We start from the raw sequence: 115,343 nt of genomic DNA on the forward strand, positions 1-115,343 counted from the left end.
TCTGCAAATTTTCTGGCTGCTACAATATATTTTTTAAATTGAAGAAGTACCTTTTTGTATTTATCGTCAATTGAAAATTCGTATAATAATTCATCTATGGTAAAGTACTTTAATTTCAGAGCATCTTCAAGATCATGAATTGCATAAGCTATTTCGTCAGATAAATCCATAATTTCACAATCAATAGTCTTGTGGGTAATATTATGTTTCTCAATCCATTTAGTAACTAATTTATAGTCACTATTATATAAGAATTTTTTATTTGATTTTTTATAATCTCCGTCAGGTCCATTTATAACTTCAAATTCAGGCTTGAGATATTTAACAACTCCCAACATAGTTCTGATAGTTAAATTTAAACCATTAAAATCATGATGACGTTCTTCCAATTTATTTAATATTCTAAAAGTTTGAGCATTACCTTCATATGGATTTTCTGAACAAACTTTACTTAAAAATACCTCACCAGCATGCCCGAAAGGTGGATTACCGATATCATGTGCTAAGGCACAAGTTTGTACTGTTAAATTGTCTTCGAGCTTTAACCTCTTACTTATAGTTTTTGCAATCTGCGCAACCTCGAGACTATGTGTTAGTCTGTTTCTGTAGAAAACTTGGCTTTTGGGAATAAATAGTTGCATTTTTCCCTGTAATCTTCTACATGATGATGAATATAACACTCTAGAGTAGTCAATATCTGCATTATCTCGGTAATAAAATGTTGATGGAGTATGAGTGTCATCTACTCTCATATTAGAAATCTTTAAAAGCTCGTTTTCTTTTTCTAAACAGTAATTTTCTAAATCTGTTGATATCATGTTAAGTTATTAATATAGAGAGAAGCAATTATATTTTACTTCTATTTAAACAATTATAATTTTATATTTTTCTAAATACTGCGTTATTAAAAGTGTTATTTCTACATGTATTTACAATACCAATTAATATTTCGCAAACTTCGAAAGTATCACAACTTTGAAAGATATATTTACGGGAAACCGTATTTCCAGAACTTAGTATCATAAATATTAAGTTGAAAACTATTTAAGCTAAAATTTATAGCAAAAATAAACTAATGTATTTAGTTTTATTATTTATCTTTGGATATTGAATAAGGATGGACATGCTACAAGATAACCGGTTGCTCAACATTCTTGCGTGTTCATTCTGTTCAATATTGATTTAAAGCAGGAGAGGGTTTTGTAATTTCACTTTATAGTAAGGAATTAAGATCGAAATTTAAACCTGTTGGAATAAGGAGATAATAATAAATATTAATTGCGATGAATGTACCATTGACAATCGAGATCTTGAAGGGCTTAAAGCATAGGTGTCACCGCTTTATAAGTATTTGTTATTTAATAGTAAAATATAGCGCATAGGTTATCATGTACATCATGTCTTCATATCTTACCCATGCCATATTTCTTTCGTCACCCCAATATTTATAATTGTTTTTTATTAAAAATCTACCAAAAAACTTAGAACTGGGATCATCATCATATCCTATTATACAGATATCATGACTAGTGGAACTTTTCTTTCCATTCTTTAGTATTGGAGGTGAATTGAGACATTCTCTGCCTATATCTGCAAATGAATCTGTCGTATTTAAAACTATAAGTACTGGGATTTTTTGTGACAATACTGCTTTGATCTTTTTAACATTTTTTTCCAGAGCGTCATTTTCTAATATAAGGTATTCATATTGTTTAAGTTGAACTTCTTTAGCACTCAATAAAAATTCTTTAGGAATATTTGTTGTACAGTCAGAAGGAAATTGGTGAAGTTTAGGACATCCATCTTGAGCAAAAATTTTTAAATCTACATCATAGGTTCCATTTCGCCCACAAAATAAATTAAAATTTGCTTGCTGCCTATGTCTACTTGCTATAAAACCGGGTGAAAAAGCATTTGCTTCAACCATTGCCTTGTCAACAATATTATTTTTTACGCAATAATTGATAGTGAGTGCCGTATATGCAAAAGCATATGCATAGCATGTAGCTCTATATTGTACTTTTTCAGTTGGACAGTATTGTGACAAGTCGATCTTGGTCATTAATTTGTTGTGTTCCATAGTATTTAGGTTATGATAATATGTCATATTTACTTATCGTGTATAAAACAAATGATATATAAATATGTTTAGGAATTGAACATTGTTTATTAACCATAAATTACATTATTATGAATTTAGGAGAGCATTACTCAAAATCTATTATCAGGAAGTTTGATTTAATTCCTGTTTATTATCCAGGTACAGAAGTTGAACCAGGGGATATTATTTCATATGGAACCACAATATTTGATAAAGCTAAGAAACCTTTTGGATCGTTTAGTATCATTGGAAACATAACCAATACTACAGGAAATGGTATTTCTCTCGAAATAAAAGTAGATCAGAACAATAAGTCTTATAATTTCGTTTCCGAAAATGAAGTAACAGTTTCTGCAGCTTTAGAAGCAGAGGTTCCAAATGTTATTAAAGGAGATGTTAAATTTAGTTTCGGAAAAAAAGGTTCAATATTATTATTTGGAGTTAATGGAAAAGAACGACGTATAAAAGATCTGTTTGCCTTAGAAGATCATTTAAAAATTGTGCAAGGCGAACGAGATTGGAATGATTTTTATATTGTAACTTCTGTAATCACATGTGAAAAAGTTTTAGCGTATCAATCTAACGAAGATAACGGATCATTATATGTTTCTGCATTTGCTAAAAACATTTCTATTTCAGGATCGGATATAGGCAATGTTGGAGCCGCAGCTAATTTTTCAGTAAAGTGGAAAAGTAAACAATCCTTCAGTATTGATTGGACTGAAAATGTTACTTTATTTATGAAGCTAGCACATTTTAATGGTAATGATTTAATTAATCATAATAAAGCTAATATAAAAAATGAAGGTAAAGCTTCTGAAGGAGGTTTAGTAGAGTTGGTTCCTAAGGAACTATTAAATAATGAAAACTTATAAATTGATAGTTGTTAAATAAATAGTAGTAAGCCTTGGTCATTAAATTAGGTGCTATGGCATATTTTTATAATAGAACATAATAAGACTGGTACAGCACCCGAGTAATAGCACGTATTGTAGCAGAGGATAGATTTCTGCTAGACAGTTCGGGCACATATGGCTTTGTTAGATTGTTGATGATCGACTATGCCTGAAATCCATGTTACATATTTGTAATATTATTACTTTGATATGTACTGTATAGTCATAATTTGCTGATCCAAAGATAACATAACAAAGTTGCAAAAGGTACAGGCCTTACCATCGACGAGATCGAAAAGCTGAAATAAATAGATCATATAGATAAACAAATAAAGCCATTCTGTCAAGAATGGCTTTATTTGTTTAATACCATCCTTACGGCTTACCTTATTTTTTAATCAAACCGATGCTTTATTTCGGGCTTTTAAAACAGTATTCATCATACACCATGATCGTTACCAGTACCAATACCATCGAGGGGAGAGAAGTCCTGCGTTATTTTGATCCCATTTCAGCAACAGCTGTTATTGGAGCCAATGCTCTTAGTGAAATCGGAGCCAGCTTCGTGGACTTTTTCGGTGGGCGCTCCCGCAATTATGAAAACAAATTACAGGAGCTATATAAGAGCGTAGTGGAGTCTTTAAAGCAAAATGCACGTAGCTATCGGGCAGATGCTGTTATAGGCTTTAGCATCAATATTGATGAGCTGTCGGGCAAAGGAACGCCTATCGTTTATGATCACCGCTATCGGTACACCAGTATTGCTCAATGAAATTAAACATATACAAGCATAAGCGGTAGGTGTAAATATGCGTTGGCTTTAGTTTAGGAAAAGAATTTAAAACTACTGAGATCTCAATGACGTAGATTTACGATTTTAGCTTAAAGGTTGAATAGAAAGGAAAAATGATTGCTGTATAAAGAAAATATCTGTATTTTCGTCAATTAAACTAGTAGCCATTCATGACCAAACATGCAATATTAATCGGGGTAAATAAAGTTCCTGAAATGGATCTTTTATCAACTCCGTGTTCATACGCCATTCAGATGCAAGAATGGGCCGAATCCCAAGGATATATTACGCACCTCTTCATTGATAAACAAGTAGAAGGAATTCAAAGTAGAGAATGTAATCGCGAACTGATTTTAAATGCAATTTCTGACATTATCGAACAGGGAACCGACAAAATTCTCATTTATTTTGCGGGGCACGGATTTGAACAGACTGCGGGAAATGATATCTGGCTACTTCCGGGTTATCGTCGTAATTCTGCTGAGTCAATAAGCATTTTTCTCAACAAGGCGCTTGCGTATACATCCGGAGTACCTCACATCGTTTTTATATCAGACACATGTAGATCACGTTCTTCTACTAATTCTCTGCGGGCTGTTCAGGGAAATGAAATCATCCCATCCATGGATAGGATGAATCCTCAAACGGAAGTTGATGTCCTTTACTCTACATGGCCGGGGCAGATTTCTACAGATGTAAGGGTTGAAGGAGATGAGTACAGGAGTATTTACAGTGAATGTTTAATAGAATGTTTGCATGGTAGAGTTGATGAGGTTATCAGTAACATTACTCGCATAGTCCCAGGCTTCCCTGCTGTTTTATCTTACGAGCTAAATAGTTATTTAAAGGAAAATGTACCGAGATTAATGCGAGATGCTGGTTCAAGAGAACAGGTACCGATGGGTGAAATTAATTCCAGAGATCCTTATTTTTTATCAAGCTTTGGTGAACAAAACAGAACGCAACAAATTAACGAGACTGGACTCGAGTATTGGGCAGGTGATCCTAAACAATCTCGCGACACAAGAATGCTTGATGAAAAGCTCGATTCAATGATCAAATTAAAAGTTGGACCGACCAAAAGATCAATGAGGAATCTGGTAAATAACTTCAGAAAGGATTATCATTTTTTCACCATGGAGAAGCTTTTCAGAGAAGAAATGACAGGATTACACGTTACAGGAATAAACAAACCTTTAATTTTCAGCAGAAGAGAGTCTGATTGGAAAAACAGGGCGTACAATGCATCTACAAGGGTTTTCAATTTTAATGATATTGACCTTGGCGGTGGAGCAATATATTTAGTCGGAAATAAACGTAGTGACAGATATTATCCAGTTAATGTTATTCCGGGTTTCTTTACGCATGTCATATTTGAAAAAGGGGAAATTTTAACAGTTAACTACTATCCTACGAGCGGGAATGCTAAATACGAAGCGAGACGTTTTGCGGATGAAGTTGCGGAACGAAAGGCACATATTATTCTGGCCGCAAAAAACGGCATTTTTCAGGGAACTCAGGAACTTGCGGGATATTTACGTTCTTATAAACATCTTGATCCCACACTTGGACTTTTTGCCGCCTATGCTTATTTCCAACGTGGGGACTATGCTGGAGTAAGGTCAGTATTTGACTTTATGCTAAATGATCGCCAAACCATAGTCGAGGATATATGGCTTCTTAATTTTCTTTCTAGGGGAACGGTATGGGATCCGTATCCTTATGAAATTCCACTTCCATTATTAACAGAGGGCTGGTCATATTTAAAAATGCTGGATAATCCGTATGAAGAACTGTCTTCGCAGCTACAGCCCGGGTTATGGACGTCATTTACCCGAAAAGGTTTCGATTTTCTTTATCATAGATATAATTTTAGACAAATATAGATGCAGATCATATTTATACACGGAAGGGACCAACAAAGATTCAGTCAGGAGACATTGCTCGGCCTTTGGACTGAAAACCTGAAACAGTCTTTCGAACAAGCCCGTATTCCTTACACCGAGAGACTTGAGATAAAAATGCCGCATTATGGCAAGGAACTTATTGAACTACGTGATAAGTATAAAAAAGATATTAGAAGTGGTAAGTACCAAATGAAATCCGCCGGTGATGAAGAAAGCCTAGATGATATTGGTATTATCCAATTGGCACTTATTGATGATCTTCGCAAGCACGCAGGCATTAGCGACGAAGAATTTGCCTTGTTAATGCGAGGAAACGAACAGCAGCGTGGATGGAAGAATAAGGAAACAGTTCTTAAAATAGCTAGACGGTTAGATGAGAGACAAAGAAAGATTTCAAATATGATCGTACGGCTGGGGACATCTGATGTTGTCACGTACCTTGTTGTCCCAGAAGCAAAGAAAGTTATAAATAAGTACTTTACAGAAGTGCTCAGTAAAGAACCGACTATTGTAATAGCCCATTCATTGGGTACCATTATCGCATATGACATGTTGCACACATTAAAGAGAGAAAATTACGATATCCGTGGGGTAATTACATTAGGTAGCCCGTTGGGTGTAAATTCAGTTATCAGGCAGTTATATCCGCCGCCATCATTCCCTATGGTCATCAGAGGAAATTGGACCAATATTTACGATGAATCGGATTTTGTATCGCTAAGACCGCTCAATGGTGGTCATTTTAAAGTTGATCCCATGATTATCAACCATATCGTTGTAAATACAACTAAAAATAGGCATGGTATCGAAGGATATCTCAGTAATCCCATTGTAGCACAGGCTATTTCTGAGATTTTGAATTCTGATAAATTCAAAACACCTATAAATGATTAAAACAATAAGAACGCTTATAATTTTGCTTGTCTTCATCTGTTCAATCTACAGAGCGCAAGCTGTAATTGTTAGCAAAAAACTTAGGGACATTTATGAACTTGTAGAAAAAACAATAGCAGTATAGAAAACTAATTTATGCAGTATAACAGGCATGGTCATTGTATTGAGAAAATCTTATGTGGAAGCTCGAGGTTGGAGAACAGGTAAGTCTACCCTTACAGCAGGCAGCCTAGATTTTAAGGAAGACTTGCTGCCTACCATTTAAGGTCATAGCTTCATTGAAAATTAAGACAATTAACGGATTTTATCCCGTTTGGTTGTATTGACAATTTCACAGCTCTAGAAGCTGTAGATCGATTTTAAAAATATCCCTTCAATTTGCGTTCCCTTGAGTTCTTTTTTATTGAGCCAATTCTTGTTCTTTGGCGCTAAAATTTACTTTTCCGTTACTGGGTTAGCTAGATGTCTGCTTTTCAGAAAACTGTTTTCCCCAACGGTGTAATAATGAGAACTTAATGTCTAATTCATTGGTTTACTAAGCCACACCTGTATGTTTATTACTCATTTCAACAATCATAAGTTCGATCTTTTATAGATACTTTTTTATTTCTCGTGACATAATTTCTGTTAAGGTATAGAATTCACTTAATGTCTGCTCAAAATAGCACCTTTAAAAGGTTAATGACATATTTTGTTGTACATTCCCTTTTTAATAAAAATATACGGGTGTTTTTTACCAGTATATTTTTATTAAAATTTCAAATTTATTGACTTTGATCCATAGTTCCTCTTTCTTCGGATGAAAAATACCCATATTCAATATTTAAATCCCTAAACTTTAAAAATAGATCTAGTGTATTTCTATCGCTGTTCAGCCATTCGAAAAGAACATTAAGTGCTACCTCTAAATGAGTCGATATATATGCTTGTCTACTATCCGCACCTCTTATTCCTTGAGCATTTTTCTTTTTTCCCCCTGTTAGAAAAATTGATTTCTCTTCTCTAATAATATCTCTAATTTCTTTGTTACTGTCTCCTTCAGGAAGATGGGTTTTAAGTATCCCCTGTATCGCATAAAATATTTTGTAAGATTTATCTGGATTTTGAACATCATTACCGTAGTCAATCTCAATATTTTTAAATTCTTCCGGTTTTTCAAAGCCTAATTCAAATGCTTTGTTTTCATCTGCTTTTTTTGCTAATTCTCTGATTTTAAGTAGAGAAAGCTCATTGTATTTGTCTGTTTTATTATCCATAATTATGCGTTTATTTTATCAAGAATCTTTTCCAGTTCTAATTGAACATTTTTATCGTAGTCCCATATGTTAGATTTTAGTGGGGCAATTGCCTGTTCAGACGAAATTAAATATTTACTATATCTCTTATAATGTTCCTCTTTATTGGAATTCTTCTTTATATAGAAACCATAAATTATCGAAGGATGTACATAGTTTCGTTCTGCATATGCTTTCACTAAATTGTAGTTATTTATATTTGAAGAAATGTAATTTAATTTATCTTCATTGAACAGCATTTCTTCTGCAAACCTATTTGCTCTTTCCTCATTTAATAATAGTAAGTCTGCCATTCCACTTAGGTGAAATTTTTGAGATTTTAACTCTTCTAAATCAAAAATGATATGTGCAAGTTCATGAAATAGCGTAAACCATAATAAATCATATCTCTTGTAATGATTTGTCAAAACAATACAAGGTTTGTTGTTAATGAAAAAACTAGCACCAAAAACAGCAGTTTTAGATATATAATCTTGCACAATGACTGTTATTCCGATATTGAATAAAGCTCTTACAATTGTTAGGAGACCAGTATCTATATTGAGTGTATATGGACGAATTTTAGTCACCATATCTTCTAATCTTTCAACAGAAAAATCATTATTGTTTTGAATTCTGTTAAATTGATTATATGCACACTTAATCCAGAATTCATTCATGAAATCCTGTGATTTTAATTTAGATTTACTGAATAAAGAGTAAGCAAAATTTTCTTTATAATCATAAATCGATTTAAGACCGAAAAAATCTACAATTCTATGTTCAATATCGATTATGTTGCTTTTATCTTTTATAAAATTTATTTTTTCTAATCCATTAAGATCAAAGTTGTTTGCAATAAAAGAAGCTTTTTTACTATGTTCAATTTCTTCGATTATTTCTTTTGTTGTATTTGCTATATAAGCTGAAACAACTTTATCAACATCCAATTCTAAGAAATTAGCTAATTTGATCAGACTAACAATATCGATTTTATAGTCTTCATTTTTTATAATTCGAGATAGGGTATCTTTATTAATACTTAGTATTGCAGCAAGATGAATATTTGTTTTTATATTCAGAAGCGCTTTTTTTTCCTCAATCAAATCCACAAGATTTTTTTGATGTCGTATTCCTAAAATATCATATAGTTCGTTGATGTTGTTCATGATTTATCAAATTTGATAAACAAAAATACACCTTTATTATTTATAAAATGTATTTTTTTATTTTTTTATCAAAAATGATCAATATTACTATGTAAGGGTATTAATCTATCTCACCTGTCAATTTGAATTGGTTGAATTTGGTTATTTTTATTTTTTCTATTATATCAAAAATTACTTTATTGATTTTTTGTTGATTAAGAAACGATTTAGATTCTTTATCTAACTGGATATCTAAGGTAATTTGGAGCTCGGACGTTATATCTCTAGATTTACCGATGTAATCAGGAAAACTGAATACAACATCGCATTTACCAGTTAATCCTTGATAATTTAAGTTATATTTTAATTTAACCATGCTTAATATAAGCTTAGGGAAATACGCAGCATTATTTAGTAGGATGTGATTTTGAAGAGATTTTCCATTTAATTTTAAATTGTCTATATCATTCAAAAATCTTTGAATATCTTTATGACTTTCGACTTTTTCGTCCAAATATAAGTCAACATCCGAGGTGCTAGCAAAAGTTAAATAAGCGATTTTAGTTATGGCGAAAGAATTTAGGAATTGAACTCTTTTCTTATTGTCAAAATCACAAAATCTGATCCGCACAAAATCTGTCCCAGATTTAACTATTGACTTTTCCGTTAATCTTTGTTTTATGTTTTTGATGATTAGCTCATTAACATTGTGTGTTTCTTTCGCAGTAATATTTTGTTGTAAAGTAAGCTGAAGTTCACTATCCTTGTTTTTCTTAATGATAACTCTTCCTGAGTGTGTTGAAGTCTTATTTTGGAAATCAAACAGTAAATTTTCTCTTTCTAATTCGTAATCTAAAATAGCAGTATTATTGTCCTCCAAATAAAATGTTGGATTTCCTTTTACAGTGAAATATTGCTTATAAGGGCTACTGTCATCTATTAATTTATTGATATCAAATCCTTTTTCTATTATTTCGGTTAGAGAAAAAACGCTTTCGCATTGAATACTTGCTGTTCTATATTTTGTTTTGTCTTCTTTGTTTTTTTGCGTCTCTAAAAAGTAATGGAAATCATTAGGACTTATTATAGTTTTCATCAGTAGTGGTACCGATCCGTTTTTTTCCTGATTAGGTAGAAAAACACCTTTATCTCGTAGCAACGAATGTATTTTAAAATCAGAAATATTGGTTTTGACTAGTAATTGACGGATCAGGTCACCTTGTGGTAAATATGAAAAATCACTCATTTTTTAATTTTTAAAATCTTTTGGAAATTTTTGAACATAGAAATTTTTGTCAAATTGGAACTGTCTAAATTTTCGAAGTGCACCTTTAACCGTTGTTTCATGATCCAACGAACTATAGTTTTTAAAATTTAAAACTGTTTTATTTAAAGCTCCCAAAGTATTTATTGAGCTGGCTAAACCAATAATCTGTTCTGCAGTAAACTCATTAATCTCCATATTAATATAAATATGAAGTTCAATTTTACCTTCTTTCGCAATTCTCATAGGAATAATATCAGAATAGAGATAGTGAATTGGAAAAGTTTTGCCAAATGGTTCCTCTGCGTAAGAATTTGGATTTAAAGAATTATTAATGTAAACAAAATCCAAATTATCATTTCCTTCTAATCTCCGCATGCTTAAGATACTATTGTATAAGAAATTTATCCTAGCATTATCAACAATTATTACACTATCAAAAGCCATGTCAAATTCAATAATGGAATTACTTATTTCTCCAATTATTGAAGTCTCATTTGGAGAATCCTCTGACAACCATACTAAGACTCCTATTGTATCAGATCTTTTAATACCATTAAATTGTTTTAGAGCACCATTCCTAATCTGGGAATTTGAAAAACATTCATATGTTTGAGTTAAATCTTTAAGATGATTTTTAAAAGTGCTTTTTGTTTTAGTTATAGAGGGATAAGGGTTTTTAGTGTATTTGGAGGACATAATAACTAAGTCTAATACTTCGTCTTCCACAGGTGATGCATAAGATATAAAACCATCTATTCCGTGAGTTTGACGTTCACCTTTTGCGGAGCTTGACTTGTGTTTTAAATTATGAATGCAATTAAGTTTGATTCCTGTTTCGATATTTGGATATCCTAAAACCTCTTCAAATAAAAATTTGGCAATTTCTTCACCTTTTTCCCCGATTGATTTTGATAATTCTCCCATTAATGAATTTGTATATGTTTAATAATATGGTATTCCTGCGAGGAATTTTGCAATTAAGATACGATAAAATTAAATAAAAATAAAATGAGTTTAAATACTATTACTTTTAAGATTTATCACTTATACAATCGATAACTAAATTTTCAACAGATTTCGTGCTACTATAAGTCGTGCTGATTTCGCTTTATTCATTAATAAAGCGAAATAGTCTATTGGTAGATTTATCCGTTTTTACTCTAAAAATTGATAGGTTCAAAAACGCATTTCAATTTAATCGTAGAGACGGTAATTATTGGTGAGTCTGTGGTAGATTCCAAATTAATCCACTTTTTGACAAAGTTAGTTTCCTTTTATCAAATAGCTCTTCCATTATCATCCAAACCTGATCTTTCAACAGGAATGATCTCTTGGAACTTCTATCTGTCTTTGTAAAAAATCCTGTAATTGATATTTTTTCGACAGCGATTTCTTCATTCGGTAACTTCAATGACAGCTTTTTGCTTATTGAAAAATCTATAGTTGTAGTTTTTAAAAGACTTTTTCTCAATTCCAATTCATCAGAAAACATTCTCAGGTACTTACTAAAAGGAGTCACTATATTATATGAATCATTCAGATTCATATAATATAGTGACATTATTTTCTTTTCATCAGTAATAGTTATGCTACCAAAATCTATGCTTGTGACGTTAGCCCGAGAAACTATCATATTGATGTGAAGATTGAGTGTTCCAATTTCGAACGTCTTTTTGAAATCCTCATCATTTTCGTCGGCTTCCCTTAGTTCAACCAATTTTATTCCTTCATGTTCGGCAAAAATCAATGTGTCTCTAGTAAAACCCGCTTTACAAACAATGATGCCACTCGCTATATCCGAATCCTCCATAATCTTGGAAAGTTTCATAACGACGTCCTTGTTAACTTTTTTATTCACATACTTACATTCGATTGCTGTAAGTATTTGCTGTTCACCATTAAATTGTTCAGTTAGCACGTCAACCTGATGCTTCACACCTGATCTCCCTTTTACTTTTGATGTTCTTCCAAATCCTAGTACTTTAATTCCATACTCAACCCCCAGTGCCTCATAAATGTATTTAGTGATGGCTTCATATTCCTCCCAATTTAGATCGTATTTATCGGACATTGTTTTATAATAAATGTTTATGCACTATCGCGTTGTTACAAATATTTTTAGAAATTTAAACCTTTACCCACTAACATCCACCAACTTCATAATCTTTCCATCATCAGAAAACTCAAATATTGACTTGCCTTTTAGCTTTAGTTCTTGCCCTTTCTTTAGACCATTTGGAAGATCTTTGGCTAATTTAGCTTCGTAGTCGATTGTGATTTCAGAGATATTGTTGCGGTGTAGGATGGAGGTGATAATCTGCTTGCGAGTCGCAAATAAATCTAACACCGACACAGCCTGTTCTAGAAAGGCATCTTTGCCTTTTAACGACATCGTTGTATTACCATCATGGATATTCTCAAACACAACATCCTCAGCTATATTCTTGCACATATCTTTAGGTTTAAAAGCATTGTATGCATTGATGTAATGGACTATAATAGAAGTTTGAGGGTGAGACTTCCAATAATAGATTATACCATTAATAGTTTGCTTAGTTAAAATGCTTTTGGTAGATAGTATTTTGATGCATTTTTCTAGATCACTGATAAAAAATGTAAACTGTGCTTCTGATTTGAGCTTTTTCCAAATATCAATTGAGGACGTTGGTAAATCGAGGATACTTTCATCGATCCATTTTTTTAGAAGATCAAGTAAATTTTTATTGGTTTTTCTGAATGCTCCCTTTTCATTTTTCTTCTTTGTCCATATAATTCGTGTGCCTTTTCCGTTGCTGTCGTAGATAATATGGCTAAAACCTTTGTCTTCGTCGGTATTTATTTCCTGGCTGTGGAAGAGCTGGATATTGCCTTTCGGGCAATTATTCGAGAATAAATCAGAGAAATAACAATTTAGTAAATAGGGGAGCAGGTCAACCTGATCAGACTTGAACTTATTTTTATCGTTTGGATTAGCGATGTAGCTAAAGACGTAATTGTTGGCTTTTCCCAGTAGAAACGATAATTCCTCATCATCCATTCCTATTTGTCCTATTAGATCAATGACTTTGCATATAATATGATAATCCATATGAGACATAGTCACTACTGGACCGTCCTTCTTTCGTACCGATTCTCTTTTTACTATTTCAATCAATTTAGGCTACCTTTTAAATTATTAATAAATACAAATCATAACCTCAGTCTGAATGGTGAGCTTATAAATTATAATTCGAATTTACTAAAATAAATTGATAGCTAAATACGACCGTTACCGTTACTATTTATTGTTTACGACAAACTTTTTCCAAACATCTTTTACAACTTGTTTTTCTTTTTCTGTTTGAAGATTAAGATGTTTATATAAACATTCTATTGTAGCTAGTGATTCGGGCTGTCTATCTTGTATTGCAATTATTACTCGTTTTGCAAATTGTGGATCTTCTAAAGAGAATATAATCTTTTCAACTTTAAGATGTGAGTCACTAACCTCCCAATCATCTGGAGGTGTTAACTGATCAAGATTGACACAAAGTGCATCAGAAACAACAGGATAGTCAGCAATGTTATACTTATGGTCAGTCGCCGTACTTTCAGCCATCCCTGTGTAGCCCTCAGATTTATTAATTCTTTCCGCAAATTCGCGAAGAGAATAACCTTTAACTAATCTCCAGAATTTTGATTCATTTATAAAATACAGAGATTGTCTGTTAATTTTTGCCATTGGTAATTACTTTTATCCAAATAGCATAATTCAGAACTATAATAGTGTAAAAGAAAATTTGTAATAATCGAATATTGTTATTATGTTTGTTATGTAAATATATCTTAATGGTATCTTTATTAGTATTTTAAAGGCTATTGATGCTGGATCTTGTAATCGAAAACGTAGGAAATTTTCATTTGACACAAGTTCAGGAGATCAAAGCCCAATCTCTATCTTTGTATTTCCAAAGGAGAGATGGGCATTCTCTTGTTTTTGTTAAAAGGTTCTCCTACGACCCTCGATTGGAAATAAGGTTTGTCCCATCTCTTTTTTGATGAACTTTCCTTTTTATATACTAGATTCATTGCTCAAGTTTTTTTATAAACTTAAAAAAGAGAGTTATGAACAGAAAACAAACAATCAAAAACATTATCAAGCCGGCAGGTTGATCTGCTGCGCCAAGTCACTATGTGACTATCCATTCAAAATGCAATCATGTATAGCATATTATAACCATTGATGAAGACCTTTTAATTGCATTTTCCTTATTTATTTTTTTTACCTGGTGAGCTAAGATTGTCGGTATGACCGGTCTACTGATGATTTGCCGTTAACCTATTAAATCAATCCAAAAAATGTGAAGAACTTGCATACAAGGAGAACTATTCGCCATTTAGAAGGAGAAATATTTACTTTGTTATACCTTTTGAATTACTGTAATTATTCAAAAAACTATTATGAAAATGAACGCAGATTATTTTAAATTAATTCCATTTGATCAGGTCTTCAATGAAGTCCATGTACCAGGATATAATCCAATCGTAAATATTGAAAATTTTTGGAAGAAATATGATATCAACAGTAGTAGAGATCATATTGTGGCCATGTTTTTGGGACATGTAGATGATCCCGAAGGTATAATGGAGCAACCAGATAAGCTTCAATTACAAGCTTATTCGTTAGACTTGTTTAGAGCGTTGGTTGCTTATTACCTTGCCCACAAACATAATTTCAATATGGAAAATTTGGAAATACCTTTTTTACCTACCAAAAAGTTATCGGAAGAAGAACTGAAGTTCCGACAATTTGACTACGCACTTTTCGGTAAAAAGGATTGACCTTGATGACTATTCCATTATAAAAGCGAAAACTTAGTTTCTATGATGGGTGTCTATTTAGAAATGCAATCATGTACAGCATATTATAACCATTGATGAAGACCTTTTAATTGCATTTTTTCCAGTTTATTTTTTAACCATTTGACGGTTGAAGAGGATGCTTATTGCCTGAATTTTAGCTCCTGACTCACCTTCAATGTAAACCATTAAATAATGCAAAAAACTTGTGTTAGGGAGAGCTATGTGCTGTCCCCAGGGAGAGAACTGTCTTCGTTTTTGAGTGAAAAAAGTGTTCCAATAACCAAAGAACCCATTATGACAACACTAATACCAAAACAGAAATCTAAAAAGCCTACATCCGTCAGGTCCAGAGGTCGCGTACCTCATGTGCCTGTATCAGTTATAGCGCAAAGACCAGACGATCGATACTATTCGATACTGGTTCCCGCGGTGGAAAAGACCGATCCCTATATCACTATAGTGAGTGATGCGCGCAAAGATGTACTTCGGATCACGATGGTCTGCGTGTCGATCTATGAAGGCTACCTATTTGCCTTGGGGCTGCCATCCAACTTTCCAAAAGAACAGATTATCGTGTTTGGACAAGACCGAGCCAGGTATATCCCTTGCCGATCCTGTGACTATGGTGAAAAGCTGATCTACCATTATGAACTCACCGTACCTGCCGATACCGCCATTGAAGAGTATCAGCAACGGATCCGTAACGATCTGAATGATCATTTTCAATTGGATGTCAAAGTAGAGCAGCTGTCCATTGTCACAAATAGCAGACCGATCACTACTGAAAATGGCGAGTCGGTAGAACTGATCTGGGAGGATCAGAAAACGATGATTATGAGAACCAAAGGAAACCAAATAGGAAAGCTCGTCTATTAAAAGACCGTAGCTGAAGTATTAAAAATAAATTTTCTACCCGTGAATCTCAATTCTGCCGAGGGATACAACTGACATGATAAAAGTAAACCCTCGGCATGAAATGGGGATGGTGGAACTATACCCAAAAAATTAACAACAATGAATACAGATGACCTATATAGAATAAAGCTTTGGAGCGATCTCCAAAAGCTATTTAAATCCAAGGGGGATAGCATCTTGCTGATCAGTAAGATGTTATTGTTCACCTTGATGTCTAACGCTTTTATGCTGAGTGCTTACGCTCAGACACCCCGCAAGGACAGCGGGGTGAATGGGCAGGTAAAATATGAGCTAACTGGTGTAGTTGTATCTTCCACAGATGGTACACCACTGCAAGGAGTATCTGTTCGCATCGATGCCGACAACTTACAGATCAAAACTTCCCAAGATGGAAGGTTTCAATTGACGATCAGTAATAAAAATGGAAAGATCAGATTCTCTTCCATCGGTTTCAAAAGCCAAGAACTCAATTATACCGCAGGAGTATCAATGACTGTGAAATTGATACCTGAAGATAATAAACTCGAAGAAGTAAACGTAGTATCTACCGGATATCAGAAGATACCGAAAGAACGTGCAACAGGGAGTTTTGCTCAAGCAGATATGAATTATTACAATACGCGTCCCGCATCTACTGTTTTATCTAGATTGAAAGGACTTGTTAGTGGACTGCGCTTTAACAATGAAAAAGATATTTCTATAAGGGGGCAGAGCACAATATTTGCAAATGACCAACCTTTGATTGTTGTTGATGGATTTGCTTATAGTGGAGATATTAATATGCTCAATCCTGAAGATATCCTTTCTGTCGATGTACTCAAAGATGCGGCGGCTGCAAGTATATGGGGGGCTAGAGCAGGAAATGGTGTTATTGTAATATCAACTAAAAAGGGTGTTATTGGTCAACCTCCTGTAATTTCTTTTAATACTCGCATATCTATTTCATCAGTTCCTAATTTAAAATATGCTCCCAATTATATGGATGCAAAGACGTACTTATCCGCAGAAAAATTACTTTTTGATAGTGGACGGTATAATTCTGCTTTCGATGATACACAGAACTATCCGGTAATATCTCCCTATGTGCAACTACTTTATCAGGGACAAATGGCTGAAGCTGAACGTCTAAAAGAAACATTAACTGGTTACGATGTGAGAAAAGAAATATCATCTACCTTCTATAGAAACAAACTCCTCCAAAACTATGACCTTAATATCAGCGGAGGTTATGATAAAGGGCAATATTTCACGTCGATAGGTTATAACAAGGATTTACAAACTTTAAATCACAACCACGGAGATCGGTTGACAATCAATATGTCAAATACCTTTTCAATTTCCGATCGTATTAAATGGACGTTGGGATTGAATTATATCAAATCAAAAAATGAATTAGATAATACGGTTTCAGAAGTTTTAAGTGGCAGTAGCTTTTATCCATATTCCCGCTTTCGGGACACTGAAGGAAATGAAGTGCCTTACTATCCTTTGTTTAGTAGCACCTGGGTTGATGAGTTGGCTCCCCAAAAGAGTTTTTTGGACTGGAATTATTGGCCAATACAAGAATTGGGTCGTACAAAAAATGAGACTACAGCACATGATATTCGTGCTTATACATCGCTCAATCTGAAATTGCTGAAAGGACTTACTGCCGATATCAGCAGTCAGATGCAACAGAGCTTTTCTAATAATAATATTGTGGCTCCGCAAGAATCTTTCCTAGCCCGCAATATGACCAATCAGTATGCACAAATACTGGATGGAAAGGTGGTGGGTTTTAATATTCCGATTGGAGGTATTGCAAATTTTTCAAAAGCACAGGTACGCTCAGCTAATCTCAGAGGGCAGTTAAATTATAATTTAGTTGGTAATGAATGGCGTCTTGATGCGTTATTAGGAACAGAGATCTCACAGACAAACCGAGCTTCGGACTATTTTAGGCTGTATGGCTACGATGCCGAAATATTAACTGCTCAACCTGTAGATTACCGATCGTATTTTACTCTTAATCCTTATGGAACTACTGCAGCGATTCCAAATTATACTGGTCAGGGAAAGGGAATTTCTCGCTTTGTATCTTCCTTTTTTAATGGATCTTTTGCTTTTCGAGAACGCTATGTTTTTTCACTCAGTGGTCGGGTAGACGGTTCAAATTATTTTGGAGTCAATGCAAACCAAAAGATGGTTCCACTTTGGTCTGTAGGTTCAAAATGGCGAGTATCGAAAGAATCTTTTTTCCAAAATGGAATATTTGACCAGTTTGATTTGAGAGCAACTTATGGCTATAGCGGTAATCTTGCATCTAATTTAACTGGTGTTACCACTTTGCAATATCGAAGTAATGCGGGTTTTACAGGACTTCCTTATGCAACGATGGTCAATCTCGGAAATCCTGATCTCCGATGGGAGCGTATCGGTCAGGCTAATTTTGCTATAGATTTTCGTTTAGCAAACAAATGGCTGGAAGGAAGTCTGGAATATTATCTGAAAAATGGTAAAGATATGATTGGTGATAAACCATTTGCTCCCAGCAGTGGTGTATCCAATATGAGGGGTAACTATAGTACCATTTCTGGTGAGGGGTTGGATGTAAAATTAACCGCACATCTTGTTAATAGGAAGTCTTTGAGTGTGCGATCTGATTTTTACTTCAGCTACACTTATGATCAAGTAAAAGCATATGACATAGGTCGCACTTCTGTCATGTATTACACGGCGAATGACAACATCCCCCGTGTAGGATATCCTGTGCATAGTCTATACAGTTTCGAATGGGCGGGGCTTGACCCAGCTAATGGTGGCCCACTTATCAGGGATGTCGCAGGAAATATAAGTGGCGATTATAATGAGCTACTCAATAATCTACAGGCGGAGAACCTGATTTACGGAGGAATGACTCGCGCCAAGTATTTCGGTAGTTGGGTGAATCGTGTCCAGCTAAAAAATATTGAAGTAGGAGCGAGCATACTTTATAAATTGGGACATGTATTTCGTAAGCCGAGTTTATCTTATGCAGAGCTGACAAGTTCTAGTAAACTTACTGGACATGCTGAATTTGCAGATCGTTGGCAAGTGGTAGGTGACGACTTGAAAACAGATGTTCCCAGTTTTACTTATCCCGGAAACCAAAATCGAGATAATATCTATCAGTACAGCACGGTCAATGTGGGCAAAGCTGCTCATTTTCGCCTGCAAGATGTATATGTTTCATACAAGCTTCAGCCTGACATAGGGGGGAGAAAGACACTTCTTCGATTACTTTGTCAGGTTGAGAATTTAGGCTTACTGTGGAAAGCGAATAGATGGGGCTATGATCCGGATTACATCTCTGGAAATGCCAGTACTTTGAGTACTTACCCGGCGCCGATGCAAATGACAATTGGTGTCTCTTTAACCTATTAAATATAGATGATATGAAAATAATATATGCTATAACAGCAGTCCTTTTATGCACAACAATAAGTTGTTCGAGTTCATGGCTCGAGGTAAAACCAGATCAGTCATTGGTTGTGCCTACGAGTGTTAAAGACCTTCAGGCTTGGTTAGACAATGTTTCTGAATTCAATCGATCTAGTTCTTTTGGAAACATGGAAGTTACAGCAGACAACCTATATCTTACTGATGCTACATACAATGCACTGAGTACAGTTGCGGCACGCAACATCTATTCATGGGCAAAAGGTGGAAATGATTTTTATGAAGGACAAGGAAGTGCAGGCTGGCACGATGCTTACGAGAAATTACTGCAGATAAATATCATAAACGAGGGAGTTAACAAGGTCAATAGAATGACTGATCCCGAAGGTTGGGATAATGTAAAAGGTAGCGCGTTATTCTATCGTGCATTTTACCATTATGCGCTATTATCTGAATTCTGTCAAGCGTACAGTGAGAATGATCTTTTAGGTATTCCGATCAAAAGTTCTGGAAATGTCAATGATAAAATGGTCCGTAGCTCAGTGAAGGCTAGTTATGATCACGTCGTCAACGATTTAAAAGATGCGGAGTCATTGTTGCCGGTCACAGCAATTAATAAAATGAGACCATCAAGAATGGCGGTATGGGCTATGCTCTCGAGGGTCTATCTTGCTATGTCGGATTATAGTACCGCTCTACATTATGCGCGGCTTTGTTTATCCAATAATGATGTATTGCTAGATTATAATAAATTAAATACGGCGGCTTCATTTCCATTTGACCGTTTTAATGCTGAGGTGATATTTTCGGTGTATATCGCAAATCCAGCAGTGCTGTCTCAGACTAATCACGTGATCGATAGTACACTTTATCGTTCTTATGCCGAAAATGATCTTCGTAAGCAGTTATTCTTTCGTCTAAATGCTGGATTACCTCGTTTTAAAGGTGGATACTTTGGCGTCGCAAATTGTTTTGCAGGATTAGCTTTAGATGAGGTATATCTCAATGCAATTGAATGTTTGATACGGACCGAGCAATTGAATGATGCAATGATTTTGTTTAACAAATTCATGTCAACGCGTTGGAAGGTAGGTCAATATAGCGAGGTTGCTTTTAAAGATCTAAATAATGCATTATCACTTGTTCTGGAAGAAAGGCGTAAATCTCTATTGTTCCGATGTTTACGTCTGTCCGATATCAAGCGGCTTAATAAAACTTTGCAGCAGCAAGTTTTTATGAAAAGGAAAATCAACGGCGTGGAGATTACTTTAATGCCTAATGATCCTAAGTATGCTCTTCCAATTCCGCAAAAAGAGTTATTGATTAGTGAAATGCCCCAAAACCCAAGATAATATGCGAAAAAAGATAATAATTTTATTTATAATACTTTGTCGCACTTTATTACTTGAAGCACAGAACAAATCAAATTTTACGATTCAATTGAAAGGATTTGATTCATACGACAAGGCAGTGGTTACTGTGCAGCATCTGGATGAACATGCCGATGTATTAAAAAATGAAACAGAACTGATTAATGGAAATATTTTTCCACTTGAGGGCGGAGTGGGCACCATCAAACTGGACCAAGTACCTAATAATTTTATATTAACCGTTAATTTATATTCGAGAGGAACTAGATATGGTTTAATTGCAAATTGGTTTGTGAATAATACCGACAGTATTGTTATTGAGGATAATGATTCAAAGCGTAATTTTGATCGTATTTCCATTAACGGACGTGGGTCGGCCCTATATGAATTGCAATATAAACTAGATGGAATAGTTGGAAATAGAATTACTTATCCAAACTATCCAACAACACTTGATTATTTTACCAGTGATTTTGCTCGATCATTTGGTTATGATCGAGCTGTTGATATGAATATTGAAGTTGGAAGATTGATCAATGAAACTGGTTTCGATAGTAATTGTAAAAAATGGATGCTCACCAATATGTTTTATAAAATATATACTGCTTATTTTTTGAAGCCATTAATACTATCTTTTGTATCAAATGATCTAGAGCGAACAAGAGCGATTAAAGATGTTTTCAATCAATTTAAATCTAATTATGGGAATGGTGCAGTTCCGGGAAACATGAAGCTATCGACAGACTATATGCTTTTTTATTTACTTTATTCAAAATTAGAGGCAACATTTTCAGAGGAGAACAAAGTAGAATATCAGTTACATAAGTTGCAAACTGACTTTAAAGGCGAATCTTTAGAAAAAATGGCTTATGCTTATCTATCCAGGACATTTTATCAAGTAAAAGGAGCTGACAGATTGAATATTTTGAATTGGATGATTTCAATAACAAAGTCACCGATGAGATTGGTTAAGCTGGAAGAAATGAGGGCAATTGGGGCGGGAATGCCTTTTCCAGATTTTGAATTAACAGATTTGAAAGGTAAACGCTGGACAAAAAATGATCTATTGGGTAAAGTAGTTTTCTTTGATTTTTATTATACAGGTTGTGGAAATTGTGTTACTTATTTTAAAAACAAGGTTTCAAAAGCTGAAGAACATTTTAGGAAAAATGAAGATGTTGTTTTTGTGAGTGTAAGTATCGATAAAAATTTCGAAGTTTGGAGGAGGTCGGTCGAATCTGAAAAATATAATTCTGAACATAGTTTGAAACTATATACCAACGGAGAAGGTAATAATCATGTTCTTATAAAAAACCTTAGAATAAATGGGTATCCTTTTCCAATTTTGATGGGTAAGAATGGTCTAATTGAGACTTCGGATAATGTCAATTTAGGAATAGCTAGTTCCAGTGCCGAAACACTGATAAAAACCATAGAGAAAAGTTTGATTCATTAATACAAAAGCCGGAAGTATTATTTCCGGCTTTTGCAACCTAGTTCATAGGTTCTTGATATTCGCCTTTTTCTGCACTATTGGGGACTATAGTGGCTGTCGAAGGTGGCGCTTGACCGACTACAGGATTTGCAGTACCAAGATTCCATTCTGCAGAACAATCTTTTTCCTGATTTTCCTGACATAACAGGTTTTCCTCATCTTGATAAATGAAATCAGCAGGATTAGTTGAAGGAATTCCGGTTTTATTATAAAAACGATGAACCCCCGCTAACTTTTTATCAGCTTTTGGTTTTTGTGTAAATGATTGCGTCATTGCCGCACCGCCTAATACAGCTACTCCAAGTAGCACTTTTGTGAAATTTTTTAATGAGGTTTTCATACCTTTAGTTTTAATTGTTTATAATTTTTGTTTTTTTTAGGGCGTAGATTCCGGCGATAAACCAGACCACATTAAAGATAATGTGTGTTTTCCAGCCCATGGATTCGATCACACCTCCGCAATTACAGAGTTTTTTTTCAACAAAAGCGACCATTAAGGTCAGATAAAGTGCGAATATGCCCATCAAAAAAGTAGATGCATGTAGGGCAAAACGCTTTATCTTGTTTACCGGGACAATCAATAATACAGCCAGCAGGATTTCCAAGATGGGAATGCCCCAGCCGATCAGTTCAGCATATTTCCCTAAATAGGGGATCTTGCTGTTTCCCCGAATAAATTCAGCGATAATTTGCAGCTTCGCAATTCCTGTATAGAAATATAAAAAAGCATAGCCATAAATAATCAAAGTAGGTATGCGAGGCTTGATCCAACGTGCACTCCGACGGATTAAACTACCATTTTTTGTGGATGTTGCCGGGTGTACTTTGTTGCCCTTGTTGTTGATGATATGTTCCATGTTTTTGCGTTGTGATGTTTCTTCTATCCATGCGACGGAATAGTCAACTCCCGTTAACTGATTTCCTGTATGCGGGTCTTACCCGCCGATGGGGAAGGTTGCAAATTTTTTCTTGTACTGTTTCATAATGTGTTTTTTTAGTGAGCAGATCGGAAGAAAATGGTACTGATACGATTAAGTTTGACGGACATAAATGCTTTCATCCGATCTGCTATTACAAATATCAACAGCATTGTCTGTTATATTTTGGGAATTTGGACACTATGTTTTGGGTTTTTATGCCCAAATTATTGGGCATAAAAACCCAAATTATTGGGAAAATGCCTATTCTCTTTCGCGTATAAGTCGACGAAGCAACTCTTCACTGATCCCCATAAACTGGGCTAATTCTTTATGTTTGATATACTGGCGTATATCCGGATATTTGTCAAAGACAAAATCATATTTATCAGGATTGGGCAATGAGAGCAACTTTGCCCGATAATCCAGATACTGTTGCTGTTTGTCCATCAGGCTGGCGTAGATCGGGAAAAGCTTTGGGTTTTTCGCATTAATCGTATATAGCTGTTTCCGTGTGGTCATGAATGTCCTGCAGTCACTGAGTGCGATAAACTGATAGTCATGCCTGTGGTAGGGGATCATCAGCGATTCGCCATTAATGGCATACCTGACCGGACAGGTCTTTTCATACTTTCCAAATAAACCCTCGGCTATAAGATAGAGCTCTCCCCAGTTGTTGGTCAGGTACTCGCCCTTAACAAAGCGGATCTCCTCAAATGCATCCGTTAGTTCAGGTATGGCAGATACCCATTCTGCATGGATGTCTATTAAAAAACTGGCTAAAATCTCTACCTTACTTTTCTTCATAATTAAGTATTGGCTGGTATTGAGCATAAAATAGACCCACAATTTATTAAACGATGTTTGCAAAATCAATTCTTGGGAAATAAAGGCATATGTAGGGACGAATCACCTTGATAGAGGGATGAATCCAAACATTTAGCGAGGGTATTTGGATGAAATATCGTTTTATCCCTCGATAAAGCAATATTTCCCAATTATTTTTTATTTAGAAAGCAACTTTCATATTTGTTCTGCTGGCCAGCAAAAAGGAGAAATAACTGCCCATTATGGCAACGGGATTGACCTGACCCGGATGGTTATAGGTCGTAAACGAAATAGACGATTATGGAAATCGAAATTCAAAAAATCGAGCCGGTAGTCTTTGAAGGAAGTTCAATCTTTGAGCTTTTTACTGAAGATACTCCACTAATTGATTTAGGTAGCGGCAAGTGCTGGCCTTCTTCATTTTAGTTAGGAGAAATGCTTTTCCCGAACCAGAGAGAAGCTGTCTTCTCTCTGGTTCATTGAATGATGCTATCCATATGCTGTAAACGATATGAAAGTAAAAGAAAAACAAAATCTACACCGGTTGATGTGGCTGGCAAATGTCCAGCAGTTTTTTCAGGACAAACCGGTCTCCATCTTATGGGAGCATTATACCACTTGGATCAACAATCGGGATAATTTTGAAACATTATACCGCGAATTCCCTTTAAAAAGGTTGGGTCAATTGAATAAGGCCGGTGTTGAGCGGGCTGAAATCACTGGGATCTTGATCACCTTTCACTATGGTCCATACCGACTGTTGCCCAAATTGCTGGTGCAAATGGGTTATCAGGTCACCTTACTGGTATCTGGGGCTGTATTGGAACGAGAGCTCAACTATTACCGATCGGAACTCGAGGATGCCGGAATGTTACAAAATCAACTGGAATGTATTGATGCAAATGAGGCAAACTCACTCCGACATATCCTGCGGGCTATTCAACATAAACGCTTGGTGTTGATATTTATGGATGCCGACGAAGGGGTGGGAAAAGAGAAGGAGGGTATCGGTGGACAAAAGCTGGCTGTTCCTTTTGGAAGCCACTTCTTCTACTGGCGGACCAATATTTTTAAACTGGCGTGCCGCTTCCAGATCCCGGTGCTCTGCTCATTTATGAAGCGGGCAAATAACGCTGTCCAATGGCAAATATCGCCTTTTATAACTATTATGGATACGGCGAAAGGACAGGGAGAAGAACTCATGATGGGCGCATTTTCCGCGCTGCAGATGGCATTTCACCAGATGATGCAGCAGGGATGGATCTATTGGGAAAACTGGGCTTTTATACATCAGTATAATGGACAGGATGCACTAGGAAAGAAAGGTATTACAGCAAAGGGAAGCTGGCTAGCTCCGTTCGAATATAACCGTAAAAAATATTTATTTGACGTAAAGAACAGGCAATTTTTTGAAGTAGCTTTTTGTTTTACTGATAGTTAATTATTATGTTTGAGTTAACCTTTGTCAATATAAACCTGAGTATAATGAATATGCAATCAATCCTAACATCAATCCAGCATAGTCTTTTGAAGCGTATGGCTATCTGTCTGTTAATCTTATTACTGGGCCTGACGATTGTCAATTTCGGTAAGCTCCATCTTTTTACACCACTGACTTTTACCGTCTATGTACTGCCTTTTATGCTCTTCTTTTCAGCCATGTACATCTGTTATCGAATGGCACTAGCTAAGGGTAGGTTTTGGTTTGTATGGTGCTTGTTGCTTTTGCTGTGCGTGGGGATGACCTATAGGTGTGTCAAGTACTATTATTATGACCTGGTACCGCTGTTTTTCAACGGATTTACCACCGACTGGAAACCAGAACATCGAACCGAGCTGCTTTCCCGTATTAGTAGTGGTCTGCTTTTCTTTGTTGTGATCGCGGCGGCCGACTATTTTGCTTGGGCACATTTCTATACGTATTTGCTTTCCAAAAAAGTACGGGCACAGCTGCACAGCATGTCCGATGTGCAATTGCTGTCCGGTCATTTTATGAGGCGGCTGTACAATATTGTCCGTGTCCAGCCCAAATCTGTTCAGAGCGAAAGCCTGGATTTCTTTCAGTATGTGACCGATAAAATAGCTAAGCCTACCGTATTGGTTCCTTTAAAAGAGGAATGGCATTACTTAATGCTATTGGTTTCCTATAGCACGGACCGCAGTTTTATGGTCGAAGGGGATGAATTGCTGGATCGGGGAATGTGGAACAGATCTGTGCCCACGCTGTCTATGATGACCTGGATTGAAAATGCCATTGCTTATAGTCCCTGTGATCCGGTAGAACCGATTGTCATCCGTTGGATCAGAACACAGCACGGAATGCAGCTCCAGATTAAAAATTGTATATCCTCGGCAGATCTGCAGCATGGGACAGGTAAAGGATTACAACTTGTTAACAGGCTTTATGAGCAGATGAACAATCACTTTATTGAACTGGAGTATGCTCTTGATGATCAGAAATACTTTGTTATTAAATTAACCTTTAAATCTTAATCCAATGGCCAAATATGATGTCATGATTATCGATGATGATTTATTCGATATCCGAAAAGCTGAAAAAGCATTAAGAGGAATTCCGCAGATGGGAGAAGTGAAGAGCTATACGAAAGCCATTGATGGTTTTAATGCCATCATTGACTGTCCGCCTGATGTCTTATTGCTCGATGTTGAAATGCCCGACATGTCCGGACTGGACCTTTATCTTACTTTGCCCGTTGATAAAAGACCACCAGTTATTCTGTACACCAAAACAGAAAAATATAGCTACAAAGGCATTAAAATGGCTGTTGCAGATTATCTGATCAAACCGGTCAGTTTTCCCGATTTATACATTGCCTTTAAGCGCGCTCTGGAGCAGAAAAATATCACGGTTAAGATTGATTTGGAAATAGAACCGAGTGGGCAGTGGTTCAAATTTAAAAACACAGACCGTTTTATTAAATTCGGTGACGTGGTCGCGATTGCGTCTATCAAAAATTATGTCATTTTTCATTTACGTGAAGCAGAGGAGGACTTTGAGTACCGCCTTACGATGGAACAGGCCGAACAGCTTTTGCCAAAAAGAACCTTCGTAAGGGTACACCGCGGTTTTATTGTCAATACAGATTTTACAACAAAAATAGTTGATAAAACGTTTGTACTGCCGGACCGACCGGACCTGCAGCTTAAAGTAAGTGATGTAGGGTTAAAACGACTGTACAATATAAATTGATGGGCTTACTATTATAAATCTAAATATATAACTATGCGTAAAAATCGCCATTTAAGGGGCTTTCTCATAAGCCCAGGGTACTCCTATGCCCAAAAATTAATCTTGTTGGAGCTTATGGCTACCAAGCGAAAGTTGGCTAGCTATCTTATACTTCGTGAGCAGATGGAGGAGGACAACGTAAAGCTGCGGGATGCGGACTATGTCAAATCTTACGTGGGTATTTCAACCGAAACGCTCTACCGTCTACAACGGGACGGGTATATCTGCGTGGCCAAACGCACCCGAAACAAACGCTATTACCGCGATGTGGATGTGGAGCGTCTGCGAAATAGTTACCGTGGGTAGTGCTACATGATCGCTTGATCTTTTGCTATAACCACTACTTTCTGTCATTCGTCTCTCTTTTTTGGAGGGACGAATTATTTGAAATAGAACTTCATCAATCATGACCTGCGAATCGATGTAAAATTCTATAGGAAGCCGTAGTTTTTACCTGACATTTGAATTTTATACGCAATATCCATCTTGTTGTGAACTATTCATCGAGTTGATGAGTTCTAAACGCAGTTAGTTGGAAGAGTTCTGATCTAACGTTATTTGTTACATTAAAAGATATGATTATGGCTAGTAAAAACAAATCGGGCGAAATGCCAAATGCACATTTACATGAGTTGTTTGTAGATGAACTAAAAGACATCCTAGGTGCTGAAAGACAATTGCTCAAAGGACTAAAAAAGTTATCAGACGGAGCCCATAGTGATACGCTGAAGGAAGCTTTTAAAACGCACTATAAGCAGACAGAAGGCCAGATAGAACGGTTAAAATCCGTATTCTCCAGTTTAGATCTGACCGCAAGGGGCAAAAAGTGTAAAGCTATGGAAGGCCTTTTGAACGAGGCTGAAGAAATTATGGAAGAGTTCCAGGACAGTCCAGAGGTGTTAGATGCAGCGTTGATCTGTGCTGCTCAGAAAGTGGAACATTATGAAATTGCCAGTTACGGTTGTCTGGTCACTTATGCCAGGCTGATGGAACATACGGAAGCGGAAGAATTTTTGGCTGCTACACTTGCCGAAGAGAAAGAAACAGATGTTTTACTGACCGAAATTGCCATGGATGAAGCCAATGTGGGAGAGGCTCAATAAAAGGTACGGACTCAATAGTCAAAATATCAAAGCTGGTTTTTAGGAGCCAGCTTTTTTTGTTTTTGACCCTAACGGTTGATCACTTCGGTCATCTTTTCTTAATAAGCGTGGTGATGATCTATTGACCAGACAAAACACAAAAAATCTCCAAACGACGATGGTGAGACCATCGTCTTGGAGATTTAAATATAGAAGCTACGTATTATGCTGAGTTAAGTAGAATAAGAGACCCTGCTCGTCATAACAGCACTGAAGTTTCCTTATGAGGTAGGTGGGATGACACCATTTGATGATTCTGTCGAATTGGAATCGCGATACTGGATCATGCTTGTATCGGGCATCATGGTATCTCGCTGCATAGTGGTATCCGTAGACATACTGTCCATATTATTTTCATTATGATTTGTACTGTTTCCGCAGGCTGATGCTAAAATTATACTCATTATAGCACCAAATAAAAATTTCATTTTTTTCATGATTGTCTAGTTTAGTTTAACGTTGTCAAGTGTTTTTATTTAGTTTAAGGTCGATTGGACATTATTGTTATATCTCTGACTGCCTTCTTCCATGATATCGTATCAATTGATCTGATACATTTTTAATTTTTCCTTCAATGTTTTTCGGATCACATGGATCCGTGATTTAATGGTTCCTTCGGGAAGATCATAGACCTCAGCTATTTCCTGATATTTATAACCATCCAGGTACATACGAAATATTTCGGCATTATCCTCAGATAAGCTTTCAAATGCTTTGTTGATATCATCATGGATCATCTTGTTTTCTGTTTGATTGATCGATATACCATCGAAATAATCGGTATGAACATATTCATCGTAGATGGCGCTTTTTCGTTTTTCACGGCGGTATTGATTGATGTAGATATTTTTCATAATCACATATAGCCAGGTCATCAATTTTGGATCATGGATAAAATTATGAATGGATTTTAATGCTCGAATGAAGGTTTCCTGCACCAGATCCTCTTTTTCATCATAATCGGATGTAAATTGACTGGCGAACTGGTTGAGTTGTTGTCTTTTTTCCGTGAACAAGACATTTAGATCTGCATTTTCCATAAAATCTCCTAATTAACATATTAACTTAATCCATTTAACTTAATCGATACTAAAATAACGTATAATATGCGCTAATAGTTTAATCCAGATCTTGCTGTGCGAAAAAGAAGATAGCAATGGGTATAAAGTACTGTTATGTATTCTGCTTTAAAAAAGTGTATCATTTCCATTACAAAGGGGTTTTTGAGCAATATGATTTCTTTAAGAGTACTTAAAGTAGTAGACGCAAACAGGTGTTTATTTTTTTGAAATGGGCATTTACCACATACTTGGTATAACACATAAAATCAATATTTTATGTATGAAAACACCTATTGGCTATGTGTGAAGTACCCTAATCATATTTTTATTGAACGATTGTGGGTAGAGATTGATTCTTGAAGTATAACATATGAAATAATATCACTCACTTAAAAAAAAACCAAGATGGAAAATTTAGAAAACAAAAATCCTACAGAAGGGGAAACAACGAAAAAGATCGAAGATAAAACTGCTCAAATACCTTCTAAAGTGTATTTATGTGCGGCCATCACGGCTATGGTTGGTGCAGCAGCATTAAAATGTGTGGGTCATAAGCATACCGCACTATTTGTTGGACAGTGGGTCGCGCCATTTTTACTATTCGGTATTTATAATAAAATCGTAAAAACACAGGGCCACGATCAGCAAGACCATCAATCTTAAAAAAAAATTATTCTAAAGAAGAAAAAGAGCAAGACTACTTTTAAATTTTAACATTATGATCAGAAATTTGAAACTATGCGGCATATTTCTAGGAATTATTGCCCTTCTCGCTTTTAAACAGCAAAATGCAGAACAGGAATTTATCACTAAAGCGTATATGTCCAATCAGTATGAAATTGCTGTTGCCAAGCTCGCCAGTGAAAAATCAAAAAATGATGCGGTAAAGACCTATGCCAGTATGTTGATTGATGATCATCAAAAACAAATTGGTGACCTTCAAAAAATGGCTGCTACACAGGGCATAACCTTGGTGGACGGACTGGATGCCGACCATCAAAAGGAATGGGACAAGGTAAATGGTGCGGATAGTACCAGCTTTGATCGCACGTTTAAAGACGATGCTGTCGCTTCACATCAAAAAGCCATTGCGCTATTTGAAGATGCTGCTAAAAATGAAAACATCAAAAACGCCGAACTTAAAAATTGGATCATTGGTACTTTACCAGGACTTAAAGCACATCTGGACCAAGCTCGTGTACTTGTTGCAGATGACATGACCGAAACTGCCGTTAGTATCCCACCTCATACACTGGGCAGCGTAAACAAGTAAGAACATAATAAATATTTGAAGTCATGAACTTCATAATATGAGAGATCACGTTAAGTTAGATATCATAAATTGTATGCTAACTTAACGTGATTTTTTTACATATGACCTGATCGGTCAGATTGTTAACATCCGCGACATGATCCCTTTCATCTCATCATCAGGAGCTGCATCATGTTGATCGCTTCGGCTAATTCAATGGGTCGATCGGGTCTATTAAATCATCTCGATCCCGACCGTGAGTTTCATCACGTGAATATTCCTCCAGGTCGCTTTCTTGATGTTCCTGATGACGTTCTGGTTTAGCATTTGGATCTTCTAACTCAGGATCTGGATGGGTAAGAGTGCTATCATCATCTTCGTCCGTGTCATTGTGGGAGGATCGGTTTGGATCTTGGTTATCGGATTGATCTGGATTGACCATCATTGCTGCCACGATAAGACCTAGTCTTTTGTCGGCGGTTTCTGCATGTAAGTTCATCGTTTTTATTTTTAAGGGTCTAATTTATTTTATAAGAACAGCTCCGCACAACAAATAGTTGAGCCGTAAAATACCCGAAAAAAGGAACAAGTACGCAACGACTCCCTTCATTGGCTTATTTGAGAATAAAATATTGGTGCAACAAGATATCGGTCATAAAAGGGGAAAGGATCGTGTATAAAACGAACAATGATTCAATATGAGTATTTATTGTCCGTATAGGGAAACTAATCAATTCAGTGTAGATAAGATGTTTTATAGGCTAGTTGTGGGTATGCGATGGTGGCTTAGTATAATGTATGATGAGATCTTCAGCGTTGACTTTCAGGGGTCACATCCAAGAAAAAGTAAAAGGTTGTACCCACTCCTTTTTTACTTTCTAATTCAATGGTAGACTGATGGTAACGAAGTATCTCCGATACAATATACAGTCCGATACCGAATCCCGAAATATGATTAGTTTGCTCGCTATCTACTCGATAAAACCGGTTAAATAATTTTTTTTGATCTGCCAAATCGATCCCAATGCCTTCATCTTGAACATATAATTTAATTTTTTCACCAAACTTCTCACATCCTAATGTAATGGTTCCGCCATCAGGTGAATATTTGATGGCATTAGAAAGGAGATTCATCAATACTTGCCCCATCTTGTCCCGATCAGCCATAATGGTGATATTGCTGTCGCATGCAAATGTAATATGATGTTTGTTGATCAAGAGTTCTGCTTCGTTTTTAATTTCCTCAAATAAACTGAGGAGCGAGATAGGTTCTATATTTACCTGCAATTTTCCTTCTTCGATTCTGGCTAGACTCAGAAAATCCCGGATCAGAGAATTCATTTTCTTAGCTTGATTTTCAATTTTTGCAGTCATCTGCAAGCCAAGATCATCGTTGCTGTCATTAAATTTTTGCTTCAGTACTTGGGTAAATAATAGTACGGAGGTCAACGGTGTTTTTAGTTCATGACTGACCATGGAAATAAAATCATTTTTCCGTCTCTCCTCGAGCTTTTTATCCGTGATGTCGCGGGCAATTTTTGAGATACCAAAAATTTTTCCTTGATCATCACTTATGGGAGATATGGTCAAGGAAACATCCAGTAGTTTACCGGATTTAGTTCTGCGTTTAGTTTCAAAATGTTTCAGAGACTCACCAGTTCGCAACCGCTGTAAAAGATCATTTTCCTGATCTTTAAGGTTCTCTGGCACTAATTTTTCAGTCGAATGGCCGATCATTTCAGCAGCACTATAGCCAAATACCTCTTGGGCTGCATGGTTCCAACTCGTGATGGTCCCATCCAGTGATTTTCCAATAATAGCATCGTTAGAGCAGTTGACAATAGCAACCAATTCTGCATTCGTCGTTTCAGCGACTTTAAGATCGGTAATATCGAGGATGGATCCAATAATCCGGTGCAATCCTTGATCGGTATCAAAGTGTATTAAACCTTGCACCTTTATCCAGCAGGTATTGTTGACCGTTGATTTGTTGGTTTGGCAGATGAAGTCAAAAGACCTATCCGAAATATGATGTTGTAATCTTTCGATTTTAAGGCTCACTTCGCCCCGGTCATCGGGATGAACAAGCGCAAGAATATGATCGGGGTATAAAATATCATCCTCCAGCTCCAATATCTTTTTCGTTTCCGTAGATAAATATATTTTTCCTTCTTCCAGCACCCAGTCCCAAGTTCCTAATGCGGTTGCTTCGATGGCTAATCTCAGCCTTTCTTCGCTTTTCTTAAGCAAATGCATGAGATGATTTCGCCGTTCTTCCTCTCTCACTAATGCAGTAATATCTTTTGTAAAACATCGGGAATGTATAAATTCGCCATCTTTAAAAAGTCCATTTGAACTGATCACCACATACTTCAACGTTCCATCTTTGCATATTAATGTGGCGGGATAGTCTCTCAATGTTTCATGATCTAAAAGGCGCTTAAAGAGCTCATGAATAATCGTTGGATCTTGATGAAAATCGGTAATCGGCTTCCCCAAGTATTCATCTCTATCGTAACCTAACAAATCCAGTTCTGCTTGATTTGCCCATATGATAATACCATCCGCATTGACCCAGTGAAGGGGTACTGCTCCATGCTCTATAAAATCTGTGAGTTGTGCTACTCGATCTTTAAGCTCCTCATTTTCCTTTTCTAGAGTTGCTATACTTCCAGGTGTTTGATTAGGTTCCATGCTGATAAATACTATTTTATTAAAATGAATAGGATAATCACTAATAGTAAAAATACTATAAATATTATATTTAACGAATAATTTTTTATTAAATTATTCAATCAGAATGCAATCTGTGGATCAATTACAATCGTTACTCATTATCTCTGTAGATCGTCGTATCGTTTTTTTAAGGTATTTCGAATTTGCTGGATAGGCACATTAATACGCAAAAAATACTTATTTGAAGGTAGTTACTAGCAAGTATTTAGGTCACTATGTCGGGTATTTACAACTCCTATTAACTATTAATACTGGAATAGTATGCTGCTGCAGAAAAAATTAAACGATTCTACCTCGGAATTGTTCACCTTAACAAATACTTAACTGTCTATTTATTAAATTAGAAAGGAGATTTTTTTATGCAAGCAATGAATTACAGAGGGCCTAAGCGGGTTCGGATAGCCGAAAAACCGATGCCAGAAATACTTCATCCCGACGATGCCATTATACGGGTCACCAGAGCCTGTATTTGCGGTTCAGATCTCCATCTGTATCACGGCATGGTTCCAGATACTCGCGTGGGAAGCACTTTTGGACATGAGTTTATCGGTGTGGTGGAAGAAGTTGGTCCGACGGTACAAAAACTTAAAGTTGGGGATCAGGTGCTAGTACCCTTTAATATAGCCTGTGGACAATGCGCATTTTGTAAACAAGGGCTATATGGCAATTGTCACGAATCAAATTCTATGGCAACGGCTGTTGGTGGAATATTTGGCTATTCGCATACTGCAGGTGGCTTCGATGGTGGACAGGCGGAATATGTGCGCGTTCCTTATGCCGATGTTGGTCCAACCGTCATTCCCGAAGGTATGGATTTAGATGATGCCTTGCTATTAACGGATGTAGTCCCGACAGGTTATCAAGCTGCTGAGATGGGTGGTATTAAAAAAGGAGATACTGTCGTGGTGTTTGGTGCAGGACCGATCGGTATCATGGCGGCTAAATGTGCATGGCTCTTTGGAGCAGGACGTGTCATTGTGATTGATCATCTCGAGTATAGATTGGATTTTGTTCGTCAGTATGCTCAATGTGAAGCCTATAATTTCAAATCTCTGGTAGATCCAGTGCTTTTTATTAAAAAGACAACGGATTGGTTCGGTGCTGATGTATGTATCGATGCCGTTGGGTCAGATGCTTGTGGAAGCATGCTCCATACCATTACTGGTAAAAAGCTCATGTTGCAAGCAGGTGCAGCAACGGCACTACATTGGGCAGTCAATGCTGTTAAAAAAGGAGGCATTGTCTCCGTAGTAGGTGTATACGGCCCGACAGATAATCTGGTTCCCATAGGAAATGTGGTCAATAAAGGATTGACCATTCGTGCTAATCAGGCGTCAGTCAAACGGTTGTTGCCGCGATTGATTGAACATATTAAGTCGGGGGTTTTAGATCCAAAAGGCATCATTACCCACCGCATTCCTTTATCGGAGGTCGCGGATGCGTATCATATTTTTTCTTCAAAACTTGACGGTTGCATCAAACCCGTAATTATTCCAGGAAAAGGATAACATAAATTGAATTATTATGAAACAAGAGCAAGAACATTTTAAAAACATACCGGGCTGGGGCATTGATGCAGATGCGGACAATGAACCCACATATCCGATGAAAAATTATACGGGAGACGATCATCAGCGAAGCAATTGGGATCGTCCAGCCCTACAGAAGCCAAGTGTGGAAGTATTACATTCCAATGAAAGGCCAACTTACTCTGCCGTAATAGGGGAGACAGTACCGCCAACTAGACTCAGTGGGATGGTCAGAAGATATGCTTTTCAATTTAGTGAATCTAGTTATGGTCATTGGTTACCTTTACTATTGGCCGATAGGATAAACGTAGTGGAGGGTATAGCGGATGATCTAGCAAAAGGAAAGATTCCCAATATATTCGTGGAGAGAGGCTGGAATGCAGAGTGGAAATACAATCGACCGGTGCTCATACAGAAAATGGTTATGGCCGCAGCTACCCTTGGAGCTGTAGTGGCTCTTTATCAACTGAAAAAGCGGATCAAAACAAAATAATGTAATAAGGCTGAGCCATCATATAATTGATGGCTTTGCCATTTTCCAATTCATTAGAATATGGAATAATATTGCTTGATATCCTCCGTTAGCCTGTTAATAAATATCACTCTATCTACAGTCAATGCCTTAAACGTATTGACATACAATCATTTAATTCTTATCTGTTGCACGATTACTTGTTTTAAAACAAGACTATATCGGACTCTCTTTGGAAGATATTAATGAAAATTTTAGATATCCCAATATTATCAGTATAGTGATTTCTACAGGTAAAATGCTGGAAAAAGAAGGTCAGACTACGGACATGCGCTGGTATCTGATGAATATTCTGCCCTATATCACGCGAAAGGATAGTAAAACAAATGGTGTCATTATTACATTTGTTGATATAACGGCTCGGATCAAAGATTTGAAAGAGCAGGAAAAACTGATTATGGAACATGAATTACTGTTGGATCAGATCGCTCATGATATTAAAAGTCCATTAGCAGGTCTTTATCTAACCTGTGATCTGCTCAAAATATTGCCAGAAAATAAATCATCAAAGTTTAAGCTGATGATCGAAAATCTGGAGAGGGGACTGGTCAATATCAAAAAGGTCATTTACGATTTAACAGAAAGTCGCTGGGGAAAACAAAAATATCAGGCGGCTGAAGAACTATTGGATCTACCCCATATCTTGGAAGACGTCAGACTGGCACTAGCTCCGCAGATCATCGCTTAAAATGCCAACATTTCTCAAAATATTGAAGTATCCGAGATCAAATTTGTGCGACGGAAGCTTCGTAGTGTGTTGTACAATATTCTCAGCAACGCGATCAAATATACACCGGCAGACCGCGAACCTGACATAAAAATTCACGCTTACCAAGAAGATGCCTTCATGGTTATCCGTATTAAGGACAATGGTATCGGTATGGCTGAAAAAGATATAGCCACTATTTTTGACAAATTCAAAAGAGCGACCTCATTGGCAGATGGCTCCGGAGTGGGATTATATTTAGTTAACAGTATTGTGAAAAATGCGAAAGGTAAAATTCTGGTAAAAAGTAAGCTTGGTCACGGATCCGAATTTATAGTATATTTAGTCTCCAATTAAGATGCATCAAGCTATTTTATAGGAGGTCTTTATTTTGATAATTGCATTTATTCTGTCATCCTATTTTGTGACGTATTACCTTAGATGATTTGTATAAAAATTGAGTAATAATTTTTTTATCAAAGTCCTAAGAGGGGATCTTAGGACTTGATCGTTAATCTGTAGTAATCTTTATGATAAGACTCCGTGAGAGAGCAGTATAAAAATAATAATTGTCTTTAAATTCTCAAAATAAAAATAAATTTTTTCCGGACTCCGCTTATGGGCTTCGTCTTAATATGTAATAGTATCAATTAATGATGAATATGTATGCTTTCCACATAGAAGTAAACACATTCCAGTCACTAAACTTTGCGAAGTTAACAGTGCTGTCGACCTATCATAACGCCGGATCTTTTGGGATTTCAATATTAAGGTAGAAAATCTCCCTTTTATTCTCCATGAGCAGGATAAAGTATACAACTTAACATACGATATCAGCATAACCTTGCTCACTCTATTCCTTTTACCGCCATTTTCGCCGTGCTTGTCAGATGCGGCATATCATGCTTACATCTAAGAGTAGCATTTCCTAATACAAATTTCACACTGTAAAGTCGCGTGCAACGTATAAATATGTTTTGATAGGTATTTATGCCCCTTATCGACAATTTATGAACGATTAGGATGAAGGGGTTGTTATCCTAGCGTAAATGTATCAGGTTAATAGCCCATGCGGCAGTAATCAACTCGATTGATTTAACAAGATCAGTTTAATAAACGTTTAAGTACTGTTAAAGTATTAAAAACAGCAAATTCAACGGTTCAGCTATGATTAAAAGAGACGGTAAAAATATAAGCTTATGGCAAGATCTGGAAGATTTGGAGGGTTACCAGCAGGTGCCACCCTCTGATCAGTTTGATGTCATTATTGTTGGCGCTGGTATAACAGGTATCACGACCGCATTGAAGTTGCAAGCGCAAGGTAAGAAATGCTTAATTCTTGAAGCACATACCGTCGGATTTGGGACGACCGCCGGAACATCGGCTCATCTGAATACGGTATTGGATACACCCTATCAAACACTCATTTCCAATTTTGGAAAACAACAAGCCATACTGGCTGCTGAGGCTGTTCAACAGGCACTAGAACAAATAGCCGGTTTTATTGAAAAATTTCAGATTTCCTGCGACTTTAGCCGTTGCGATGGCTACATGTATGCGACACAGCAGGACGAAGAAAAAGAGCTGGTCGAAACCTTAGAAGCCATCAACGAAGTGGGTATTCATGCCGAGTTTGTCGACAATATCCCTGGTCCGATGGATTTTACTCGGGCGATAAAGTTTGGAGGGCAAGGACGCTTTCATCCCCTTAAGTATTTAAAAGCGCTGTATGCTGAATTTTTGAAATTAGGCGGTCATATTCTGGAAAATACAAAAGTGGTCAAAATCATTGATCAGGAAGGTTTTCAACGTGTAGAGACAGCAGGTGATAAAAGCTATTATGCTGATCATGTGGTCTATGCTACCCATACGCCACCGGGAGTTCATCTGTTGACGTTCAAACTAGCTCCTTACCGTAGTTATGTGATGGGGATCGAATTAGCAGATAACGAATCTTATCCTGAAGACCTTATTTATGATATGCAAGATCCGTTTCACTATTTTAGAAAAGCCGACTATCAAGATCGACAACTGTTACTAGTAGGGGGGCAGGATCATAAAACCGGTCAGCACAACAATACAGATTTTAATTTTACAGAACTGGAATCATTTGTCAGAAATACATATAAGGTGAAAGAAGTCGTATATAAGTGGTCATCGCAATATTACGAAAGTACCGACGGCTTACCCTATATTGGATATTTTCCAGGTAAAAAGAACAAGCGGATATTTGTGGCAACTGGTTATAGCGGTAACGGTATGATCTTCGGAACCTTATCTGCTCAAATCATTTCGGACCTGATTGTGCATGGCAAAAGTACGTATGAAGCGCTATTTTCGCCTTCACGATGTAAGCCAATTGCCGGTTTTTCTAATTTTATGACTGAAAATATAGATGTCGCCAAACATCTGATTACCGATAAGCTCTCGGTATCCAAGATCCACAGCTATGCCGAAATTGCCAAAGGAGAGGGGCGCATTATCAATTTTGAAAACCGAGATATTGGCCTTTTTAAAGATGACACAGGTCAGTTATTTGCGGTAGATCCAGTGTGCAAACATGCCGGCTGCGTCGTGCAGTGGAATAGCACGGAGCGAAGCTGGGACTGTCCTTGTCATGGCGCTCGATATGATCCGACTGGCCTTTTGCTTACTGGTCCAGCCACAACAGGCTTACCTGCTTATGAAATAAATGGAGATGATTAAACAAGAAAGAAAAAGCAACCAAGAAGCAGGATATTAATGAAGCGATATGCTCACTTTCTTGTAAGTTTTTCAGTTTGCTTCCGAAGTAAACTATCAAATTTTAATTTTTCACCTTTAATGAATACATTATGAAAAACGAAACGGGCACAACGCCAAAATTTAAAATGAAAACGTCGGTTCATTCTGAGCCTGCTTTAAATGAACTTTTTTTTGATGGCATCCGGGATCTGTATTGGGCCGAAAACCATCTCCTTAAAACCTTGCCGAAAATGATTAAAGCTGCTACCTCAGCAGCACTCAGCAAGGCCATCGAAAATCATCTGAAAGAGACAGAAGGACATGTTGCTAGGCTCGAAACGATATTTGATATCATGGGAAAAGAGCCAATTGCTAAAAAATGCAATGCCATGGAGGGCTTGGCCAAAGAAGGCGAAGAGATCATTGAAAGTACAGAAGCAGGGACGGCAACCCGTGATGTGGGTATTATACTAGCCTCCCAAAAAGTAGAACACTATGAAATTGCGAGTTATGGTGGTCTGCTGCAGCTTGCTGCCACACTGGGATTGACCGAGGTAGCGACACTCCTAGAGCAAACTTTGGAAGAAGAAAAAGCAGCTGATCTCATATTGACAGAAGTGGCCGAAGAAGGAGTTAATTATCAGGCATCAGAAGAATCGTAAAACCTATTAAAATCAACCCCATGAAAAAAAATAAAACCGAAGATTATACCACCAAGCCGGTGGACAATAAAAAAGTCCAGTCGCTGCAGCCACATATAGCTGATGCCTCCGGACAACAGATGACGACCGATCATGGCTTGTTGATCAATGACGATCAAAATTCGTTAAAAGCCGGAGAACGGGGAGCTACTTTACTGGAAGATTTTATTCTTCGAGAAAAGTTGACACATTTTGATCATGAGCGCATTCCCGAACGCATTGTCCATGCAAGAGGTTCAGGCGCACATGGCGTATTTAAATTGTATAAGCCTTTGAACAAGGTTACTAAAGCTGTCTTCTTAAATGATACAGAAGTGGAAACTCCAGTATTTGTGCGTTTCTCCACCGTTGCAGGTTCCAAAGGGTCGACCGATCTCGCGCGAGATGTCAGGGGATTTGCCGTAAAATTTTATACTGAGCAAGGAAATTTTGATTTAGTGGGCAATAATATGCCCGTATTTTTTATTCAAGATGCCATGAAGTTTCCGGATTTGGTACATGCGGTCAAACCAGAACCGGACAATGAAATTCCACAAGCAGCCTCGGCACATGATACGTTTTGGGACTTCATTTCGTTAATGCCCGAGTCCACGCATATGATCATGTGGCTGATGAGTGATCGTGCCATACCGCGCAGTTACCGCATGATGGAGGGATTTGGGGTACATACCTTCCGCTTGATCAATGAAAAGGGTGTGGCCAGTTTTGTAAAATTTCATTGGAAACCGCTATTGGGGGTACATTCCGTGGCTTGGGACGAAGCCCAGAATATTTCTGGCAAGGATCCAGATTTCCATAGAAGAGATTTATGGGAAGCGATCGAAAGTGGTGCCTTTCCGGAATGGGAGCTTGGAGTCCAGATTGTACCAGAAGAAGATGAGTTTAAATTTGGAATCGATTTGTTAGATCCTACTAAAATTATTCCAGAAGAACTTGTTCCAGTTGAACGAATTGGTAAGATGACCTTGAACCGTAATCCTGACAATTTTTTCGCAGAAACGGAACAAGTTGCGTTTCATGTTGGTAATATTGTACCTGGTATTGATTTTACGAATGACCCCTTGTTGCAAGGCAGGTTATTTTCCTATACCGATACCCAGCTGATTCGACTCGGAGGACCTAATTTTCATGAAATACCGATCAATCGTCCGATCGTACCTATTTATAATAACCAGCGGGACGGCTTTATGCGCCAACAAATTAACAAAGGGAAGACGAGCTACGGACCCAATGCTTTGGGAAATAACGACCCACAGCAAGTCCGCGAGGCAGATGGTGGTTTCACCTCTTATCAGGAACGGGTTGATGCCAAGAAGATACGGAATAGAAGTAAGAGTTTTTTTGATCATTTTAGTCAAGCCCGATTATTTTTCAACAGTCAGTCCGAACCTGAAAAAAATCATATGATTGATGCTTTTAGCTTTGAGCTAGGAAAAGTAAAGACCATTGCTATCCGGGAGCGTATGCTTGGTATCTTATCCTTGGTCGATCCGGCTATTGCAGCGGAAGTGGCTTTTCAATTGGGATTAAAAGTGCCTAAAAAAATAGAGCAACCGATTAATCGAAGCATACCAGCAGATGGTGTTGTCACCGATTATCAGCCGATAGAAGTCGAATCACCAATCGCTAGATCCGCAGCATTGAGTATGGAAAATACGGTAAAAGATGGAATTGTCAGCCGTAAAATTGCGATACTTGCTGCCGATGGAGTAGATGCCAAGTCGCTCAATTCCATGAAAGAAGCCCTTGAAGATGCGGGCGGTTTCGTCCATATTATTGCACCAAAACTAGGAGTCTTACTTGCTGCAGATAACAGCCAGATTCCCGTTGACGAGAGCTTTCTTACTGCAGCCTCAGTTTTATATGATGCCGTTTATGTCCCAGGGGGCACGAATAGCGTGGCGACGTTAGAAGCTGAGGCCAATGCGGTGCATTTTCTCAATGAGGCTTTCAAGCATTGCAAGGCTATTGCTGCAGATGAACAGGCATTACAAATATTAGAAGCGACGTACTTTAGCCAAAAAATCCCCGATGAATTTTCAGAGGAAACGGTACTTTCTGAAGGAATTGTTTACGGTAATAAGGGATTTAGACTTGCGGCGCTCTTTATCAAAGCAATCGCACAACACCGTTTCTGGAATCGTGAAAAGCCACGTTTAGTTCCAGCGTAGAACATTTAAATACAAAAAATACACCCAGCTTAAGCTGGATGTATTTTTTGTATTTTGATTCTTTAAGCTTCTAAAATTGCGATGGCGCGCTCATTACCCTGTTGGGCAGCAAGCTCCAGTACCGAAAGACCGCGGACATCTACGATATCCTTTTGAGCTCCACTTTCCAGTAAGAGCTGTAACACATCATTTCTGCCGAACATCGCAGCGAACATCAGTGCCGTACCACCATTGCCATGCTGTAGGTCGAGATCGGCACCATAACCGATCAATAGAGTGGCTATTTCTACATAACCTTTAAAGGCGACGCCCATCAGTGCGGTATTACCGCCATTGTCCTGTGCATTGACATCAGCTCCAGCATCCAGCAATAATTTGGCGGCATCTTTTCGATTATTGTAACAGGCGATGATGAGCGGGGTGAAGCCCTTTTCATCCCTGCAGTTGACATCTATGTTTTGGCGGATTAATTCTTGGAGTACCTCCAAATTGCCTATCCGCGCAGCATGAAGGGTGATTTCAGTCATTTGAGTCATAAAATGTAGATATGTAGTGTCTATAAAAAATGCAGGTTACTAGGCGTTTACGCTTCTTTTACCTGATTGGCAAATCCCTTGATCAGAGCTTTCCATTGTGGATAGGAGGCACCTATTATAGCTCCAAGTCCCACCATAAAATTTCGCACATTATCCACCAGATGCGAATTCTCCGTATTCAACACTTCATTACGACCTGCATATTGAAACAGCAGGCTGTTATTCCGTTGCTCAACAATTAGGGTTGACGTAGCGATGCCTTCGAAAAAATGTGCCGTATCGTTGTTTTCTGGATCGGTAGGGTCAGGACAAGGCTTCAAACTGATCGATAAGATTTTAAATTCGGACAGATCTTTGGACTCCATATGGACGACATTGACCCAGTCGAACCCTTTGGTTCTGGGTAATCCTGGACCAGGGATATCAATTTTAATATAATCATGTAACTGCAGCGGGCGGTGCAGCTCCATGCCCCGGCGATCCACCAGGTTAAAAACTGCCGCTGGAATTTCGGCAATACGGTGCCAGTCGTTGATGGCAAGTAGGTTGATACATGCGACCATGAAAGCCTTGCTTGCTATTTCCGTCGTCGAAAATTCAACCGATTCAAAACAGTCTAATTTATTGCCTTCTTTTTGAGTTGGGATTATGTTTTTCATCTTTATTTAATTTATAACAACCTTAGGTTGACTTTTATTTTAACCATTGTATTTTTTGTTTTTCTACGTAGAAACACGATACTTACTTGGCCGGATAATAGACCCAGCCTGCTAGATTTTCAAATGCATCAGCTTGTTGCAGATCAACTAAAATCGTGCTATCCATAAATAATAGCCGTTTCGTATCGCGATTTAGGTCTTCAATAGGGCAGAATAGGGCATTTTCATTGGGCAGTTCAACATTGCTCTGTAGCGCACGATAGCCATCTGCCAAGAGATTCTCAATGAGAGTCGGCGTGATGGCTTCGAGTTCATGCATCATCTTACCGATCCAATTCTTTTCACGCTCTTCATTTCCAGGATAATGTTCCGTAACAAAATCCAAGATCAGTTTTTCACCTTCCTTTTCTAATCCATCTCGGATCATGCGCAGTCCCATCGATCGGGTTTCTTCCTGATAGTAATCTTTACCGTATTCAAACTGGATATCTCCTGCAAGTGGACTTGCTTCAATTTTGGCCCGTAGCGCCATCTGACGGTTTAACAGTTCGTGTACATAGGCGTAAGTCTGATCCATACTCATTTGATTTATAATTTAAATGACTCTATTGATGATCTTGTCATGCAAAGAACACATCTGGGACAAGAAAAGTTTATGTACTAGTGCTTTGATCGATGGAGACCTCCATCAAGTACGTTTAAATAGATATTATAGGGACAGAACAAGTATTCTGTTTTTATTTTAGGTATTTTATACGGTTTAGAAAATACAAACTTTTGACCTGCCGACACGTTATATGTTAAGTTAAACTTAATCAATACGATCATGGCAACAAAAAATGAAAATGCAAAAGTCGGTCTAATCGATGAAGATAAACAGCCGAAGAAAAAGAAAACCATTACTTCAGTTGTGGATAAGAGACATAAGAAACAAGAAGGTGATGGCGAGGCTGGTGTTGATCCGCAAAACGAACAATTGAACGATATGCCTGAGCCGGATACCTTTCCAAGAGAACAGGTCAAAAAATAGGCTCTCCCATACGTAAATTACAAATACGGGAAATCGGTCCGAGTCTGAACGATTTATTTAGGTGAGTTGTATGACCTATAAACAGGTAATCATATTTTTAATTTAATAATATTTTAAAAGAGCAGTTATGGACAGTAAAGTAAATGATCCGGAAATGATCAACGATTTGATAAAAATTAATAATGATCGAATAGCTGGATATAGAACAGCTTTAGATCTCGCGCATAGTATGCATATAGACGATCTAGGTGGAATATTTGCAAAATATATCCTCCAATCGGAGCGATTTATCACTGAACTCACACCTCATGTGATACGAGAGGGAGAGGAGCCTACAGACAGCACCATGCTGAGCGGTAAGCTGTTTAGATTGTGGATGAATATAAAAGTAAGCGTCGCTGGAAACGATCGAAAAAGTTTACTAGAAAGTTGTGAAAAAGGGGAAGATGCCTTTAGAGATATGTACAAGAAAATATTAGCGGAGGATCGAGAATCATTGTCTGTCCCTGTTCAACATTTAATAGGAGATCAGTTGAGCCGTCAACTGGTTGCGCATGATGAGGTTAAAGCACTGCGAGATCAGGTGTTAGCAGCCGATTGATGCCGGTTTGTACATATTGAACAGTGAGAAAGTATGATTTGCAAGAGCTAAAGCGCTTACGCATAAGAAAGGGGAGAATTCCCCTTTTTTTATGGTATGCCAGAGGGGTTACTGCATCTAAAAAAATGTAATCATTCGTCTCTAACCATCTCTGTAGCTTTAGTGCGGATAGGGATGGGCGTGCTACCTGGACCAGCCCGACTTCAAGCAAAGACATCCCCCGAGGACCTCCGAATACAAAGCTTACTGATCCTAAAATCAGCTCCTAACTCTTTCATCCGATTTTCTGCAAAACTCTTCCCTCCAGATCTGCTCCATTCTTAGGGCTCAACCCATATTTTCATCAAGCGGTTCCGATAAAATTAAACATCATGACACCGTGCAGACCATCAAGATGACTACATTGATCCTTGTTTTAAGCCTCAACAGGAGAAAAAAAAGACGCATAATATATACAATACTTTTTTAGATCCATGTATTCAGGGAAAACTAACCTATATCAGGTGTGAATGACCAATATGAGGGATGAATGGTAATTTCAGATGGAACTCATGCTGCTTTTAACCATTCACACTGCCTTTTTGATCATATTTCCCCCAAATCGCTATTGATCAAAATCTTCTGCATTTTTGGGTATCAGCTGATAAATGAATATATGGTTTCACTTAAAATTGAAAATGATGGAAAACGACATGCAAACGCTGGATGACATCTGGATCGCGGGCTACACCGTCTTCGACCTCATGGAAGATGAACCCATGTTTGTGTAGCTAAACGCAGCCGCAACAAACGCTGCTACCGCGATGCGGATGTCGAGCGGCTGCGTCAGCATGATCGCGGATAAGGCTCCAACTCTTTGTATACTGAGCTGCATGCAGCGTCTGTGATCCATCGTCTCTCGCACCTAGAGAGACGATTTTTTGTGGAACTGGAAATGGGGGGTGTTCTCCTGTTTTTATAGTTTTCTTCTGACTTTCTTCTAACCAACTTCTACCTTTTCTTCAGTGCGCTTCGACCGGGCTTCGAGGCTCCTTCGATACAACAGCATGAAAAGTCGAAGCCAGCTCGAAGCGGACTCGAAGCAGACTCAAAGCGAGCTGGGCAATGGGCAGGAATTGGTCTGCTATTGATGGGCTGTTGATGGATCTCTTGACGCAAAAATCTCCTGTTTTCAATTTATTTTCTGTCGCATACAGTCGGACATCGGTCAAAAACACGATGCCGGTCGGTCAAGGATCGGTCTTTCAACTTATTGATATTGATTGCTGATTTAATGCGTCTTATGTTTGTTATGTCAATGGATGATACCGGTATAAAACAACCTTGACTTGAATAAAAAAAATATGGGAACAATTGTACATGGAGCAAATGGTGGCTTTAAGGGTAAAGCCGGCTCCGTAATAGGAAGTAGCTGGAAAAGTATCAACTACATCAAGGGTCTTTATAAAAAAAGATCCAAGCCCTCGTCTGAACAGCAGATGGTGCAGCAGGAAAAATTCAAAACATTGATGCGTTTTCTACTGCCGATCAATGTCTTTTTGCAGATCGGGTTCGGTCGTAAAAATATGGAAAAAGTAACGCCAATCAATGCGGCTTTTCAGTTTAATCTCAAAAAAGCGATCAGGGGGACTTACCCCAACTTTGAACTTGACTATGCCAAGGTCAGCATCTCGGACGGTACGCTGTATGGTGCAGGGACGCTAGGTGTCCTGTACACCGCAGGTGAACTCAGCTTCACCTGGGATACGGGTGTCAGCGAGAACTTCAAGACCTATGGCGACGACCTGGTGTACGTATTGGCTTACCATCCGGAAAAAGATGAATTTATGTCGACTCCGAATCCGGGGACGCGAGCCAATGGGGAAATCAACTTTATCGTTTCGGATCATCTGCAGACAGGTTCGGTCCACACCTGGATTTTCTTGTCCAACCGGTCGAAAACCAGAGTATCCAAAAGTGTGTATCTGGGAGAGGTACAGCTCGACTAATGCACCTATGGGGTCAGGCCGATCTGGCTTGGCCCCTGATTTAAAAAGATCAATTGATATGGCTAAAAAAAAGGGCAGTCCTGCACAGGAGCGTGTACGGGCTGCATTTAAAGCGGCGATTGCCTACCTGGTTCCGCTGAAAGACTTGGTCGAGAAAGGCTATGCTGAAAAGGCTAAACGAAAAAAATCATTTGCATCAGCGCTCGCGCTGGGCCATCTGCTCCGTACGGCTATCCACATCGTGGATGGTGAGCCGCAGGTGGATCCATCTAAAGTGCTGCTGAGCATCGGTACAGTGGCTGATGTGCAGGTTGACCAGATACACCGTTACCCCGATCGGATTGAGGTGACACATCACTGGTTTCCTGCCGCATATAGTGCCGCCGATGATTACCTGACGCTCTGTGCCTATCAGGTAGAAAAAGGGTATGCTTTTGTCAATGAGCTGACCTGGAAGAGGCGGGAGGGCAAAGTCATCTTACCCTTGCTGAGCGAATTTCAGGATGATGGCCTGCACCTCTATCTGATGGTGGCAGAACGGACAGGACAAAAATATGCACGTTCGCAATATTTAGGTTATTCAACATGATGAAAATGAAACATATCCTGCTGCTCCAACGGATGTATGGAGAAAATGGAACTAATGGAACTTTGACCTATCGCGGTGAGCTGATCTGCCATACGATCGAACTGCCAGATCGCAATAATATTCCTCGGATCAGCTGCATCCCAACGGGTCAATATCGATTGCAAAAACGGCGCTACCCCAGACATGGGGAGCAGATCGGTATTCCGAATGTGCTGGGGCGGGAGGCGATCTTGATCCATGCTGCAAATGACGCGCAAAAAGAACTGTTGGGCTGTATCGCTCCGGTCACCACTCTCACAGGTGAAGGAAAAGGACATGCAAGCGGTCAAGCGCTGGCCAAACTCAAGGCGCTGGTCTATGCTTTTTTGGAAAAAGGTGAGGAGGTGTATTTGGTGATTAAGTGACAGAGTAACGAAGTGATCAAGTGACCAGGTAACGAGTGATCAAGTGACGGAGTAATAAGTGATCAAGTAACGAGTGATCAAGTAACGGAGTAATAAGTGATCAAGTAACGAGTGATCAAGTAACGGAGTAATAAGTGATCAAGTGACGGAGTGATCAAGTGACCAAGTAACGGAGTAATAAGTGATCAAGTAACGAGTGATCAAGTGACGGAGTGACTTTCTAGCTTCTGACTAACATTCAAAACATGAAAAAAATAATAACAAAAATAAACCGTGCGCTGCAGGTGGTCCTGCTTGCGCCGATTAAATGGCCTGGTAAGGCCTTACAGATGTTCAAATATATCGCACTGGGGCTTGGTGTGGTGGAAACGGTATTGGATGATCCACACAAAAAGGAAACGGAGGAGTCTCCGCCAACGGAGAAGGGAACCGCGCAAAAAGAAAAGGAGGTGCCCGATGAAAGGGCATGATATCCGGATCGGGACGCTCGGTGGCACGCTGTGTTCCATCTACGCGAGCTTTTCCTTTGGCGACCTTTTGCAGACGGCACTTATGGCCGTGGTCGGTACGGCCGTGAGCTATCTGACCAGTAGGCTATTAGGGAAGTGGAGGCGCAGATAGCAGAAATGAATAGGCTTATGCTGTGTCATGCATAAGCTTATTCGTTTTTCCGTAGCAGATTGTTTTGTGGATGCTTATCTTCAAACTACTCCGTAAAATACTGTTTTCCTGCCCTGATTTCTGAGCATGAGCTTAATTCGAATTTCTAAATTCATGTGGTGTCACGCCCGTTTTTTGCTTAAAAAGACGAGTAAAATGTTGCTGATAAGTGAATCCCAACTGTTGTGCAACTTCACTGATCTGTTTTTTGTTGTCCCCTAACATGATTTTCGCTTCATTGATTATTTTAGATTGAATGTAATCCAATGCCGTACTCCCGGTTTCCTTTTTAATCAGATCGCCAAAATAGTTGGCCGAGAGATGGAGCTGATCAGCGCAATAACGTACAGCGGGTATGCCCAATTTCAGCGGTTGTTTAGATCGAAAATAGGCATCTAATAGCTGTTCAAATCTAAAGAGGATATCCTTGTTTGCGTGGCTACGCGTGATAAACTGTCGATCATAAAAACGTAGACAATAGTTCAGAAAGAGTTCGATATGAGAAACGAGCAGCGTTTTGCTATGTTTGTCCAGGTTCTGCTCAGTTTCATAGGCAATTTTATCAAAACAATCGTTAATAGCCACCCTTTCTTTTTTAGAAAGATGGAGCGCTTCATGCACTGCGTAAGAAAAGAACGGATAATCTTTTATTTTACTGCCCAGATGCGTGTTTGCAATTAAGTCAGGATGAAAGACCAATGCTTTGCCCTGTGGCTTAATCGGCTCGCCCTCGATTCCGTAGACCTGACCCGGAGCTATAAAGACCAGGGTACCATCCGCATAATCATAAGGCTGATTGCCATAGCGCATGTCACCACATTTAATATATTTCAAAAAAATGGCATAAATACCCATATACCTCTTAAAATAGTGGTAAGTCGGCATGTGGTCAAAATCCACGACACTGACCAGCGGATGCAGGGTGTCTACTCCTAAAGAGTCATTATACTGCTTGACCGTGTCGATTCTGTGTATCTCATCCATCGTGTTAAAAATGATTATAAAACAAAATTACGAAATGCGCGGATAGCATGAATATCTGATCGGCTAAATCCGTAAAAATGGTAAATAAATCAGTAATATATATAAAATAGTTAAACTTATAAAGGTGAGCTTTGTATAGGAAAATAAGGAACAACAATACTAGTCATAAAAACGGATAACATGAACAAAAACAAACCACTCAGGGCGCTACTCGTTTTTGTGCTCTCGATCACGACAGTGATGATACATGCACAACACCATACGACGGAGCTGTCTGGCCAGCAGCAGGGCCTAATCAACATGGCGGCTTCGACTGCAACCGGAAATATGGACCAGCTCCATACCGCACTCCACAAGGGTTTGGATGCAGGTCTTTCCCAGAATGAAATCAAAGAGGCACTGGTACAGCTCTACGCGTATACAGGTTTCCCCAGAAGCCTCAACGCGATCCAGATGTTGATGACTGTTGTGGATGAAAGAAAGCGCAGAGGCATAGTCGATGCAACTGGTCAGGAAATTACGGTCAACAACAGCACAAAGGACAAATACGAGCAAGGCAGAAAAGTGCTGGAAGAGCTGACAAAGACCACACAGGCTAAACCAGCGCCTGGCTTTGGCGAATTTGCCCCGCGCATGGATGCTTTTTTGAAAGAACATCTGTTTGCCGATATTTTTGCAAGCGATGTACTGAGTTATCAGCAAAGGGAACTGGTCACCATTGCTGCGCTGGCATCCATGCCCGGTGTAGAAGCACAGTTAAAGTCACATATCCATATGGGCAAGAATACCGGTATCACGCAGCATCAACTCGAACAACTGGCTGGAATCATCGAAACAAATGTGAGTACCACACAGGCTAATACCGTCAGGAAACTGATCGATATACCTGCGGTACCCGTAATCAAGCCGGATATGATGGTTCGGATCTCGGAAATAGCCATACAGCCCGAATATCTGGAAGCTTACCAAGCCATTCTGAAAGAGGAAGCCGCGGCTTCTGTTGCTCTGGAACCAGGGGTCATCGCGATCTTTCCGATGTACCAACAGGAAGATCCGACCCAAGTACGAATTGTAGAGATCTATGCCGATAAAGAAGCCTACCAATCCCACTTGAAGACTCCTCATTTTGAACACTATAAATCGTCTACACTGCCCATGGTCAAATCCTTAAAGCTGATTGATATGACCCATATCGATCGGGATGCGATGCTCGAAATTTTTAAAAAATTGCAGTAGTTTACCAATTGGCTGGTCCTCACCACAGATCGTTGCTGCTATAGCTTGCTTCGACGGATCCCTGTCTTGTTTTGACAAGCGAAGTTTCTCGATATCATTTTAAAGCTGGGATGTAATTGTTACCTATCATTTTCGAACTTTCTTGTGGTCAGTTTGTTATACTGGAGATGGTGTTCAGAACATGTGCACATCCATGTCTGGACAATCTTTTTTCAGTCCATGATAAAAAATAGACGAATAAGGCATCTTCTTTTTGAACTTAAATCTCTTGAACAATGGCTTTAGATCAATACCGAGAAAAACGAGCGCAGGATAAAACGACCGAACCCTTTGGAGGTCAATCTTCGGGTCAGGAATTACGGTTTGTGGTCCAGAAACATGATGCTTCCCACTTGCACTATGATTTTCGGCTGGAAATGGAGGGAGTACTCAAAAGTTGGGCTGTTCCGAAAGGCCCATCGCTCGATCCGGATATCAAGCGACTGGCCATGATGGTCGAAGATCACCCTTATGATTACAGGACTTTTGAAGGCATCATCCCAAAAGGACAATATGGGGGTGGTACGGTGATTGTTTGGGATGAAGGGACTTACGAACCTGCTGAACCGGTAGCGGGAGACCTCAAAAAACAAGAAAAAGAACTGCTAAAGCAGTTAAAAGCCGGCAAATTGAAATTTAAACTCAACGGTGAAAAGCTCAAAGGCGAATTTGCTCTGGTGAAAGCTTACGGGAAATCCGAAAACAGCTGGCTCTTCATGAAACTGAAGGATAAGTACGCCAGTAAGAAAGATATCACGCTAAAAGACAAGTCGGTTATTTCTAAAAAAAGTATTGCCCAGATGGAGAAGTCTCCTGATCACGTCTATGGCAAGAAAATCATCAAAAAAAATAGTACGGCAAAGGACAAGCCTGCTGGAAAGAAAAAAGCAGCTGCCCGTATCGACGAGCAGATCGCAGATGCTGGAGAAACGGAGCGAACGGATGTCGATGTAGCGAAACTACTGAAAAAGGCCCCCAAACAAGCATTTTATAAGCGCGTAGAACCGATGCTTGCGACACTTACGGACCAGCCTTTTGACCATGATGGGTGGCTGTACGAAGTAAAATGGGATGGCTATAGGGCCGTTTCATTTCTGAAAGGTGAAGAGGTCGAGATCAAATCACGCAATGATAAGAGCTTTAATGAAAAATTTTATCCCATCTATCAAGCCCTAAAGTCCATGAAGCTCGACGCGGTTTTAGATGGTGAAGTCGTTGTCGTAGGAAAAGAGGGCCATGCCAATTTTGGTGCCCTGCAGAACTGGCGAAGTGAAGCAGATGGAGAATTATTGTATTATGTCTTTGATATCTTATGGTACAACGGCAAGGACCTCACACACCTGACCTTGTCCGAAAGAAAGGGGATACTCGAAGAGATTTTGCCCGAAAGTGATCTTATCAGATTGAGCACTCCATTTTACACTTCAGGCATTAAATTTTTGGAATCGGCAAAGAAGATGGGACTGGAAGGGATTATGGCAAAACGCATGGATAGCCTTTATCATAGCCATAGCAGAACAAAAGACTGGTTGAAAATAAAAGCCAACAGCCGACAGGAGGTCTTAATTGGTGGTTTCACTAAAAATGAAGGTTCCAGTAAAGCATTCAGTAGCCTCCTCGTCGGTGTCTACCAAGACAAAGACCTGGTCTACACGGGCAAGGTGGGCACCGGTTTTAGTGACAAACTGCAACTGGAGCTGCTCGAAAAATTTAAAAAGCTGACCCGCAAAACTTCTCCCTTTAGTACAAAGCCCGATGTCAATAAAGCTTCGCGGTTTCGTCCAGATCCGCCGCATGCGGATGTTACGTGGCTGAGACCACAGCTCATCTGCGAAGTGAGCTTTACAGAAATGACAGCAGATGCTGTGATGCGCCATCCTTCATTTCTCGGTTTACGGGAAGATAAGGACCCCAAAAGCATCGTATTGGAAAAAGAGGTATCGACCCGTCAGGTTGTCGACGGATCGGATGATCAAATAACCGTAGCTTCAGGAAAAATGAAAAAGACTTTACTGAATCCGAAGGACCAAACACAGGTCAAAAAAATCAACAAACATGAACTCAAGTTCACCAACCTCGATAAGATTTTTTGGCCCAAAGAGAACATTGCAAAACGTGACCTGATCAATTACTACCATCAGGTGGCACCCTATATATTGCCCTATTTAAAAGATAGACCGCAGAGCATGAACCGTTTTCCCGACGGTATAACAGGGGAGGGATTTTATTTTAAAAATGTAACCGATAGTGCTCCCGATTGGGCAGAAACCTACTTATATACAAGCGAAACGGATGACAAAGACAAGCAGTACCTGGTCGGGAAAGATGAGGCGACTTTGCTGTATATGGCCAATCTAGGTTGTATCGAAATGAATCCCTGGAGCAGTACGGTCAAAAAACCGGACCATCCGACCTTTTGTATTATCGACCTTGACCCTGGTAAAAATTCATTTGATCAGGTCATCGAGACGGCACAGGTGACCAAAGAAATACTGGATAGCATGCATGTACCCTGCTACTGCAAAACAAGCGGCTCTACCGGTCTGCATATCTATATTCCTTTGAATAATAAATATACGTATGACCAGTCCAAAGAATTTGCCCGCGTCATCGTGACGCTCATCAATCGACAGCTTCCAGACTATACGACGTTGGAACGTACCATCAAGGACCGCAAAGGGAAGATGTACCTGGATTTTCTGCAGAATAGACCGCATGCTACCATTGCTGCTGCGTACTCGGTACGTCCAAAGCCCGGCGCAACGGTATCGATGCCCTTGCATTGGGACGAAGTGAAAAAAGGATTAAAGATGAGCGATTTCACCATTTTTAATGCACTGGAACGACTTGAAAGTGAAGGCGATATCTTTAAGCCAGTTTTGGGTAAAGGCATTGATCTCAAAAAGATCATCGATGACTACAGCAAAAAATAGCTTGCAACCGTACGAAAAGGCAATGGTGGTATCCCAGCCATTGTTTTTATAAGCCATTTTTAGATCTATTGGATAACCGCTGGCTCGACCTAAAACGGCTATTTGGCATCTCCTAGATCATAGAAGGATTGCTGCCGCGCTATGCACTTTTTGCGTAGCTTCCTATCGTACGCTTGAGACTGATGGGGACCAATAGCAGGCGAAAGAAACAACTTGGGTTAATGCCATAGGCAGTCTTGCCAATCGGTCAACATATGGAAGAGTAATCCGACAGCAACAATGCGCGTTTTCGGAAAAAATAGCAATATGAAGTACACCGCAATGGCATAATAGGAGTGCAGTGGATGATAGCCTATGCTACAGCGCCCCGGATCGAAGATCGGTGTCGCTAACAAATGATCCAGATCCACGAGCATCGTACCGATCATAATCAACCAGGCCCGTTTCCATTGTTCTCTAAAAAACAGATAAGCCAATAATCCTGGGACTAAAAAATGTAAGCTGTAATGAACGAGCGGTTGTAAGTACTGTAATCTGTCAAGATCCATGGATAAACAAAATATTAAATGAACGCTGGGCTTTATAAACGCTTTACTTAATGCAAATATAGCATCCAGCCGGAGAAACTGACTTAAATCTGGATAAATTTATCGATTTAGTCTAATTTGATACGGCTAGTATTTGTACATCATAATTTGTAAAATTGAGCATTAGACTAAATTTTGGAGACCAAATTGAGCCAGCTGATCAACTATCGGAAGGGTTTTCAATCCTAATTCGGTGAGGCTATATTCAACTTTTGGAGGAATCTGGGGATAGACTTTCTTCGTGACCAATTTATGCTCAACAAGCATATTTAATTCTTGAATGAGCATCTTTTCACTAATGCCGGTGACAGCTCTTTTGAGTTCACCATAGCGCACCGTATTTTCATTGATCTGGAATAGGATCATCAGTGTCCATTTACCGGCCAACAATGATAGTGATGCTCTTACAGGACAACTTTCGTCACAAGGAGCTATTGATTTTATTTTTTTTCCCATTGATATTCAGTGATTCTAACCATTTGGTAAGTACCTAACTAAGTGGTAAGTACTTGTACAAAAGTAAGTTAATTAATAGATTTGAACAAGTTATACATCAAATAAAGATTAGCGCATATGAGAATTTTAGTATTTGGAGCTACGGGCTCACAGCAGTCCCATGTCATTGACGAAGCAAAGAAAAAAGGTGCAGACGTATTTGCGGTTACCAGTTCGGAAAAAAAATTTGAAAAATTAATACAAGCAGGTGCAACACCGGTATTGGCCAACCTGAAAGACGCCGATAAAATGCTAGAAATTACTCAAGGCATGGATGCAATTGCTTTTATGATTCCTGTTTCATTGCCCAATCCATTGGATGGATTGCCATATTCAAAAAATCTGATTGATGCAGCGAAAGCAAATGGAGTAAGTAAAATCGTCTGGAATACAAGTGGTTGGCTGGAGTCTCAAAAAGTAGGTTCTCCGGTGGATGACGTAAAATTGGATGTTCAAGATTATTTGAAAAATAGTGGAGTGGACTACGTCATCATCCAACCGACTATCTATATGGAAAATATGATGGGCGCATTTTGTGCACCGTTTATAACCAACGAGAATAAATTGGCTTACCCTACTCCTGAGGCAATGCCCATTGGCTGGATCGCATCCAGAGATGTGAGCGCTTTTGTCGTTGAAGCAATTTACCATACTGATCTAAAAGCAGATACATTCAAAATCAGTGGGATGGAAAACCTAAAAGGGAATGATCTGGCGGTTCAGTTTTCTAAAGGGGTAGATCAAGAAATCGTGTATTATGCTCAAAAGCCTAAAGAATTTGCTGATATCTTACAGGCGTTTGTAGGAGAAGCAGGAGCTGCTAGCGTTGCAGCCTATTACGAGAGTCTTCAAAATGCAACTGAATACCCATCCAAGTTTAATTCAAAAATGTATGAAATTTTGGAAAAACTTCCCGTTCAGATGACCTCGCTAGCGCAATGGGCCCGCGATAATAAAGATTATTTCATTGCATAACCCTGTGGGTAATATCTTGATAGCATAATGTGGATTATGCTGATCAAGATGATTATTGACGTTCTCCTTAGCTTCCGTACTGATCAAGCATCTTGAAAATGTATAATCAAAATGGTAGTTTAATCATACATTATGGTATAAACTGGATCTAGTATGTATGTTAAATTTGGGCAATAATAAAGACAGGAAATGTCACTGAACTTGTATCCGATATTGTTTATTAAATCTCAGATAAAGAGTCCGGTAAAATGGGCTCTTTTTAAGATGATACTTTTTGTTTTTCCATAATATGCTGTGGAAATAAAAGCTGACAAGTCATCAACTTCAAATATATTAACAGTAACTTGATATCATAAACAGTGCAACATGCTTCATTCTGATGTAGAATGAACAACAGAAATTAAATACGATGATATGCAAACAATCAAATTTCATAAATCTGACTGCGGTGTGGAGGTTTTGCTCAATGTTTTGATTGGTGAGGATGTAAAAGAGAGTTACCTGGATACGGATACTTTTAATACCGATTTTTTTGAAATTGTTATTTTTAAGCAGGTATCGGGGACGTTGATCTTGAATCAGCAAAAAATCCATTTAACAGATAACAGTATTGTTTTTATTTCGCCCTTCCAAAAGAGAAGATGGAAATTAGAAGCTGATCATCTTGATTTTACGGTGCTTGTTTTTCAGGAAAATTTTTTAAATGATTTTTTTTCGGACAAATTGTTTAGCTATCGTCTTTTATATTTTTATCAATTGAATTTTCCGCTCGATATTCTCGTGGAACGAGAGGAGATCGCTAAAATTTGTACCATGCTATCCGAAATTAAGCTTGAACTTATATCTCCTAAACCGGATAGCGCACATATCATCAGATCGCTGACTTATTACCTACTGCAGAAATTCAATCGCACCTACGCTTTTCAGAATAAATTGTCTCTGGATAGTGCTGAGCATAATTTTGCTTATCAATACAAACTGCTGTTGGAGCAGCATATACGCCATTATCAAAGGATCGATGATTACGTCAAATTGTTGGGAGTAAGCAGAATAACGCTAAATGCTGCCGTAAAAAAGCTTTTCCATGTAACAGCAACCCATCTTTTGAAACAACGGCTGCTTTTTGAAATCAAAAACGAATTGATCCACTCGGGTAAAACGGTCACAGAAATAGCTTATGAGTTACACTTTTCAGAACCCAATCATCTGATGCGTTTCTTTAAAACACAAACAGGAATGACTACTGGTCAGTTTTGTGCCAATTATCAAAATGGTATTTATTCGTAACTTCTGGGTAGAATAGGATCGATCATGACCAACTATTTTTGTATCTGTTTAATATGTCATACGGATCTTCAGTGCATAGATCGTATACACCTTTATTAAAAGATATAAAAAAATTAAAGCTATGAAAAAAATGATTTTTGGTATTGCCTTGACCCTAGCGGCATTCGTGACGTTTGGTCAATTGAAAGTGGAAAATAAGGCTAGTGTGCAGTTGATCAGAAATGCCACTGTAGTATTTAAATATGGAGGTAAGGAATTTCTTATCGATCCCATGCTGGCCAAGAAGGGAGCTTACCCAGGCTTTCCTGGTACAGCAAATGCGCATTTACGTAATCCCATGGTGGAACTGCCTGTGGCGGTAGAAAATTTATTAAATCCGGATGCCCTAATTGTTACCCATATGCATGCCGATCACTGGGATGAAGTCGCCATACAGGTGCTTCCAAAAGATAAAATCGTATTTGCACAAAATGATGCTGACGCTGCGGCCATCAAGCAACAAGGATTTAAAAAGATAGAGGTGATGACTGCGGATACTCGTTTTGGGAACATCAAATTGCAAAAAACGCATGCACAGCATGGTTCAGACGAAGCGTATGCCGATACACAAATGGGGAAATTATTAGGACACGCATCGGGCATATTTTTTACTCATGCAGGTCAGAAGTCTGTATATTTTGCGGGTGATGCGATCTGGAATAATGATTTTGAATTGCAGTTGAAAAAACTAAATCCTGATGTAGTCGTACTGAATACAGGTGATGCTCAAGTAGATGGTTTTGGTGCCATTATTATGGGTGAAGAAGATGTATACAAAGTGCACCACATCTTGCCAAAGGCAACGATTATTGCGATTCATATGGAAGCGATTAATCACTGTATGCTAACGCGCAAAGCATTGGCTGACTATGTAAAAGAAAAGGGAATTGCTGATAAAGTGATCATACCAGCAGATGGGCAAAAAATTATTCTTTAGTCGATATCCTATTTTTTTAGATATAAGCATGTGTATTCATGCGAGAAGGAGCACATGTTGTATGTGTTCCTTTCTGTATATCGTCGGTTTGGATCCTGTAAGCTATATTAAACAGAAAAGCAAGATAAGAGTCCTCCGATTTGTCAGGCTGAAGTAAAAACCAATTGTATTGCTATAAATTATATTGTGCACAATATAAAATAGTGTACATTTGTTTCAAGCAATCAGATGTGAACTAGATCGTCCAGATGATCGAGCATACGGCAGAGTCTATTTTTGAAAATCTAGTTTGCTGTGCTTTGGAAGAAAAAAGTAAGAATTAAAAAATAAATAAAGATGAAAACATTGTATACAATTGGTGCCCAAGCTACTGGAGGTAGAAATGGTCAAGTAAAAAGCGAAAACAATATCTTGGATCTGGAAGTGCGTATGCCAAAGGCACTGGGAGGTGCTAACGATGATTATGCTAATCCTGAAATGCTTTTTGCGGCGGGCTATGCAGCCTGTTTTGACAGTGCGTTGAATCTGGTCATCAAACAGGCCAAAGTACAAACCGGTGAAACTTCGGTAACGGCAAAAGTAAGCATCGGCCAATTAGAAAACGGTGGTTTTGGTTTGGCTGCAGCATTGCACGCCAATATCCCGGGGGTGAGTTTGGAAGAGGCACAAGCTTTGACCGAAAAGGCACACCAGATCTGTCCGTATTCAAATGCGACGCGTGGAAATATGGACGTTGAAATCCATGTCTCCAACCAATAGTCGGCATCAACCGTAGGATACTTTATAGCATAGAAATGGCCGCTCTAGAGCGGCCATTTCTATGTCATATCATCAACGAGCGACTAGTCCCAGTTGACATTGAGGTTGTTTTCTGTTGCAAATTCTTTACCTAATGCTAATAAAGAAGTGATTCTTTTCTCAAACTCGGCACTGTATTTTTGCTCGATAGCTGTCGAAATCTCTTCTTTCTGTTCCTGTGGCGCATGGGCATCACACAGTTTTGCATAAGCTGTATATTCGTTTTTATATACCGGCAAGACAAATTCATATAGTGCTATGGCTTGCTCTTTAATCTCTTTTCTGCCATCATCATTGGCCGATAATGCCTCAAGATCTTTCAACACTTTCTCCAGATAGAGCACTTTGTTTTTGACCACCTCTGCTGCTTCATTACCATTTTTTTTACTGGAAGGAATATCGGGATATTCTACGCTATGGTCATGGAGCTGTTTGGTAAATGCAGGTGTGCCAAAATCTGTAATCATATTGGTATTTAAAATCGCGACACCAAAAAATTTATCTGCAGGTTCGGAACAGGATTGTAAGAACATAACTGATGTCAAGAGGAGGATGCATAATGGAGCAAATAACGATTTAAAGGTGCTTTTCATGTAATTTGTTTTTAGTTTCTTAATAAAATGATCTGTTTGATTTAAAAACAGGATTGTCTGCCAATGAAATCAAAAATTGAGCCATAGGCACGCTATAGGTTGACATCACTAGGGTAGTTCCTTCATTTTCTGTGTTTTTCAGTTCGAAAAATATTTTTTACTGTATAGCATCTTCTGTAGGTACGTCAAAAAAATATACCCATATCAGAATATGGACTATTGTCCGTTTAACATGATGGGTGAAGCAGTATAAAAGATCTTTGGAATTAAAATTTACCATCCTTTTTTACAGCGATCGATATAAGAGTCATGAAAAGGAAATTTTGCTGCCAGATGCAGTCGTTGCAGATCGGCAGAAATCGGTGGTGGTTTTGGTCATTGGCGAATCGGCAAGACGGGCTAATTTTTCGTTATATGGTTACAGTAAAAATACCAATCCCTTGCTTTCCAAAGTACCCAATTTATATCATTTTGATGCAAATTCCTCTGCCACTTACACCACTGCAGGTGTAAAATCGATTTTGGAACATACCGATACGGATAAGTTATATGAGATCTTGCCCAATTATTTATATCGAAACGATGTGGATGTCGTGTGGAGAACTTCCAATTGGGGCGAACCTCCCGTCCATATCAAAACCTATCAAAAGACCGAAGCTTTAATGCCACATTGTAAGGGCGAAGGATGTAACTATGACGAGGTACTGCTGTCGGGTCTGAAGGAGCAGATTTTGACAAGCAAAAAGAACAAGGTATTGGTTATATTGCATACCAGTACCAGTCATGGTCCAACTTACAATACCAAATATCCAGCTCGTTTTGAAGTTTTTAAGCCCGTATGTAAAAGTGTTGATTTAGGTAAATGTTCGCAAGCAGAGCTGATCAATGCTTATGACAATACCATTGTCTATACCGATTATATGCTTGCAAAAATCATTGACGATCTAAAGCAGTTGAAAGACTATCAGAGCGCAATGATGTTTGTGTCGGATCATGGTGAGTCTTTAGGAGAAAAAAACTTATACATGCACGGGGTGCCGATGAGCATCGCTCCGAAAGAACAGTATGAGATCCCATTTATCGTATGGGTATCCGATGGTTCAAAAATGGTGAAGCCCAATAAAATATTATCTCAAAACCACGTGTTTCACAGTGTGTTAAAATTCTTAAATGTACAAAGTCCAGTTTACGATGAAGGGATGAGTATTTTTAAATAGTTTTTTTTTATAAATGGATAATATCTTAGTAGAATATTGCTATAAATTATTATTTAAAATTAACGCTATTTTTCCTATCTTGTCTGTATAAAAGGTTAAATGTTTTTATTATTTTCACCAATTAAAACTAAAACATCTATTTATTTTATAAGGTATGGACAACTACCCACTCCCGGAGAACGAATTGGAGCGAATCCGTCAGCTAAGATCACATGAACTTTTAGGATTGGGGAAGGATCCCGATCTTGACGTTTTTGCTCAGGCGGCTTGTCTTATTGCAGACTGTCCTGCTTCGCTGATCGCGATGATGGAGGAGGATACGCAGCGGATACAGAGTTGTGTCGGGATGGAATTGGATACCGTTGAGCGACGTCATACGGTGTGCCAGTACACCATTATGAGTAAAGAACTTCTGGTCATAACGGACACGCTCGATGATCCGCGATCATCAGCCAATCCGCTGATCCGTGAAGGAAATATTCGTTTTTATGCTGGTGTTCCTTTATTGGATGATGAAGGATATGCTTTAGGAACGATCTGCGTCATTGATTTTGAGCCCAAATCACTGAGCGAGAAACAGGTGGAATCTTTGGAGCAGTTAGGAAAAGCGGTTACAAAAATTTTATTGAGCAAAAGACGAAAGATACAAGCGGGCTATTTTGAAGAGATTTTTCATCTGACCAACAATCTGATCTGTGTTTTAGATAGTCAGTACCTGATCAAGGAGGTCAATCCTGCTTTTGCAGAACTCGTAAAAGTGGAGAAATCGCAAATCTTGGGCACTTCGTTTCTCACCTTGCTGCAGCATAACGCCAAAGATTTTCAAGAATGCTTGTATGAAATCGCCGAATCGCACCAGGGTGTGCCCTGCACAACTGTACTACCACAGGCGGATGGTAACGATATTATTATTGAATGGTTCTTTAAGTATGATGCCAATACGGGTGAAATATTTGCTTTTGGTCGCAATGTGACCCAGGAGCGCGAAGAGCAACAGAAGCTGGAGAATTCGGAACGCCGTTTTCGCAATTTCTTTGAGAATGGCATCGGTCTGATGAGTATGCATGACCTGGAAGGAAATATACTCGAGGTCAATGAAAAAGGTCGAAATCTGCTCAGATACTCCAAGGAGGAGGTGAATAGTCTCAATCTCAGACAGCTCGTCCCGCAGCACCATCTGTCAGGTCTGCAGGGTTACCTAGAACGCATCAAATCTAATGGTGAGGATTCGGGCATGATGATTCTAAAATCAAAAACGGGTGAAAAAATCTACTGGCTCTACCATAATATGCTGGAAAAAGATGTGGACGGCAAAACGTATGTGGTGAGCACTGCGCTCAATATGACGGAGCGTATACAGCTGGAGAATGATCTGATCCATACTAAGCAGATCCTAGAGCAGACCAATGCCGTGGCACAGGTCGGTGGATGGGAAGTCAATCTGGAAGAAAATAAAGTATTTTGGTCAAATTCTACCAAATTGATCCATGGTGTGGGGCATGATTTTATGCCTGATTTTGAACATGCTATCGGTTTTTATGAAGAAGAAAGCCAAGCAAAAATCACCGAGATATTTAATAAATCGGTCATCGAAGGTACTTCTTATGATGTCGAATTGCGACTCAAAAAAGCAAGTGGTGAAGTCATATGGGTTCGTGTAAAGGGTATTCCCGAATTTGAAAAGGGTATCTGTAAGCGTGTGTTTGGTATCATCCAAGATATAGACCAGAGCAAAAATGTATATCTCCAGTTGGCACGCAAGGAAGCGATGCTACAGGCATTTGTCGATTATGTTCCTGCCTGTGTCGCCATGTTTGACCGCGACCTGCGCTATGTTTCAGTCAGTCACCAATGGGTAGACGATTTTCATAAAGATGAAGAAAGGATTTTAGATCAGTATCTTTTTGAACTCTTTCCCAATATCCCAGAGAGTAGAAAGAAAATTTATTATGATGCGCTAAATGGGGAAGCGTATAAAAATGTCGATGAATTGATCGATGTAGAAGGACAGGAGCAACCGCAGCACTTCAATTGGGAGGTCAGACCATGGCACCTTGCTGACGGCAGTATCGGAGGAATCATCATTTTTACGCAAAATATCACTGAATCCGTTCAGGTCAATCTGGAACTCAAGCAGGCTAAAAAATTAGCCGATCTGGCTAGTCAAGCAAAATCAGAATTTTTGGCCAACATGAGCCATGAAATCAGAACACCTTTGAATGGGGTCATTGGATTTTCGGATCTGCTGCTCAAAACTCCGCTCAACGATGTCCAAAAACAATACCTCAACTACATCAATGAATCGGGTAGCAGTCTATTGAATATCATCAATGATATCCTTGATTTTTCAAAAATTGAATCGGGTAAACTGGAACTATACATTGACAAATCCAATGTGTATGATCTGGCACACCAGGTGATCAATGTGGTTCTGTATCAGGCGCAACGAAAGGATATCGAGCTCTTATTGAATATTGAACAAGGTCTGCCGCAGTCGATCTGGATCGATGAAGCCCGATTAAAGCAGGTATTGATCAACTTGCTGGGCAATGCCGTTAAATTTACCGAAAAAGGAGAAATTGAACTGAAGGTCGAAAAATTGGAAAGTGGCAATGACAAACTCAAGTTGCGTTTTTCTGTTCGCGATACAGGTATCGGCATCCCCATCGAAAGACAGCAACGTATTTTTGATGCTTTTACACAAGAAGACAGTTCGGTAAGCAAGCGTTATGGGGGTACTGGATTGGGACTTACGATTTCCAATAATTTATTGAAATATATGGGCAGCAAATTGTGCTTGGAGAGCGAGTATAATAAAGGATCTGATTTTTATTTTGAAGTGGATATGCCTTATGAAGAAGGAGAATTAGAAGAGGAGGATGACCTTGCGCTGAGCCGGATCTTGGTGGTGGACGACAATGCCAACAACCGCACCATCATACAACATATGTTGACCTACAAAAAGATTGAATCTGTACTCGCTGAGAATGGTTTAGCTGCTTTACAGCTCTTGATGAGTGGCGAACGATTTGATGTTATTTTGATGGACTACCATATGCCGATTTTGTCAGGCTTGGAGACGATTGAAAAGATCAAAGAGCTCTTTTACAAACAAGGAGAAAGTATCCCATTGATTGTGTTGCACACGTCTTCAGAAGAACATGAGGTGATTTCAGCATTTCGTCAGGAAGAACGTTCATTTTGTCTCTTAAAACCCATTCGATCGGAAGAACTGTATGTTACCCTGCGACGAGCGATCAAACAAAGTAAAATAGATCCTAAATTGGATAAATTAACCGAATCGTTGCCTAATTCAACGATTTATGAGCAACGTGCAAGGGTGCTTTTAGCAGATGACAATTCCGTCAATATGGCGCTCAACAAAAGGATCATGAACTTAATTATGCCCAATGCTGAGCTTATCGAAGTGTCGAATGGTAAAGACGCAGTTTATCAATGTATGGAATATCATTTTGACCTGATTTTGATGGATGTACAAATGCCTGAGATGGATGGTGTAGAAGCAACTCAAGAAATTCGTCTGCTTGAAGGTTACCAAGATATTCCTATTATCGGGATTACAGCGGGTAACATTCGTGGTGAAAGAGAAAGATGCCTAGAAGCGGGAATGTCAGATTTTCTTCCGAAACCTTTACGACAACAAGAGCTGTATGCTGTGCTGCAGAATTTTATTGAAACTACGCCCATTGAGGATCAAAGCGACATGGGCATGGATGGACGAGTAGATATCCAGGCACTGACTGAGCGGATCGACGACGATCCTAGCTTTAAATCTTTCTTTCTTAATCTGGTGATCAAAGAGCTGCAGCAGGCAACGACGCAACTCAAAAGCGCCAGAGCAGCTGATGACAGTCAACATATGCGTATTGTGCTGCATAAATTGAGGGGCACGACTTCTACCGCGGGTCTAATCAAACTGGCCAAGCTAACGGCCGATATGGAAAAAGAATTGACATCGATCGCACAATCCCTGCCTTTGTTGGATCAGATCGAGCGAGAAATTGAAATTGGAATATATTTAATAACTAAACTTTTAAACGAGCAATAGTATGTTGATTTTAATTGCTGAAGATGACGAATTGATCTTGCGCACGATCGAACATAAACTGGTAAAAGAGGGCCATACTGTTATTTTGACACGAAATGGTAAGGAGGCAATCGAAAAATTACAAGAGCTGGATATTGATCTTGTGGTGACCGATATCATGATGCCTTTTGCCTCTGGAATAGAAATTCTTTCGGCGATCCGATCATTTGGCAAAAAAACTCCTGTCATCGTGCTTTCGAGCATGGGGCAGGAAGAAGTCGTGATCGATGCGTTTGATCTGGGAGCTGCGGATTTTATGGTCAAGCCTTTCAGTCCAAACGAGCTGCTTTTGCGTATCAAACGTTTAAAAAGTTAATCTATACAGATAGGCCATGGTACACCAAATCACCTTAAATGAACTTGTTATCGCGATTATAATCGTCTTTATGATGGTTATGGTCATGATCATCGCGGTACTTTTATATAGTTTATATCAGTATCGGATATTGCACAATAGGCAGATTTGGACCCGTATCATTGAAAACAAGATTATCGAATCGATTGTTGGTGGTCATCAAGCGATAGCAGATGATCAATCTTTCAATAGCAATCTCCGAAAATATGCTTTTCGTGACCTTTTCTTAGGCTTATTGGTCACTTCTGAACGAAAATTTTCTGGTGCTGCCCGTCAGGAGATCAGCTTTCTCTTTCACCAGTATCACTTAGAAAAGGAGGCCTGGAAAAATCTTAAAAAGAAAAAAAACTACCTTGTGGTAGCGGGTATTCAAGAGCTTTCGGCGATGGGTGTAACACGTGCGCTCTCTGTATTTACATCATTGCTCAAACATTCGGATCGGCTTATCTATCAAGAAGCACAATATGCGGTCCTCACGTTTAAGGGATTTGAGGGCTTATCTTTTTTAAATACGCTGCATTCACCACTTTCTGACTGGCAGCAACTGCGTTTGCTACATTCGATAACGGAAATACCGGATTCACATGACCTGAGTCCCGCCTTATGGTTGGAGAGTAGCAATATCACAGTGATTGTTTTCACCTTTCGCTTGATACGGAAATTTCAGCTGCTCACTTTTTACAATGCAGTTTTGAAACTGTTAGATCATGATCATGTGCATGTTAGGAGGGAAGCCGTCAGAACACTGGAGTCATTGGAAAATGATGATACCGCCCATCAGTTGACAACATCATTCCCGCAGCAGCCGCTACCGGTACAGCTGGAGATATTAAAGGCATTGAAAATATCTAAAAGTATGGAGTGTCTGGCATTTCTGAAGCAGCAGTTTTTGGAACATCCGGATAATGCCATCAAAATCGCTGCTGCTGAAGTGATGGTCTGCCTGGGTCAAGAGCAGTACCTCACGGATATGGCTCTGGACAGTAACACGGCCTTGCGTTTTAAACAGATTGTCAACCATGCTTTGCAGAAAAAGATATGTTAGAATTTGCTCATATTGTCTATGAAGTCGTCATCTGGATATTTTTGGTGTATTCAGCGGCTATATTTTTGATTTATAGCTGGATAGGATTGTATGCTTATGGAGCAGTATCCCGATATAAAAACGATAATACGTTTACCGACTATAATTTGATTGCCACCAATGCCAATGCGCCTAATTTTAGCGTGATCGCACCCGCCTACAATGAAGGCATGACCGTGGTTGAAAATGTACGTTCGCTCCTGTCTCTATATTACCACAATCTGGAAATTATCATCGTCAATGATGGGAGCCGGGACGACTCGATGGACAAGCTCATCGCGGCATATGAGCTTGAATCGGTTCCTTTTTTTATACAGGGAAATATCGAAACCAAGGCCATAAAAGGCATCTACAAAAGTAAAAATTCGGCTTTTAAAAAGCTGATCGTGGTAGATAAGGAAAATGGCGGTAAGGCCGATGCGCTCAATGTTGGGGTCAATATATCATCTGGGGATTATATCGTCTGTATCGATGTCGATTGTATCTTAGAACAGGACGCATTATTGAAGCTGGCAAAGCCATTTTTGGAACAAACCGATAAACGTGTCATCGCTTGTGGAGGTGTGATTCGTCTGGCCAATAATTGCAAAATCGAAAATGGCAAAGTCGTCGATATCAATTTACCGCAGTCATGGCTTGGACGTACCCAAGCGCTAGAATATATCAGAGCCTTTGTTTTGGGCAGAATGGCCTGGTCCAGGGCGTCAGGTCTTATCTTGATCTCAGGAGCATTTGGAGCCTTTGATAAACAGATCGTGCTTGCTTGCGGTGGATATGATAGCCAGACCGTTGGTGAAGACATCGAGCTCGTCGTGCGCATGCGCCGATATATGGAAGAAGAAAAACTTCCTTATGAAGTTGTCAATATTCCCGATCCGCTCTGTTGGACAGAGGTGCCGGAGTCCAAAGAGGTCTTGAAAAAACAGCGCAATCGCTGGATGCGAGGTACGATGGAGACCTTATGGAAGCACCGCAAACTCATGTTTAATCCCAAATATGGAAAACTCGGGATGCTCAGTATTCCCTATTGGTTTTTCTTTGAGTTTCTAGGTCCTCTGATCGAATTTTTTGGCTATATCGTCTTTATTGTTTTCTTTTTTTTGGGCATCATTAATTGGACTTTTTTCTTTGCCCTATTTGCCCTGGTTATTTCCTCTGGTATCTTGTACTCGATATATGCGATATTAGTTGACTTGGTCAGTCACCAAGTTTACAGCAAGAAACAGGATCTTTCGAAATTAATTACAACGGCTATTTTAGAGCCATTTTACTTTCATCCCCTCATTGTCTGTGCCGCTGTGCGCGGTTCATTGGATTATTTTCGAAAGCAGCATAGTTGGGGAGATATGAAGCGCCAGGGTTTTCAACAGGCAGCACCTGATGCATCTTTTCTAAAGCGCGTAGGTATGCAGCTCGTGATAGGATTGAAAAATTATGGAATCATTGCACTTGTATTTTTAGGGCTGTTCCTGTTTTCGGTCGGTGTCGAATGGTGGTGGTATGGTAGACAGTTTGCACAATTAAATCATCATCCAGGTATCGTCCAACTTGTATTGGACAACCTGGCTTTGGCTTTTGAGGTATTGGCTGTGGGTGGTCTGATCTATCTGATCCTGCAGTTTGTCAGTATCCCCTTGGCTAGGTTGCAAGCGCATCTACTCCTGACATTGGTCGTCGTGATGCAATATGTCTTGTTTCTTTACTTTGCAGAATCTCGCAATTTGCTTGGAGCTGATCTATTTTATTACAATACCGCCGATCTGATGCAGATCTTACAAGCGAGCGGTATGTTGAGCATCACCAATGTCGCCTTACTGATTTTATTGGTAGTAGGTACCTATATTACTTTTTGGCTAGCGTCAAGAAAACCGCTGAAGACGATTTATGTCAGTATCACTGTATTTATACTGGGGCTGGCGGCAAGTGGTTTACCGCTCGATTATTTTAAGCGTTTTTCAGCAGGTGGAGATGAGTTTGTCCAAAATTCGGTGCGAAGTAAATGGCGTTATTTTTTAAAGTCAAATGTGACCAACTATCTCGATGAGCATCCGGGCATGCTGGCTTTTGGTGCCCAAGATGATGCTGTAGGAAGCAATGAAAGTTTTCCTTTTCTCCATGATGAGGATACCAAAGATATGTTGGGTCCTTATTTTGAAAAAGCAGCAGCAGCACCCAATCTCGTCATCATCATCGTCGAGGGGTTGGGGCATTCTTACAGTTCTCCGGCTGGATATATTGGAAATTTTACGCCTTTTATTGATGATCTGAAAAAGAGTTCGTTGTATTGGGATAATAATCTAAGCTCTTCAGGACGGACTTTTTCGGTCCTTTCGACCTTAACGGGCTCATTGCCCTTTGCTTCTCATGGCTTCTTAGAACAAGATACCTTGCCCAAGCATTTCAGTCTATTTAATATCTTACAGGCCAATGATTTTAACACCGGTTTTTTCTATGGTGGCGATGCTCATTTTGATTTCATGCAAAAATACATGGACAGTAATCAGATCGATACCTTAATTGATCAAAAAGCATTTCGTGCCCCTTACAAAAAACTTCCGGAGAAAGGGGGTGAAAGCTGGGGATATGAAGATCAGGCCGTCTTTAATAAATTGTTGGAAGTACAGCAGGTGCAGTCAAAACCCTATTTTCATGTCCTGTTGACCTTATCAACGCACAATCCATTTTTGATCAATAATGCTGCTTACTATGAACAGCTTTTTGATCAGCGAATGGCGACACAAACACTCACGGCAGATCAACGAAAGTGGGCATTGGAAAATCGAACCCAATTGGTTTCTGTTTTAAATCTGGATGATGCCATGAGTCAATTTTTTAAAGCTTATCAGCGAAGAGCTGATTACGGCAATACCATCTTTGTGATTACGGGTGACCATGCCATGCCCGAGATTCCATTGGAGAGCAAGATCGATCGTTATCATGTTCCCCTGATCATTTATTCACCTTTGCTAAAAGCGGGCCATACCTTTCATAATAAGGTGAGTCACTTTGATGTCACACCATCACTGCTAGCCTACTACAGAGAAAACTATGGAGTTCATACTCCTAAGCAGGTCACGTGGATAGGAAAGGGTTTAGAGATCGGCACCTCTGCTAAAAGTAACGGTGCTGCGATGATGCAGAGCAAAAATCAATTGATAGACTTTGTCTATGGCGACTACCATCTGTCAGATGGACAGTTGTATCAATTGGATGCGCATATGAATGAGGAACCTATTGTGGATGAGTCTTCAAGAGAACTGCTTTCTAAGCGCTTTAATACTTTTAAAAATAACAATAAAAGATTTTATACCAGCAAACAATTGTTTCCCGATAGTATTTATACGAATTATTTCAAACAAGCGATATCAAAACCTTAAAAGGTTTTGATATAGCCCAATGTGACGTCGATTTGATTGCCTTTCTCACCTAATCTAAATTCTTGATTGTAGTAGGTTGAAGAAATGGAAAAGAGATTGGTCCGATTGATGGAGAAGTTATATTCGGCACCGACTTTAAACGTTTTCAATTTGTAATTAGAAATTTCCAAAAGATTATTTCTGTTTTCTTCAGGGCTTAGACCCGTGCCGATAATAAATCCCAAATAGTCATTTGCCCCTTTGGTATAGTAACGTACTGTACCTGCATAGGATTGCGAGATATTCTGGTGACTAGGAGTCAAATAGGTCTTTAAATTGAACCAAAAGTTTTGATAGTATTTGCCTATAGATGCTGTATACATCCAGATATTGTCTGTAAAGTAAAGCTGTCTGTACCCAATCTCGCCTTCAAAACTATGGGGTAGGTTGGCGTATAAAGATACGCCAGTTCTATATTTTGGAAATATGCCTACGTTATTTGAATATCCACCTGCCACATAGAGGTAAAACATCTTGGACAATCTGGGATACGCTTCTACTTCAAACTGAACCCCATTTTCAGCAAATTTATTGGCATAGTTAGTTCTGAAAATAACAGAACCCAACGGCGTTGCTCTTTTATAACTCAGCGCTACGATGTGCCAGTCATGATCAAACTGTTTGTCAAAGTGGACAAAATTATAATTGAGGCCTATGGCATTCTTAGCGGTGTACTCTTGTATATTTTTGGCCAGTGCTCTTGCCTCAGCATGCTTAGGATTTAATTGTAACAACTGGTTTACTGATTGTTCGGCACTTGCATAGGCATTGTTGCTGTAGGCTACTTTTGCCTTTAACAGAAGCAGGTCCTGTGAAGTCGGATGAAAGGAAAGACCTTGGTCGATCAGTTCAATAGCTTGTGCAGGTTGATCATTCCAATAGACAAACGATGCATACGCCAAGTAGAAATCTTCATCTTGAACATGGGATCTATGGAGCTGTTCAAATACAGACCGAGCTGAATCGGTTTGATCAGACCAGGTGTAAAGCCGTCCTAAAAAAATCCGTATATCGGTATAATCTGGAGCCTGCTGTAATGCCTGCTTACTGATTTTTATGGCCTCGGCATAATTTTTTTGATCAAAGGCAACGGTACGAGCTTTTACAAAAAGTTCATCTGCGGTTAGTGTTTTTTCCTGACAAAAGCTTGATAATGGTCCCATCAGTAAGCCAAATAACATGTAAACAAGTTTATTCATCTTAAATCAAATTTTTTAGATATTAGGATAGATATATTTAATAACTAAAGTTAGTAAAATTTGTTTATCAATTTATCAATACTTGCTCCTTATGCACGAGGATTCTGTTATTTTAATACGGTTAGGTTAAGGCCTGCTCACTAATCTGATTTCGAGTATTTTATGGCTCTTAGCTGAGCCTGATCCAGCCACCTTAATCTTTAATTCGCTGGCTGTTAATAGCTTCTGTGCCAGTGTAAATCGCACCGTCTTAATACCTGGTGTGCCAGCTTCTGTTGACAATGTGCCTGTTTGCGTATCGTTGACCCATATCTCCGTTGCTCGTGCTGCTTGTTCATCCACATATTTGATATAGATATCAGCTGTCTGGTTACGCTCTTTTTTCATCATGTAACTAAACCAGCCCTCCGCTTCACGCCAACGGGTATCGTCAAATACGCCCGCAACACTGTTTTGTTGTTGAATAAAATGATCGGACTCAGGTTGTTGCTCTCCACAGACGACCTTATCTAGGGTCAAAGCATCTAATTTTAAACTTTCCAGCTCGTCACGTTCCATTTTTTCCTGTAATTCGGCCAGTTCTTTTTCGGTTGCCTGTGGCCAATAAATGATATAGCGGCTATCGTGTATTTTGTAAAAGGGTTCAAGTTCCATGCTGATGTGCTCTTTTCCTAATCGCAGTCCTGCTAATGAAAAGTGCAAAGGCTTTGCAGCAATAGGTTTAACCAGGTTCGGGATCTCGGATGGATCAGTTGTTAAGATCGGTAAATCGGAAGACGGTATCTGCCTGCCTTTGGCGACATGGCCCATTCGGCTGTCGTCAGCACGTAAATCGGGTAATATTTCCGTAGCTACACGTGCGCCCAATACAATAGGACCATAGAGCAGGCTATAATAATTGCTCCGATCCGGCAGCTGTTCGGTACGGATAGCCATAGGAAGCTCAATATCTACGCGATCACCTTTTTTCCATTTACGTTTGATCGATAGCATATCTTGATCCTGTTCTGTGATCTGATACACCTGACCATTGATCCGTACTGTTGGAGCCTCCTTTAACCAGATCGGTTTCCGTATGTGCAATGTAAAAGTCGATGTTTTTTGTTTAGGATGGATAATAAGGCGTGTACTGGCTTGTTCTGGATAATTATTTTCCTGTACCACTTCGACTCCTTGCTCACGCCAGTTTAATCGGGAGGGGATAAAGAGATTGACATAGAGCTGATCATCTTGGTGTGCATAGATCATTTCACCATATTTAGCATGGTTTTCTATGCCCGATCCCACACAGCACCACATGCTGGTATGCGGCTGCGAATATACCCTGTAATGTCCTGGACGAATTTGTGTAAAGTAAACAAAACCTCCATGCTCTGGATGTTGGCTGGATAAGATATGATTATATAAGCTTCGCTCGTAATAATCGAGGTATTTGCCTTGCGGATCTGTTTGGTGAAGCATTTTTGTCAACCGGAGCATATTGTAGGTATTGCAGGTTTCGGGTCCTTCAATGCTGTGGACCATTTTGGAAAAATCATCCGTCGGGTTAAAATGTTCACTGACACTGTTACCACCGATGGAGATCGAACGTTTGGATACAACAAGTTCCCAAAAGTAGCGCGCAGCATCTTCCCAAGTTTCATCCTGTGCTATATCTGCGATCCTTTTAAACCCCAGCACTTTTGGAATTTGGGTGTTGGCATGCTTGCCGGTCAATTGATCTTGATGTTGGATCAACGGGGTCAAGATCTCCTGATGGCTGAACTTGCGGGCTAGTGTCAGATAAGCTGGATTTTGCGTGATGGCAGCCACATCGGCAAATGTTTCGTTCAGTCCGCCATGTTCACTCCGCAACATATCCTGAATCTGCTTATCCGACAACTGCTGGACAAGCCTAATCGCCCAGTCTGTCATTTTGATCAGCATATCTTTAGCCTCTTTATTGCCGGTTAACAAGTAAGCATCACGTAAGCCTGCATAAGTCTTATGAATATTGTATAAGGGCACCCATTTGCCGTTTAAGTTGAAACCGCCGGCTTGAATATTTCCCTGCCTAATTTCTTCCCAGATCACCTGACCTCCAGGTACTCCACCAATGTATCCATTTCCATTTGCATCTTGACATTGTTTGAGGGTAGACAACATGTAATCCAATCTTCTTTTGATCTGTAAATCACCTGTAGACGCATACATATGAGCCAAGGCAGAAATATAGTGTCCACCGATATGACCGTCCAGTCCTGTATTTTCCCAATTGGTATAGGATTCTTTCTTTTGTGGTAGACCAGCTTCTCTAAGGAAAGGAGCCAGTAGACGATCTGCATCAAGTGTCAATAGATAAGTTAAATCCAGATCTTCAGCATGCTTGAAAGGTCCAGGGAGCAGACGTACATCTTTGAGATCAAAATAGGACAATACCGGTTTTGTCTGTGCTGATAATTCAGCAGTACAGATGACCATACAGGTGAGATAGGAAAGGATGCTCTTCAGCTTCATAACAATTCGGGTTTAGGTGATACCATTGGAGACAACGGTTTGCAGTAAATTAAATGTTATTTATACATTTATTTGATTAGAAAAAATAATTGGCTATGCTAACGTAGGTGTTACCATTAATCGTTAATAGACCAACTTGGCAAATAGCTTAAAAAAGACATGATTTTTTCTTTGTAGATATCTTTGTTCAAGCGGAAGTAGAAAGCTCCTTTTTTAGAGTTTTCTTTATCTTTTTCCTTGAGCTTAATGATCAGTTCTGAGGAAAGCAATTTACGGCTAAAATTTCGGGTATCGAGCTCGGTATCATATACGCCTTCGTAAAGGGATACAATCTGCGGAATCGTAAATTTCTCGGGCAAGAGTTCAAATAGAATAGGGTAAAGAGCTGCCTTGGCACGAAGTTCCCGTTTAGCTTTTTCAATCATCTGCTCGTGGTCAAAAATCAGTTGCGGCAGTTCTTTGAGCGGAAACCAACGTGCTTCAAATTCCTCACTGATGATATGTTTATATTGGTGGGTATCGATCAGCGCAAAATGTGCGATACTCACTACGCGTCCATATTTTTCACGGTTAGGATCTCCAAAGATACCACAGTCTTCCATATAGACATCTTCTAACCCTGTGAGCTTTTTTAATATGCGTGAAGCAGCCTGCTGGGGATTTTCATCGGGTTGAACAAATCCGCCCATTAAGCTCCATTTATTTCGTTCGGGCTCAAATCCTCGTTTTATCAGCAGAATTTCTAAAGATTCTCCATTAAATCCAAAAATAATACAGTCCACAGCTAATAATAAGCTTGGTTCGTTTTTGTAAAAATCCATCATTGATTACTCTCGTTTTATAATTAATTAGTGATACAAAATGTCTCGTATCTGTTACAATATCTAAAATGTTTCATAAAAAAACACATTTTTCTACCTATTTAATTGATTAGCTTATCAAAGCAGGTAACTATTTATTCCTATTGCAATACAAATCAACGAAAAAAAAATTAAAATTTCATTTTTTAAAAAAATAAATGTTAATTTGACATTAATTACTTTAAATACCGGATCGTATGATGGATTCAGAAAGGGGATTAAAGTATAACAGATTATAAATCAATATTATAAACCAAAACTACAAATAATGAGCAAAGCATATGTGATCGGCTTAGATTATGGAAGTGATTCCGTTCGATCGGTTTTAGTAGATGCAGCGAATGGCGAGGAGCTATCTAGTGCAGTGTTCTACTATCCGCGATGGAACAGTGGCAAATTTTGTGATCCGATGACTAACCAATTTAGACAGCACCCCTTAGACTATATCGAGGGTTTGGAATCTACCATTAAATCCTGCCTTGAAAAAGTGGGTAATCCTGATATTGCCAAAGCTGTGAAAGCGATTTCTGTTGATTCAACAGGATCTACACCAGTAGCTGTGGATGAACGCGGGGTACCGCTTGCTTTATCCGAACGCTTTGCTGACAATCCAAACGCGATGTTTGTGCTTTGGAAAGACCATACGGCAGTGAAGGAAGCTCAGGAGATCAATGATCATGCAAAAAAATACGATCCCGATTATTTAAAATATGTGGGCGGAATCTATTCTTCAGAATGGTTTTGGGCAAAATTGCTTCATGTACTGCGTAAAGATCAGGAGGTGCGCGATGCCCTCTATACTTGGGTCGAGCACTGTGATTATATCCCATTTTTACTAACGGGCGGTACGCATGCGCAAGATATTAAGCGTAGTGTCTGTGCTGCAGGACATAAGTCTTTGTGGGCAGCTGATTTTGGAGGTCTTCCGCCGAATCAATTTTTTGCTGAATTGGATCCGGTATTAGACGGCCTTGTGGATCGTTTATTTAGCAATACTTATACTTCTGCACAATCTGCTGGCACGCTCTCTGAAGAATGGGCAAACCGATTGGGGCTGTCTACTGATGTCGTGGTGGGTGTAGGTGCTTTCGACTGCCATATGGGAGCCGTAGGTGGACAGATCGAACCTTATTACTTAAGTAAAGTGATGGGAACTTCGACTTGTGATATGCTGGTGGCACCTCCTGATGAAGTGGGCGATACCTTGGTAAGAGGAATCTGTGGGCAGGTCGATGGGTCGATTATCCCAGGTATGATCGGTATGGAAGCGGGTCAATCTGCTTTTGGAGATGCTTATGCTTGGTTCAAGCAGGTGTTATCATGGCCTGTCACAAATCTGATCGGACAGTGTGAAGATATCTCTCCCGAAGATAAAGCGAAGATTGCAAACCTGATCGACACACAGTTGATCCCAGAATTAAGTAAGAAAGCAGCAGAACTGCCTGTGACCGAGTCTTCGGAATTGGCGATTGACTGGTTCAATGGACGTCGTACACCTGATGCCGATCAAACATTAAAGGGTGCTTTGTCTGGTCTTCATCTCGGAACTGATGCTGTGCGAATCTTTCGTTCTATTGTCGAAGCAACTTGCTTTGGAGCTAAAAGCATAGCCGATCGGTTTGTCGAGCAGGGTATTCCGGTAAAAGGATTGATCGGTCTTGGTGGCGTCGCTAAAAAATCTGCTTACATCATGCAGACAATGGCCGATGTGATGAATATGCCGATCCGCATCCATAAATCCGAACAGACCTGTGCTCTTGGAGCTGCCATGTTTGCGGCTACGGCGGCGGGTCTATATCCTAAGGTGGAAGATGCGATGGAAGCGATGGGACAGGGCTTCGAGAAAACGTACGAACCTCGTGCCGAAATGGTTGCCATCTATGCCAAACGATACGAACAGTATAAGCAACTGGGTGCATTTATCGAGCAAAACTAAGTGAGCGACTGTCTGAGGCATCGTCTCAGCGGTCTTTGCTGTCATTATAATTTTTAATTTTTTTTTGAAACTTTAGCATCATGAGTTATACATCCATAAAAGAAGAAGCCTATCAGTGCAACATGCAATTGCCGAAATTGGGATTGGTCCTTTTTACCTTTGGTAATGTAAGTGTCGCGGATCGTGATCAGGCTGTATTTGCCATTAAACCCAGCGGGGTTCCGTATGAGGAATTGACGCCGGATCATATGGTGATCGTTGATTTTGATGGTCAGGTCGTCGAAGGTAAACTGAGACCTTCGTCGGATACTAAGACCCACGCAGTCCTCTATAAACACTGGGAAGGGATCGGCGGTATCACACATACCCATTCGACATATGCCACAGCTTGGGCACAGAGCCAACGCGATATTCCTATTTTTGGAACGACCCATGCGGATCACCTGACCTCCGACATCCCGTGTGCCGCTCCGATGGATGATCATATGATCGCGGGCAACTATGAGTATGAAACCGGATTTCAAATTATGAATCATTTTAATAAACTTCAACTGGACTACAAGGAAGTCGAAATGATTCTAGTTGGTAACCATGCCCCATTTACCTGGGGAAAAACGGGAGCCAAATCGGTCTATAACAGTGCGGTATTGGAAACTGTCGCACAGATGGCACTCCTGACCGAGCAGATCAATCCCAAGGCGCCACGTCTAAAAGATGCTTTGATTAAAAAACATTACGAACGTAAGCACGGTGGTGCAGCGTACTATGGTCAAGAATAAATCATATCAATAATCAACTATAAACTAAATAAAATTGAAAGGAGATTGGATCTACAACCAATCCGATAAACGCTAAAATATGAATATCGATTTAAATAAATTGGAAGTTTGGTTCGTCACAGGGAGCCAGGATTTATATGGTGAAGAAACCTTAAAACAGGTTGCGCTACATGCTGAAGAAGTGGCACAGTATTTTTCTGCGCACAGCCAAATTCCTGTGCAGGTTGTCTACAAACCTATCGTGAAAAATGGTGAAGAAATCTACCATACGTTGACCGCAGCAAATGCTGCTGTGAATTGTATCGGGGTGGTCACTTGGATGCATACTTTTTCACCTGCTAAAATGTGGATCAGAGGATTGCAGGCTTTGCAGAAACCATTATTGCATCTGCATACGCAATACAATCGGGATATTCCATGGAGTACCATGGATATGGATTTTATGAACCTAAACCAAAGTGCGCACGGTGATCGTGAATTTGGTCATATTGTCACCCGTTTAAATATCGGCAGAAAAGTAGTGACTGGACATTGGCAGGATGAAGAAGTGATCGCGCGTATCCAAGTATGGGTACGCGCAGCAGCAGCTTGGCACGACTGGCAAGGCGCTAAATTTGTTCGTTTTGGCGATAATATGCGTTACGTCGCAGTTACCGATGGGGATAAAGTATCTGCAGAGACACAATTTGGTTTCTCTGTCAATACTTATGCTGTTGGTGATCTTGTTGCGATCGTCAATGCGGTCTCAGCATCACAAATCAATACTTTACTCGAGGAGTATGAGGCGACCTATGATCTGGCGCCCAATGTCATGGAGGGCGGAGAGCAACGTCAAAGTTTGGTGGAAGCAGCCCGTATCGAAATTGGATTAAGAACGTTTTTAGAAGCGGGGAACTATAAAGGTTTTACCGATACATTTGAAGATCTGCATGGTCTGGTGCAACTACCAGGTTTGGCCGTACAACGATTGATGGCTGAAGGCTATGGATTTGCCGGTGAGGGCGACTGGAAAACTCCGGCTTTGGTGAGAGCATGTAAAGTGATGGGTGCTGGTTTGCCGGGAACTACAGCTTTTATGGAAGATTATACGTATCATTTTGATCCGCAGAATGAGATGGTCTTGGGCTCGCACATGCTGGAAGTAGATCCGGCTTTAGCGGCTGATAAACCTAGAATTGAAGTACATCCGCTGGGGATTGGTGGTAAAGCCGATCCGGCACGTCTGGTATTTGATGGCTTGAGCGGTCCTGCTCTCAATGCTTCATTGATTGATTTGGGAACACGCTTTCGCTTGATCGTCAATAAAGTAGTCGGTGTAGATGTCAAAGAGGAACTGCCGAAATTGCCTGTTGCACGTGTGCTGTGGAAACCGCTTCCGGATATGAAAACCGCTTGTAGTGCGTGGATATACGCTGGTGGTGCTCACCATACTGCTTACAGTTTGAGTTTGACACCAGAATACTTGGAAGATTTTGCGCGAATTGCTGGGTTGGAGTATGTAGCGATTGATGAAAATACGACGCTAACACATCTGGAAAACCAGTTGAAGTGGAATGAACTCTATTTTTTAATGAAAAAATAACCTGAATAGTCCTGCTCTTTTCTAAAAAGAGCGAGACTTCATCATAAGCAACTCGCAAGACTATGGAAAAATTTGCAACAGTAGATTACGTCATCTTCGTCGTCTACTTCATTATTGTAGCTGGATATGGCTACTGGATCTACAGCAGAAAAACAGCTGCCAACAATAGTAGTAAGGACTATTTCTTGGCAGAAGGTTCTTTGACATGGTGGGCTATCGGAGCATCGTTGATTGCATCCAATATCTCTGCCGAACAATTTATTGGAATGAGCGGTAATGGTTTTGAGGTCGGTATTGCCGTAGCGGCCTACGAGCTGATTGCTGCTGTGGCTTTAATCATTGTGGCCGTGTGGTTTATACCGGTCTACCTGAAGAACAAGATCTTCACGATGCCCCAGTTTTTAAACAATCGATACAATGAAACGACCAGTCTGATTATGGCTGTTTTCTGGCTTTTCTTATATGTGTTTGTCAACTTAACGTCGATCTTATACCTCGGAGCAATCGCCATATCAAGTATGGCTGGTGGCGGAGATAGCTTTCACCTGATCATGGTCGCATTGGCTGTATTTGCTGTCATTATCACATTGGGTGGTATGCGCGTGATCGGTTTTACCGATGTGATTCAAGTGGTGGTTTTGATCATCGGCGGTATTGCTACGACTTATGTGGCTTTAACTTTGGTGAGTGAGCACTTTGGTCTTGGAAAAGATGTTTTGGCCGGTTTCAATAAACTCATGGAAGATTCACCTAAGCATTTTGAAATGATCGTGGATAAACCAGGTGTTGGCGCGACACAAGAGGAGATAAACAAATACCTCATGTTGCCTGGTATCGGGATGTATCTGGCCGGTATCTGGATTGTAAATCTGAATTATTGGGGATGTAACCAATACATCACACAACGTGCTTTGGGAGCAGATCTAAAAACTGCCCGTATGGGTATTTTATTTGCAGGTCTTTTGAAACTGTTGATGCCGCTTATCGTCATGTTGCCCGGAATCGCGGCTTATGTGCTCTATAAAAATGGTGCATTGCAAGAGGAAATGGCACCAGGAGGCGTTTTCCATGCTGATAATGCATACTCCGCTATTCTTGGACATTTGCCAAATGGAATGAAAGGCTTGGCTCTGGCAGCGTTGACTGCGGCTATCGTGGCTGGTCTTGCAGGTAAAGCCAATAGTATTGCGACCATCTATACCTTGGATATCTATAAAAAGTATATCAACACGGCAGCATCTGAAGCGAAAATGGTGTGGATCGGAAAAATTACGATCGTGGTATCGATCGTGGTCGCGGTATTATTTACGTGGAACGATACGTTGGGTATCGGTGGAGCTGGTGGATTTACCTTTATTCAAAAATATACAGGTTTTATCAGTCCAGGGGTATTTGCCATGTTTTTACTGGGGATGTTTTGGAAACGCACGACAGGACCTGCTGCCATAACGGGTTTGATTTCAGGTTTCGGTCTGTCCATCTTCTTCAACGAATTTGCGACAAAAGTATTTGGTCCTGAAACGTGGTTGTATACAGCATATATCAATAAAAGTGGCCACTATGAAATTCCATTCCAGATCTGTATGGGATTGGCTTTCGCGTTTACGTTAGCTTTGATGATCGGGGTGAGTTTGTTTGGTCCAAAAGAGAATCCAAAAGCATTTGCACTTGATAAAAAGATGTTCAAAGTAGAACCATCTATCTTAGTCCTAATCGTGGTCACACTACTATTAGTAACGGCTATATATGTGCGTTTTTGGTAGAGATATAATCTATTAACCCATTTTAAATCATAACGATATGAATAATAAAATATTAAGTGGTTTATTGTTGACATCCGCATTTGCTTGCGGCTGTCAGCAAAATTCCAATAAGCAACATACGGCTACAAGTCAAGATAGTACAGTCCACTCGTTTGAGACGACGATCGACAATAAGGAGGTTAAACGCTATACCTTAACCAATGGGAAGCTCAAAGCTGCACTGACCAATTATGGTGCAAGATTGGTTAGTTTAGAAGTGCCTGATCAGGCAGGTCATCTGACGGATGTGATCCTAGGTTATGACCGTGCTGATGGGTACAAAGCGAATGCTGATAATTTTTACGGAGCTATTGTAGGGCGTTATGGAAATCGGATCGGTGATGCGACTTTCACTTTACAAGGAGTCAAATATGAACTGGAAAAGAATGATGGGAAAAACTCCCTGCATGGCGGTACACATGGCGTATACAATCAAGTGTGGGATGTCGCTAATCGTTCGGATTCCTCCATCACCTTCACTTATCTTTCGCCTGATGGCGAAGCCGGATATCCCGGAAATGTGAAAATGCAAGTGACCTATACGTTAAATCATACCGGCGGACTGGTCATGGATTATCAAGCCAATACGGATAAAGAAACGGTGTTGAACCTCACTAATCATGCTTATTTTAATCTCAGTGGTGCTGGATCTGAAACGATACTGGACCACGAACTGCAAATTGATGCGGAAGCCATTACAGAAGTGGATGACACCTTGATTCCGACAGGAAAAAGTATTCCTGTAGCTGGAACACCATTTGATTTCCGCAAAGCATTTGTAATCGGCGATCGTATCGATGTAGACCATGCGCAACTGAAAATCGGAAAAGGGTACGATCATAACTTTGAATTGTCAAAATCTACCGGTTTTAGAAAAGTTGCTGCTGTCTATGCCGCAAAAACAGGGATAGAAATGCAGATATGGACGACAGAACCGGGACTGCAGTTCTATAGTGGCAATTTCATGTCAGACACTGATCCGAAGGGGAAAAATGGTTTGGTTTATCCTTTCCGTTCAGCCTTTTGCTTAGAAACACAGCACTATCCAGATGCACCTAATCATCCGACATTTGCTTCGACAGTAGTGAAACCTGACCAGACGTACACCTCAAAATCAGAATATAGATTTACGATAAGATAATATAGCATGAAAAAAATTGAGCTACTACTAACAGTTTTAATGGTTGGTTCTACACCTGTATTTGCACAAAGCCCTGTAAATTTTAAAGTAGATCTTGATCGGCCAACGGGCAAGATATCGCCAGATATGTGGGGCGTATTTTTTGAGGATATTAACATGGGTGCCGACGGGGGAATATATGCCGAATTGGTTAAAAATCGATCATTCGAATTTAATGAACCTTGGATGGGCTGGAAAAAATTGACCAAAGAACCTGAAGGTACTTTTTTGATTGTTAACAATAGCACACGAAAGGGTAATCCTCGTTCCTTGAAAATCCATAATCCTAAAGGGATACAATTGGGTCTTCAAAATGAAGGATTCCGGGGTATGGGAATCAAAAAAGGGGAGCAATATGAATTTTCATTGCTTTTTAAACAAGCTTCTGCGGGCATGCGCATCCGTGTTGAAGTGTTAAATGAACAAGATAAAGTAATCGGAACAAGTACTTTAGCCTTATCTAGTGGAAGTAATTGGCAAAGTGGAAGCAGTAAATTTACCGTTTCTGAAACTACTGCAAAAGGAAAGCTGAATGTTTGGATCGAAGGTTCTGGTGATGCAGAGCTTGATATGATCTCCCTTTTTCCAACGGATACTTGGAAAAATAGACCAAAAGGCCTGCGTAAAGATATGGTCCAGATGCTGGCCGATATGAAACCCGGATTTATTCGTTTCCCAGGAGGCTGTATCGTAGAAGGTAGGGACTTAGCAAGTCGTTTTCAATGGAAAAAGACCGTTGGTCCTATTGAAGAGCGTGAGTTGATCATCAACCGCTGGAATACGGAATTTAAGCATAGGCCAGCGCCAGATTACTTTCAAACCTTTGGATTGGGATTTTATGAATACTTCTTAATGGCCGAAGATATTGGCGCTAAAGCTGTACCGATCTTAAACTGTGGGATGGCCTGCCAGTTTAATACCGGAGAACTTGTGCCAATGGAGGAACTGGACACGTATATACAAGATGCTTTGGATCTGATTGAATTTGCTAATGGATCGGTTAGCACAACTTGGGGTAAGCTCCGATCGGATATGGGACACCCAGCACCCTTTAATCTGGAAATGTTGGGCGTGGGCAATGAAAACTGGGGTCCTCAGTATGTGGAGCGTCTAGCTGCATTTAAAAAAGTATTAAAGGAGAAACATCCCGAAATAGCGATTATCGCCAGTTCAGGTACGGATCCCGACGGGGAGCGTTTTGCCTATCTGGACGAGCAGCTCCGTGAGATGAAAATCGATATCATCGATGAGCATTACTACCGACCACCATCGTGGTTTTTGTCCAGCGTCTCTCGCTATGATGATTATGATCGAAATGGCCCGAAAGTGTTTGCTGGCGAATATGCTTCACATACCACAAGACCAAATGGTCCTGGTCGTAGTACTTGGGAAGCCGCACTTTCAGAAGCAGCTTTCTTGACCGGTTTGGAACGTAATGCCGATGTTGTCCAAATGGCTTCATATGCACCGCTGTTTGGCCATGTCGATGGTTGGCAGTGGAGTCCTGATTTGATCTGGGTCGATAACCTACAGGTATACGGTACACCAAGTTATCAGGTTCAAAAATTGTATTCGACGCATACGGGTACCGACATTATACCGATTAAATGGAATGGAGAGACAATTGCAGGTAAAGACAGTTTATTTGCTTCAGCGGTCTATGACAGTAAAGCGAAAGAACTGATTATCAAATTTGTCAATTACAACAGCAAACCTATTCAGGCTAACTTTGATATCAATTCGCAGAAGAAATTGAAGCAGGTCGCTGTGAAAACTACATTGGCCAATGCGGACTTGAATGTTTCCACTAGTTTTGAGGAACCATTGAAAATACAACCTAAAGTGGAAGAGGTCAAGTATAAAGGGAAAAAAATATCGGATACTTTTGCTCCGTATTCATTGACAGTAATTAAACTGCTTGTACAATAAAAAATAATAACTCTTGCAATGATCTGATCATGAGGGGCACATTTGTGTGCCAATCACCATAAACTAAACAAAGCTTGTCTTGGACAGCTGAGCACTATATTTTATGCTGATACCTCCACCTAGGTGTCAGCACCAAAATAGGCTCATGATCGGATCATTGTCTTTACCCTGTTGTGTTCGTTATGCTGCCATAGGCAGCGATCGTATAGCTCAATGTGGGTTTGGATAAGGTTGTGAGTTCTATTTGGTGCCATTTAGAAGAACAAGTGTATGAAAACAGCCTCTTAAACGGAGCTGTGATAGACATCGATGTTGTGTAGATGTTTATGTGGTAGCTGGGGTTGAATATGATTTATAGATGATGTAGGATCGCCGGTACGTCAGCACAGGATTTGAAACCTGACTAAAAGCAAGCATATGGTTGTGTTGGTGCTTTTAGGCTAATGTATGTGTTGTTTTACGTTTTAAACAAATTTGATCATCATAGACCAGTACAGCTCATGTGAAACAGTTTTTCGTGATAGGGTTTGAACTGTGAGGCTACATATGCTTATATTTTAATGGTGCCATCTAGGACTTTTTATAAACCGTCATAAAAATGGCGCATGATACACTCAATGACCATGCTTTCCTTTTCAAGATCCCGTGCAAGATCGTGATCGTTAACGTGAAATCGTTGAACATAATAACCAATACTAATTTTATTCTGATGAAAAAACAGCTTGTTTATATATGCTTATTAGTTTTCATTACCGTAACGCAGAATAAGCTATACGCTAATGAACCCGATTCGGCTTATCTTTTTGCCTATAGCTCTGGAAAGAACAACCATCACAATGGTTTGCATTTTGCATGGAGTATGGACAAAAAGAAATGGCATAGTATCGGTCCTGAGTCCAGTTTTCTGCGTTCTGATTATGGACAGTGGGGTACACAGAAGAAAATGATTGATCCCTTTCTATTCTTGTCACCCACAGGTACCTGGCATTGTGTCTGGAGTTTGAATAAAGAAGATGGTGCATTTGCACATAGTGAGTCAAGAGATCTCATTCATTGGGAAAGCCAGTCTTATCCTTTGGTCTTTCCTTCCGGTAACTGCCTCAGTCCAATCATCAATTACCAGAAAAATAGCGGTGTTTACCAAGTAATCTGGAAAACAGATCGCCCTTCTATCGGAAATTATGCTGTAGAAACGAAAGATTTTAAACTATTTTCTGCGACAACAAAAGTTATGCAGGAGCAGCATGCCAAGGAGCAGGTACGCCTGTCAGACGGAACCTATCCGGGCACGGTCCATAAAGTCGCTTGGGAGACCATTGAAAAATTACTGAAAAAGCAGCAGTTAGATGCATACAAGGGAAAGTTGAACCAGGAACGGATGGCAGATGATGGTACTCGTTTTGCTTCACTAACCGCTATTAAAGGCAGATTGAAGCTGGATGAACATATGCCCGACCGAGCGATCAGTGATCTGCTAATAGGTGCATTTTTTGAAGATATTAATTATGCGGCCGACGGGGGCTTATATGCCGAGCTGATTCAGAACAGGGGATTTGAATATACGTCAAAGGACCGGAAAGAATGGAATAGTCTGACGGCTTGGAGTGCGACAGACGATGGAGCAGTTCTGGTTATCGATACGATCTTGCCGATCCATCAGCATAATCAGCACTATGTGACCATGAAGGTTAAAGATGGTGCAGGAATCGTGAATGAAGGTTTTGGTGGGATTGCGATCAAAAAAGGGGAGCAGTATAAGTTTTCCGTTTATTCGCGTGCAAAATCAGCACCGTTAGGCCAATTATTGATCCGATTAATAGATCGAGACGGAAATACCATTGCAGAGACGCGAACCAAGAAGTTATCAAAAAAATGGCAGCAATATACCTTACCTATGTTGGCAAATGCAAGCGTTTCAGATGCCCGATTGGTCATAACCTATTCTCAGGATGGAACAGTTGATCTGGATATGGTCTCTTTATTTCCTAAAAATACATTTCATCATAGAGAAAATGGCCTGAGAGCAGATCTTGCTACTACTATTGCCGATATGAAACCACGTTTTGTCCGTTTTCCAGGAGGATGTGTGGCGCATGGAGATGGTCTTGAAAATATCTATCATTGGAAAAATACCATTGGTCCGGTGGAACAGCGAAAACCACAGCGCAATCTGTGGGGATACCATCAATCCTTTGGTTTGGGGTATTTTGAATATTTTCAATTTTGTGAAGATCTGGGTGCAGAACCTGTACCGGTCGTAGCAGCCGGAGTTCCTTGTCAAAATTCGGCACATCATGGCCATAAGCTTGGTGGTCAGCAGTGCGGCATACCGATGGAGGAGATGGGGCATTATGTGCAAGATATCCTTGATCTGATTGAGTATGCCAATGGAGATGTCCATACGGTCTGGGGCAAAAAACGCGCTGAAGCAGGACATCCAGCTCCCTTTAACTTGAAATATATCGGTATCGGTAATGAAGATTTAATTACCGATATATTCAAAGAACGCTTTACGATGATCTATGAAGCGATAAATAAAAAATATCCGCATATCGAAGTGATTGGTACTGCAGGCCCATTTTATGAAGGATCGGATTATGTATCAGGTTGGGATTTGGCAACAAAATTAGAAGTTCCGTTGATCGATGAGCATTATTACAATCCGCCGGGCTGGTTTATCCACAATCAGGATTTCTACGACCGTTATGACCGCAGTAAGTCTAAAGTATATCTTGGAGAGTATGCGGCACACCTCCCTGATCGTGCCAGTACTATTGAAACCGCGCTGGCGGAAGCTTTACATCTGTGCAATGTCGAACGGAATGCTGATGTCGTGACGATGACTTCTTATGCTCCTTTGCTAGCAAAAGAAGGGAATACGCAATGGTCTCCCGATTTGATCTACTTTAATAATACAACCGTAAAACCCACAGTAGGTTATTACATCCAGCAGGCATTTGGACAACATGCTGGCCAAACGTATCTATTTAGTGATCTGCAGCTATCTAATCAAGATGAAGCGGTCAACAAACGCATCGGTAAATCAATTGTACGCGACGCAAAAACTGGAGATATTATCGTAAAATTGGTGAATCTATTGCCTGTTGAGGTGGATCTTGAACTCGATCTTTCGGCGATCGGAATTCGCAAGCAAGAGGTAAAGGCAACTGTTATCGCAGGAAAACCAACAGATCGTACCGCGCGCCCTGTCGCAGCAACATTAGAGCTAGATCGTTGCAAATTGTCTCCTTATTCCTTTACCGTTTTCCGTATACCTGCACAAAAGTAGTTGATCAGATGAGAAAGATACCATTTACCATCCAGTTACAGCTGGTCATGTGCTTCATCATACAGGGCGTATCTGTCTATGGACAACATAAAAAAGATACCGCAAGTCAACCTGTCGGTTATTTATTCGCTTACTTTTCGGATAATAGCCCGGACGGTGAGCAGCTTCGATATGCTTTTAGCCGTGATGGTCTAAATTTTAAGCCTCTAAATGCTGGAAAACCAGTACTTGCATCCGATAGTATTGCTTTAAAAAAAGGAATCCGAGATCCACATATCATGCGTTCTCCCGATGGAAAATACTTTTATATGGTGATGACCGATATGCGCTCTAGCGAGGGGTGGCAGAGTAATGATGGTATCATCATGCTCCAAAGTACGGACCTGATCCATTGGAAACATCAAGCAATTGATTTTCCTACGCGTTTTCCTAATTTAAAAGGATTTGATCGGGACAATTTGCATGCGGTATGGGCTCCACAGATCATCTGGGATCATGATAAACAACAGTATATGATCTATTATTCAATAGGTCGGCATGATTGGGAGTATGCCGTTGGTGATAAAAAACAACCCTATTTTAAGATTTACTACTCTTATGCCAATGCTGATTTTACCGATATCAGTACACCTGAACTGTTGTTTGATTTTGGAACTGCCGCTATTGATGCTGATATCGTGTACGATGAAAAGAATAAGAATTATGTCTTATTTTTTAAGGATGAGGGTTTATCGACCATGAATCAGGGTTTTCGTACTAAAAGTGGTGTTATGCGAGCAACAGGTAAAAGCTTAACAGGACCTTATCAAACAGAATATCGGCATCTCCATGTAGATCAGAAGAAGCCTGTTGAAGGTTCTAGCGTGTTTAAGTTGATTGATTCCGATGAATACATCCTGATGTATGACTGTTATACGGAAGGTTACTACCAATTTTGCAAAAGTGCTGATTTGGCAGAGTTCACATTTATACAGAATACACCGGTAGGGGGTGAATTTACACCCAGACATGGATCGGTCATGCCCATAACTGCCGAAGAGCTAGTAACGCTGACCCATAAATTTGGTATTGCTGCTGGACTTTAAGCGTAAAAGCGGTCTTATTTATTTGTCGTGCAGGTTTGATTAAATAGTGATCGGTCCTGTACGACTATCACATTTTTGCCTATACAGATCGATCTGCTTTTGTTTGTCAAGTGAAGCATTATTGATGTGTGAAAAATAAATGTTTGTTTTACATTTATTTTTTTATATTTGTTTAACTGTTATAACCAATAGATTTTTTAAACCTTCAATCAACGCGTATGAATGCATAGTGGAATGCTTGAGCTTTGATCAGCAAAAAAAATTTTGTCACTTTTTTTAAGTGTACTCTTAACATTTAATAATAGCTTTTTATATATTCTAAACTGCATATTTACTTCATAACTTATATCTGACATGAACAAAAGAAAAGGGCAACTCGCCCATATTTTGATCACATTTATTGCCTTTAGCATCATAGCTCCAGTTATTGGACAGGAGTATAGATCTGGTCCAGCGGAAAAAGACTTTGTCGGTTATTTATTTGCTTATTTTAAAGGCAATGCCGTAGCGGATGAATCGGTGTGCTTTGCAGTCAGTACCGATGGTTATACTTATCGTGCGCTGCATAACAATCAACCCGTACTGGACTCCAAGGTCATCAGCACAACAGGTGGTGTGCGGGATCCGCATATACTCCGAGGGGAGGATGGCAAGTCTTTTTATATGGTATTGACCGATATGACCTCCTCTAAGGGGTGGGACTCCAATCGTGCGATGATCTTATTGAAGTCGGAAGATCTGATTCACTGGAAGCATCACGTGATCAATATCCAAGAGCGATTTAAAGGTCATGAAAACCTTAAACGGGTATGGGCTCCACAAACGATCTATGATCCAGCTGCTGGTAAATATATGGTCTATTGGTCGATGAAACATGGTGATGGTGCTGATATGATATATTATGCATATGCGAATGCTGAGTTCTCCGATTTGGAATCTGAGCCTCGGGTATTATTTCTTCCTAAAAATGGCAAATCGTGCATCGATGGGGATATCATCAATAAAAATGGTCTCTTCTATCTATTTTATAAAACTGAAGGACATGGCAATGGAATAAAATTGGCATTGACAGATTCGCTGACATCAGGCAAATGGATTGAACAACCGGGCTATAAGCAGCAGACTAATGATGCCGTAGAGGGATCTAGTGTCTTTAAACTCAATCAGTCGGATCGCTATATTTTGATGTATGATGTATATGGAAAAGGGAAATATCAATTTTGTGAATCTGTTGATCTCGATCGGTTTAAAGTCATCGACCATGAAGTCAATATGGACTTTCACCCAAGGCATGGTTCTATTATCCCTTTGTCCAGAAGTGAATTTAAAAAGCTGACAGATCGTTGGGGGACACCTTCGGACATCAAGTTGTCGGCAAAGAAAAATCCCATATTGGATGGTTTCTATGCCGATCCAGATGTGCTTTATTCCAATAAAACCAAAAAGTATTATATCTATCCAACGAGTGACGGATTCAATGGTTGGGGCGGGTATTACTTTAAGACCTTTTCTTCCACTGATCTCCAAGACTGGAAAGATGAAGGGGTTATTTTGGATTTGAAGAAAGATGTACCCTGGGGACCGAGGAATGCCTGGGCACCTACGATAGCAGAGAAAAAAGTGAAAGGTGATTATAAATATTACTACTATTTTACTGCTGCTCAAAAGATAGGTGTTGCGGTTGCTGATCTGCCTACAGGTCCATTTAAGGATTCGGGAAAACCATTGATAGATTTTAAACCGACTGGTATTAAGGGCGGGCAGGAAATCGACCCTGCAGTTTTTAATGACCCTAAATCTGGTAAAAGCTATCTGTATTGGGGCAATGGATACCTCGCTGTTGCAGAACTGAATAAAGATATGATCTCGATCAAACAAAATACGCTCCAGGTACTGAATGTTGACCGAACGTTTCGCGAGGGCGTGTATGTGATCTTCCGAAATGGTACCTATTATTTTTTATGGTCCGAAGATGATACGCGCAGTGAGAATTATCGGGTACGATATGGCACGTCTTCATCACCGACAGGGCCGATCCATATTCCTGAAAATAATATTGTAATTGAAAAGGATCCATCAAAGGGAATTTACGGTACGGGGCACAATTCCGTATTGCAAGTGCCTGGTACTGATGAATGGTATATTGTGTATCACCGATTTAGTTACCCCGACGGTATCTATATGGGTGACGCAGCAGGTTTTAACCGCGAAGTATGTATGGATAAAATGGAATTTGGTACGGATGGAAGTATTAAAAAAGTAATTCCGACTCATTAGAAAGTTTTACTTTCCTAATCATTTTTTAAACAAAAACTTACACAAAATGAAACGTTTTCTTATCGTCATTTTTCTAGGCTTTACATCGATCCTCGGGTTTGCACAAAAACTGACTGTCGCCGGACCTGATAAACGACTTGTCGTAAATCTGTCTCTAGAAAATGGCCAACTTTATTATGATGTCCAACTGGATGGAAAAGTCATGCTCGAAAGGTCGGCACTTGGCTTAAAAGGACGAGAGGTCGATCTATCTACTCATTTAAGATTAATTGATCAGGTATATAACCAAATTGATGAACAATATGAGGAACAGAAGATCAAGCGCAAACAGGTCCATTACCAAGCAAATGAATTGATTTGTAAATTAGAAAATGCGGATAAACAAGCCTTGCATGTTATATTTCGAGTCAGCAATCATGATATTGCTTTTCGCTACCATGTACCTCAATCGGGTGAAGCTGCTAATTTTTATATTGAAGAAGAACGGAGTGCCTTTAAATTTCCGAATTTGACGACAACTTTCCTAACTCCTCAAGCACCGGCGATGTCTGGCTGGATGAAATCAAAGCCAAGTTATGAAGAAGGATATACTGCCGATGAGCAATTGGGCGTGCGTTCTAAGTATGGGCTAGGTTATACCTTTCCTGGGTTATTTCACGTGGGGGACCGCGGTTGGGTACTGGTATCCGAAACAGGTGTTGGTGCACTGTACTGTGGATCGAAACTGAGTGAAGGGACCAAAGATGGTCTCTATCAGATTGCTTTCCCTGAGGTGGATGAAAATAATGGTGTAGGTAGCGCTCAACCCGTTATTGCACTACCAGGAAATACACCATGGCGTACGTTGACTGTCGGAAGCACGCTAAAACCTATTGTTGAAACGACCGTTGCATTTGATGTGGTCGAACCGCTGTATAAAGCTTCTAAACCGTATACGTTTGGACGTTCAACATGGAGCTGGTTAGAATGGCAAGATGGGAGTATCAATATGGAAGATCAGAAAAAATTTGTAGATCTTTCTGCGGCTATGGGCTATGAGTTTGTTTTGGTAGACAACTGGTGGGATAACAAAATCGGTCGGGATAAAATCGAAACCTTGATCGCCTATGGTCAAGATAAAGGTGTAGGGATCTGTTTGTGGTACAATTCCAATGGTTTTTGGAATGACGCTCCACAGACTCCTAAAAACATGATGAATACTGCTGCTGCCAGAAAAAAAGAGATGGCTTGGATGCAAAAGGTCGGCATAAAAGGTATAAAAGTGGATTTTTTTGGAGGAGACAAACAGGAGACGATGAAGCTTTATGAGGATATTCTATCGGATGCTAATGATCATGGTCTAACTGTTATTTTTCATGGATGCACCTTGCCTCGCGGCTGGGAGCGTATGTATCCAAATTTTGTTGGTAGTGAGGCGGTACTGGCATCGGAGAATCTGATCTTTAGTCAACATGCCAATGATACAGAGGCCTTTCATGCGAGCTTGCATCCCTTTATTCGGAATGCTGTAGGTTCGATGGATTTTGGCCCAGTTTTACTGAATAAAAGACATAACCGGGAGAACAATGGTGGGATGACCAGAAAAACAACCGAAACTTTTCAATTGGCGACTGCTGTTTTATTTCAGACCCCAGTACAAAATTTTGGAATTACACCCAACAATCTAACGGAAATGCCCGCATATGTGATTGACTTTATGAAACAGGTACCTACGGTCTGGGATGAGACTGTTTTTATCGATGGTTATCCGGGGCAATATGTGGTATTGGCTCGAAGACATGGCGATCGATGGTATATAGCTGGCATCAATGCGGAGAAAAAAGCAAAAGAACTAACGCTAAACCTCCCCATGCTTTCGGGGAATAAATGGGAGCTTTATCAGGACAATAGGGATCGATCACCGCAGTATCAGGTATTGCCTGCACAAAAAGGAAAACAGTTGAAAGTAACGCTTCAAGCGGATGGCGGATTTATAATTGTTGGACAGTAATCTCTTTTTTATACTTTAAAACATTGTTTTGATGGGTGAAACTTCAAACAATTTGTGTGGCAAGCATCTTTGGATGCTTGCTTTTTTTTATGGTCAGTATGCTTACATATGGTAAACGAAAGCTCCAGGGCTTGCAAAATGGATATAGGTATAAATACTTACAATGGTAATAAACTCCTTTTTTTAGTTGTAAATACTTGTTTTATAAGTGCAAACAGAAAAATAGAACATTTATTGCTTGATGTATAGCAATATCATGAAACCGTAGTATTAATATAATTCAAGCAAATATGAGAGTCTATTCTTTTATCATCACCATTTTCCTGTTATTACAAAGCTCGGCACTAATTTCTCAAGATTTAAATGATGAAAATACGTTGAGGGACATTGTTTTCATGCGTACAGAAGGGCTGGTCATGACGCAGCTCATGGAAAAACATACCACGGATAAACAGATGCTATTACTCTGTAAGCGGATAAAAGACTACTATAAAACGACTCAACCTATTTTACTTGAAATCGTAAAGGGTAAGACACTTCAATTGGATCAGCGTCAATTTGATCAGATATGGAAAGCGGGAGAAAAATCATTTGAAAATTATAATGAAAAAAATAAAAAACAGTGGAAATTATTATTTGAACAACATATCCATGCTTGTGTGCAAGCTTATACCAAACTATTACAGGAGCGGCAAGATGATGATATATCCTATTTTTCGTTTCAGGCGTTACCTGAATTGGTGAACTTAGCCGACGCATGTAAACAGATGCAGGGAGAATAATTAATTTGATGTGGATCAACCTGATGTTATATTATTTTTTATATTTTTTTTACTAATTCAAAATAAATCCTATATTTGTCCCGATAAATAATAAAAAACCCCTTTAACGGAGAAAACAAAAATGAATATATCTGATATCATAGCGTTTAACATTACTGCAATAGATGCGGTAGTGATTCTTCGTGCCCAGATATAAGAGATTCATCCAATCATTATATGAAAAGCCCGAAGATGATTCGGGCTTTTTTGTTTATTCCATTTTTTGCACTCAAAATTTCCCGAATTGAAATCTGTTGGATACCATATCCAACGCAATCATGGTGTTTTCTAAACACATTTTTCAATTTAATAATACAATAATGGGAAGTAAAATCTCAGGGAAAGACCTTATAAAACTAGGTTTTCCACAAAATTACAGCATTAATATCGGTTTATCTCAGATACAACGCTATAGAAAGCGGGAGAAAAAAGAAGCGGTTTTACAAGAAGTAAACGAAGTTTTATTAGCTCCTGCACGATTTAGTGGTCATGGAGTCTGGGGCAAATTGGCAGAAAGTTTAATCAAACCAGTTGACGTTCGTTTGCACGAACTGTTGACCCATCGTGTTCCATTTTCAATCTTTGGAGAAGATCTCATTGATGAGCGGGCAAAATTTCAATTGTATGATGCCCTAAAATTGCCAATAGCTATGGCTGGAGCCTTGATGCCGGATGCACATTCTGGCTATGGCTTACCTATAGGTGGCGTATTGGCGACTCATCAATCCGTTATACCTTATGGGGTGGGTGTTGATATTGGATGTCGTATGAGCCTGTCCATATTTGATCTACCCGCATCTTTTATAAAAGGTAAAGATGCTATGTTGTTGAATATGTTGTCAGCGCATACCAAATTTGGCATGTATGAAACACATAAAAACAAAATTGACCATGAGGTCTTATACCGATCGGAATTTCAGGATATTCCGTTGCTAAAGGGATTGCAAGATAAAGCTTACAAACAATTGGGAACATCTGGTGGTGGAAATCATTTTGTTGAATTTGGTATCATCGAACTGGCTGCACCGCGGCCCGAGTGGAAACTTGGTCCGGGCTCTTATTTGGCCGTACTATCGCATAGTGGTTCGCGTGGACTTGGAGCAGCTATTGCAAAGCACTATACCTATTTGGCTAAAAAACAATGCCCGCTGCCACAACATGTTCAGCATCTGGCTTGGCTCGATCTCGATACACATGATGGACAGGAATATTGGCTGGCTATGAATCTGGCAGGAGATTATGCAAAAGCTTGTCACGAAAATATCCATCAGCGCATTGCGAAAGCTTTGGGTAAGCGTATCGCATTGACCATCGAAAATCATCACAATTTTGCTTGGAAGGAGACTGTGAATGGTCAGGAATGTGTCGTGCATCGTAAGGGGGCAACACCAGCTGCTCAAGGTACATTGGGTATTATTCCGGGCTCTATGACTGCTCCGGGTTACCTTGTTGAAGGTCTAGGAAATCCAAATAGCCTCAACTCGGCATCACATGGCGCCGGACGTCTATATTCAAGAGCTGATGCAAAATCAAGTTTTACAAAAGCAGAAATGAACAAGAATCTGGCAGAGGCTGGAGTTCAACTGCTGGGGGGAAGTATGGATGAATCACCGATGGCTTACAAGGACATCGATCAGGTGATGCATCTTCAAAAAGAATTAATACAGGTATTGGGTATTTTCAAACCCAAATTTGTTCGTATGGAAAGTTAACATATATGGAGGTATATATACAATTAAGTTCGGGAAAAGGTCCCAAGGAATGTGACTTTTTCCTAACGCATGTGTTAGGCATCTTTCAAAGGGAGGCTTTAACAAAGCAGATACACGTGATGGTGATCAATGAAGACAGAAGTGGAAGCGGTTTAATCCAGTCTGTCTTATGTAAATTGACGGGAGCAGAGATCGATATCTTTCTGCAAGCATGGAAAGGTTCGCTACTATGGATTTGTGAAAGTCCGTTTCGCCGTTTTCATAAAAGGAAAAATTGGTTTATCGCACTTTTTGTCATTACAAAAGAAAAAGAGATCATCCTGTTGGAAAAAGATATTCTGTATCAGGTCATGCGAAGCTCGGGAGCAGGAGGACAACATGTAAACAAAGTTAGCTCTGCTGTTAGAGCGCTTCACATGCCTACAGGAATTACTGCGGTTGCCATGGATACAAGATCGCAATTGCAAAATAAAAAATTAGCGAAGGAACGGTTGGCACATAAGTTAATGCAATTGCAAAATGAATCTGCGCAACAGGATGTCGATAAGCAGTGGCAAAATCATGCTGAAATTGAGCGGGGTAATCCGACTCGTGTTTTTAAGGGCATCGATTTTAAATCTTAATTTATAAAACCCTGCTTATGATCGTGCTCAGAAGATTCAACAGGCATTGCGCTAAACCCCTTGTATCGTCACATACAGGGGGTTTATTTTGATAAGCTCAAGCTGAAAAATATGGTCACTCAACTAAAAAATGAGCTCATGTTTAATTTGTTTTTTGTTAAATATTATATTAACGCTATCTTAACACACCGATTATAACTTTGCAGTAGAAAAAATATGGGGTTCTACTATGATAATTAACTTGATTAAGAAAAACAAATCATGAAGACATGGTCTGATAGTCAATTGTTTGATGAACTTAAAAAGGATAATAAAATAGCCTTTTCTGTTTTATTTGACCGATATTCTGATATTCTTTTTCGTTTCATCCAAAAACGGATTGAATCTGTTCCAGATGTTGAAGATATTTTACAGGAGGTTTTTATCTCGATGTGGAATAGACGCAATAAAATAGAGGTGGGAGAGTCTATCTATCCCTATTTGTTTAAGGCTGCTAAATATGAGGTGATTGATTGGTTGTTGAAAAATGAAAAAAGGAGCCAACATCTGGAGTACTTAGAAGTCAATAAAGACCAATATCTAATATGTACCAATAGTGAGGATGAACTTATTGCTAAAGAACTAGCCTCTCTATTCGACCATGAAATGGCAAATATGCCTCCTACCATGCGTTCTGTATTTAGATTGAGCAGAACTGAAGGGATGTCCATAAAAGACATTGCTCATCAACTTTCAATATCGGAGCAAACGGTCAAAAATAACGTTTCGATGGCCATGAGCAGATTAAAATTTAAACTCAAATAAATATTTTATTTTTTTTCGGTACTTATTGATCCCATGTCGGGTTATAAGGATGTATGAAGGAAAATAAACCTGTAGATGCTCAAAAACAATTACTTCAAAAATATTTGGATGGAAAGTGTACTCCTGAAGAATCAAGGCAAGTTTTAAATTGGTTTTATCGTATTGATCCTGATGTGGCTTCAGCGCCTTCGTCTGACGATCGTTCAAAATCATTGGAACGATCTAAATCTAAGATTATGCGCCGGTTAGATGGTGTGCCTGAACCTGAACAATGTCCAGAGAAAAAATTATTTGACTGGAAAAGATTTTCTTTAGCTGCGGCTGTTTTAGTATTGGTCAGTTTTGCTCTAAGTACATACTGGAAAAATAATTTGGATCCCGATCCAGTTCAATTAGCGGCACAAATTCCGGATACCACAGGAGTATATAAAAATGATATCATGCCCGGATCTTCTTATGCGTATCTATCTTATCGGGGTGAAAAGCGTGCTATAGATCAAAAAAATCAGCCTTATAAATTTACGGACAAACAGTCGGCTCATAGTCGCTATCTGGTAGAAGTACCTCATGCAGGTACTTATAAGTTACAGCTTGCAGATGGAACATCAGTTTGGCTGAATTCTTCTTCTTCATTGGATTATCCAGATGATTTTGGAGATCAGGAGCGAAGAGTAAAATTGACTGGAGAAGCGTATTTTGAAGTGACTAAAGATAAAAATAGACCTTTTCGGATCGAAGTTGCGGGTAGTCTAATTGAAGTTTTGGGAACGAGCTTTAATGTCAACGCGTATGCTGCGCAGGTCAATACCACTTTAGTGGAGGGAAAGGTGAAGATCTTGACAGGAAATCTCGAGCGTTTCTTGCTTCCTGGTGAAGAAGCTTCGATCGGTCCAGAGGAGATCAAAATCGAGCAGACGGATGTTTCAAAGCAGATTGCATGGCAGCGTGGTGAATTTTATTTTGATGGCAATAATCTTCAGGAGATCCTCCAACAGATAGCGCGCTGGTATGATGTTGAAATTGTGAATGGTGAGACGTTGAAGCTGAGCTCATCTTATAGGGGATCACTGAGCCGTGATTCTAAATTGTCGGAAGTTTTGAATTTATTGGCGTATGCGACAAAGAGGAAGTTTGAAATTGACGGACGTAAAGTTTATATACAATAATTAAGTTATTAACCTTTTAATTTTAAAAGATATGATCGAAACCTAACAACTATACAGCGTAAGGCCCGATCCATAAAAAAAGGGAGTGTTGACGCACTCCCAAATGGATAAAGGCAATTTTTATTGAAATGTGAATTCTATAGATTAATCAACCTTTAACAATTCAAAGTTATGAATTTTTTTTCTCCTATAATAATCCGGGGTAATCGGAGAAGTCGACCCTATGCCTATGTTTTTAAAGTCCTGCTCATTATGAAGTTAATTTGTATGCTGATTCTGGTGTTTACACTTGGAGCCAATGCATCGGGATACGCACAGCATGTCCATATTTCGATGAAGAATGCAAAGATAGAACAGATTCTTAAAGAGATATCGAGACAGACAAAATTGCGTTTTTTTTATGATGAAAAATTATTAGCGCAAACTGATCTAGTTGACGTATTCACAACAAAGTCTGATGTTCGAAGCGTATTAAACCGCGCACTGAAAGGCCAAAATCTTGCTTTTGAGATTATGGGCGGTACGATTGTCATAACAGAACGCAATCAAACAGATAGAGAGATAACGGGTACCGTTCGTGATTCTACTTCCGTCATGCCTGGAGTTACGGTGTCAGTCTTGGGTGTTTCAGGACTTTCAGCCAAGACTGATGCTAACGGTAGATATGCTATTCGTGTACCTGAAAAAGCAGTATTACTCTTTCGGTTTTTGGGATATAAGGATCAGGAAGTCACGACGGGGGGGCAAAGCGTGGTCAACGTACATATGGAAATTGCAGAATCGCATTTAGATGAAGTGATCGTAGTCGGTTATGGTACACAAAAAAGGATGAATTTGTCTGGCGCTGTTGATCAGATCAATGAGAAATTTTTGGATAGTAGACCGATTACGAATGTAGGGTCGGGACTTCAGGGAGCAATGGCCAATCTGAATATTACGCCCACCAGTGGTCGAGCAAATAGTTCTCCAGGAATCAATGTGAGAGGATATACTTCATTGTCTGGAGGAGGCCCCTTAATTGTGATTGATGGAGTTCCTGCCACCAACGATGAATTAAATCGTATGAACCCCATTGATATAGCGAGTGTCACCATATTAAAAGATGCAGCTTCTGCTGCTATATACGGTAGCCGGGCCGCTTTTGGGGTAGTACTTGTAACGACTAAAACTGGGACAACTAAGGAAATAAAAATTGCTGCAAATTCTATTTTTGCGGCTAAGGCGATCACGAGATCAGTGGATATCGAAGACAATCCGTATGAAGTGATGAAATATAGAAATATCATGTCTGCTCCATGGTATAATCTTTATGATGAAAAAATGCTTGAATATGGGAAAGAACTCAGTGATAATCCATCATTGCCAAGGGTAATCGTAGACCCACAAAATCCCAATGCTTATATCTACTTAGGATCCACAGATTGGTTTAAAGAGGTGTATAAAGATGCACAACCTTCCTACACCAATAACATCAACATATCGCAAAAGAATGAGAAATCTTCATTTTATCTTTCTGGTGAATATTATAGACAAAATGGTATGCTCCGAATCAGTCCCGATACTTATGATCGCTATAACTTTAGAGCAAAAGGAGATTATAAGTTAACAGATTGGTTTACCTTATCGAGCAATACAACCTATACTGCTGATAAATATGATCAACCCTCTGCGATCGACCAAGGTTACTTGTATTGGCATAATGTCAATCGTCAACCTTCATTAAACACAGTGCGCAATCCCGACGGAACATATACGGAGGCGGGAGTAAACATGATCGGAGCGGTCGCTGACGGTGGTAGGAGTGTAAGAAGAGTCAATGATTTTCAAAGTAGTTTCGGTGCTAAAATTGATTTGATCAAGAACGTCTGGACATTGAACGGTGATGCGACATTTAGACGCGTTTCAGGTAAAAGTCATTATTTTACAGTTCCATTGGAATATAGCACAGGCCCTGGTATTATTAATCGACAAAATTTCAATAGTTATGCCGCTAATGGAAGTAATGAAACCCGATATAATGTATATAATGTTTTTTCGCAGTACCAAAGAACACTTGCAGATCATTATTTTTCGGTCATGGTCGGCTTTAATCAAGAAGAGCGTATTTATGAGTCTTTCACGGCATCTCGTGACCAGTTGATTTCCAATTCTTTGCCGACGATTGGTTTAGCGACGGGAGAAACACCAGCAGTAGGTGCTGCTGATTATGCTTGGGCCGTACGTGGTGCTTTTGCTCGAATAAACTACACCTATAAGGATAAGTATATTTTAGAATCAAATCTGAGATACGATGGTTCTTCCAGATTTCCTAAAAAAGATCGATTCGCGTTTAATCCTTCCGTTTCTGGAGCTTGGGTAATATCAAAGGAAAATTTTTTCCATCCGCTTACGGAGACCGTTTCTAACTTCAAAGTGAGGGGATCATACGGATCGTTAGCGAATCAAGATCTTCGCGACAATTATTATCCCTATATCGCAAATATGGGACAAGGCACTGGTGTGATATTGGATGGAAAGCGTCCGGCAATCGTAACGAGTCCAGGATTGGTATCGCCAACACTTACCTGGGAGACGGTAACGCAGTCAAATATGGGTGTTGATGTTGGTCTTTTCGGAAATCAATTTTTTGGATCATTTGATAGCTATCGACGTATGACCAAAGATATGCTCACAGCAGGTAGAACATTGCCTATCGTACTCGGTACAGGAGTTCCTTTGGAAAATGCGGCAGACTTAAAAACGAAAGGTTGGGAGCTCACACTTGGCTATAATCAGGAGTTTAGGGTCGATGCCAAACCACTTTCTTTTTCTGTCCGAGTAAATCTAGCAGATAGCCGAGCTTATATTGAAAAATTTAATAATCCCAAGAATAACCTCAACGACTATTATGTGGGACAGGAAATAGGTGAAATGTGGGGATTGACCACATTGGGATTTTTTCAGTCGGCAGAAGAAATCAAAGCGCATGCTAATCAAACTGATGTGACTTCATATCCGGGGACGAGAGGGTTAGAGCCAGGAGATCTAAAATTTGCAGATATCAACGGAGATGGAAAAATTAATAAAGGAGATTGGACTTTAGACAACCATGGTGATTACCAGGTAATCGGCAATTCTAGACAACGCTATACCTATGGTGTTGATCTAACATCGGCTTGGAATGGTATTGATCTTCGTGTTTTCCTACAGGGTGTTGGTAAAAGAAATTATTACCCTCCTGGAGGAGATCATTATTTTTGGGGAATCTATGCACAACCGTGGGCGAGCTTAACCAAATTCAACCTCGATCATTGGACACCTGAAAATCCAAATGCCTATCTACCAAGGCCAAAATCCTATGTTGCAGAACAGAGTGGTATAGAATTGGCCGCTACGCAGACCAAATATTTACAAAATGCTGGATATCTAAGGGTAAAGAATATTACAATAGGCTATACTTTTCCAAAATCGTTGACGGATAAGTGGGGAGTAGATCGTATCAGAGTATTTGCAAGTGGGGAAAACCTATTTGAATTGACCACATTGATGGACTATCTAGATCCCGAGATTGTTGGAGACAGAACAGCGTACCCCTTTCAAAGAACCTATTCTTTGGGTTTAAATTTTAATTTTTAAACGACGAAACTGATCATGGAAAATATAAAGAGATGGATTAATGTTGGAGGTGCATTGTTGATAATGGTAGCGCTTTTAACAGGCTGTAATGATGATTTTATGGAGCGATATCCTACCACATCAATTACAGAAGAAGTATTTTTTAGTAATATATCTGATTTAAAGACATACACTGATGGTTTTTACAGTAGCTTAAGTTCGCCGATTGCGGATATTGGCACGGATAATCTCGCTCATCATAATTCTGGAAGTACCATTGACCAAATGATGAGAGGAGGAATCACAGCACAAAATGCTGCAGTATGGAGTTGGTCAGCATTGCGAAATATCAATTTTTTTCTAAAAAATTATGGTAAAGTTAAAAATGCCAAGGTCGAGGATGTGAATCATTATGTTGGAATCGCTAAATTCTTTCGTGCCCGTTTTTATATAGATAAAGTAAACATGTACCATGATGTGCCTTGGTATGGAAATACTTTAGGTACAGCGGATACGGAAGCTCTGCATAAAAAACAGGACAGTAGAACATTAGTGGTAGACTCCATCATGGCTGACCTTGAATTTGCAGTCGCGCATATCAAGCCTGATGGGCATAAATCTACGGTGACGAAATGGGCCGCATTAGCCCAGTTAGCGCAATTTGCACTACAAGAAGGGACATACCGAAAATATCATCCTTACCTAGGTTTAAAAGATACGTATAAGGGATTTCTGGAAAGAGCGATATCGGCTTCGGAAAAGATTATGACAGAGGGTGGTTTTCAAATCAGTAAGGCTGGCGGTGTTGATCGGGCGTATAGGGATCTCTTCATCAGCCAAAACCTACAAGCTAATCCTGAAACGATTTTATTTATCGATTACGATAAGGATTTAAATAGAAGAAGGAATACCCATACGGTTTTAGACTATGAATGGGCGCTCAGCCAAACGCTAATGGAAAGTTATCTGATGAAAGATGGCAGTCGATTTACAAATCAACCTCATTATAAAACCAAGGATATAAATGAAATATTTACTAATAGAGACCCTCGCTTGGAGCAAACTTTTATGAAGCCTGGTTTTAAACCTGTCAATGCTGCATCTCCACATCGTTTGAAACCGACTTTAGGCGGTTATAATCAAATTAAGTTTTATCCAGAGGTGACGGATATGATCAGTTGGGAAGCTTCATATACAGATGCTTTTGTATTCAGATATGCAGAGGTACTACTCATTTTTGCTGAGGCAAAAGCAGAATTGGGAATCTTGAATAACCAAGGTGATCTGGATAAATCCATTAATTTGTTGCGAGCTCGAGTTGCGATGCCTAATATGACAATAAGTGAAGCGGGTGGGAGTGTCGATCCAATATTGAAATCCTACTATAATAATGTAGAAGGTGGAAATACAGGTTTAATCCTAGAAATTCGGAGGGAAAGACGTGTGGAACTGGCATGTGAAGGACAGCGGTATCGTGATGTATTTAGATGGGAAGTGGGTGAACGTTTGGCTGATCAACAACAGGGAATGTATGTGAAAGCTCTTGGTCCATTGGATGTTACAGGTGATGGAGCTGTCGATATAGCCATCCTAGAATCTGCTAAAAATACGGAGCCAATTTCGCATCTGACTGAAGAACAGCTAAAAAATATCACACTTTATTATCTTAAAGATGGAAATGGCAACAATACCAGTATCTATCTTGAAAATGGTCATCAGGGACATATTATGTTTACTGTAGCAAGGGATAAAAAGAAAGAATTTGTTAAGCCTAAATACTATTATTACCCAATAGCCAATAGTGAGATGGTTTTACAAGGAAGTAATTTAGTCCAGACTTATGGCTGGGAACAATAAAAGAAAGTGACTGCTCGATAGATACTCTTCTCTTATATAGGGAGTATGTCGGTATTGAAAGAAAAAGGTTTATCCGGATATGGATAAACCTTTTTTGTATAGATCATCATGTAGTCAATTGATTTTATATTGATGATGTATTTTGCAGAAAATAAGAAGGACTCATTTCTGTCATTACGGGCCGATAAATTGATTTTTTTATAAAGTTTTACTATCTTGTTTAGGTATCAAAGCAGTGGAGTAATGGCTATTGCTTTATTTTTTTTAACTTAATGATAGGGTATTGGATACAAGTAAATTAGATAATCCTGTATGGTATTCACTTTCAGAAACTCATCGCGATAGCGCACTTGAATTTGATGGAGTAAAATTCTACAAGCCTCAGTATTGTCCTTTTGGTGGTTTTATAAAAATGGATCAGACTGCACAGTCTATAGCTGAATATGCTCGAGATACGTCCAATTTCTATGTTGTGGGTGATCAACCCAAATTCAATAGTCCGATCATACTGCATCAAGAATTAGTTTGTCATCAAATGGTGCTTGATAAGGAGATATCGATAGCAATGGATGAACATATAGTCGATCTTCATGTCGATCACCATGATGATCTCCTCAACTTAGTCAATTTAGTTCAACCTGGATATTTCAAAAATAAGACTTCTGAATTGGGGAATTATTATGGTATATATAAAGACAGTCAACTTGTTGCTGTCACAGGTGAACGGATGAAGATGAACGCTTATACAGAAGTAAGTGCTGTGGTCACACATCCTCGTTATACGGGTCTTGGATTTGCTAAAAAATTAGTTGCACATACTTGCCACCAGATATTTTTACAAAATAAAGTACCTTATCTACATGTGGCAGAAAATAATAGCGGTGCTATCAATCTCTACGAAAAGCTGGGGTTTAAGACGAGAAGAAAAATAAGTTTTTGGAACTTAATTAAACCAGCGTAAGGGAAGGGATTTTGTTCATTAGTTAATGAAGCAACTATTTTAGAATCTTGACCAGAACACAGTGTGCTGAGGCTCCTTATTGATTCAAAAGCCTTATTTGAGCCTTTGATGCGTATTTCTGTATAGATCGACGTCTTTCTTGGACTGCTTCTTAGCTTTTTGTGACTACTTATTGACGACCTTTAATCCCTATTTAGGAACAAAGAATCGAAAGTTAGAAAGCAGGGGCAACAGATCAATAACTTGCAGTCCCTTATTTGAAAATGGCTATCCAAGTTTCTCAACAAGTGATACTTGTTTTGGAAATTGCTGTCGAAGTTTCTCAACAAGTGACATCTATTTTGGAAATTGCTGTCGAAGTTTCTCAACAAGCGACATCTATTTTGGAAATTGCTGTCGAAGTTTCTCAACAAGCGACATCTATTTTGGAAATTGCTGTCGAAGTTTCTCAACAAGTGACACCTATTTTATAAATTGCTGTCGAAGTTTCTCAACAAGTGACACCTATTTTGGAATTAGGGACCGCAATTTCTCAACTATGAACCGGAGAAAGCTAAAAAGTAGTCAAACTTTTGCTGTACTTGAGTTAAAACAGCTATCAACTGGTATAATAAATTAGCATGCTAACTATTGTAGTTTAGTGGTATATTTCATTTATTCTCATCTAAACCCAATCATGGTATCAGCTATCAAATCAGCTGATGCGCTCGATCTTTTTAGATGAATGATGAAAAGATTAACATCGGATTCCAGATGGATTTATGGGGGTTATTTTTTCATTTCTACAATTGGATGGTGTATTACTGGAAAATTACAAGAATTGGCTATAAAGCACAGTTGATTGGCTTTCTGATGTAAATCCATTGCTAATGCTATTTGCTGAGGATCTGTAATGGTAATACATGGATTTAGCCGAACTTCAACAAAACGTCCACTTCCATCTGGATTGACCTCCAAGACTGCTTCAGCATGATCCGAGTAGGTGAGGATTTCTATTTTGTTCTGGGCACAAACATATAGATAAGACATCATATGACATGAAACTAAACTGCTCAACAACAGGTCTTCAGGATTATATAATTGGGGATCTCCTTTAAATGCTTTGGCAGCAGAAATCTCCATGTCTTTTTTACCTTCGATCGAAATGCGGTGACTTTTACTATAAAATCCAGCTGTGGTTGGTTGTTTTTTCAAAACCCAATTTAATGTTGCCTTAAATAAATGTTTAAATGTTATTTTTCTTGTCATTTCGCTACTGCTTCTATTAAATAGTACTGCATTATTTTGTCGACTTGCTTGTGTCCATATGGTGTATCATATGCTGTCGATGTTATTACAACTACAATTGGTACATCCTTAAAAATAAAAATTCTATTTCCACTTGAATAATATACTACCTGATCTACTCCACTCACGTTGTAAGTTGTATAGGATCTATGCTACATTGATCCTACTAGCATCAATATCTAGTTCTTTTGCTGCTGCGGATACCGATACTTTTGTATATCATAGATCTAGCTCCATCTTCTTAAAAGAATCATCCAATACTCTTTTCATAATTAAACAAATTTAAATCTATTTTTTCAAATCTGTCTCCACTTTTAATATTGGAGGTCTAATTAAGAAATAGTATGTTTGGATAATCGAAATCTGAAAACAAGTTAATCTCACTGCATAGATGAAAATGAACCGAAGAAAATTTTTGGAATCTGCCGGAATGCTAGGAACTATAGCTGCATTACCCCTTTCTGGTTTTTCAATGTTTGAGCAGCCTAAGTATAAAATGGGATTACAGCTCTTTACCATTCATAAGGATATGACCCAAGCACCTCTTCTCACTTTGAAAGCTGTAAAGGAGATGGGGTATACGGATTGTGAGACGTTTGGATTTGACAGTGAGAAATGCAGCTTTTATGGACTTAAGTCTTCAGAGTTCAAGAAGATATTAGAAGACCTTGATATTACAGCTTCTAGTGGACATTACGGTTTTTCTTCATATCTAACAAAGCCACAAGATGAATTGATGCGATTTGTGGATCGGTGCATAAAGGGAGCCCTTGACTTGGATATGAAATATATCACTTGGCCATGGATCGCACCAGAACAAAGGACGATTGATAATTTCAAGTTGATGGCACACGAACTCAATGTAATAGGAGAGCAGGTAAAACATGCAGGCCTTGGATTTGCTTATCACCATCATGACTTCGAATTTATTGACCATGATGGAGAAAATGGTTTTGATATCATTTTAAATGAAACAGACAGCTCTTTGGTCAAGCTGCAAATGGATATGTATTGGGTGATGCATTCTTCTACACTCACGCCCAAAGAATTGGTCGACAATCAGCCAGGGAGATATGTGATGTGGCACATCAAGGACATGGATAAAGTGACCAGAGATTATACCGAGTTGGGCAATGGTTCGATTGACTATGTAGAAATACTTCCAGATCCGATCAAGTCAGGACTGGAATTCTACTATTTGGAGCAGGGAGGTAATTTTGCACACAGCCCCATGAAAAGTGCAGCTGATGATGCTGCCTACTTCAAAAAACACTTACAGCGATATCTGTAATATTGAGATAAAGAATCTTAAAAGAAGCTTATGGGTATGATTTTACAAGTTCACTTGTCCTATAATTTAATCTTCTAGATTAGTACGAGGTTTAGGGCCGCGCTTGTAGATAATCAACCCATTCAGGAAATTTCTTAACAACTGGTCACCACAAGGCTTAAAATTTGGGTGGTCTTCCTTACGGAATATTGCACCCAATTCTGTCTTTGTAATTCTGAAGTCCACCAGGGCCAATACTCCAACAATATCGTCGTCAGTAAATTTTAAAGCTACGCGTAGCTTTTTCATAATATCATTGTTGCTCATGGCGTAAATTTATGAAAACTATGCTAGAAAACCATAGCAAGTCGGTTGATATGAGTGAATCTGGTGGAATTTCTGAGAAACTGTTCTGTTAATACTGGATCTGGCACATTCCACCGGCCTATCTATTCGTCGTAAAAACGGGTACCATAATCTTACTGTCGTCGAACAAGTAAACAATCCGAAATCTATACCCTAATCCATCGGTGTATTAATTTAAATAAGTTATGAAGTGATTTTTTGGGTAGAGTTGCTGAAAGAACACTAATTTAAACAAGGAATATGATTATTTTCTACTCTTGCAATAACTGTTATAAGCATAAAAAAGAAGCAAAATCCTAGTTTTTTCTGCTCCTTTTTTAATTATAATGGTGCTCTGCATTCAACCTATAGTGCTTACTTACTCAGCAGATTGCTTCCAATACGATAAAAATAGATCCAGTAATTCGTCGATGTTCATATCAATTTCGGAAGCGGAATACATAATTTGCAATTCCTGAGATTGCTCTTCAAATGCCATATTCCAATACATTTTGGAGAGCCTCGTCTTATAGGATTCGGCATTTTTTAAATACACGACGACTAGCGTATCGCCGCCGACCTTATGTTTCTCTATGGCTGTAACATCTTTCCAGGCAATTGGCCCGATAGCTTTGGATAAAGGAGCTGATTTTCCACTTATCGTGTTTTCGTTGAATTCAAACATGGCAGATTTATCGTTCATGTTGATTAGGCTTTTAATGACTAGAATCAACATAATCAATAAAACTGCGCCACTACCAACTGCCACTTTTGCCTTAAAAATATGATCAAAAAGACCTAGTCCATAGATGAATACAGCGGCTAGCAGAATACAGATGGCAGCTGAACTTAATAGTAAATTTCTAGTTTTAATGGTATTTCTGTAGATTTTTATTTCTTTACTCATATATCAAATTGGAATTAATGAATAGCGAAAGTAATCAATTTTAAGGGGGGCAATGCTGATTAACTTATATTATTTCATTTTACCTTTATTTTTCCGCGTCTTACCGAGTTTAATATAATGTTAATCTAAATGTAATAATTAGATTAGGTTGTTTGTCTTAATTTTGAATCATCAAGTTAAAGGAAATAAAAACAACATCTATTTTTGATGGACTTATTGATAAAAGACTCATAACTAAAACAATAAAATAAAGACATTATGAAAACTTTAGTAAAAACATTTGCAGCAGCGGCATTGATCGCTATCAGTACTTTCGCTATGGCAGCTGGCAAACCCGACAAAAAAACAATCAATCTTTCTAGCGCGACTGATGCACTAGATCATTATGTTGATATCCTTACCGAAGGACAGTCTATCGGTTTAGAACAATTACTTGCGTCGGATTTCACTCAAAAGTCACAAGGTGCGAGCATAAAAACGAATAATCGCTCGGAAGTAATTGATTTTTTGAAAAAGCAAAAAGGGGAGAAATTAAACTGTAAAACGAGTACTGAGATTATTGAAGCATCTACAAATTATGCAATTGCTAAAGTTACGATGCAATTTGAAGGCTTTACTAAAAGTGATTTAGTAACCTTAATAAACGAATCTGGCGTTTGGAAAGTAACAGCATCAGTGACTTCTTATCAATAGAGAATTTCGTAAAAATCAAATCTTTAATATTAGGCTACATGATGGGATGTGGCCTTTTTTGGTTAATAAAACTTCGAGCACAGCTAATTTTATATCGAAAGCGAGCTTCCATTTTAATGATTGGAAGCTCGCTGTGGGCTTATAACTTCGTAGCTGTCATCTCGCCATTCTGGATCTTGGTCAAACCTATAACACTGCCCTTTGAATTGACCTGAAAAATAAGTGAAGCATCTAAATCTCGAGCGAAAAATTTGTGCTCTGCATATGGAACCAATTCTTTTTTATCATGTCCAACTTGTCCATACAGTTTATTGTTCTCTAGTATGACTTCAAATACCGGTCCTGGTTGAAATTGATAATCACCTACATATCGCTGCAACATCTGTAGGGACATCTCCATTTTTGACTGTAAACTGATCTTGACGTTTTTTCGATAACCATTGGATGCTATTCCTGTACCCTTTATTATAAAATCTGCGACCTTACCCTGTTTAGTTCTTTTAAAACTTAAGGTATTCAAACTATTTCCTAGTATAAATTGATCTTTTGCCGTTGGAACTAATCGCGTTTTTGTTCCTCCAGCGTTGAAATATACAAGATATCCGTCCTCTAATCGAATACGGTATTCCTCACCATTGTCTAATGTGTACACACCTTGATAAATTGTCAATTGAGCAGCTGTCATCATGAGCTCTTTTGTCATATAGGGTTTTTCTAATACGACAGCGAGCATTTTGGATGCGAGTATGTCAAGATCAGTAGGACTATCACTATTTCTAAAAATGGATATAGTGATCTGCTCTTCTGGTAAATAAGCTACATAGGTATAAAAACCGTTGATGACACCAACATGTTTGACATTCGGGGTTCCCTTTATATTACCGATTTCCCAACCATACCCGTACCCTGTTGATCTTCCATTGATGAGTGTATAGGAGGTAAAGGCATGTTTTAATGTTTCAGGTTTTAGAACCTGTCCATGATACAGGGCATGATACCAGATTTGGATATCTCCTGGAGTAGAGGCCAGTGATCCTGCTGCATACGGCAATGTCATACTCAAGTAATGGGCATTTTGATACCTACCATTTCTTTGAGAATATCCTGATACTCTTCCTTTAATAAGGTTAACGGGATGATCAAAATAGGAGTGTTTCATTCCCAGTGGCTTAAAGAAAGTTTCTTCGATATATGTGGCATAAGTCTGACCTGTAATTTTTTCAATGATGTAGCCTAAAAGGATATAACCTGAGTTGGAATATTTATAATTCGTCCCTGGTTCATATTCAAGCGGTTCATTTTTAAAAAGATTGATCAATGCTGCGGGGCTGAGGTCTTTTCTCTTTAATTCTTCTGTGAAGCTGGCCAGGCCAGTATAATTTTTCACTCCAGCAGTATGCGTGAGTAAGGCCTCAATAGCGATCATTTGATCTTTTATTGGAAAATCGGGAATGTATTGACGAATATCATCTTGAAGAGACAGTTTACCTTCTTCTGCTAGTTTTAAAATAGCACATGCTGTAAATTGTTTGCTGACTGATCCCAATCGAAATACATGATCGACCTGTAGATCAACATCGAGCTCCAAATTGGCCTTGCCTAATGCTTTTTGATAAAGAACCTGATCTCCTTTTGTGAGGTACAGGACAGTGCCAGGAGCATTGTTGGGAAGTCCATCGTTGACTAAGGAGTCCAATTGGTTGGTATGATCCTGCGCCGGACTTAATTGTGGAAAAAGAACTGAAAATCCAAGGCATAGCAATGCCATAAATGATGTTTTCATTTTATAAAATTTAGGTAAGTATGAAATTAAAATTGATTTTAGTGGTTATCCTAATCCTTTTTTTGCTTTTTTCGGATTATAAAGTATGATATGATCAGTGCTATCCCCAAACCAAGAAAAATACTGATGATCATGAGATGGACCTGATGTGTAGGGAATAGATCACTGAATAGCGTACCGCAAACAATACCCAGAGATATTCCAATACTGATGATCCCGAGCACTAATAAGAGAGGTGAAAAATCAGATTGACCGTTGAAGTAATCTGGTGGTAATGCTCTTTCGAGAATTTCCATCCGCTCCTTGTGCCTAGTGGTGAAATAATAATAACTGATTCCGAATATAACGAGTGATATGGATATAAATAGTGCTGCTGATGTAGTTTCCATTTTAAATTATTTAATGTTAATTTCTTAATAAGACTGAAAATCTTTATCATTGGTCACCAATGTGACCAATTTATTTTAAACGGAGTCTAAGCATGAGTAGAAGAAAATTAATCTATTGACAAGTATGCTATTTGGAAAGCCCCGTAAGAAAGAAGATTATTATTTGCAGCAGGCAATTCTGGGCGAACGCGAAGGGTTTGAATATCTGGTGGCTACTTATAGAAACTTGGCCTATACACTCGCGCTTAAAATTTGTGGTAATAGTGAAAATGCAGAAGAGGTGGTACAGGATGCATTTATGAAAGCCTTTAGCGCGCTATCTCATTTTCGTCATGCTTCAAAATTTTCAACATGGCTTTATAAAATAGTGTACTATACAGCACTAACAAAAAAGAACAATGAACGTCATGATACTACAGAACTTTATGAGGAATCTGGGGCGTCTGCATATATATTAGACGAAAAAAATGAATTTAATAACCTAGTTGTGGCTGATCGCAAGAAATACCTCACTTTAGCGCTCGAGAAGCTAGCAGAAGAAGAGAGAATGGTCATTACGCTGCATTATCTGGGCGAAAAAAGTATTTCGGAGATAGCGGAAATACTTGATATCGGGAAATCTGCCATTAAAATGAAATTGATGCGGGGAAGGAAAAAACTAGAGAAAACTTTAAAAGATTTATTGAATGATGAACTGAGGGATTTATTATGAAAAATAGAATATCAAGAGAAAATGATCCATTAGCAAGTATGCTAAACAAGGAATTAATGGATGTGCCTTCGAAAGAATTTTCGGATAAACTGCTCCATGCTTCCATGACGAGTTATAAGGTTAGTTACGCTATAAAATATCGTAAACAAGAACGTCTGGGAAAGGGTATCATGCTCATACTTGTTTTTTTTAATTTAATGATGTTATATCTGTTGAACCCGCTTGATCTGTCTCCTGTTGCTTCATTCAGTTTTCTGGCTACTGGTGTTGCCATTGGATCTCTATTTTTATGGATGCATATGAAATCAAACCGAAAGTCCTTACAGCTATTCCACGGACTTTTAGGAGGTAAATAATCCTTTATTGTACAAGTATGAGCACATGTAACGCTGAATCAATAGGAATGGATAAGTCCATCTAGCTGATCTAATCTGCATGGTCTTTGTCTTGACTTTTTATCGATCCCATTGGTTTCATATATGGGTGCATATTAAACTTGTATAAGTCAGAGATTTATTCTTTAACTTTACCAAACAAGTATTTTGATAGCAATATATGATGGGTAAAGTATGGTAGATCATGTACATATTTTTGATCAGTGGGTCGAAGAGTACAGCGGGGCACTCTTGAAACGTGCGCTATATTTGCTGTCGGATAGACAGGATGCTGAAGATTTGGTGCAGGATGTTTTTATTGCTGCTTTTGATTCTTATCCTAAATTTAAAGGAAATAGCGCTCCATTAACGTGGTTGATGCATATATTGAAAAACAAAGCTGCTGATTTTTATAGAAAGAAATATCGAAATAGTAACCCGATTAGTTTGGATTATTTTTTTGATGAGACCGGTTCATGGAGAGATACGGCTATGATCCGAGATTGGTCTTCTGAAGATCTCAACTTGATGGATGATGCAGAATTTATGGCAATAATGGAACATTGTCTCGAAGATCTACCACCTAAATGGAAGATTCCTGTGAAGCTGTACTATTTGGAAGAAAAAAAAGCAACTGTGGTTTGTCAGGAAATGGGAATTTCTTCGACTAACCTTTGGAAAATTCTTCAGAGAAGCCGTTTGCAACTGCGTGTTTGTTTGGAAAATAATTGGTTTAATACCCAAAATTGATCGATTGCTATGTTAAAAAGAATGATACATTTTTTACTACTTTCTTGTAGTCAGACTACATTGTTCATCGAAATGCAACAAAGTGGACAGCTTTCTTCTATTCAAAAATTAAGACTGAAATTACATCTTGCTATTTGCAAGTTGTGCAAAGCTTATCAAAAAAAATCTATCCGAATGGATAAAGTATTACGGCACCATGTACCTCAGGAGCATGCGATAGTATTTAATCCAATTGATCTTGAGCAACTTAAAAATAAAATTAGAGAAAAGATAAAAAATAACTAATGCTGCTGTCAGGATTTTGAAGTTAGTGCGACTATGGATATATCATATAATCAATACGTAGTACTTCAAAATCAATTCATATGTATGTAGCAAACAAAAATAGTAATTCGTATGTAGTGTCTTCAGTGGGATATTACATTTCTCTTTTTGGTTCGGTTCTTATACTCCTGTGGGTCGGAATTTTTAAATTTACCCCAACGGAAGCGCAGGCGATTAAACCTTTAATCGAAAATCATCCCATGACTGGCTGGATGTACAATGTACTGCATGTACAGACTGTCTCCAATATGATAGGTATGGTCGAAATTATAGTTGCTATTTTATTGCTATTGACTTTAAAATTTGAACAGCTAAAATTCTATACTGGAATGGGCATGTGTGTCATTTTTCTTATGACTCTCAGTTATGTATTTACTACTCCTAACATGTGGAGTGTCATAGATGGTGTGCCGCATACTGATTTTTTTATCCTTAAGGATTTGATGTATTTGGGATTTGGAATACAGTTAATGATATCTCGTAAACTTTAAAATAATAATACAATGAAAAATAGCTTAATCATCGTGGCATGTTGTATTTTGGTCGTTGCATTGACTGCAATGGGCTTTTCTATAAACAAAAAGGCAACAGCGCCTACAGGACAAACAAGTATGGAAATGAAGACAGATAACAAAACAAAAGAAATTTATTTTGCAGGAGGCTGCTTTTGGGGAACGGAACATTTTTTCAAACAAGTGAGGGGAGTGACGGGGACAGAAGTGGGTTATGCTAATGGCACGATTAAAAAACCTACTTATCAGGAAGTTTCCAAAGGAGTGACCGGTGCTGCTGAGACCGTAAAAGTTATTTATGATCCAGAAGTCATAGATCTCAACTTATTGATCGATCTTTATTTTAAAACAATTGACCCTACTTTATTGAATCAACAGGGAAATGATGTTGGTACGCAATATCGGACGGGTATTTTCTTCTCGGATAAAACGGATGAGGCTTTGGTCAAACAAAAGATTCAAGAATTGGGAACATTGTATCCGAAGAAAATTGTGGTAGAGTTTGGACCGATCAAAAGTTTCTATGATGCTGAAACCTATCATCAGGACTACTTGGATAAAAATCCAGGGGGGTATTGTCACATTGGACCCGATCTATTTGATCTAGCAAAAAAAGCAAACCCTCCTAAAGACGCTGATTATAAGAAAAAAGATCAAAAGACGCTTAAAAAAGAGCTTTCGGATCTGCAATATGAGGTAACACAAAATAATGCGACAGAAAGAGCATTTGAAAATGAATATTGGGATGAATTTAGAGAAGGAATTTATGTGGATGTTACGACAGGGGAACCGCTATTCGTCTCAACAGATAAGTTTGAATCGGGATGTGGATGGCCGAGTTTCTCAAAACCAATCAATGAAAAAATGGTTAAAGAACTTGCTGATAATTCCTATGGTATGAAACGTACAGAGGTACGTAGTAAAACTGGGGATGCACATCTTGGGCATATTTTTAACGATGGCCCTGCTGATAAAGGTGGTTTGAGATACTGTATAAATAGTGCCTCACTAAAATTTATTCCTAAAGAAGAAATGAAAGCAAAAGGGTATGGAAAGTATATCGCGCTGTTGGATAAAAAGAATGAAAAAGCTGCGAAATAATTGATTTCATTATTTTTTTGAATCAGAATCTGAGCTATTTATCGGTTTAACAGTAAGCCATATCGTAAGATATGGCTTTTTTTTGCGCTATATCGCGTTCAACGATGATTACCGTGTTTGCCTATTAAAATAAGTAATATGCCTCCAAAATGAAGCATAATGGTATACAGTCAACATCTTTACAAAAATATGAATCAATTGCATGGTCAATGAAGTACTTTTACTTAAATATTGATTCGACAAAACATGAAAAAAATAACAATTAAAAATACAGATCTGGACATTGCACCGATCAATTTTGGAGGTAATGTTTTTGGATGGACTTTGGATGAAAAGGAATCGTTTGACATTTTAGATGCTTTTGTTGCGGAAGGTTTCAATTTTGTAGATACGGCAGATACGTATTCTTGGTGGGTAAATGGAGTAGGGGGCCAATCTGAAACGATCATCGGGAAATGGATGAAAAACCGGAATAACAGGGAGAAAATGGTCATTGCGACAAAAGTTGGGTCGGAGACGAAAGAGCATGGTTTTGACATCAGCAAAAGGCATATTCTGAAATCTGTCGATGAGTCTTTACAGCGTTTAGGTACTGATTATATCGATTTATATTATACACATTTTGATGATAAAATAACTCCTATCGAGGAGACGTTATCAGCATACGATGAAATTATAAAAGCGGGTAAGGTACGTTATATCGCTGCCTCAAACCTTTCACCAGAACGATTAAGAGCATCCTTTGAAGTTGCTGAGAAAAACAATCTTCCGAAATACGTTGCGCTACAGCCGCACTATAATTTGATGGAACGCAGCTCCTTTGAAAATGATTATGCGCCTTTAGTCGAGCAATATCAGTTGAGTACTTTTCCTTATTGGTCTTTGGCAGCTGGTTTTTTAACTGGAAAATATAGAAATGAATCCGACCTGAGCAAGAGTGCTCGTGGGGAAGGTGTGCGTAAATATTTAAATGCAACTGGTCTGAATGTGCTAACGGCTCTTGATACAATAGCATTGAAATATGATACCCAACCCGCTACAGTAGCCTTAGCATGGTTGCTAGCCAATCCATTAATTACAGCTCCTATTGTTAGTGCAACGAGTAAAAATCAATTAAAAACACTGTTTGATGCACCTAAGATTTGTTTAGACCATGAAGATCTCAAGCTATTGAATGAAGTTGGCGAATAAGGCATGTTTTGATCGAAATGGTAGTAATCATCGGTAAATAGGGGCAAATCATGGTTATGAACAGGGGATCACATTTCGTTTGTTTATTTTTAATTAAATTGGAGCAAATGTGATTGATAATATCTGGAATAATATGAAAATAATATTAATCGTGCTGCTTGGTCTAATTGCTTTAATAATGATTTATCTAGGATTTAGATCAGATTTATTGCCGCCTATATTAACAGGAGTAGGCTTTTTCATCATAGCAACCTTATTTATCATTGGCGTGAAGAAATAGCTTCACGCCAATTTTGTCATGTATCCCACACAAATATATGGCTCAGTAGTAGGTATCTGTACGAT

The 115,343-nt window shown here is 39.1% G+C and carries 98 protein-coding genes and 2 pseudogenes (1 of these 100 running past the window's edge); 69 read left to right on the plus strand and 31 right to left on the minus strand.

Annotated features, from left to right (window positions below; genetic code table 11):
• Together MUB18_RS14420 and MUB18_RS14425 are read right to left on the minus strand one after the other, a co-directional pair.
• On the minus strand, window positions 1-818 hold the 5' portion of the coding sequence (locus MUB18_RS14420; RefSeq protein ID WP_248753574.1) for a deoxyguanosinetriphosphate triphosphohydrolase family protein. Its footprint begins 421 nt before the window's first position; only the first 818 of its 1,239 coding nucleotides appear in the window; its start codon is at window positions 816-818; the stop codon falls past the left edge of the window.
• Between the two features lie 536 nt (window positions 819-1,354).
• The gene (locus tag MUB18_RS14425; protein WP_248753575.1) at window positions 1,355-2,080 is read right to left on the minus strand and encodes a hypothetical protein; all 726 of its coding nucleotides are present in this window, start codon (window positions 2,078-2,080) and stop codon (window positions 1,355-1,357) included.
• A 110-nt stretch (window positions 2,081-2,190) separates the two neighbouring features.
• Between MUB18_RS14425 and MUB18_RS14430 the strand changes: the two genes are divergently transcribed.
• The 4 genes from MUB18_RS14430 to MUB18_RS14445 all read left to right on the plus strand — a co-directional run bounded on the left by MUB18_RS14430 (window position 2,191) and on the right by MUB18_RS14445 (window position 6,591).
• A complete protein-coding gene (locus MUB18_RS14430; RefSeq protein WP_248753576.1) occupies window positions 2,191-2,976 on the plus strand; it encodes a hypothetical protein in 786 nt (261 codons plus the stop codon).
• A gap of 469 nt (window positions 2,977-3,445) precedes the next feature.
• Complete coding sequence (locus MUB18_RS14435) at window positions 3,446-3,769, plus strand: heavy metal-binding domain-containing protein (RefSeq protein WP_248753577.1); 324 nt, start codon at window positions 3,446-3,448, stop codon at window positions 3,767-3,769.
• 191 nt (window positions 3,770-3,960) lie between these two features.
• Window positions 3,961-5,676 carry a caspase family protein gene (locus MUB18_RS14440; protein ID WP_248753578.1) on the plus strand — a complete coding sequence of 572 codons (1,716 nt, stop codon included), beginning with the start codon at window positions 3,961-3,963 and terminating at the stop codon, window positions 5,674-5,676.
• The gene (locus MUB18_RS14445) at window positions 5,677-6,591 is read left to right on the plus strand and encodes a hypothetical protein (RefSeq protein WP_248753579.1); all 915 of its coding nucleotides are present in this window, start codon (window positions 5,677-5,679) and stop codon (window positions 6,589-6,591) included.
• A 764-nt stretch (window positions 6,592-7,355) separates the two neighbouring features.
• Here the strand turns inward: MUB18_RS14445 and MUB18_RS14450 are convergent.
• The 7 genes from MUB18_RS14450 to MUB18_RS14480 form a co-directional block, all read right to left on the minus strand.
• Window positions 7,356-7,847, minus strand: a complete 492-nt coding sequence (locus MUB18_RS14450; protein ID WP_248753580.1) for a hypothetical protein — start codon at window positions 7,845-7,847, stop codon at window positions 7,356-7,358.
• Between the two features lie 2 nt (window positions 7,848-7,849).
• On the minus strand, window positions 7,850-9,034 hold the full coding sequence (locus MUB18_RS14455; protein ID WP_248753581.1) for an ImmA/IrrE family metallo-endopeptidase: 1,185 nt from the start codon (window positions 9,032-9,034) through the stop codon (window positions 7,850-7,852).
• Between the two features lie 100 nt (window positions 9,035-9,134).
• Entirely contained in the window at window positions 9,135-10,259 is a 1,125-nt protein-coding gene (locus tag MUB18_RS14460) for a hypothetical protein (protein ID WP_248753582.1), read from the minus strand.
• Window positions 10,260-10,262: 3 nt separating this feature from the next.
• Entirely contained in the window at window positions 10,263-11,204 is a 942-nt protein-coding gene (locus MUB18_RS14465) for a hypothetical protein (protein WP_248753583.1), read from the minus strand.
• A 289-nt stretch (window positions 11,205-11,493) separates the two neighbouring features.
• A complete protein-coding gene (locus MUB18_RS14470; protein ID WP_248753584.1) occupies window positions 11,494-12,351 on the minus strand; it encodes a restriction endonuclease in 858 nt (285 codons plus the stop codon).
• A gap of 63 nt (window positions 12,352-12,414) precedes the next feature.
• On the minus strand, window positions 12,415-13,434 hold the full coding sequence (locus MUB18_RS14475; protein WP_248753585.1) for a nuclear transport factor 2 family protein: 1,020 nt from the start codon (window positions 13,432-13,434) through the stop codon (window positions 12,415-12,417).
• A gap of 123 nt (window positions 13,435-13,557) precedes the next feature.
• Window positions 13,558-14,001: a hypothetical protein gene (locus MUB18_RS14480; RefSeq protein WP_248753586.1), complete on the minus strand. Its 444-nt coding sequence runs from the start codon at window positions 13,999-14,001 to the stop codon at window positions 13,558-13,560.
• A 719-nt stretch (window positions 14,002-14,720) separates the two neighbouring features.
• Between MUB18_RS14480 and MUB18_RS14485 the strand changes: the two genes are divergently transcribed.
• The 5 genes from MUB18_RS14485 to MUB18_RS14505 all read left to right on the plus strand — a co-directional run bounded on the left by MUB18_RS14485 (window position 14,721) and on the right by MUB18_RS14505 (window position 22,280).
• A complete protein-coding gene (locus tag MUB18_RS14485; RefSeq protein ID WP_248753587.1) occupies window positions 14,721-15,101 on the plus strand; it encodes a hypothetical protein in 381 nt (126 codons plus the stop codon).
• A 315-nt stretch (window positions 15,102-15,416) separates the two neighbouring features.
• Window positions 15,417-15,998 carry a hypothetical protein gene (locus MUB18_RS14490; protein ID WP_248753588.1) on the plus strand — a complete coding sequence of 194 codons (582 nt, stop codon included), beginning with the start codon at window positions 15,417-15,419 and terminating at the stop codon, window positions 15,996-15,998.
• Between the two features lie 138 nt (window positions 15,999-16,136).
• Window positions 16,137-19,439 (plus strand): SusC/RagA family TonB-linked outer membrane protein, encoded by a 3,303-nt coding sequence (locus tag MUB18_RS14495; protein ID WP_248753589.1) that lies wholly within the window; start codon window positions 16,137-16,139, stop codon window positions 19,437-19,439.
• 11 nt (window positions 19,440-19,450) lie between these two features.
• Window positions 19,451-20,806, plus strand: a complete 1,356-nt coding sequence (locus tag MUB18_RS14500) for a RagB/SusD family nutrient uptake outer membrane protein (protein WP_248753590.1) — start codon at window positions 19,451-19,453, stop codon at window positions 20,804-20,806.
• 1 nt (window position 20,807) lies between these two features.
• On the plus strand, window positions 20,808-22,280 hold the full coding sequence (locus MUB18_RS14505) for a TlpA family protein disulfide reductase (protein WP_248753591.1): 1,473 nt from the start codon (window positions 20,808-20,810) through the stop codon (window positions 22,278-22,280).
• Between the two features lie 37 nt (window positions 22,281-22,317).
• On the opposite strand, the gene MUB18_RS14510 is transcribed toward MUB18_RS14505, so the two are convergent.
• The 3 genes from MUB18_RS14510 to MUB18_RS14520 all read right to left on the minus strand — a co-directional run bounded on the left by MUB18_RS14510 (window position 22,318) and on the right by MUB18_RS14520 (window position 24,043).
• Complete coding sequence (locus MUB18_RS14510; RefSeq protein WP_108160853.1) at window positions 22,318-22,659, minus strand: hypothetical protein; 342 nt, start codon at window positions 22,657-22,659, stop codon at window positions 22,318-22,320.
• A gap of 10 nt (window positions 22,660-22,669) precedes the next feature.
• Complete coding sequence (locus MUB18_RS14515; RefSeq protein WP_248753592.1) at window positions 22,670-23,176, minus strand: MauE/DoxX family redox-associated membrane protein; 507 nt, start codon at window positions 23,174-23,176, stop codon at window positions 22,670-22,672.
• Between the two features lie 324 nt (window positions 23,177-23,500).
• Window positions 23,501-24,043 carry a hypothetical protein gene (locus MUB18_RS14520; protein WP_248753593.1) on the minus strand — a complete coding sequence of 181 codons (543 nt, stop codon included), beginning with the start codon at window positions 24,041-24,043 and terminating at the stop codon, window positions 23,501-23,503.
• 321 nt (window positions 24,044-24,364) lie between these two features.
• On the opposite strand from MUB18_RS14520, the gene MUB18_RS21870 reads away from it, so the two are divergent.
• The 5 genes from MUB18_RS21870 (at window position 24,365) to MUB18_RS14540 (ending at window position 28,417) form a co-directional block, all read left to right on the plus strand.
• The gene (locus tag MUB18_RS21870; protein WP_262917499.1) at window positions 24,365-24,490 is read left to right on the plus strand and encodes a hypothetical protein; all 126 of its coding nucleotides are present in this window, start codon (window positions 24,365-24,367) and stop codon (window positions 24,488-24,490) included.
• 85 nt (window positions 24,491-24,575) lie between these two features.
• On the plus strand, window positions 24,576-25,505 hold the full coding sequence (locus MUB18_RS14525; protein WP_248753594.1) for a hypothetical protein: 930 nt from the start codon (window positions 24,576-24,578) through the stop codon (window positions 25,503-25,505).
• Between the two features lie 44 nt (window positions 25,506-25,549).
• Entirely contained in the window at window positions 25,550-26,557 is a 1,008-nt protein-coding gene (locus tag MUB18_RS14530; RefSeq protein WP_248753595.1) for a hypothetical protein, read from the plus strand.
• Window positions 26,558-26,561: 4 nt separating this feature from the next.
• On the plus strand, window positions 26,562-27,275 hold the full coding sequence (locus tag MUB18_RS14535) for a LytR/AlgR family response regulator transcription factor (protein ID WP_248753596.1): 714 nt from the start codon (window positions 26,562-26,564) through the stop codon (window positions 27,273-27,275).
• Window positions 27,276-27,895: 620 nt separating this feature from the next.
• Window positions 27,896-28,417, plus strand: coding sequence for a ferritin-like domain-containing protein (locus tag MUB18_RS14540; protein ID WP_248753597.1), 522 nt, complete (start codon window positions 27,896-27,898; stop codon window positions 28,415-28,417).
• A gap of 260 nt (window positions 28,418-28,677) precedes the next feature.
• Here MUB18_RS14540 and MUB18_RS14545 read toward each other — a convergent pair whose 3' ends face one another.
• The gene (locus MUB18_RS14545; RefSeq protein ID WP_248753598.1) at window positions 28,678-28,893 is read right to left on the minus strand and encodes a hypothetical protein; all 216 of its coding nucleotides are present in this window, start codon (window positions 28,891-28,893) and stop codon (window positions 28,678-28,680) included.
• 102 nt (window positions 28,894-28,995) lie between these two features.
• Window positions 28,996-29,496 (minus strand): RNA polymerase sigma factor, encoded by a 501-nt coding sequence (locus MUB18_RS14550; RefSeq protein ID WP_248753599.1) that lies wholly within the window; start codon window positions 29,494-29,496, stop codon window positions 28,996-28,998.
• A 426-nt stretch (window positions 29,497-29,922) separates the two neighbouring features.
• Here MUB18_RS14550 and MUB18_RS14555 point away from each other — a divergent pair, with 426 nt between their 5' ends.
• Together MUB18_RS14555 and MUB18_RS14560 are read left to right on the plus strand one after the other, a co-directional pair.
• Window positions 29,923-30,180, plus strand: coding sequence for a hypothetical protein (locus tag MUB18_RS14555; RefSeq protein WP_248753600.1), 258 nt, complete (start codon window positions 29,923-29,925; stop codon window positions 30,178-30,180).
• A gap of 55 nt (window positions 30,181-30,235) precedes the next feature.
• Entirely contained in the window at window positions 30,236-30,790 is a 555-nt protein-coding gene (locus tag MUB18_RS14560) for a DUF4142 domain-containing protein (RefSeq protein WP_248753601.1), read from the plus strand.
• A gap of 187 nt (window positions 30,791-30,977) precedes the next feature.
• On the opposite strand, the gene MUB18_RS14565 is transcribed toward MUB18_RS14560, so the two are convergent.
• Complete coding sequence (locus MUB18_RS14565) at window positions 30,978-31,268, minus strand: hypothetical protein (RefSeq protein ID WP_248753602.1); 291 nt, start codon at window positions 31,266-31,268, stop codon at window positions 30,978-30,980.
• 311 nt (window positions 31,269-31,579) lie between these two features.
• Window positions 31,580-33,463: a PAS domain S-box protein gene (locus MUB18_RS14570; protein ID WP_248753603.1), complete on the minus strand. Its 1,884-nt coding sequence runs from the start codon at window positions 33,461-33,463 to the stop codon at window positions 31,580-31,582.
• A 401-nt stretch (window positions 33,464-33,864) separates the two neighbouring features.
• Between MUB18_RS14570 and MUB18_RS14575 the strand changes: the two genes are divergently transcribed.
• The 7 genes and pseudogenes from MUB18_RS14575 (at window position 33,865) to MUB18_RS14605 (ending at window position 41,868) form a co-directional block, all read left to right on the plus strand.
• A complete protein-coding gene (locus tag MUB18_RS14575) occupies window positions 33,865-35,013 on the plus strand; it encodes a zinc-dependent alcohol dehydrogenase (protein ID WP_248753604.1) in 1,149 nt (382 codons plus the stop codon).
• Window positions 35,014-35,029: 16 nt separating this feature from the next.
• Entirely contained in the window at window positions 35,030-35,527 is a 498-nt protein-coding gene (locus MUB18_RS14580; RefSeq protein ID WP_248753605.1) for a hypothetical protein, read from the plus strand.
• Between the two features lie 181 nt (window positions 35,528-35,708).
• Window positions 35,709-36,254 (plus strand): annotated as a pseudogene (locus MUB18_RS14585) (PAS domain-containing protein); the annotation flags it as partial.
• A gap of 45 nt (window positions 36,255-36,299) precedes the next feature.
• Entirely contained in the window at window positions 36,300-36,629 is a 330-nt protein-coding gene (locus MUB18_RS14590; RefSeq protein WP_248753607.1) for a sensor histidine kinase, read from the plus strand.
• A gap of 810 nt (window positions 36,630-37,439) precedes the next feature.
• Window positions 37,440-38,978: an FAD-dependent oxidoreductase gene (locus MUB18_RS14595; protein ID WP_248753608.1), complete on the plus strand. Its 1,539-nt coding sequence runs from the start codon at window positions 37,440-37,442 to the stop codon at window positions 38,976-38,978.
• Window positions 38,979-39,106: 128 nt separating this feature from the next.
• Entirely contained in the window at window positions 39,107-39,658 is a 552-nt protein-coding gene (locus MUB18_RS14600; protein WP_248753609.1) for a ferritin-like domain-containing protein, read from the plus strand.
• 20 nt (window positions 39,659-39,678) lie between these two features.
• Window positions 39,679-41,868 (plus strand): catalase, encoded by a 2,190-nt coding sequence (locus tag MUB18_RS14605; protein ID WP_248753610.1) that lies wholly within the window; start codon window positions 39,679-39,681, stop codon window positions 41,866-41,868.
• A gap of 62 nt (window positions 41,869-41,930) precedes the next feature.
• Here MUB18_RS14605 and MUB18_RS14610 read toward each other — a convergent pair whose 3' ends face one another.
• The 3 genes from MUB18_RS14610 to MUB18_RS14620 all read right to left on the minus strand — a co-directional run bounded on the left by MUB18_RS14610 (window position 41,931) and on the right by MUB18_RS14620 (window position 43,640).
• Window positions 41,931-42,404: an ankyrin repeat domain-containing protein gene (locus tag MUB18_RS14610; protein WP_248753611.1), complete on the minus strand. Its 474-nt coding sequence runs from the start codon at window positions 42,402-42,404 to the stop codon at window positions 41,931-41,933.
• Window positions 42,405-42,451: 47 nt separating this feature from the next.
• Entirely contained in the window at window positions 42,452-43,063 is a 612-nt protein-coding gene (locus MUB18_RS14615; RefSeq protein ID WP_248753612.1) for a hypothetical protein, read from the minus strand.
• Between the two features lie 82 nt (window positions 43,064-43,145).
• Window positions 43,146-43,640: a hypothetical protein gene (locus MUB18_RS14620; protein ID WP_248753613.1), complete on the minus strand. Its 495-nt coding sequence runs from the start codon at window positions 43,638-43,640 to the stop codon at window positions 43,146-43,148.
• 249 nt (window positions 43,641-43,889) lie between these two features.
• On the opposite strand from MUB18_RS14620, the gene MUB18_RS14625 reads away from it, so the two are divergent.
• From MUB18_RS14625 to MUB18_RS14650, 6 genes are all read left to right on the plus strand, one after another.
• On the plus strand, window positions 43,890-44,093 hold the full coding sequence (locus MUB18_RS14625) for a hypothetical protein (RefSeq protein WP_045755969.1): 204 nt from the start codon (window positions 43,890-43,892) through the stop codon (window positions 44,091-44,093).
• Between the two features lie 127 nt (window positions 44,094-44,220).
• Window positions 44,221-44,694 carry a ferritin-like domain-containing protein gene (locus MUB18_RS14630; RefSeq protein WP_248753614.1) on the plus strand — a complete coding sequence of 158 codons (474 nt, stop codon included), beginning with the start codon at window positions 44,221-44,223 and terminating at the stop codon, window positions 44,692-44,694.
• Window positions 44,695-46,037: 1,343 nt separating this feature from the next.
• A complete protein-coding gene (locus tag MUB18_RS14635; RefSeq protein ID WP_248753615.1) occupies window positions 46,038-46,682 on the plus strand; it encodes a DUF6266 family protein in 645 nt (214 codons plus the stop codon).
• 58 nt (window positions 46,683-46,740) lie between these two features.
• Window positions 46,741-47,271 carry a DUF6266 family protein gene (locus MUB18_RS14640; RefSeq protein ID WP_248753616.1) on the plus strand — a complete coding sequence of 177 codons (531 nt, stop codon included), beginning with the start codon at window positions 46,741-46,743 and terminating at the stop codon, window positions 47,269-47,271.
• A complete protein-coding gene (locus MUB18_RS14645; protein ID WP_248753617.1) occupies window positions 47,268-47,675 on the plus strand; it encodes a DUF5675 family protein in 408 nt (135 codons plus the stop codon). Before MUB18_RS14640 ends, MUB18_RS14645 begins: the two co-directional genes overlap by 4 nt.
• Window positions 47,676-47,920: 245 nt before the next feature.
• A complete protein-coding gene (locus tag MUB18_RS14650; protein WP_248753618.1) occupies window positions 47,921-48,145 on the plus strand; it encodes a hypothetical protein in 225 nt (74 codons plus the stop codon).
• A 283-nt stretch (window positions 48,146-48,428) separates the two neighbouring features.
• On the opposite strand, the gene MUB18_RS14655 is transcribed toward MUB18_RS14650, so the two are convergent.
• On the minus strand, window positions 48,429-49,319 hold the full coding sequence (locus MUB18_RS14655) for a helix-turn-helix domain-containing protein (protein WP_248753619.1): 891 nt from the start codon (window positions 49,317-49,319) through the stop codon (window positions 48,429-48,431).
• A 180-nt stretch (window positions 49,320-49,499) separates the two neighbouring features.
• Here MUB18_RS14655 and MUB18_RS14660 point away from each other — a divergent pair, with 180 nt between their 5' ends.
• Window positions 49,500-50,555 (plus strand): carboxymuconolactone decarboxylase family protein, encoded by a 1,056-nt coding sequence (locus MUB18_RS14660; protein ID WP_248753620.1) that lies wholly within the window; start codon window positions 49,500-49,502, stop codon window positions 50,553-50,555.
• Between the two features lie 275 nt (window positions 50,556-50,830).
• Window positions 50,831-53,527 (plus strand): DNA ligase D, encoded by a 2,697-nt coding sequence (ligD, locus tag MUB18_RS14665; protein ID WP_248753621.1) that lies wholly within the window; start codon window positions 50,831-50,833, stop codon window positions 53,525-53,527.
• A gap of 218 nt (window positions 53,528-53,745) precedes the next feature.
• Here ligD and MUB18_RS14670 read toward each other — a convergent pair whose 3' ends face one another.
• Window positions 53,746-54,075, minus strand: a complete 330-nt coding sequence (locus MUB18_RS14670; RefSeq protein WP_248753622.1) for a DUF6122 family protein — start codon at window positions 54,073-54,075, stop codon at window positions 53,746-53,748.
• A gap of 162 nt (window positions 54,076-54,237) precedes the next feature.
• Window positions 54,238-54,570, minus strand: coding sequence for a winged helix-turn-helix transcriptional regulator (locus MUB18_RS14675; protein WP_248753623.1), 333 nt, complete (start codon window positions 54,568-54,570; stop codon window positions 54,238-54,240).
• Between the two features lie 117 nt (window positions 54,571-54,687).
• On the opposite strand from MUB18_RS14675, the gene MUB18_RS14680 reads away from it, so the two are divergent.
• The 4 genes from MUB18_RS14680 (at window position 54,688) to MUB18_RS14695 (ending at window position 58,606) form a co-directional block, all read left to right on the plus strand.
• Entirely contained in the window at window positions 54,688-55,584 is an 897-nt protein-coding gene (locus tag MUB18_RS14680) for an SDR family oxidoreductase (protein WP_248753624.1), read from the plus strand.
• A 414-nt stretch (window positions 55,585-55,998) separates the two neighbouring features.
• Window positions 55,999-56,871: a helix-turn-helix domain-containing protein gene (locus MUB18_RS14685; protein WP_248753625.1), complete on the plus strand. Its 873-nt coding sequence runs from the start codon at window positions 55,999-56,001 to the stop codon at window positions 56,869-56,871.
• Window positions 56,872-56,992: 121 nt separating this feature from the next.
• Window positions 56,993-57,847: an MBL fold metallo-hydrolase gene (locus MUB18_RS14690; RefSeq protein WP_248753626.1), complete on the plus strand. Its 855-nt coding sequence runs from the start codon at window positions 56,993-56,995 to the stop codon at window positions 57,845-57,847.
• Between the two features lie 336 nt (window positions 57,848-58,183).
• Window positions 58,184-58,606: an organic hydroperoxide resistance protein gene (locus MUB18_RS14695; protein ID WP_248753627.1), complete on the plus strand. Its 423-nt coding sequence runs from the start codon at window positions 58,184-58,186 to the stop codon at window positions 58,604-58,606.
• Between the two features lie 83 nt (window positions 58,607-58,689).
• Here MUB18_RS14695 and MUB18_RS14700 read toward each other — a convergent pair whose 3' ends face one another.
• A complete protein-coding gene (locus tag MUB18_RS14700; RefSeq protein ID WP_248753628.1) occupies window positions 58,690-59,238 on the minus strand; it encodes a hypothetical protein in 549 nt (182 codons plus the stop codon).
• A gap of 260 nt (window positions 59,239-59,498) precedes the next feature.
• Between MUB18_RS14700 and MUB18_RS14705 the strand changes: the two genes are divergently transcribed.
• From MUB18_RS14705 to MUB18_RS14725, 5 genes are all read left to right on the plus strand, one after another.
• Window positions 59,499-60,455, plus strand: coding sequence for a sulfatase-like hydrolase/transferase (locus MUB18_RS14705; protein WP_248753629.1), 957 nt, complete (start codon window positions 59,499-59,501; stop codon window positions 60,453-60,455).
• A 154-nt stretch (window positions 60,456-60,609) separates the two neighbouring features.
• Window positions 60,610-64,524, plus strand: coding sequence for a response regulator (locus tag MUB18_RS14710; protein ID WP_248753630.1), 3,915 nt, complete (start codon window positions 60,610-60,612; stop codon window positions 64,522-64,524).
• 1 nt (window position 64,525) lies between these two features.
• Window positions 64,526-64,879, plus strand: coding sequence for a response regulator transcription factor (locus MUB18_RS14715; RefSeq protein ID WP_248753631.1), 354 nt, complete (start codon window positions 64,526-64,528; stop codon window positions 64,877-64,879).
• 16 nt (window positions 64,880-64,895) lie between these two features.
• Window positions 64,896-65,963, plus strand: coding sequence for a HEAT repeat domain-containing protein (locus MUB18_RS14720; protein WP_248753632.1), 1,068 nt, complete (start codon window positions 64,896-64,898; stop codon window positions 65,961-65,963).
• Entirely contained in the window at window positions 65,957-69,379 is a 3,423-nt protein-coding gene (locus tag MUB18_RS14725) for a sulfatase-like hydrolase/transferase (protein WP_248753633.1), read from the plus strand. The genes MUB18_RS14720 and MUB18_RS14725 overlap by 7 nt, the downstream gene beginning before the upstream one ends.
• On the opposite strand, the gene MUB18_RS14730 is transcribed toward MUB18_RS14725, so the two are convergent.
• From MUB18_RS14730 to MUB18_RS14740, 3 genes are all read right to left on the minus strand, one after another.
• Window positions 69,376-70,617 (minus strand): YaiO family outer membrane beta-barrel protein, encoded by a 1,242-nt coding sequence (locus MUB18_RS14730; protein ID WP_248753634.1) that lies wholly within the window; start codon window positions 70,615-70,617, stop codon window positions 69,376-69,378. The genes MUB18_RS14725 and MUB18_RS14730 overlap by 4 nt on opposite strands.
• 126 nt (window positions 70,618-70,743) lie before the next feature.
• Window positions 70,744-73,113 carry a glycoside hydrolase family 127 protein gene (locus MUB18_RS14735; RefSeq protein WP_248753635.1) on the minus strand — a complete coding sequence of 790 codons (2,370 nt, stop codon included), beginning with the start codon at window positions 73,111-73,113 and terminating at the stop codon, window positions 70,744-70,746.
• 116 nt (window positions 73,114-73,229) lie between these two features.
• The gene (locus tag MUB18_RS14740; protein ID WP_317233164.1) at window positions 73,230-73,937 is read right to left on the minus strand and encodes an NUDIX hydrolase; all 708 of its coding nucleotides are present in this window, start codon (window positions 73,935-73,937) and stop codon (window positions 73,230-73,232) included.
• Between the two features lie 304 nt (window positions 73,938-74,241).
• Here MUB18_RS14740 and MUB18_RS14745 point away from each other — a divergent pair, with 304 nt between their 5' ends.
• The 19 genes from MUB18_RS14745 to MUB18_RS14835 all read left to right on the plus strand — a co-directional run bounded on the left by MUB18_RS14745 (window position 74,242) and on the right by MUB18_RS14835 (window position 103,833).
• The gene (locus tag MUB18_RS14745) at window positions 74,242-75,909 is read left to right on the plus strand and encodes a ribulokinase (RefSeq protein ID WP_248753636.1); all 1,668 of its coding nucleotides are present in this window, start codon (window positions 74,242-74,244) and stop codon (window positions 75,907-75,909) included.
• Window positions 75,910-75,989: 80 nt separating this feature from the next.
• Entirely contained in the window at window positions 75,990-76,688 is a 699-nt protein-coding gene (locus MUB18_RS14750; protein ID WP_045756403.1) for an L-ribulose-5-phosphate 4-epimerase, read from the plus strand.
• Window positions 76,689-76,767: 79 nt separating this feature from the next.
• Window positions 76,768-78,270, plus strand: a complete 1,503-nt coding sequence (araA, locus tag MUB18_RS14755; RefSeq protein WP_248753637.1) for an L-arabinose isomerase — start codon at window positions 76,768-76,770, stop codon at window positions 78,268-78,270.
• A 62-nt stretch (window positions 78,271-78,332) separates the two neighbouring features.
• The gene (locus tag MUB18_RS14760) at window positions 78,333-80,033 is read left to right on the plus strand and encodes a sodium:solute symporter family transporter (RefSeq protein ID WP_045756401.1); all 1,701 of its coding nucleotides are present in this window, start codon (window positions 78,333-78,335) and stop codon (window positions 80,031-80,033) included.
• A 37-nt stretch (window positions 80,034-80,070) separates the two neighbouring features.
• Window positions 80,071-81,213 (plus strand): aldose epimerase family protein, encoded by a 1,143-nt coding sequence (locus MUB18_RS14765; protein ID WP_248753638.1) that lies wholly within the window; start codon window positions 80,071-80,073, stop codon window positions 81,211-81,213.
• 6 nt (window positions 81,214-81,219) lie between these two features.
• Complete coding sequence (locus MUB18_RS14770) at window positions 81,220-83,181, plus strand: alpha-L-arabinofuranosidase C-terminal domain-containing protein (RefSeq protein ID WP_248753639.1); 1,962 nt, start codon at window positions 81,220-81,222, stop codon at window positions 83,179-83,181.
• A gap of 709 nt (window positions 83,182-83,890) precedes the next feature.
• Window positions 83,891-86,470 carry an alpha-L-arabinofuranosidase C-terminal domain-containing protein gene (locus MUB18_RS14775; protein WP_248753640.1) on the plus strand — a complete coding sequence of 860 codons (2,580 nt, stop codon included), beginning with the start codon at window positions 83,891-83,893 and terminating at the stop codon, window positions 86,468-86,470.
• Between the two features lie 8 nt (window positions 86,471-86,478).
• Entirely contained in the window at window positions 86,479-87,555 is a 1,077-nt protein-coding gene (locus tag MUB18_RS14780) for a glycoside hydrolase family 43 protein (protein WP_248753641.1), read from the plus strand.
• A 354-nt stretch (window positions 87,556-87,909) separates the two neighbouring features.
• Complete coding sequence (locus MUB18_RS14785; protein WP_248753642.1) at window positions 87,910-89,832, plus strand: family 43 glycosylhydrolase; 1,923 nt, start codon at window positions 87,910-87,912, stop codon at window positions 89,830-89,832.
• 46 nt (window positions 89,833-89,878) lie between these two features.
• Window positions 89,879-91,822: a glycoside hydrolase family 97 protein gene (locus MUB18_RS14790; RefSeq protein ID WP_248753643.1), complete on the plus strand. Its 1,944-nt coding sequence runs from the start codon at window positions 89,879-89,881 to the stop codon at window positions 91,820-91,822.
• A 290-nt stretch (window positions 91,823-92,112) separates the two neighbouring features.
• Window positions 92,113-92,604, plus strand: a complete 492-nt coding sequence (locus MUB18_RS14795) for a hypothetical protein (RefSeq protein ID WP_248753644.1) — start codon at window positions 92,113-92,115, stop codon at window positions 92,602-92,604.
• Window positions 92,605-92,963: 359 nt separating this feature from the next.
• Window positions 92,964-94,355: an RtcB family protein gene (locus MUB18_RS14800; protein WP_248753645.1), complete on the plus strand. Its 1,392-nt coding sequence runs from the start codon at window positions 92,964-92,966 to the stop codon at window positions 94,353-94,355.
• Window positions 94,356-94,360: 5 nt separating this feature from the next.
• Window positions 94,361-94,978: a peptide chain release factor H gene (gene prfH, locus MUB18_RS14805; RefSeq protein ID WP_248753646.1), complete on the plus strand. Its 618-nt coding sequence runs from the start codon at window positions 94,361-94,363 to the stop codon at window positions 94,976-94,978.
• Between the two features lie 261 nt (window positions 94,979-95,239).
• On the plus strand, window positions 95,240-95,782 hold the full coding sequence (locus tag MUB18_RS14810; RefSeq protein WP_248753647.1) for an RNA polymerase sigma factor: 543 nt from the start codon (window positions 95,240-95,242) through the stop codon (window positions 95,780-95,782).
• A 53-nt stretch (window positions 95,783-95,835) separates the two neighbouring features.
• Window positions 95,836-96,948: a FecR domain-containing protein gene (locus MUB18_RS14815; RefSeq protein ID WP_248753648.1), complete on the plus strand. Its 1,113-nt coding sequence runs from the start codon at window positions 95,836-95,838 to the stop codon at window positions 96,946-96,948.
• A gap of 252 nt (window positions 96,949-97,200) precedes the next feature.
• Window positions 97,201-100,563, plus strand: coding sequence for a TonB-dependent receptor (locus MUB18_RS14820; RefSeq protein ID WP_248753649.1), 3,363 nt, complete (start codon window positions 97,201-97,203; stop codon window positions 100,561-100,563).
• 15 nt (window positions 100,564-100,578) lie between these two features.
• Window positions 100,579-102,399: a RagB/SusD family nutrient uptake outer membrane protein gene (locus MUB18_RS14825; RefSeq protein ID WP_248753650.1), complete on the plus strand. Its 1,821-nt coding sequence runs from the start codon at window positions 100,579-100,581 to the stop codon at window positions 102,397-102,399.
• A 283-nt stretch (window positions 102,400-102,682) separates the two neighbouring features.
• On the plus strand, window positions 102,683-103,360 hold the full coding sequence (locus MUB18_RS14830; RefSeq protein ID WP_248753651.1) for a GNAT family N-acetyltransferase: 678 nt from the start codon (window positions 102,683-102,685) through the stop codon (window positions 103,358-103,360).
• A gap of 263 nt (window positions 103,361-103,623) precedes the next feature.
• Window positions 103,624-103,833, plus strand: a complete 210-nt coding sequence (locus tag MUB18_RS14835) for a hypothetical protein (protein WP_248753652.1) — start codon at window positions 103,624-103,626, stop codon at window positions 103,831-103,833.
• A 295-nt stretch (window positions 103,834-104,128) separates the two neighbouring features.
• Here MUB18_RS14835 and MUB18_RS14840 read toward each other — a convergent pair whose 3' ends face one another.
• A complete protein-coding gene (locus MUB18_RS14840) occupies window positions 104,129-104,608 on the minus strand; it encodes an OsmC family protein (protein WP_248753653.1) in 480 nt (159 codons plus the stop codon).
• Window positions 104,609-105,044: 436 nt separating this feature from the next.
• Between MUB18_RS14840 and MUB18_RS14845 the strand changes: the two genes are divergently transcribed.
• On the plus strand, window positions 105,045-105,938 hold the full coding sequence (locus MUB18_RS14845; RefSeq protein WP_248753654.1) for a sugar phosphate isomerase/epimerase family protein: 894 nt from the start codon (window positions 105,045-105,047) through the stop codon (window positions 105,936-105,938).
• A 66-nt stretch (window positions 105,939-106,004) separates the two neighbouring features.
• Here the strand turns inward: MUB18_RS14845 and MUB18_RS14850 are convergent, their stop codons facing one another.
• Together MUB18_RS14850 and MUB18_RS14855 are read right to left on the minus strand one after the other, a co-directional pair.
• Window positions 106,005-106,226 (minus strand): DUF1456 family protein, encoded by a 222-nt coding sequence (locus tag MUB18_RS14850; RefSeq protein WP_228115900.1) that lies wholly within the window; start codon window positions 106,224-106,226, stop codon window positions 106,005-106,007.
• A gap of 415 nt (window positions 106,227-106,641) precedes the next feature.
• Entirely contained in the window at window positions 106,642-107,169 is a 528-nt protein-coding gene (locus tag MUB18_RS14855; RefSeq protein ID WP_248753655.1) for an STM3941 family protein, read from the minus strand.
• 258 nt (window positions 107,170-107,427) lie between these two features.
• On the opposite strand from MUB18_RS14855, the gene MUB18_RS14860 reads away from it, so the two are divergent.
• The gene (locus MUB18_RS14860) at window positions 107,428-107,862 is read left to right on the plus strand and encodes a nuclear transport factor 2 family protein (RefSeq protein WP_045753869.1); all 435 of its coding nucleotides are present in this window, start codon (window positions 107,428-107,430) and stop codon (window positions 107,860-107,862) included.
• A 139-nt stretch (window positions 107,863-108,001) separates the two neighbouring features.
• On the opposite strand, the gene MUB18_RS14865 is transcribed toward MUB18_RS14860, so the two are convergent.
• Both MUB18_RS14865 and MUB18_RS14870 read right to left on the minus strand, forming a co-directional pair.
• Window positions 108,002-109,645: a serine hydrolase gene (locus tag MUB18_RS14865; RefSeq protein ID WP_248753656.1), complete on the minus strand. Its 1,644-nt coding sequence runs from the start codon at window positions 109,643-109,645 to the stop codon at window positions 108,002-108,004.
• Window positions 109,646-109,695: 50 nt separating this feature from the next.
• Window positions 109,696-110,034 (minus strand): DUF6249 domain-containing protein, encoded by a 339-nt coding sequence (locus tag MUB18_RS14870; RefSeq protein ID WP_248753657.1) that lies wholly within the window; start codon window positions 110,032-110,034, stop codon window positions 109,696-109,698.
• A 124-nt stretch (window positions 110,035-110,158) separates the two neighbouring features.
• On the opposite strand from MUB18_RS14870, the gene MUB18_RS14875 reads away from it, so the two are divergent.
• From MUB18_RS14875 to MUB18_RS14905, 8 genes and pseudogenes are all read left to right on the plus strand, one after another.
• Window positions 110,159-110,746 (plus strand): RNA polymerase sigma factor, encoded by a 588-nt coding sequence (locus MUB18_RS14875; RefSeq protein WP_248753658.1) that lies wholly within the window; start codon window positions 110,159-110,161, stop codon window positions 110,744-110,746.
• The gene (locus MUB18_RS14880) at window positions 110,743-111,102 is read left to right on the plus strand and encodes a hypothetical protein (RefSeq protein ID WP_045753867.1); all 360 of its coding nucleotides are present in this window, start codon (window positions 110,743-110,745) and stop codon (window positions 111,100-111,102) included. Before MUB18_RS14875 ends, MUB18_RS14880 begins: the two co-directional genes overlap by 4 nt.
• 213 nt (window positions 111,103-111,315) lie before the next feature.
• Window positions 111,316-111,870: a sigma-70 family RNA polymerase sigma factor gene (locus tag MUB18_RS14885; protein ID WP_248753659.1), complete on the plus strand. Its 555-nt coding sequence runs from the start codon at window positions 111,316-111,318 to the stop codon at window positions 111,868-111,870.
• Window positions 111,871-111,891: 21 nt separating this feature from the next.
• Complete coding sequence (locus MUB18_RS14890) at window positions 111,892-112,155, plus strand: hypothetical protein (protein ID WP_248753660.1); 264 nt, start codon at window positions 111,892-111,894, stop codon at window positions 112,153-112,155.
• A gap of 80 nt (window positions 112,156-112,235) precedes the next feature.
• Window positions 112,236-112,685, plus strand: coding sequence for a DUF417 family protein (locus tag MUB18_RS14895; RefSeq protein ID WP_248753661.1), 450 nt, complete (start codon window positions 112,236-112,238; stop codon window positions 112,683-112,685).
• A 126-nt stretch (window positions 112,686-112,811) separates the two neighbouring features.
• A pseudogene (gene msrA, locus MUB18_RS22030) lies at window positions 112,812-113,276 on the plus strand (peptide-methionine (S)-S-oxide reductase MsrA); the annotation flags it as partial.
• Window positions 113,277-113,288: 12 nt separating this feature from the next.
• The gene (gene msrB, locus MUB18_RS22035) at window positions 113,289-113,807 is read left to right on the plus strand and encodes a peptide-methionine (R)-S-oxide reductase MsrB (RefSeq protein ID WP_346569878.1); all 519 of its coding nucleotides are present in this window, start codon (window positions 113,289-113,291) and stop codon (window positions 113,805-113,807) included.
• 246 nt (window positions 113,808-114,053) lie between these two features.
• Complete coding sequence (locus MUB18_RS14905) at window positions 114,054-114,998, plus strand: aldo/keto reductase (protein ID WP_248753662.1); 945 nt, start codon at window positions 114,054-114,056, stop codon at window positions 114,996-114,998.
• The last annotated feature ends 345 nt before the right edge of the window (window positions 114,999-115,343 follow it).

This window comes from Sphingobacterium sp. PCS056, assembly GCF_023273895.1.
GTDB lineage: Bacteria > Bacteroidota > Bacteroidia > Sphingobacteriales > Sphingobacteriaceae > Sphingobacterium.

What these genes read in the sequence shown, in the direction of transcription:
- MUB18_RS14610 (WP_248753611.1), bottom strand. Translation starts at nt 42,404, where the DNA reads ATGACTCAAATGACTGAAATCACCCTTCATGCTGCGCGGATAGGCAAT.
- MUB18_RS14745 (WP_248753636.1), top strand. Translation starts at nt 74,242, where the DNA reads ATGAGCAAAGCATATGTGATCGGCTTAGATTATGGAAGTGATTCCGTT.
- MUB18_RS14675 (WP_248753623.1), bottom strand. Translation starts at nt 54,570, where the DNA reads ATGGGAAAAAAAATAAAATCAATAGCTCCTTGTGACGAAAGTTGTCCT.
- MUB18_RS14785 (WP_248753642.1), top strand. Translation starts at nt 87,910, where the DNA reads ATGAACAAAAGAAAAGGGCAACTCGCCCATATTTTGATCACATTTATT.
- MUB18_RS14810 (WP_248753647.1), top strand. Translation starts at nt 95,240, where the DNA reads ATGAAGACATGGTCTGATAGTCAATTGTTTGATGAACTTAAAAAGGAT.
- MUB18_RS14715 (WP_248753631.1), top strand. Translation starts at nt 64,526, where the DNA reads ATGTTGATTTTAATTGCTGAAGATGACGAATTGATCTTGCGCACGATC.
- MUB18_RS14450 (WP_248753580.1), bottom strand. Translation starts at nt 7,847, where the DNA reads ATGGATAATAAAACAGACAAATACAATGAGCTTTCTCTACTTAAAATC.
- MUB18_RS14780 (WP_248753641.1), top strand. Translation starts at nt 86,479, where the DNA reads ATGAGAAAGATACCATTTACCATCCAGTTACAGCTGGTCATGTGCTTC.
- MUB18_RS21870 (WP_262917499.1), top strand. Translation starts at nt 24,365, where the DNA reads ATGGAAATCGAAATTCAAAAAATCGAGCCGGTAGTCTTTGAAGGAAGT.
- MUB18_RS14520 (WP_248753593.1), bottom strand. Translation starts at nt 24,043, where the DNA reads ATGAAGAAAAGTAAGGTAGAGATTTTAGCCAGTTTTTTAATAGACATC.
- MUB18_RS14835 (WP_248753652.1), top strand. Translation starts at nt 103,624, where the DNA reads ATGGCTATCCAAGTTTCTCAACAAGTGATACTTGTTTTGGAAATTGCT.
- MUB18_RS14630 (WP_248753614.1), top strand. Translation starts at nt 44,221, where the DNA reads ATGGACAGTAAAGTAAATGATCCGGAAATGATCAACGATTTGATAAAA.
- MUB18_RS14625 (WP_045755969.1), top strand. Translation starts at nt 43,890, where the DNA reads ATGGCAACAAAAAATGAAAATGCAAAAGTCGGTCTAATCGATGAAGAT.
- MUB18_RS14820 (WP_248753649.1), top strand. Translation starts at nt 97,201, where the DNA reads ATGAAGTTAATTTGTATGCTGATTCTGGTGTTTACACTTGGAGCCAAT.
- MUB18_RS14535 (WP_248753596.1), top strand. Translation starts at nt 26,562, where the DNA reads ATGGCCAAATATGATGTCATGATTATCGATGATGATTTATTCGATATC.
- MUB18_RS14890 (WP_248753660.1), top strand. Translation starts at nt 111,892, where the DNA reads ATGATACATTTTTTACTACTTTCTTGTAGTCAGACTACATTGTTCATC.
- MUB18_RS14480 (WP_248753586.1), bottom strand. Translation starts at nt 14,001, where the DNA reads ATGGCAAAAATTAACAGACAATCTCTGTATTTTATAAATGAATCAAAA.
- MUB18_RS14765 (WP_248753638.1), top strand. Translation starts at nt 80,071, where the DNA reads ATGAATAATAAAATATTAAGTGGTTTATTGTTGACATCCGCATTTGCT.
- MUB18_RS14640 (WP_248753616.1), top strand. Translation starts at nt 46,741, where the DNA reads ATGGCTAAAAAAAAGGGCAGTCCTGCACAGGAGCGTGTACGGGCTGCA.
- MUB18_RS14565 (WP_248753602.1), bottom strand. Translation starts at nt 31,268, where the DNA reads ATGAACTTACATGCAGAAACCGCCGACAAAAGACTAGGTCTTATCGTG.
- MUB18_RS14485 (WP_248753587.1), top strand. Translation starts at nt 14,721, where the DNA reads ATGAAAATGAACGCAGATTATTTTAAATTAATTCCATTTGATCAGGTC.
- MUB18_RS14680 (WP_248753624.1), top strand. Translation starts at nt 54,688, where the DNA reads ATGAGAATTTTAGTATTTGGAGCTACGGGCTCACAGCAGTCCCATGTC.
- MUB18_RS14620 (WP_248753613.1), bottom strand. Translation starts at nt 43,640, where the DNA reads ATGGATCAGACTTACGCCTATGTACACGAACTGTTAAACCGTCAGATG.
- ligD (WP_248753621.1), top strand. Translation starts at nt 50,831, where the DNA reads ATGGCTTTAGATCAATACCGAGAAAAACGAGCGCAGGATAAAACGACC.
- MUB18_RS14860 (WP_045753869.1), top strand. Translation starts at nt 107,428, where the DNA reads ATGAAAACTTTAGTAAAAACATTTGCAGCAGCGGCATTGATCGCTATC.
- MUB18_RS14710 (WP_248753630.1), top strand. Translation starts at nt 60,610, where the DNA reads ATGGACAACTACCCACTCCCGGAGAACGAATTGGAGCGAATCCGTCAG.
- MUB18_RS14750 (WP_045756403.1), top strand. Translation starts at nt 75,990, where the DNA reads ATGAGTTATACATCCATAAAAGAAGAAGCCTATCAGTGCAACATGCAA.
- MUB18_RS14440 (WP_248753578.1), top strand. Translation starts at nt 3,961, where the DNA reads ATGACCAAACATGCAATATTAATCGGGGTAAATAAAGTTCCTGAAATG.
- MUB18_RS14770 (WP_248753639.1), top strand. Translation starts at nt 81,220, where the DNA reads ATGAAAAAAATTGAGCTACTACTAACAGTTTTAATGGTTGGTTCTACA.
- MUB18_RS14775 (WP_248753640.1), top strand. Translation starts at nt 83,891, where the DNA reads ATGAAAAAACAGCTTGTTTATATATGCTTATTAGTTTTCATTACCGTA.
- MUB18_RS14790 (WP_248753643.1), top strand. Translation starts at nt 89,879, where the DNA reads ATGAAACGTTTTCTTATCGTCATTTTTCTAGGCTTTACATCGATCCTC.
- MUB18_RS14870 (WP_248753657.1), bottom strand. Translation starts at nt 110,034, where the DNA reads ATGGAAACTACATCAGCAGCACTATTTATATCCATATCACTCGTTATA.
- MUB18_RS14690 (WP_248753626.1), top strand. Translation starts at nt 56,993, where the DNA reads ATGAAAAAAATGATTTTTGGTATTGCCTTGACCCTAGCGGCATTCGTG.
- MUB18_RS14465 (WP_248753583.1), bottom strand. Translation starts at nt 11,204, where the DNA reads ATGGGAGAATTATCAAAATCAATCGGGGAAAAAGGTGAAGAAATTGCC.
- MUB18_RS14645 (WP_248753617.1), top strand. Translation starts at nt 47,268, where the DNA reads ATGATGAAAATGAAACATATCCTGCTGCTCCAACGGATGTATGGAGAA.
- MUB18_RS14845 (WP_248753654.1), top strand. Translation starts at nt 105,045, where the DNA reads ATGAACCGAAGAAAATTTTTGGAATCTGCCGGAATGCTAGGAACTATA.
- MUB18_RS14515 (WP_248753592.1), bottom strand. Translation starts at nt 23,176, where the DNA reads ATGGAACATATCATCAACAACAAGGGCAACAAAGTACACCCGGCAACA.
- MUB18_RS14650 (WP_248753618.1), top strand. Translation starts at nt 47,921, where the DNA reads ATGAAAAAAATAATAACAAAAATAAACCGTGCGCTGCAGGTGGTCCTG.
- MUB18_RS14425 (WP_248753575.1), bottom strand. Translation starts at nt 2,080, where the DNA reads ATGGAACACAACAAATTAATGACCAAGATCGACTTGTCACAATACTGT.
- prfH (WP_248753646.1), top strand. Translation starts at nt 94,361, where the DNA reads ATGGAGGTATATATACAATTAAGTTCGGGAAAAGGTCCCAAGGAATGT.
- MUB18_RS14495 (WP_248753589.1), top strand. Translation starts at nt 16,137, where the DNA reads ATGAATACAGATGACCTATATAGAATAAAGCTTTGGAGCGATCTCCAA.
- MUB18_RS14545 (WP_248753598.1), bottom strand. Translation starts at nt 28,893, where the DNA reads ATGAAAAAAATGAAATTTTTATTTGGTGCTATAATGAGTATAATTTTA.
- MUB18_RS14600 (WP_248753609.1), top strand. Translation starts at nt 39,107, where the DNA reads ATGAAAAACGAAACGGGCACAACGCCAAAATTTAAAATGAAAACGTCG.
- MUB18_RS14500 (WP_248753590.1), top strand. Translation starts at nt 19,451, where the DNA reads ATGAAAATAATATATGCTATAACAGCAGTCCTTTTATGCACAACAATA.
- MUB18_RS14795 (WP_248753644.1), top strand. Translation starts at nt 92,113, where the DNA reads ATGAGAGTCTATTCTTTTATCATCACCATTTTCCTGTTATTACAAAGC.
- MUB18_RS14455 (WP_248753581.1), bottom strand. Translation starts at nt 9,034, where the DNA reads ATGAACAACATCAACGAACTATATGATATTTTAGGAATACGACATCAA.
- MUB18_RS14550 (WP_248753599.1), bottom strand. Translation starts at nt 29,496, where the DNA reads ATGGAAAATGCAGATCTAAATGTCTTGTTCACGGAAAAAAGACAACAA.
- MUB18_RS14635 (WP_248753615.1), top strand. Translation starts at nt 46,038, where the DNA reads ATGGGAACAATTGTACATGGAGCAAATGGTGGCTTTAAGGGTAAAGCC.
- MUB18_RS14760 (WP_045756401.1), top strand. Translation starts at nt 78,333, where the DNA reads ATGGAAAAATTTGCAACAGTAGATTACGTCATCTTCGTCGTCTACTTC.
- araA (WP_248753637.1), top strand. Translation starts at nt 76,768, where the DNA reads ATGAATATCGATTTAAATAAATTGGAAGTTTGGTTCGTCACAGGGAGC.
- MUB18_RS14570 (WP_248753603.1), bottom strand. Translation starts at nt 33,463, where the DNA reads ATGGAACCTAATCAAACACCTGGAAGTATAGCAACTCTAGAAAAGGAA.
- MUB18_RS14670 (WP_248753622.1), bottom strand. Translation starts at nt 54,075, where the DNA reads ATGGATCTTGACAGATTACAGTACTTACAACCGCTCGTTCATTACAGC.
- MUB18_RS14855 (WP_248753655.1), bottom strand. Translation starts at nt 107,169, where the DNA reads ATGAGTAAAGAAATAAAAATCTACAGAAATACCATTAAAACTAGAAAT.
- MUB18_RS14740 (WP_317233164.1), bottom strand. Translation starts at nt 73,937, where the DNA reads ATGATGGATTTTTACAAAAACGAACCAAGCTTATTATTAGCTGTGGAC.
- MUB18_RS14615 (WP_248753612.1), bottom strand. Translation starts at nt 43,063, where the DNA reads ATGAAAAACATAATCCCAACTCAAAAAGAAGGCAATAAATTAGACTGT.
- MUB18_RS14555 (WP_248753600.1), top strand. Translation starts at nt 29,923, where the DNA reads ATGGAAAATTTAGAAAACAAAAATCCTACAGAAGGGGAAACAACGAAA.
- MUB18_RS14445 (WP_248753579.1), top strand. Translation starts at nt 5,677, where the DNA reads ATGCAGATCATATTTATACACGGAAGGGACCAACAAAGATTCAGTCAG.
- MUB18_RS14470 (WP_248753584.1), bottom strand. Translation starts at nt 12,351, where the DNA reads ATGTCCGATAAATACGATCTAAATTGGGAGGAATATGAAGCCATCACT.
- MUB18_RS14655 (WP_248753619.1), bottom strand. Translation starts at nt 49,319, where the DNA reads ATGGATGAGATACACAGAATCGACACGGTCAAGCAGTATAATGACTCT.
- MUB18_RS14730 (WP_248753634.1), bottom strand. Translation starts at nt 70,617, where the DNA reads ATGAATAAACTTGTTTACATGTTATTTGGCTTACTGATGGGACCATTA.
- MUB18_RS14595 (WP_248753608.1), top strand. Translation starts at nt 37,440, where the DNA reads ATGATTAAAAGAGACGGTAAAAATATAAGCTTATGGCAAGATCTGGAA.
- MUB18_RS14560 (WP_248753601.1), top strand. Translation starts at nt 30,236, where the DNA reads ATGATCAGAAATTTGAAACTATGCGGCATATTTCTAGGAATTATTGCC.
- MUB18_RS14885 (WP_248753659.1), top strand. Translation starts at nt 111,316, where the DNA reads ATGGTAGATCATGTACATATTTTTGATCAGTGGGTCGAAGAGTACAGC.
- MUB18_RS14720 (WP_248753632.1), top strand. Translation starts at nt 64,896, where the DNA reads ATGGTACACCAAATCACCTTAAATGAACTTGTTATCGCGATTATAATC.
- MUB18_RS14840 (WP_248753653.1), bottom strand. Translation starts at nt 104,608, where the DNA reads ATGACAAGAAAAATAACATTTAAACATTTATTTAAGGCAACATTAAAT.
- MUB18_RS14800 (WP_248753645.1), top strand. Translation starts at nt 92,964, where the DNA reads ATGGGAAGTAAAATCTCAGGGAAAGACCTTATAAAACTAGGTTTTCCA.
- MUB18_RS14865 (WP_248753656.1), bottom strand. Translation starts at nt 109,645, where the DNA reads ATGAAAACATCATTTATGGCATTGCTATGCCTTGGATTTTCAGTTCTT.
- MUB18_RS14505 (WP_248753591.1), top strand. Translation starts at nt 20,808, where the DNA reads ATGCGAAAAAAGATAATAATTTTATTTATAATACTTTGTCGCACTTTA.
- MUB18_RS14430 (WP_248753576.1), top strand. Translation starts at nt 2,191, where the DNA reads ATGAATTTAGGAGAGCATTACTCAAAATCTATTATCAGGAAGTTTGAT.
- MUB18_RS14825 (WP_248753650.1), top strand. Translation starts at nt 100,579, where the DNA reads ATGGAAAATATAAAGAGATGGATTAATGTTGGAGGTGCATTGTTGATA.
- MUB18_RS14460 (WP_248753582.1), bottom strand. Translation starts at nt 10,259, where the DNA reads ATGAGTGATTTTTCATATTTACCACAAGGTGACCTGATCCGTCAATTA.
- MUB18_RS14530 (WP_248753595.1), top strand. Translation starts at nt 25,550, where the DNA reads ATGAATATGCAATCAATCCTAACATCAATCCAGCATAGTCTTTTGAAG.
- MUB18_RS14580 (WP_248753605.1), top strand. Translation starts at nt 35,030, where the DNA reads ATGAAACAAGAGCAAGAACATTTTAAAAACATACCGGGCTGGGGCATT.
- MUB18_RS14685 (WP_248753625.1), top strand. Translation starts at nt 55,999, where the DNA reads ATGCAAACAATCAAATTTCATAAATCTGACTGCGGTGTGGAGGTTTTG.
- MUB18_RS14850 (WP_228115900.1), bottom strand. Translation starts at nt 106,226, where the DNA reads ATGAAAAAGCTACGCGTAGCTTTAAAATTTACTGACGACGATATTGTT.
- MUB18_RS14895 (WP_248753661.1), top strand. Translation starts at nt 112,236, where the DNA reads ATGTATGTAGCAAACAAAAATAGTAATTCGTATGTAGTGTCTTCAGTG.
- MUB18_RS14605 (WP_248753610.1), top strand. Translation starts at nt 39,679, where the DNA reads ATGAAAAAAAATAAAACCGAAGATTATACCACCAAGCCGGTGGACAAT.
- MUB18_RS14660 (WP_248753620.1), top strand. Translation starts at nt 49,500, where the DNA reads ATGAACAAAAACAAACCACTCAGGGCGCTACTCGTTTTTGTGCTCTCG.
- MUB18_RS14525 (WP_248753594.1), top strand. Translation starts at nt 24,576, where the DNA reads ATGAAAGTAAAAGAAAAACAAAATCTACACCGGTTGATGTGGCTGGCA.
- MUB18_RS14815 (WP_248753648.1), top strand. Translation starts at nt 95,836, where the DNA reads ATGAAGGAAAATAAACCTGTAGATGCTCAAAAACAATTACTTCAAAAA.
- MUB18_RS14695 (WP_248753627.1), top strand. Translation starts at nt 58,184, where the DNA reads ATGAAAACATTGTATACAATTGGTGCCCAAGCTACTGGAGGTAGAAAT.
- MUB18_RS14905 (WP_248753662.1), top strand. Translation starts at nt 114,054, where the DNA reads ATGAAAAAAATAACAATTAAAAATACAGATCTGGACATTGCACCGATC.
- MUB18_RS14880 (WP_045753867.1), top strand. Translation starts at nt 110,743, where the DNA reads ATGAAAAATAGAATATCAAGAGAAAATGATCCATTAGCAAGTATGCTA.
- MUB18_RS14875 (WP_248753658.1), top strand. Translation starts at nt 110,159, where the DNA reads ATGCTATTTGGAAAGCCCCGTAAGAAAGAAGATTATTATTTGCAGCAG.
- MUB18_RS14725 (WP_248753633.1), top strand. Translation starts at nt 65,957, where the DNA reads ATGTTAGAATTTGCTCATATTGTCTATGAAGTCGTCATCTGGATATTT.
- MUB18_RS14735 (WP_248753635.1), bottom strand. Translation starts at nt 73,113, where the DNA reads ATGAAGCTGAAGAGCATCCTTTCCTATCTCACCTGTATGGTCATCTGT.
- MUB18_RS14510 (WP_108160853.1), bottom strand. Translation starts at nt 22,659, where the DNA reads ATGAAAACCTCATTAAAAAATTTCACAAAAGTGCTACTTGGAGTAGCT.
- MUB18_RS14540 (WP_248753597.1), top strand. Translation starts at nt 27,896, where the DNA reads ATGGCTAGTAAAAACAAATCGGGCGAAATGCCAAATGCACATTTACAT.
- MUB18_RS14575 (WP_248753604.1), top strand. Translation starts at nt 33,865, where the DNA reads ATGCAAGCAATGAATTACAGAGGGCCTAAGCGGGTTCGGATAGCCGAA.
- MUB18_RS14435 (WP_248753577.1), top strand. Translation starts at nt 3,446, where the DNA reads ATGATCGTTACCAGTACCAATACCATCGAGGGGAGAGAAGTCCTGCGT.
- MUB18_RS14490 (WP_248753588.1), top strand. Translation starts at nt 15,417, where the DNA reads ATGACAACACTAATACCAAAACAGAAATCTAAAAAGCCTACATCCGTC.
- MUB18_RS14700 (WP_248753628.1), bottom strand. Translation starts at nt 59,238, where the DNA reads ATGAAAAGCACCTTTAAATCGTTATTTGCTCCATTATGCATCCTCCTC.